Annotated in this window: 71 protein-coding genes (2 of these 71 running past the window's edge); 38 read left to right on the top strand and 33 right to left on the bottom strand. The window is 31.7% G+C overall.

Features of this window, described 5'->3' with window-relative positions; translation table 11 throughout:
* On the top strand, positions 1-803 hold the 3' portion of the coding sequence (locus ABNT65_RS06325) for a GlmU family protein (RefSeq protein ID WP_348747457.1). Its footprint begins 373 nt before the window's first position; the window shows 803 of its 1,176 coding nt (coding positions 374-1,176); the start codon falls outside the window, past its left edge; it ends in the stop codon at positions 801-803.
* A 49-nt stretch (positions 804-852) separates the two neighbouring features.
* Here the strand turns inward: ABNT65_RS06325 and ABNT65_RS06320 are convergent, their stop codons facing one another.
* Genes ABNT65_RS06320 through ABNT65_RS06305 form a run of 4 tightly spaced genes read right to left on the bottom strand, consistent with a single transcriptional unit; the run spans position 853 to position 5,071 of the window.
* Entirely contained in the window at positions 853-2,601 is a 1,749-nt protein-coding gene (locus ABNT65_RS06320) for a M14 family metallopeptidase (RefSeq protein WP_412766863.1), read from the bottom strand.
* Between the two features lie 9 nt (positions 2,602-2,610).
* The gene (locus ABNT65_RS06315; protein ID WP_348747455.1) at positions 2,611-3,582 is read right to left on the bottom strand and encodes an energy transducer TonB; all 972 of its coding nucleotides are present in this window, start codon (positions 3,580-3,582) and stop codon (positions 2,611-2,613) included.
* A 13-nt stretch (positions 3,583-3,595) separates the two neighbouring features.
* Entirely contained in the window at positions 3,596-4,048 is a 453-nt protein-coding gene (gene coaD / locus ABNT65_RS06310) for a pantetheine-phosphate adenylyltransferase (protein WP_348702945.1), read from the bottom strand.
* Between the two features lie 51 nt (positions 4,049-4,099).
* Complete coding sequence (locus tag ABNT65_RS06305) at positions 4,100-5,071, bottom strand: D-alanine--D-alanine ligase (protein ID WP_348747454.1); 972 nt, start codon at positions 5,069-5,071, stop codon at positions 4,100-4,102.
* Positions 5,072-5,298: 227 nt separating this feature from the next.
* On the opposite strand from ABNT65_RS06305, the gene ABNT65_RS06300 reads away from it, so the two are divergent.
* The 3 genes from ABNT65_RS06300 to ABNT65_RS06290 all read left to right on the top strand — a co-directional run bounded on the left by ABNT65_RS06300 (position 5,299) and on the right by ABNT65_RS06290 (position 7,903).
* The gene (locus ABNT65_RS06300; RefSeq protein ID WP_348738374.1) at positions 5,299-5,880 is read left to right on the top strand and encodes a PASTA domain-containing protein; all 582 of its coding nucleotides are present in this window, start codon (positions 5,299-5,301) and stop codon (positions 5,878-5,880) included.
* An 11-nt stretch (positions 5,881-5,891) separates the two neighbouring features.
* Positions 5,892-6,929 (top strand): RluA family pseudouridine synthase, encoded by a 1,038-nt coding sequence (locus ABNT65_RS06295; protein WP_348702942.1) that lies wholly within the window; start codon positions 5,892-5,894, stop codon positions 6,927-6,929.
* A 203-nt stretch (positions 6,930-7,132) separates the two neighbouring features.
* On the top strand, positions 7,133-7,903 hold the full coding sequence (locus tag ABNT65_RS06290) for a hypothetical protein (protein ID WP_348702940.1): 771 nt from the start codon (positions 7,133-7,135) through the stop codon (positions 7,901-7,903).
* A 658-nt stretch (positions 7,904-8,561) separates the two neighbouring features.
* On the opposite strand, the gene cmk is transcribed toward ABNT65_RS06290, so the two are convergent.
* Positions 8,562-9,251, bottom strand: a complete 690-nt coding sequence (gene cmk / locus ABNT65_RS06285; protein ID WP_348738376.1) for a (d)CMP kinase — start codon at positions 9,249-9,251, stop codon at positions 8,562-8,564.
* A gap of 40 nt (positions 9,252-9,291) precedes the next feature.
* Positions 9,292-10,341, bottom strand: a complete 1,050-nt coding sequence (gene porQ / locus ABNT65_RS06280; protein ID WP_348738378.1) for a type IX secretion system protein PorQ — start codon at positions 10,339-10,341, stop codon at positions 9,292-9,294.
* Between the two features lie 175 nt (positions 10,342-10,516).
* Between porQ and ABNT65_RS06275 the strand changes: the two genes are divergently transcribed.
* The 13 genes from ABNT65_RS06275 to ABNT65_RS06215 all read left to right on the top strand — a co-directional run bounded on the left by ABNT65_RS06275 (position 10,517) and on the right by ABNT65_RS06215 (position 48,370).
* Positions 10,517-12,727 (top strand): gliding motility-associated C-terminal domain-containing protein, encoded by a 2,211-nt coding sequence (locus ABNT65_RS06275; RefSeq protein WP_348738380.1) that lies wholly within the window; start codon positions 10,517-10,519, stop codon positions 12,725-12,727.
* Positions 12,728-12,733: 6 nt separating this feature from the next.
* A complete protein-coding gene (locus ABNT65_RS06270; protein ID WP_348702936.1) occupies positions 12,734-14,599 on the top strand; it encodes a PorP/SprF family type IX secretion system membrane protein in 1,866 nt (621 codons plus the stop codon).
* Between the two features lie 47 nt (positions 14,600-14,646).
* Positions 14,647-39,744 (top strand): T9SS type B sorting domain-containing protein, encoded by a 25,098-nt coding sequence (locus ABNT65_RS06265; RefSeq protein WP_348747453.1) that lies wholly within the window; start codon positions 14,647-14,649, stop codon positions 39,742-39,744.
* A 2-nt stretch (positions 39,745-39,746) separates the two neighbouring features.
* Positions 39,747-40,694, top strand: coding sequence for a type IX secretion system membrane protein PorP/SprF (locus ABNT65_RS06260; RefSeq protein ID WP_348704024.1), 948 nt, complete (start codon positions 39,747-39,749; stop codon positions 40,692-40,694).
* A 75-nt stretch (positions 40,695-40,769) separates the two neighbouring features.
* Positions 40,770-41,588 (top strand): 23S rRNA pseudouridine(2604) synthase RluF, encoded by an 819-nt coding sequence (rluF, locus tag ABNT65_RS06255; RefSeq protein WP_348747452.1) that lies wholly within the window; start codon positions 40,770-40,772, stop codon positions 41,586-41,588.
* Positions 41,589-41,672: 84 nt separating this feature from the next.
* On the top strand, positions 41,673-42,803 hold the full coding sequence (gene tgt / locus ABNT65_RS06250; RefSeq protein WP_348704026.1) for a tRNA guanosine(34) transglycosylase Tgt: 1,131 nt from the start codon (positions 41,673-41,675) through the stop codon (positions 42,801-42,803).
* Between the two features lies 1 nt (position 42,804).
* Positions 42,805-43,890 carry an LptF/LptG family permease gene (locus ABNT65_RS06245; protein ID WP_348747451.1) on the top strand — a complete coding sequence of 362 codons (1,086 nt, stop codon included), beginning with the start codon at positions 42,805-42,807 and terminating at the stop codon, positions 43,888-43,890.
* On the top strand, positions 43,877-44,782 hold the full coding sequence (locus ABNT65_RS06240; protein ID WP_348747450.1) for a DMT family transporter: 906 nt from the start codon (positions 43,877-43,879) through the stop codon (positions 44,780-44,782). The genes ABNT65_RS06245 and ABNT65_RS06240 overlap by 14 nt, the downstream gene beginning before the upstream one ends.
* Before the next feature lie 94 nt (positions 44,783-44,876).
* The gene (locus ABNT65_RS06235) at positions 44,877-45,830 is read left to right on the top strand and encodes an acetyl-CoA carboxylase carboxyltransferase subunit alpha (RefSeq protein ID WP_348704030.1); all 954 of its coding nucleotides are present in this window, start codon (positions 44,877-44,879) and stop codon (positions 45,828-45,830) included.
* Between the two features lie 166 nt (positions 45,831-45,996).
* Positions 45,997-46,350, top strand: coding sequence for a DoxX family protein (locus tag ABNT65_RS06230; protein WP_348747449.1), 354 nt, complete (start codon positions 45,997-45,999; stop codon positions 46,348-46,350).
* 4 nt (positions 46,351-46,354) lie between these two features.
* Positions 46,355-46,888 carry an NAD(P)H-dependent oxidoreductase gene (locus ABNT65_RS06225; RefSeq protein WP_348747448.1) on the top strand — a complete coding sequence of 178 codons (534 nt, stop codon included), beginning with the start codon at positions 46,355-46,357 and terminating at the stop codon, positions 46,886-46,888.
* Positions 46,889-46,976: 88 nt separating this feature from the next.
* On the top strand, positions 46,977-47,414 hold the full coding sequence (locus ABNT65_RS06220) for a MarR family winged helix-turn-helix transcriptional regulator (RefSeq protein ID WP_348704033.1): 438 nt from the start codon (positions 46,977-46,979) through the stop codon (positions 47,412-47,414).
* A gap of 62 nt (positions 47,415-47,476) precedes the next feature.
* Positions 47,477-48,370 carry a pirin family protein gene (locus tag ABNT65_RS06215; protein WP_348747447.1) on the top strand — a complete coding sequence of 298 codons (894 nt, stop codon included), beginning with the start codon at positions 47,477-47,479 and terminating at the stop codon, positions 48,368-48,370.
* 69 nt (positions 48,371-48,439) lie between these two features.
* On the opposite strand, the gene ABNT65_RS06210 is transcribed toward ABNT65_RS06215, so the two are convergent.
* The 5 genes from ABNT65_RS06210 to ABNT65_RS06190 all read right to left on the bottom strand — a co-directional run bounded on the left by ABNT65_RS06210 (position 48,440) and on the right by ABNT65_RS06190 (position 59,105).
* Complete coding sequence (locus ABNT65_RS06210; RefSeq protein WP_348747446.1) at positions 48,440-50,521, bottom strand: M43 family zinc metalloprotease; 2,082 nt, start codon at positions 50,519-50,521, stop codon at positions 48,440-48,442.
* A gap of 222 nt (positions 50,522-50,743) precedes the next feature.
* Positions 50,744-50,908, bottom strand: coding sequence for a hypothetical protein (locus ABNT65_RS06205; RefSeq protein ID WP_348704036.1), 165 nt, complete (start codon positions 50,906-50,908; stop codon positions 50,744-50,746).
* A gap of 16 nt (positions 50,909-50,924) precedes the next feature.
* Positions 50,925-56,660, bottom strand: coding sequence for a M43 family zinc metalloprotease (locus tag ABNT65_RS06200; protein WP_348747445.1), 5,736 nt, complete (start codon positions 56,658-56,660; stop codon positions 50,925-50,927).
* A gap of 688 nt (positions 56,661-57,348) precedes the next feature.
* A complete protein-coding gene (locus ABNT65_RS06195; RefSeq protein WP_348747444.1) occupies positions 57,349-58,056 on the bottom strand; it encodes a LytTR family DNA-binding domain-containing protein in 708 nt (235 codons plus the stop codon).
* The gene (locus ABNT65_RS06190; RefSeq protein ID WP_348747443.1) at positions 58,053-59,105 is read right to left on the bottom strand and encodes a sensor histidine kinase; all 1,053 of its coding nucleotides are present in this window, start codon (positions 59,103-59,105) and stop codon (positions 58,053-58,055) included. Before ABNT65_RS06190 ends, ABNT65_RS06195 begins: the two co-directional genes overlap by 4 nt.
* A 209-nt stretch (positions 59,106-59,314) precedes the next feature.
* On the opposite strand from ABNT65_RS06190, the gene ABNT65_RS06185 reads away from it, so the two are divergent.
* The gene (locus ABNT65_RS06185) at positions 59,315-60,175 is read left to right on the top strand and encodes a DUF5694 domain-containing protein (protein WP_348747442.1); all 861 of its coding nucleotides are present in this window, start codon (positions 59,315-59,317) and stop codon (positions 60,173-60,175) included.
* Positions 60,176-60,266: 91 nt separating this feature from the next.
* Here the strand turns inward: ABNT65_RS06185 and ABNT65_RS06180 are convergent, their stop codons facing one another.
* The 8 genes from ABNT65_RS06180 to ABNT65_RS06145 form a co-directional block, all read right to left on the bottom strand.
* Positions 60,267-60,434, bottom strand: coding sequence for a hypothetical protein (locus ABNT65_RS06180; RefSeq protein WP_348704041.1), 168 nt, complete (start codon positions 60,432-60,434; stop codon positions 60,267-60,269).
* A 20-nt stretch (positions 60,435-60,454) separates the two neighbouring features.
* A complete protein-coding gene (locus ABNT65_RS06175; RefSeq protein WP_348747441.1) occupies positions 60,455-62,419 on the bottom strand; it encodes a T9SS type A sorting domain-containing protein in 1,965 nt (654 codons plus the stop codon).
* A 370-nt stretch (positions 62,420-62,789) separates the two neighbouring features.
* On the bottom strand, positions 62,790-64,178 hold the full coding sequence (lpdA, locus tag ABNT65_RS06170; RefSeq protein WP_348747440.1) for a dihydrolipoyl dehydrogenase: 1,389 nt from the start codon (positions 64,176-64,178) through the stop codon (positions 62,790-62,792).
* A 29-nt stretch (positions 64,179-64,207) separates the two neighbouring features.
* Complete coding sequence (gene argS / locus ABNT65_RS06165; RefSeq protein ID WP_348739330.1) at positions 64,208-65,983, bottom strand: arginine--tRNA ligase; 1,776 nt, start codon at positions 65,981-65,983, stop codon at positions 64,208-64,210.
* Between the two features lie 183 nt (positions 65,984-66,166).
* Positions 66,167-67,051: a T9SS type B sorting domain-containing protein gene (locus ABNT65_RS06160; protein WP_348747439.1), complete on the bottom strand. Its 885-nt coding sequence runs from the start codon at positions 67,049-67,051 to the stop codon at positions 66,167-66,169.
* Positions 67,048-70,431 (bottom strand): PKD domain-containing protein, encoded by a 3,384-nt coding sequence (locus tag ABNT65_RS06155; protein ID WP_348747438.1) that lies wholly within the window; start codon positions 70,429-70,431, stop codon positions 67,048-67,050. The genes ABNT65_RS06160 and ABNT65_RS06155 overlap by 4 nt, the downstream gene beginning before the upstream one ends.
* 97 nt (positions 70,432-70,528) lie before the next feature.
* On the bottom strand, positions 70,529-74,815 hold the full coding sequence (locus ABNT65_RS06150; RefSeq protein WP_348747437.1) for a T9SS type B sorting domain-containing protein: 4,287 nt from the start codon (positions 74,813-74,815) through the stop codon (positions 70,529-70,531).
* Positions 74,816-75,432: 617 nt separating this feature from the next.
* Entirely contained in the window at positions 75,433-75,870 is a 438-nt protein-coding gene (locus tag ABNT65_RS06145; RefSeq protein ID WP_348704101.1) for a hypothetical protein, read from the bottom strand.
* 200 nt (positions 75,871-76,070) lie between these two features.
* Here ABNT65_RS06145 and ABNT65_RS06140 point away from each other — a divergent pair, with 200 nt between their 5' ends.
* Entirely contained in the window at positions 76,071-76,568 is a 498-nt protein-coding gene (locus tag ABNT65_RS06140; RefSeq protein WP_348739326.1) for a YkgJ family cysteine cluster protein, read from the top strand.
* 140 nt (positions 76,569-76,708) lie between these two features.
* A complete protein-coding gene (locus ABNT65_RS06135; RefSeq protein ID WP_348747436.1) occupies positions 76,709-77,536 on the top strand; it encodes a sterol desaturase family protein in 828 nt (275 codons plus the stop codon).
* Positions 77,537-77,656: 120 nt separating this feature from the next.
* On the opposite strand, the gene ABNT65_RS06130 is transcribed toward ABNT65_RS06135, so the two are convergent.
* A complete protein-coding gene (locus ABNT65_RS06130; RefSeq protein WP_348739323.1) occupies positions 77,657-77,878 on the bottom strand; it encodes a hypothetical protein in 222 nt (73 codons plus the stop codon).
* A 235-nt stretch (positions 77,879-78,113) separates the two neighbouring features.
* On the opposite strand from ABNT65_RS06130, the gene ABNT65_RS06125 reads away from it, so the two are divergent.
* Positions 78,114-78,800, top strand: coding sequence for a porin family protein (locus ABNT65_RS06125; protein WP_348704094.1), 687 nt, complete (start codon positions 78,114-78,116; stop codon positions 78,798-78,800).
* On the opposite strand, the gene ABNT65_RS06120 is transcribed toward ABNT65_RS06125, so the two are convergent.
* Positions 78,801-79,382 carry an adenylosuccinate lyase gene (locus tag ABNT65_RS06120; RefSeq protein WP_348747435.1) on the bottom strand — a complete coding sequence of 194 codons (582 nt, stop codon included), beginning with the start codon at positions 79,380-79,382 and terminating at the stop codon, positions 78,801-78,803.
* Between the two features lie 45 nt (positions 79,383-79,427).
* Here ABNT65_RS06120 and ABNT65_RS06115 point away from each other — a divergent pair, with 45 nt between their 5' ends.
* Positions 79,428-80,138, top strand: a complete 711-nt coding sequence (locus tag ABNT65_RS06115; RefSeq protein ID WP_348747434.1) for a toxin-antitoxin system YwqK family antitoxin — start codon at positions 79,428-79,430, stop codon at positions 80,136-80,138.
* A 105-nt stretch (positions 80,139-80,243) separates the two neighbouring features.
* On the opposite strand, the gene ABNT65_RS06110 is transcribed toward ABNT65_RS06115, so the two are convergent.
* Positions 80,244-81,950 carry a T9SS type A sorting domain-containing protein gene (locus tag ABNT65_RS06110; protein WP_348747433.1) on the bottom strand — a complete coding sequence of 569 codons (1,707 nt, stop codon included), beginning with the start codon at positions 81,948-81,950 and terminating at the stop codon, positions 80,244-80,246.
* Between the two features lie 227 nt (positions 81,951-82,177).
* Here ABNT65_RS06110 and mnmA point away from each other — a divergent pair, with 227 nt between their 5' ends.
* From mnmA to ABNT65_RS06090, 4 genes are all read left to right on the top strand, one after another.
* Entirely contained in the window at positions 82,178-83,365 is a 1,188-nt protein-coding gene (mnmA, locus tag ABNT65_RS06105) for a tRNA 2-thiouridine(34) synthase MnmA (RefSeq protein WP_348747432.1), read from the top strand.
* 248 nt (positions 83,366-83,613) lie between these two features.
* Positions 83,614-85,233 (top strand): S8 family serine peptidase, encoded by a 1,620-nt coding sequence (locus ABNT65_RS06100; protein ID WP_348747431.1) that lies wholly within the window; start codon positions 83,614-83,616, stop codon positions 85,231-85,233.
* 1 nt (position 85,234) lies between these two features.
* Positions 85,235-86,176 (top strand): nitronate monooxygenase, encoded by a 942-nt coding sequence (locus tag ABNT65_RS06095; RefSeq protein ID WP_348747430.1) that lies wholly within the window; start codon positions 85,235-85,237, stop codon positions 86,174-86,176.
* A 4-nt stretch (positions 86,177-86,180) separates the two neighbouring features.
* Positions 86,181-86,711 carry a methyltransferase domain-containing protein gene (locus ABNT65_RS06090; protein ID WP_348704079.1) on the top strand — a complete coding sequence of 177 codons (531 nt, stop codon included), beginning with the start codon at positions 86,181-86,183 and terminating at the stop codon, positions 86,709-86,711.
* Between the two features lie 241 nt (positions 86,712-86,952).
* On the opposite strand, the gene ABNT65_RS06085 is transcribed toward ABNT65_RS06090, so the two are convergent.
* Complete coding sequence (locus tag ABNT65_RS06085) at positions 86,953-87,366, bottom strand: DUF1573 domain-containing protein (RefSeq protein WP_348704078.1); 414 nt, start codon at positions 87,364-87,366, stop codon at positions 86,953-86,955.
* A gap of 173 nt (positions 87,367-87,539) precedes the next feature.
* On the opposite strand from ABNT65_RS06085, the gene ABNT65_RS06080 reads away from it, so the two are divergent.
* The 6 genes from ABNT65_RS06080 (at position 87,540) to ABNT65_RS06055 (ending at position 93,590) form a co-directional block, all read left to right on the top strand.
* A complete protein-coding gene (locus ABNT65_RS06080; protein WP_348704077.1) occupies positions 87,540-90,182 on the top strand; it encodes a valine--tRNA ligase in 2,643 nt (880 codons plus the stop codon).
* 77 nt (positions 90,183-90,259) lie between these two features.
* Positions 90,260-91,162 carry an ADP-ribosylglycohydrolase family protein gene (locus tag ABNT65_RS06075; RefSeq protein WP_348747429.1) on the top strand — a complete coding sequence of 301 codons (903 nt, stop codon included), beginning with the start codon at positions 90,260-90,262 and terminating at the stop codon, positions 91,160-91,162.
* A 248-nt stretch (positions 91,163-91,410) separates the two neighbouring features.
* On the top strand, positions 91,411-91,890 hold the full coding sequence (locus ABNT65_RS06070) for a hypothetical protein (RefSeq protein ID WP_348704075.1): 480 nt from the start codon (positions 91,411-91,413) through the stop codon (positions 91,888-91,890).
* Positions 91,883-92,380 (top strand): hypothetical protein, encoded by a 498-nt coding sequence (locus ABNT65_RS06065; RefSeq protein WP_348704073.1) that lies wholly within the window; start codon positions 91,883-91,885, stop codon positions 92,378-92,380. The genes ABNT65_RS06070 and ABNT65_RS06065 overlap by 8 nt, the downstream gene beginning before the upstream one ends.
* A gap of 181 nt (positions 92,381-92,561) precedes the next feature.
* Entirely contained in the window at positions 92,562-93,125 is a 564-nt protein-coding gene (locus ABNT65_RS06060) for a sugar O-acetyltransferase (RefSeq protein ID WP_348747428.1), read from the top strand.
* An 84-nt stretch (positions 93,126-93,209) separates the two neighbouring features.
* Positions 93,210-93,590 (top strand): TerB family tellurite resistance protein, encoded by a 381-nt coding sequence (locus ABNT65_RS06055; RefSeq protein WP_348704071.1) that lies wholly within the window; start codon positions 93,210-93,212, stop codon positions 93,588-93,590.
* A 68-nt stretch (positions 93,591-93,658) separates the two neighbouring features.
* Here ABNT65_RS06055 and ABNT65_RS06050 read toward each other — a convergent pair whose 3' ends face one another.
* A complete protein-coding gene (locus ABNT65_RS06050) occupies positions 93,659-99,346 on the bottom strand; it encodes a hypothetical protein (RefSeq protein WP_348747427.1) in 5,688 nt (1,895 codons plus the stop codon).
* Positions 99,347-99,916: 570 nt separating this feature from the next.
* Between ABNT65_RS06050 and ABNT65_RS06045 the strand changes: the two genes are divergently transcribed.
* Both ABNT65_RS06045 and ABNT65_RS06040 read left to right on the top strand, forming a co-directional pair.
* On the top strand, positions 99,917-102,979 hold the full coding sequence (locus tag ABNT65_RS06045) for a DUF2723 domain-containing protein (protein WP_348739306.1): 3,063 nt from the start codon (positions 99,917-99,919) through the stop codon (positions 102,977-102,979).
* Between the two features lie 10 nt (positions 102,980-102,989).
* Positions 102,990-103,763 carry a class I SAM-dependent methyltransferase gene (locus ABNT65_RS06040; protein WP_348747426.1) on the top strand — a complete coding sequence of 258 codons (774 nt, stop codon included), beginning with the start codon at positions 102,990-102,992 and terminating at the stop codon, positions 103,761-103,763.
* A 103-nt stretch (positions 103,764-103,866) separates the two neighbouring features.
* On the opposite strand, the gene folD is transcribed toward ABNT65_RS06040, so the two are convergent.
* The 4 genes from folD to ABNT65_RS06020 form a co-directional block, all read right to left on the bottom strand.
* Positions 103,867-104,745 carry a bifunctional methylenetetrahydrofolate dehydrogenase/methenyltetrahydrofolate cyclohydrolase FolD gene (gene folD / locus ABNT65_RS06035; RefSeq protein WP_348747425.1) on the bottom strand — a complete coding sequence of 293 codons (879 nt, stop codon included), beginning with the start codon at positions 104,743-104,745 and terminating at the stop codon, positions 103,867-103,869.
* 59 nt (positions 104,746-104,804) lie between these two features.
* Entirely contained in the window at positions 104,805-105,167 is a 363-nt protein-coding gene (locus ABNT65_RS06030; protein ID WP_348706047.1) for a four helix bundle protein, read from the bottom strand.
* 84 nt (positions 105,168-105,251) lie between these two features.
* Positions 105,252-106,580, bottom strand: a complete 1,329-nt coding sequence (gene ffh / locus ABNT65_RS06025; RefSeq protein WP_348706048.1) for a signal recognition particle protein — start codon at positions 106,578-106,580, stop codon at positions 105,252-105,254.
* 64 nt (positions 106,581-106,644) lie between these two features.
* Positions 106,645-107,169, bottom strand: a complete 525-nt coding sequence (locus ABNT65_RS06020) for a DinB family protein (protein WP_348706050.1) — start codon at positions 107,167-107,169, stop codon at positions 106,645-106,647.
* Between the two features lie 322 nt (positions 107,170-107,491).
* Here ABNT65_RS06020 and ABNT65_RS06015 point away from each other — a divergent pair, with 322 nt between their 5' ends.
* From ABNT65_RS06015 to ABNT65_RS06000, 4 genes are all read left to right on the top strand, one after another.
* Positions 107,492-108,868 (top strand): hypothetical protein, encoded by a 1,377-nt coding sequence (locus tag ABNT65_RS06015; protein ID WP_348706052.1) that lies wholly within the window; start codon positions 107,492-107,494, stop codon positions 108,866-108,868.
* Between the two features lie 90 nt (positions 108,869-108,958).
* Positions 108,959-109,969 carry a sensor histidine kinase gene (locus ABNT65_RS06010; RefSeq protein ID WP_348739303.1) on the top strand — a complete coding sequence of 337 codons (1,011 nt, stop codon included), beginning with the start codon at positions 108,959-108,961 and terminating at the stop codon, positions 109,967-109,969.
* A complete protein-coding gene (locus ABNT65_RS06005) occupies positions 109,966-111,000 on the top strand; it encodes a histidine kinase (RefSeq protein WP_348739301.1) in 1,035 nt (344 codons plus the stop codon). Before ABNT65_RS06010 ends, ABNT65_RS06005 begins: the two co-directional genes overlap by 4 nt.
* The gene (locus ABNT65_RS06000) at positions 110,997-111,752 is read left to right on the top strand and encodes a LytTR family DNA-binding domain-containing protein (RefSeq protein ID WP_348706057.1); all 756 of its coding nucleotides are present in this window, start codon (positions 110,997-110,999) and stop codon (positions 111,750-111,752) included. The genes ABNT65_RS06005 and ABNT65_RS06000 overlap by 4 nt, the downstream gene beginning before the upstream one ends.
* Here the strand turns inward: ABNT65_RS06000 and ABNT65_RS05995 are convergent.
* From ABNT65_RS05995 to ABNT65_RS05975, 5 genes are all read right to left on the bottom strand, one after another.
* Entirely contained in the window at positions 111,749-112,390 is a 642-nt protein-coding gene (locus ABNT65_RS05995; protein ID WP_348747424.1) for a hypothetical protein, read from the bottom strand. The genes ABNT65_RS06000 and ABNT65_RS05995 overlap by 4 nt on opposite strands.
* A gap of 97 nt (positions 112,391-112,487) precedes the next feature.
* Positions 112,488-112,895, bottom strand: coding sequence for a hypothetical protein (locus ABNT65_RS05990; RefSeq protein WP_348706061.1), 408 nt, complete (start codon positions 112,893-112,895; stop codon positions 112,488-112,490).
* 12 nt (positions 112,896-112,907) lie between these two features.
* A complete protein-coding gene (locus ABNT65_RS05985) occupies positions 112,908-113,762 on the bottom strand; it encodes a universal stress protein (protein WP_348747423.1) in 855 nt (284 codons plus the stop codon).
* Positions 113,763-113,766: 4 nt separating this feature from the next.
* Positions 113,767-114,615 carry a universal stress protein gene (locus tag ABNT65_RS05980; protein ID WP_348747422.1) on the bottom strand — a complete coding sequence of 283 codons (849 nt, stop codon included), beginning with the start codon at positions 114,613-114,615 and terminating at the stop codon, positions 113,767-113,769.
* Between the two features lie 508 nt (positions 114,616-115,123).
* Positions 115,124-115,343, bottom strand: the final stretch of a protein-coding gene (locus tag ABNT65_RS05975) for a hypothetical protein (protein ID WP_348747421.1). The gene runs 386 nt beyond the window's last position; 220 of the gene's 606 nt are visible here — the last part of the coding sequence; its start codon lies beyond the right edge, outside the window — the gene reads right to left on this strand; the stop codon is at positions 115,124-115,126.

Here is a 115,343-nt window from a genome sequence, read left to right as displayed (position 1 = left end):
AAATTAGAAATACATGGGATATTTTCTCTTTGAATGATAAAGCAATAAAAGCCGATTTTGATTTGATTACTGAAGGAAGAACTTCTGAACCAATACCAGAAACGGTAAATTGTATTAACAGAGAAGCTATTTTTATTGAGGAAGGTGCTGAATTGACCTTTGCTACCTTAAATGCATCTAAAGGACCAATATACATTGGGAAGAATACAGTAATAATGGAAGGCGCTTTAATACGAGGTGCTTTTGCGCTTTGCGAGAATTCAGTAGTAAAAATGGGCGCAAAAATTTATGGAGCAACTACTATAGGACCTAATTGTAAAGTAGGAGGAGAGGTTAATAATTCTGTGTTATTTGGATGTTCAAATAAAGGGCATGAAGGTTATTTAGGAAATTCGGTATTAGGAGAATGGTGTAACATTGGAGCAGACACGAATAATTCTAACCTCAAAAATAATTATGCGGAAGTTAAATTATGGAATTATGAAACAGGAAGATTTGCCAAAACGGGCTTGCAGTTTTGTGGTTTAATGATGGGAGATCATTCTAAGTGTGGAATTAATACTATGTTTAATACAGGAACCGTTATTGGGGTTTCAGCGAATATTTTTGGAAGTGGATTTCCAAGGAATTTTGTGCCATCATATAGTTGGGGAGGCGCTTCTGGTTTTACTGAATATAAAACGAATAAAGTATTTGAGGTAGCAGAAGTAGTAATGAAAAGGAGAGGTGTTGAGTTTGATGAACGAGAGAAAAAAATACTAGAGCATATTTTTGAAGAAACTAAAAAGTATAGAAATTACTAATAAAAAACCTCGCAATTAGCGGGGTTTTTTATTAGTAAGCCAAAAGCAGTTATTCTACAATTTTAAAAATAGGCAAACGTAAATGAGCTTCCTCATAGTGAGGAGTTTTGCTATACACAAAATTTAACTGAGCATAAGGATCCTTAGCAAAAGTTGAATCCATTTTAATTTTATGATCTAACTTTTTCTTAATGTCTGGATTATTCTTTAAAAAAGAAGCAGCAATGTCTTCAAAAACATAAGAAGAAAACCCTTCTTTACGTTGTAAAATAGTATCAAAAAAGTTCCAATTGAAAAAAGAATCTATAGCTTCTGCCTCCATAGTTTCTAATAAATAACGAATCCCTTCCTGATGTGTTGGGATATAAAGATCGCCAGTTTTAAAATGAACCTCTTTAGTAGATTTTTTTACAGTTGTATTATAGTGTAAGTAATGACCTTCATAAGCCATTTTTCTAGTATCAAAACTATTTATGTGTTGTACTTCAACCTTAATAGTTGTATCTTTTTTAAAAGTAGTAAAAGCTATGTGGTTCATTTTTAATCGGTCAATAACTTTATGCCATCCTTGTTTTAAAATATATGCTTTAGGGATAGTAACTTTTTTAATAGGTAAAAACTGATTATAATAATGTACAGGCTTATTGTAAGGTTTAGAAGCATCATATAATAACCGTTTACCATTAGTAACCTTGCTGTCTATGTATGTTCCTTCATAACCTCTAAAATTAAGCTTAGTGGGGTTATTCTTATCCACTTTATAATGGATAGGATATGTTTTTTGTGCAATTATTTCTTGAGTAGCATTGGTTCTTAACTCTTTAATTCGGGCATTATTTTCAACAGAAAAGTCTAAAGCAGAAAAAAGAAGTTCATAGGTTTGTTCCACTCTAATTTTATAAGGTTTTAGCATGTGTGTTTCAACCATTAAACCTAAAGTGTTAAATAACGTAGTATAACCTGTAGAATATCTGGGAGAGTCAAAAAACTGTGACCAACCTTTTTCAGGAGTCGTTCCCCAAACATTCACGTAAGGTGTAATAGGTATATTTTTGGTTTCTAATGAGCTTTCTATATAAGGACGCATTTCTTCCTCTAAGTACTTCCCTAAAGAGTTCCCCAGTTTGTTATGTTGTGTAAATAAATGTGTAATGGCGTATTGATAATCTGCACCATTACTAACATGATTGTCAATAAAAACATCGGGGTTTAAAGTGTGGAAAATAGTAGCAAAGCTAGCCGCATTTTTAGTGTCTTGCTTTATGAAATCTCGATTAAGATCGTAATTCTGCGCATTACCTCTAAAACCATATGCTTTAGGGCCATTTTGATTGACTCTAGTATGTGAGTTTCTATTTAAAGCACCTCCAATATTATAAACAGGAATTATTCCAATCAAAGCATTAGCATATTTGTTCTTTAAAGAATCGTTTTGAACTAAGTTTCTTAGTAATAACATAGAAGCATCAATACCGTCGGACTCACCAGGGTGAATGCCGTTGTTGATTAATACACGAGCTTTCGTAGAACTTTTTAAATCTTTTAAAGTAGTTGCTCCTTTGGTATTGAAAATTACCAAATGTAATGGTTTTCCAGAATCAGTTATACCCATTTCAAAAAAAGAAATTTCAGGATATACTTTAGCTAAATTCTTATAAAACTGAATAATGGCATTATATTCAGGAGTCTCAGTTCCGTTAGATTTTTCAAATAAAGTTTTAAATCCCGTATTTACCTGTGTAGAATTTTGTTTGCAGGCATATAAACAGATGAATAGAAGTAAGGTTAGTTTTTTCATCATTCTACATTATAGTGTTAAAGGGATGCTGTATCTTATATTAATATTTTTACCTCTATACTTTGCAGGTTTCCATTTTCCCATACTTTTTACAGCTCTAATAGCTTCTGCATCGCAGGGTTGACACAGTTTTTTAGCAACTTTAATATCGTCTAAAAGCCCCTTTTTAGTAACTCTAAAATTAACTATAATTTTACCAGCTATATTGTTCTTGACAGCATATCTAGGCATATTAAAGTTTTTTATTATATGTTTCTTTATGCTTTCTTGTCCTTTTCTATAACGAGGTTGCTTAAAAACTTGTTTATATTTATATGTTTTACCATTTTCATCCCAGCTTGTACCAGATTTTAGTTTACCTCTTATATAGTACTCTTCAAACTGTGTTTTTCCATTTTTTATTTCTGTAAACTTACCATGTCTCAGTTTCTTTTGATAAGAACCTTTATAAATAGTTTTTCCTTTTTTAAATTCAAAAAAACCAGTACCATCAGTTATTGTTTGAATTCCTTCTCTATCCCAAAAATTAAGTACTTTATAGTGTTTAAAGTTTTTAGCTAAAGTTATATTTTTAGGGTAAAAACGCTCTTCTCTAATCTTTCCATTTTGATACCAGAATTTCCATGTGCCTATTTTTTTTCCTTTGGCTTTAATCCCTTCTTTTTGCAGTTTTCCATTTTTATGAAAGGTTTTAAATTCTCCATCAGAAGAGTTTAAAGTTTCCAAGATTTTAGTTCTAAAACTGGCATATAATCTATATGATAATTTTAATGTATCGGAAGGAATAAAATTATTTACTTTATAAAAAGTAATTTCATTAACATTTTTTATTTTTTTAATTATAGAATAGGAGGTTGCTTTGTTTTTGTATTGTGTAATAATACCTTTTTCATAATAAATAGTATCTCCTGTTTGATAATTTTGAGCATTGATAATAAATGAAATAGCATAAAATGCTAGGAAAAAATGTAACTTTTTCATATATAGTTAAAATTTAAACTCTCACAGCATCAGGAACCAAGCCTGTATAATCTCCATTATTTCTAATAACATCACGAACAATGGAAGAAGAAATATAACTTTTCCCAGAAGAAGTTAATAAAAATACTGTTTCAATCTCTGATAACTTACGATTGGTATGTGCAATAGCTTTTTCAAACTCAAAATCAGCAGGATTACGTAAACCTCTTAAAATAAATTCAGCATTTTGTTCTCTACAAAAATTAACGGTTAAACCGCTGTAGGTAACCACCTTTATTTTAGGTTCATGTTTAAAAGTCTCTTCAATAAAACGCTTACGTTCTTCTAAAGAAAACATGTATTTTTTATCAGCATTAATACCAATAGCAATGATTAACTCATCAAATAAAGTAACACCACGTTCAATAATATCAACATGACCTAGAGTAATAGGATCAAAAGACCCTGGAAAAATAGCTTTTTTCATTAATTAAATATTGTATAGTTGGTTATATTTTTAATTTTATAATAGTATATTCTAACGTAAAGCAGCTTCAATGGCATTACCAAATAAATCAGTTAATGAAATACCATGTATGTTGGCTTGTTGAGGTAAAATACTCGCTTCGGTAAGTCCAGGAACTGTATTCATTTCTAAAAAATGAGGTTCATCATTCACTAAAATATATTCAGAACGAGAAAAACCGCTCATGCCTAAAATTTCATACACCTTTTTAGAAACTTCTTTAACACGTACTTCTTGTTGTTTTGTTAATCTAGCAGGAGTAATTTCTTGTGATTTTCCTAAATATTTAGCCTCATAATCAAAAAAATCATTTTCAGAAACAATTTCTGTAATAGGTAATACGATAACCTCTCCTTTGTATTCAATAACACCTACAGATACTTCTGTCCCGTCTAAAAAACTTTCAATTAAAATTTCAGAATCTTCTTTATACGCTTTTTCAATAGCAGGATTTAATTCCTCTTTAGTATGGACTTTAGAAATACCAAAACTAGAACCAGCATTATTTGGCTTCACAAAACAAGGAAGTCCTACTTTTTCAATAATTGCATCTTCAGAATATACATCTCCTTTATTAAAATAAACAGATTTAGCTGTTGGGATTCCATAGTGTTTTACTACACTTAAAGTATCTCTCTTATTAAAAGTTAATGCCATTTGATAAAAAGGAGCAGAAGTATGCTTTAGGTTTATTAAATCAAAATAAGCTAAAAGACCTCCATTTTCTCCAGGAGCACCATGTATAGCATTAAAAACACAATCAAATGTTATTTTTTGCCCTTCTCTTACAAAAGAAAAATCGTTTTTATCAATAGCAAATTCAATCCCATTTTCTACCACTACCCATTTTTCAGGAAGAATATGTACCTTATAAGGTGTGTAAATATCTTTATTTATATGATTAAAAACCACAGTACCACTTTGTAAAGAAATCTCTACTTCAGAAGAGTATCCTCCCATGACCACAGCTATGTTTTTTTTCATGTTTTGAAAAGCTTTAAATCTTAGAAATGATTGTTTAATTGGTATTACAAACTTACCAAAAAAACTTCTTACAAAAAGATTCCTGTGTATTAAAGTGAATGGAGGTTTTTAGAATGGAGTATAATGATTATGAGCTATGAATTAAAGTTAAATTAATAATCATAAAAAGGAATATATAAAATCTATTATTTTTACAGTAAATTTGTTTCGTCTTACAAAAAATCTATATGAGTAATTTTTCAGAGAATATTAAAGGGTTATTACAGTTTTTAAAAAGCAAAACGTTTTTAAAACAATTAGGTATTGCTATAGTAAGCATTTTTGCATTTGTGTTTTTATTAAAATGGTGGTTAGGTTTAACAACCAATCACAATCAAAAAATACAAGTACCAGATTTACAAAAAATGTCATTAGCAAATGTTGAGCAGAAACTAAACGAACTAAACTTAGATTATATAGTAATTGATAGTGCTAGTTATAACCCTAACTTTCCTAAAAAGTCAGTAATGGAGCAAAACCCCGAAGCAGGAGATTTTGTGAAAGAAAGAAGAAAAATTTATTTAACGCTAAACCCATCCAAATATAGAGATGTTGAAATACCTGATTTAAATGGACGTACTCGTAGGCAAGCTACTACGCATTTACAATCTATAGGTTTTAAAGTAGGTAATGATGTTACTTGGGTTAGAGATTTAGGAAAAGATGTAGTAAGAGGACTAAAACATAAAGGAGCTAAAATTAAACCAGGAACTAAATTACCAAAACAAACAACTATCAATTTGATTTTGGGAGATGGAAATGGTAACTAATTATTGATTGAATGCAGGAAGATACAACGCCAGAAATTGGAAATGATGATTTGTATGAACACTATCGCTTTGTAGCCACTGAAGGACAGGTGCCGCTAAGAGTAGATAAGTTTTTAATGAATTTTATAGAGAATGCTACTAGAAATAAAATTCAACAAGCAGCAAAAGCAGGTAACATATTAGTAAATGAAGTTGCAGTAAAATCTAACTATAAGGTAAAACCTAAAGATGTAGTTAGGGTAGTATTAGCATATCCACCACATGAAAACTTATTAGTAGCTGAAGATATACCTATTAATATAGTATATGAAGATGACCAAGTAATTGTGGTAAATAAACCACCAGGTATGGTAGTACATCCTGGTCATGGAAATTATTCAGGTACTTTGGTAAATGGTTTAATTCATCATATAGAAAATTTACCTAATAATAGTAGTGATAGACCAGGGTTGGTACATAGAATAGATAAAGATACAAGCGGTTTATTAGTGGTAGCAAAAACAGAGTTTGCTATGGCACATTTGTCTAAACAATTTTTTGACAGAACTACGGAACGTTTATACTATGCGTTAGTATGGGGAAATGTTGAAAATGACGAAGGAACGATAACAGGGCATATTGGGAGAAGTTTTAAAGATAGAATGCAAATGACTGTTTTTCCTGAAGGAGATTTCGGGAAGCATGCCGTGACTCGTTATAAGGTAATAGAACGTTTTACGTATGTAACTTTGGTTCAATGTAAATTAGAAACAGGTAGAACACACCAAATAAGGGCACATTTTAAATATATTGGACATACGTTATTTAATGATGAACGCTATGGTGGAGATCAAATATTAAAAGGAACTACATTTTCTAAATACAAACAATTTGTAGATAATTGCTTCAAGGTTCTTCCTCGTCAAGCATTACACGCAAAAACATTAGGGTTCACGCATCCAACTACAGGAGAGTTTATGCAATTCAATTCTGAAATTCCAGAAGATATAACTGATTGTTTAGAAAAATGGCGTAGATACTCTAAGAACTCAACAGAAGAAAATTTATAAGGAAAAAGTTTTGATTAGTTAATCTATTGATTAACATTAATATAACGTTTAGTTGTTATTGGTGTTTAATTTGAGTAGTATTTTTAAGAAGCTAATTAACAGATAGATAATTAATTGAGTAGCTACAGTCTGTGTGTTGATTGGTTTAAGAGAAACCTGAAAATCTTTAAAAGAGTAAGGAACTAATCAAAAACTTTAAAAAAATGTCAAAAATTAATTGGAATCAAGGAGGATTAATCACTTTAAACCAAGGTGATACTGCAACATGTACAGGAAACTTAAATAACGGACAGTTATATGGTTTGTTTTTTTATAATGCAGCAGGAAATGATGCTACTACTACTGTAATTGTTACAGGAGCGCAGTCACAAGAGCCAGTTTTAGTTAAGGTTCCTGGTACTACTCAAAATGAAGGATTAGCAGCTTTATGTTTTGTAGATGGAAGTAAAACAAATACAGTTTCTATTGCAATTACACAAGGAAACCCAGGAGCTAACATTCAAGCTTTTATTTGTAGTGTAAAAATGCCTTTAGATACTAATGGTATTAATAATGAAAATTTACCATTAGATGGTCAATTACATCCATTTAATAAATTCACTCGTTTCTATTCAGTTCCTGCTTCTCACTGGTATGCTGGGCAAATTCAAAGTGATATTAACCAATTTATCTCTGTACAATTTGAAGAGCAGAGAGCTAAGGTATTTATCGTAAATGCAACACAAAGTGCTTTACAAGGAAATCCTGATTTCATTAGTTATTTAGGTGAAGGAACTAAGGATTTAGTAGAAGTTAAGCCTTCGGCTACTCAAGAAGTTTCATTTACTTTACAAGGAAATGGAAGACAATTGGTGTGGATGAATGCTGACAGTACTCAAAATAGTAAAGATGCTACTATTTCAGTACAATCATTAAGTAACGTATATGAAGCTAGTAGATTAAGTGAGAATAACTTAATTGAAGAGTACGCTTAAAATATAATGTAGTAACATTTTTTATAAAGCACTGGTAGGTTTTACCAGTGTTTTTTGTATTGTACAACTTTTAAGAAGATTTTAGTGTCTTAAAAAAACTGTGAGTTTTTATTGGCGCAGCCAAAGGGTATCCCGATGCTTGCCTCGAAATTAAACTTATTATCTTATTAAATACCTCGTGGGCTAACCCCAAGGTGGTTTACTAGTAGATAGATACACTATTACTTCCCTTCCTGATAAATTGTTGCTATCCTTCTCGAGATATCATTGCTGTCCTTTCCGAGGCATCATTGCTGTCCTTCCTGAGACATTGTTGCTGTCCTTTTCGAGACATTGTTGCTGTCTTTCTTGAGACATCGTTGTTGTCCTTCCCGAGACATCGTTGCTGTCCTTCCCGAGACATCGTTGCTGTCCTTTTCGAAACATCGTTGATATTCTTCATGATGTTTTTTATTATTTCAGTAATATGAGTTCTTTCTTATTAAGGTTGATTATCTATTTTGAATTAGTTTTTTACAACCTAAGAAAGTAGTAGTAGTAGTTTCTAAAAAAATAACCTTTCTGAGAATTAAATATTCGATAATAAGTGTAAGAACTTATTAAATACTCAATTCTCAGAAAGGTTTAAAATAAGTTAAATTATGATCTCTGAGCTTTTTTATTGAATTCTATCATTAACTAAGCGCATGATTCTTTCAAATTGTTCTTTAAGTCCCATGTCAGAATTATCAAACTCAATAGCATCATCAGCCATTTTTAAAGGAGAGTCTTGTCTGGTAGAATCAATGCGGTCACGCTCTTGAACATTATGTAAAATGTCTTCATAATTTACTTTGTCACCTCGGTCAATTAATTCTTTATAACGTCTTTTAGCACGCTTGTCAGCAGAAGCAGTCATAAATAGTTTAAGTTCAGCATTTGGGAAAACAACAGTTCCAATGTCTCTACCATCCATTACAATACCTTTGTTAATGCCCATTTCCTGTTGTTCTCTTACTAACTTTTTTCTAACTTCTGAAATGGTAGATACTTTACTAACAAGTTTAGATACCTCTAGAGTTCTAATTTCTTTTTCAACATTAGTGTTGTTTAGAAACATTTCAGCGTAACCTAAGGACTCATTAAATACAAATGAAAGTCGAATGTTTGCTAGATCATTGATTAAATTAGAGGGGTCAAAATGAGTAGGAGAGATGTAGTTTTTTTGCATGGCGAACAAAGTAACTGCTCTATACATTGCGCCTGTATCAACATAAATATATCCTAATTGTTTAGCTAACTGTTTAGCTATAGTACTCTTACCCGTAGATGAGTAGCCATCTAGAGCTATTGTAATTTTCTTTGCCATTTTACAGTGTGAATAGATGGCAAAGATACATTAGTTAGTTTTAATATATGGTAGGATTTTTACCTTTTACACCTTTGTCTAAATCAATTTGCAAACTAAAGGTACTTACGTTAGACGCAGAGTGAAACTTAGAATAAGCATAATTAAGTTTTATTTTATTCATTTTTAAACCAAAACCAAAAGATAGGCCTCCAAAAGAACGAACATTTTGTAGTTGTAGTTCTTTACTTCTTCTAAAGTTATACCCTAATCTTAAATTAATTGCACTATCAGGAAATAATTCTGCGCCAATAATTACATGTCTAAAAGCATTGTCTAAAAAAGAAACTTCTTCTTGGGTTGTATTCCCTTCTAAATCGGTAGTTTGATTGGATGGATTAGCTACGCCTACATTCCATTTTTGTAAATTATCAATCGTTAAATACCATTTTAAAGGTACCTTTTCTAATTTATAAGAAGCACCTAGTGCAACTTCAAAAGGTAGTTTTTCCTGAGTTCCATTAAAAGATTTTAATTGTGTACCTAAATTTCTAACAACTAAAGCCAAAATATAAGGTTTAGTAGCACTATAATATGTAATACTTAAATCTAAAGCAATTCCAAAAGAGGAAAAAGAATCTATTCCAGAATAAATAAACTTAGCATTAGCACCATAATAGAAATCACTTTTTGGGATATTTCTAGCATATCCTAATGAAAAAGCAATATCATTGGCATTAAAATTACCTAATTCATTACCTTCTTCATCAGCTCTAATTAATTCGCCGTAATTTATATACTTAATACTTCCGTGTAAAGTTTCAAAGTGTTTGTTAATTTCATGCGCATAAGAAACAGAGCCTATATGAATTCCTGATAAGTAGCTTGTGTAATTCACTGAAAGTTGATTGTGTAATACATTGCTTATTGTGGAGGGATTCCATATAGGTTGATTAACATCATCTATTAATGTTAAAACTTTGCCTCCTAAAGCAACTTGACGTGCAAATGTAGAGGTGTTAAGGAAATTGTAAGTGCTTTCACCTCCTGTTTGAGAAATTGAACAAAAGCTGCTAAAAATAAAGACAAGTGTAAAAAGAAATCTGTTCACAGTTAATAATAAATGTTACTACAAAAAACGTAAAAATTATTTATTATTTTATACCACTAGGGGGTTTTCTTGTAAAATTGATTTATATTTTTTAACTTCCCCTGTGGTAAAGTCGCTTTTTTTGATTGTTTTTTTTAAAAAAAGTGTAAATTTGAACTCCCTTAATACCCCTTAAATGAGTAAAGTATTAGCTAAGTGCTTGAAAACATTATTAATAGCAGGGATTCTGCTTATAAATACAAATTTGGCATCTCAAGATTTGCAGAAGCCAGAGTTGGGGTTTGGTGATGCATGTAATAGATCTGGTAATACTGATTTTAATTTAACATTTAGATATACAACTACACCATTTAATGCTGATAATCAATTTATAGTAGAACTATCAGATTCTGACGGGGTTTTTGCAGACCCAGCACCTAATTTAGCAACAATTGTCAATCAAAATGCTAATTTTAATCAAATACCAGTAACTTTTCAATTACCAGAAGGTACTTTTGGAGAAGGGTTTAGGGTGCGTATACGAGCAACTTCACCGGCAATGGTTAGCCCAGTTTCAGATGCTTTTGCGGCTTACGACATGGTTGATGTAGGTTCACTTTGGATAAATGATAATGCAGCTACAGAAACAATATGTGGTTCAGGAGGTGCCAACTTAAAATTAAATACAGATAATGAAGGTGTTTATGAATGGTATAGGAATAGAACTATTTTAGTAGCAACCACAACATTACCTGAATTAAATGTTACTGAGGCAGGTACTTACGAAGCTAAAGTAAACTATGGAGCTTGTGGTTATGTAGAGTCCTTTTTAATTAATGTAGTAATAATAGATACAACCAATGCTCAAATAGAAGGAAGTTCTCCTGTAGAAATATGTGCGGAAGAAGCGCATACCTTCACAGCAACAGTAGATAACCCTGCCTTTACCTACAATTGGTATAAAGATGGTACACTGGTGTCTACTTCTAATTCACATACCTATACTACACCTGATGATGGAGGACAATTTGGTACGTACCAGTTAGAAATTGTGTCAAGTGGTTGTTCTGCAAGATCTCAAGAAGTTGTACTACAACAAAAAGCTACAGCAAGTTTCACTATAACTAATCAACTGCCAATAAAAACAGTATACTTACCAGGTGAAGATAGAGAGTTGACTGTTACTATTGAGCCGTCAACGGCAACAATAGCATCAATAGTATGGTTTAGAAATGGAGAAGAAATAATTGGAAGAACTGGAGCAACCATTGTGGCAAGACAACCAGGGGAGTATGTTGCTAGAGTTACTGAAACAGGAGGAGCTTGTTCTTTTTCGTTAGACTCTGAACCTTTTATTTTATTAGAAACAACATCTTTAAATACAGAAATTAGAACAGCAACAGATTATGAAGAGTGTAAGTCGGCTAGTACTAAACTTTTAATAGTAGGTATAACAGCTACGGGTGAAGATGGTAATACGTATGATTTAACTGATAAACAACTAGAAGCATTGACATATCAATGGTATAAAGATGATACAGTAATACCAGGACAAACTCAAAAAGAATTAGATGTCGCTTCATATTTAGAAAATGGAATGTATGACTTAGAAGTAATTGCTGGACCAAGTTTAAGCAATAAATCTAATAAACTTGACGTTAAGTTAACAATAGAAGATCCAGAAATAACATCTACATCAAGTTCAAACTCCTTATGTGATGGAGGTACAATAACTTATACATTCCCTGAAGTTATTACTGGTTTTACCTATACATGGTTTAAAGATGGTACAGAATTAACATTAGCAGATCCAAAAATGTTAGAAGTGACAGAGGTGGGAGAATATATTTTACGAATAGAAGGTTTTGGTTGCTCAAGAGATTTAGCACCAATAAATGTAATACCTTTTGATGACTCTGCTGTACAGATTACACCCTCAGAAAAAGTAGTGTTAGTTTTAGGAGGTTTTACTACAGTAACTGCAAGTGGTGCAAACTCTTACGAGTGGCATGATGATGCTACAGGAGATTTATTATCATCAAATGAAACATTAGAAGTAAATAAAATAGGATTTTATACGTTAGTAGCTACGGTTGATAATTGTGAAGTGAGAAAAACTATTGAAGTGGTAGAGCAAGATGATCAAATAATTGTACCTAATATAATATCTCCTAATACACAGGATGGTATTAATGATACATGGGAAATATCAAATAGGTATTCTTTTCAACCTACTGTAACAATAGCAATATACAATGCTAACGGAACAGAAGTATATAACACAACCGAATATAAAAATGATTGGCCTAATAATGAAGTAGAATTAGGGAATCAGAGAATTTTTTATTATAAAATCATAAGAGACAGTCAGCTAATAAAAGCAGGAAGTATCTCGGTTATAGATTAAGAAAATATGGTAAAAAAATACACTATGTATATCTTTTTGTTGATTAGTACTTGTGCAATGTCACAAGTTTCTAGCAATGGAGAAATATATAATAGTTTCACTTCACGAAACTTTATGAAGTTTAACCGTTTTTTAACGGTACCAACTTTTTCAGCTTTAAGAGAAAATAAAACATCTATTAGTGCAATAGTTAGAAATAGTTTTGTAGAATTTGAAGATTCTCCTAAGCTATACCTATTAAGTTATTCTGGTAAAATGCGTGAAAATGTTGGAGCTGGTTTAGCCATTTATCAACAAGAAATAGGTGTTTTTAAAGACTTTGGAGCAGTTGCCAATTATGCACATAGAATGCAATTAAATGATAATTTAGATTTAACATTCGGATTCAATGTATTATATAGCAGAAGGAGTGCGGATGGATTAAAAGTAAATTCGCAGGTGCCAGATCCAGCATTGAGTAATTTTCAAGACATTCCAATTGTTAATTTTCAGCCAGCAGTAACGCTTTCTTTCGGGAAATTTGATGTAGGTGTGTTTCTTGAGAATCTCGTAGATTTTAATTTGAAAGACCAGAAGATGGCTACGCAATTCTCAGAGAAGACATTTTCAGGTCATGCTATGTACACATATGAGTTTACTTATGCTAGTGGAATATTTGAAGGAGCAGACTTAAGAGTTTTAGCCTTAGCTAGAAAGCCAGGAGATGCTGATTTTGGATATGGAGGTAACGTGATTTTTGATTTGCCTAAAGCAGGTTGGTTAAAAGCAGGTTATGATAAGCAATATGGAATATCAGCAGGATTAGGAGTTAATCTATCAGATAGGTTATCAATAGGTTTTTCGTATGAAAAAGGTGATTTTGCTTCAACTAATGAAATAGGAATTATATATAACCTTGGTGAGAAATCTTTTACAAGAAAAAGACCAGTAAGAAGACCTGTTGGGAATGTAAGTGTGAAACTTCCTGAAAGAAAACCTAAAGCTGATTATAAAAACCCTGAACACAATGAATTATCAGATGAAATTCAAGAAGCTTATGATTCTATTAGTATCTTAAATAAGAAAGTTGATGAGATATTGAAGATATTAAAGAATAGACCAAACTCAACAGTAAACACAATAAAAACACCAGTAACAACAACTCCAACAGAAGTTGTAACTACTGATGAAACTGAAGAAAAAGACACTTCTTTAAGAAGAAGAAAAGATACACCTTGGAGAGAAAGTACAGTGACTCGTTATAGAGGAACTGGAGGAGGTACAATGTATTATGTTGCTGGAAATCAGTTTAGGAATAAAGATAATGCAGAAGCGTATATTGAAGAAAAGAAAGTAAAGTTTGAAAGAGAAGGCTTAGAAGCAAAATATGTTTATGATCCTAAAACGAAATATTTCTATGTATACTTTGATAGATTTTCAAGAAAGAAGGATGCAGAAGAAATGACTGATGAGTTTAAAGACAAGAAGTTATTTGATGGAGGAGATGACATTTTAGGTTTATCGAACAAAAAAACATATAAAGAAGGAGTTTACGTAGTAAAAATAACGCTAGGTGGCGGAGGTAAAAGAGAAAGTTATCAAGTACGTAAAAAACAGTCTCCTGCAAGAGTGTTTAATATGAGAAAAACAGGCGACTTGCAAGAAGGGTATTACTTAGTAGTAAATGTATTCTCTAAAAAACCATATGCAGATAAGTTTTTAGATGAACTTAGAAATGATGATATACCTGCGGATTATTTTGTAAATCCTAAAACAGGACACAGACATGTATATATATTAAAAACTGATAGTAGAACTGAAGCTATTAACTTGTATAATAATAACTTAAATGGTTCTTACTATGATAAAAAATCAATAATAAATATAAAATAAAACTAAGACCAAGTAAAATAGTAGACATAAACTTTTCCCCTTATCCCATGAAAAAAGTAATAGTAATATTTATCGCGTTATTTTGGTTTAGCGCTGGCGTCTTTTCGCAAGAAATAAAAGATGGTAAAAATGTAAAAGCAAGGAAACCATTAAAAGAGAGTGTAATAAAAAGTAGACCAGATAGAAACTTTGGACAGAGGTTATCAGCTGGAGGTATAAATATTAGAGGTAATATGACATTTATTGCCAACAATATTTTAAACCGTGAGGTACCTCAAACCTATAGAAGAAGTAGAGGTTGGAATTGGGCTCAAGATGATTGTGGTAATTGGTATCGATTATATACGTATACGCCTACTGGTACTTCATATAGTGCTAATGACAGTCATCCTGATGCAGATTTATATTACTTTGAAGGGACAGATGGTTGTAATGAAGATATTTATAGACGTTTGAATACTACTCAAAATGGTAGGATAAATATGCAATATGTAGATATTGATGATGTAGATGGTATTTCGGGGAATGGTACCACTTTTTCATCAAGTAAATCTACTTTAGCGTTGCCTACTTGTTCAAGAGTTAGAAATGCATTTTTATATTGGGCAGGAGTATATGAGTATGAGACATGGGAAAATCAAGAAACTAGGTCAGGTAATGTAAATGAAATTAAATTTAGATTGCCAGGTGGTAATTATAGTGATATTACAGCAGATGATGTATTTGATAATAATGATGATGGGGCTTATTATTGCTTTAAAGACGTTACCACTATGGTACAAGGGTTAAGTGACCCAAATGGAGAGTATTATGTTGGAAATGTAAGAGCTACTACTGGAGATACGCTTAGCAACGGTTTAGGTGGTGCCGGAGGTTGGACATTATTAATAATTTATGAGAATGAGAACCAATCAAGTAAAAACATTTCGGTTTTTGATGGTTTTGTAACTGTAGATGGGAGTAATGATGTAGATGTAAATTATAGTGGGTTTACAACAATACCAACAGGTCCTGTAAGAGCAGAGTTTATAGTTGGTACTTTAGAGGGAGATGCTTTTATTACTGGAGATCAGTTTCAAATAGAAGACAATACAAATACTTATGTAGATTTATCGAACACAGTTAATCCTGACGATAACTTTTTTAATGGTAGTATTTCAAGATATGACGCTCATACTACGACAAGAAGCCCAGCAAGTACAAACACCCTTGGTTTTGATGTAGATTTATTTAGAATTGATAATCCAAGCAATAGTGTTATAGGAAATAATGCGAATTCAGCAGATGCTAGATTTACTACAAGTGGAGATGTGTACTGGCCATTTTTAAATGCCATGTCAGTTGAAATTATAGAACCTAAACTTCGATTAGTTAAAACAATAGATGATGGGGCTGGTGGAGATTTGTCTGGAGTGCCAGTTACACTTGGAAGTGAGCTTTGGTACAATGTAAGTTTTCAAAATGTAGGTACAGATAACGCTTTAAATACTGAGTTAGTTGATATTTTACCTAAAAATGTAGATTTAATTGAAGCGGATTTAATTTTACCAGCAGGAATTACGGCTGCAGACTATACTTACGAGCCACCTTCTGCAGCAAATAGCTTTAGAGGTGTACTGCGAATTAATGTGCCAGATAGTATGGTGCAAGAAGGAGGAGCACAATATGATATTCGCTTTAAAGTTCAGGTAGTGGCTACCTGTGCCGATTTAAGAGATGTTTGTTCAAACGTAGTAGAAAATCAGGCTTTTGCAAATTATGATAGTGATAGAGGTGGTACACCAAGGGTAATTAATGAGCCTAGTTTTGCAGGAATTGACGCGTGTAACTTTGGTATAGTAGGTACTTCAAACTTTTTAGTTGATGCAAGTGGATGTAGTAATGAAAGGGATGAAGTACTTTGTGGAAATAGTGTAATATTAACGGCTGGTGCTGGTTTTGATACTTATACATGGACAGATGCTTCTGGTACAGTTATAGGTAATACACAAAGTATAACAGTAACATCTACAGGAACATATACTGTAAATAAAATAGCTCCAGTAGGTTGTATAGATGCTACGGAAGTTATAAATGTAATTCCTTTTAATACAGATCCTAATCCGTTAATACCTTATGCTGATCAAATGCTTACTTGTCCTAATGATGGTTCTGATTTAGCTGAGATTTATTTATGTGGAGTAGGTAGTTCAAGAACTATTAATTTACCATTAGATTCATCTAATGGAACAACGGTAAGATGGTTTAAATTAGACGAAACTTCATGCCCTGATGAAACTACTGTGGGTTGTGCTAATTTAGATACGAGTTGTACATGGAATGAAATAGGAACAGAATTTAATAGAACTTTTGATGAGCCAGGAGAATATAGAGTAGAAATTTTATATAGTGGAAGGTGCCCAAGAACATTTTATTTTAATGTTTTTAGAGCTACTTTAAACCCGGATATTATTAAAGAAGATTTAATTTGTGGTAATAGTGCACAAATTACAATAAACAATGTGCCAGCAGGTTATCAGTATAGTTTAACTGGACCAAATGGATTTTTTGTTGATTTTCAAGATTCAAATACATTTACAGTAACAGAGCAAGGAGATTATAACTTAGAGATTCGAGTTAATAATCCTTCAGCAGCATCGTGTACATATACATTCCCTCCAATAAATATTTTAAGTAGAGATATTGATGTAGATTTAATTCCTACACATATGCTGTGTAATGGTGATAGAGGAGAGGTGCGTATACAAGTAAATAATGTACCAGGACAATATACCTATACGTTAATGCAAGGAACTACTACAGTTGGAACTCAGGGGCCGGTTAATAGTAATGATGTTACTTTTGAAGTTACTGCTGGTGGAACTTACGAGGTTACAGTAACGACTGCTGATTGTTCAATTACTGAGTCTGTAGTGGTAAATCAAGCACCAGAGTTAACTTTAACAGCAGTTAAAACTAAAGATATTACTTGTGAAAATGGTTCATCGCCAGGGATAATTACCCTAACAGCTACTGGAGGAACCTTAGATACTGTAGCTGGAGATGTGTATACATACGCTGTGTGGACGGATAGAGGTACAGATTTGTATACTACGGTTTCAGATATTCCATCATCAGCATTTTTTACATCAAATACTTATAATGTAACAAATGGTAATGATGGTACTTATAGGTTTGTGGTAGTTGATACAAACGGATGTTTCACAATTTCCAATCCAATAGATATTATTGAAGAACCTGAATTAAGTTTTTCACATACATCTACCAATATTTCATGTAACTCAGGAGCAGATGGTTCAATAAATGTGACTATCAATGGTAGTAACCAAGGGTATTTAGTGGAGTATAGTATTGATGGAGGTACAAATTGGAATACTACAGGAAACTTTACAAACTTAGCAGCTAATACATATACAGTTGATATAAGAGCATCAAAATCAACACATCAGTGTACATATCAGATACCAAATATAGATATAACAATACCTTCAGCGTTAAGTACAACAGCTAACTTAACACAGGATTATACTTGTACAACAACAGGAGAAATTACATTTGAAGTAGCAACTGGAGGTACAGCTCCTTATACATATGGTATAGATGGAGTGTATTCAACTGATAGAGTTAAAACTGGGTTAACGGAAGGGAATTATACTTTAACAGTACAAGATGCAAACGGGTGTATTGCAGCGGTAGGAGATATTACCATAGATCCATTAGTTGTTTTACCAGCGTTTTCTTATAATGTAGATTATAATTGTGATGGAAGCGGTAATGCTACCATTACACCGACGGATGCAAGTTATACATATACATTAAATGGAACATCACAATCATCTAATGTTTTTAACGGGTTGTCAGTTGGAGATCATGTAGTTACAATAAGTGCTCCACGTGCTTGTCCTAGAGACATAACGATTAGTATATTAGATAATCAAGGATTAACAGGTTCAATAGTAGGTAGTACAGATGGAGTGTGTAACGGTGCGAATAATGGTACTATTACGATAGAAGCAGCTAATTTTTCAGGGAGTTCTTATGAATATTCAACAGATGGAGGTTCAAGTTGGTCTACAGCTATAGATAATCCTTACAGAATTGTAGGTTTAGGAAGTGGTACTTTTAATATATTGATAAGAGATGATGTTGGAGGAACAACGTGTCAAGTAGATTTAGGGTCTGTTACTTTAGATGAACCTACTCCATTGGTTTTAAATACTTCAATAACGGAGCCAGCAAGTTGTTCTGGTACAACTACTGGAGCTACAATAACAGCAGTTGCATCTGGAGGTACACCTCCATACACCTATAGTATTGATGGTACTAATTGGCAAAGTTCAGGTGTTTTTACAGATGTTGCACCAGGAAGTTATACAGTATTAGTAAGAGATATAAGAAACTGTGATGAATGTGGTTGTACAGCTGATCCTTTTGTAAACGGAGGTTTTGAGCAACCAGGAGGTTTTACAGGATTCAGGCAATTACCTGAAAATGAAATCCCAGGATGGGATACCACAGCTACAGACAATAGAATTGAAATTTGGAGAAGTGGGTTTTTAGGAGTAACGCCATCTGAAGGACAATACTTTGCAGAATTGAATGCTACTCAGGTATCAACATTATATCAAGAATATTGTACAAGACCTGGAGATGTAATTACTTGGTCATTAGACCACAGAGGACGTTCTGGTACAGACGTAGCAGTAGTTAAATTTGGAGGAGATTTGGCAACAGCAGCAATACAAGAAACAATGTCGGACGGAACAAGTGGTTGGGGATCTTACTCTGGAACTTATATTGTTCCTGCTGGTCAATCAACAACGATAATTGCTTTTGAAGCTGTTTCCGCTGCAGGAGGTAATTCAGTAGGGAATTTTATTGATAACGTAAATATTGTAATTACCCAATCATGTACACCTGCTTCAATTACAATTGATCCACCTGTTACGGTATTACACACAGCTACGGAGACGAATTGTTATGATGGTAGTAACGGACAAATAGCTGTTACAGCAACACAAGGAGCTGGCGATTATGTATTTAGAATTGATGGAGGTCCATGGGTTACACCAACACCAGCAACATCAACTACACATACTTTTACTGGCTTAACACCAGCTACATATACCATAGAAGTTCAAGATGGATTAGGTTGTATATCAGCTCCTTCAACACATACTATTAATGATCAATTAGATGCATCTTTAGTTGTAAGGAATATAACATGTACTCCAGGTCAAGTTGATATAACAGCTACAGGTGGAGACGGAAATTATGTATATCAAATAGTACCTACAGGAGCAACATTTACTAATACTTCTACCTCAAGTAGTTTAGCGGTTTTAACTCCTGGAGTTTATGATGTATATGTAAGAGACAATGGAGGGAATGCTGGATATTGTGAGTATATACAAACAATTACTGTCGAAGAAACATTAAACCCAATTTTAGGAAATGCAGTAATAAACCAACCAAATTGTTCAGGAGATCAAGGAAGTTTTAGTGTAAATATCACTGAAGGATTAGCACCTTTTACAGTGACAGTAACTGGCGCAACAAGTGGAGCAATTACAGCAAACTCAAGTACCACTAATACAAGAGAGTATACGAATTTAGCAGAAGATACCTATACGGTAACGATTGTAGATGCAAATGGCTGTCCAGGAAATACATTAACAATAAATATTGTTGCACCAAATCCATTAGCAGGAAGTGCAACTCAAACAGAAGCATATACTTGTTTACAAGAAGGACAGATTACCTTTACAGCAGCTACAGGAGGAACAAGCCCTTATAGCTATGGAGTTAATGGAAGTTACTCAAGTAACTTAGTATACAATAACTTAACTGATGGTACTTATGTATTAACAGTAAGAGATGCCAATGGGTGTGAGATAAGTTTACCAAATATTGTAATTGATCCATTACCAGCCGAACCAAGCTTTACATTTGGAGTCACTTATAATTGTGATGGAACAGGAAATGTTTCAGTTACACCAGTAGATGCGAGTTATACCTATACATTAGGAGCAACTACAAATAACACAGGAGTCTTTAATGACTTAGCAGTGGGAGATCATACAGTAACTGTTGATTATGGAAGTGATTGTACTGTTGATGTTGTAGTTACTGTTGATGCAGGCCAACAATTTATTGCAGCAGTAAATAATATAGTTGACGCTACTTGTAATGGAGGTAGTGATGGTGGTTTAACGATTCAAGCAGGTAACTTTTTTACAAGTTTTGATTATTTAATAGATGATGGAAGTGGTGGAACATGGACTACGGTAACTGGAGTTACTTCTACAGTAATCAATACATTATCAGCGGGAACATACACTGTTCAAGTAAGGCCTAATGCGAGTTCATTACCTGCTTGTACACTTTCGTTTGGACCATTTACAGTTGGTGAACCAGCAGCCGTAGTAGCTAGTGGGACAATAACAAAAGAGGTAACCTGTAACCCAGCAACAGGAGCAACAATAGATCCAAGTGCCACAGGAGGAAATGCACCTTATGAATTTGAGTTAGACGGAAATGGAACTTTCCAAACAGGTTCATTTACAGATGTAGCCGCTGGTGTTCATACTATAATAGCAAGAGACGTTAATGGCTGTTTATCAGCAGTATTTAGTATAACGGTTGATCCAACTACAGACCCAACGCATAGTGTAGTTGTGACAGATTGTTACAATGGAAGTAATGGTCAAATAGTAGTTACAGCATCAGGAGGATCAGGTACAGGATATACCTATACTATAGATAATGGAGGTACTTGGGCACCTTCAGGAACTTTTACAGGCTTAGTGCCAGGAGTAACGTATGAAGTTCAAGTAAGAGATTCAAAAGGTTGTGTGTCATCATTAAGTACTCATACTATTAATGACCAAATCGGAGCAACGGTTGTTACAAATAGAATAGATTGTAATGGCGGAAGTATTGTAGTAACAGGAACAGGAGGAGACGGTAGTTATGAATATTCTGTGGTACCATCAGGAAATGGAACGGCTTATCAAACAAGCGGAACATTTACCTTTAATCCAGGGGATGCAGGTTCATACGATATTAGTGTTCGTGATGGATTAGGTTGTGTTTATACAGAGACAGTAACTTTAGAAGAGACCTTAAATCCAGTTTTAGCCAATACAGTAAATCAACCAAATTGTTCAGGAGAAACAGGCGATTTTAACATAAATATCACAGAAGGATTAGCTCCATATACTGTAACTGTAACAGGAGCAACAAGTGGAGCAGTTACAGCAAATTCAAGTACTACTAATACAAGAGAGTACACGAATTTAGCAGAAGATACTTATACGGTAACGATTGTAGATGCTAATGGCTGTTCAGGAAATACATTAACAATAACCATAGTTGCCCCAAATCCATTAGCAGCAAGTGCGAGTCAAACACAAGATTATACATGTTTACAAGAAGGACAGATTACCTTTATAGCAGCTACAGGAGGAACAAGCCCTTATAGCTACGGAGTTAATGGAAGTTACTCAAGTAATTTAGTATACAATAACTTAACTGATGGTACTTATGTATTAACAGTAAGAGATGCCAATGGATGTGAGATAAGTTTACCAAATATTGTAATTAATCCATTACCAGCCGAACCAAGCTTTACATTTGGAGTTACTTATAATTGTGATGGAACAGGAAATGTTTCAGTTACACCAGTAGATGCGAGTTATACCTATACATTAGGAGCAACTACAAATAACACAGGAGTCTTTAATGACTTAGCGGTGGGAGACCATACAGTGACTGTTGATTATGGAAGTGATTGTACTGTTGATGTTGTAGTTACAGTTGATGCCGGTCAAGAGTTTATGGGTACAGTAAGTAACTTAGTAAATGCTACTTGTAATGGCGGAAGTGATGGAGGATTAACCATAACAGCGAGTAACTTTACAGGAAGTTTTGATTACTTAATAGATGATGGAAGTGGTGGAACTTGGACTACAGCCACAAGTAGCCCAGTTATAGTAAACACATTATCAGCAGGAACCTATACAGTTCAAATTCGTCCAGATGCAAGTTCATTAGCAGCATGTACATTAAATTTAGGAAGTCATACAATAACAGAGCCAGCAGCCGTAGTAGCTAGCGGGACAATAACAAAAGAGGTAACCTGTAATCCAGCAACAGGAGCAACAATAGATCCAAGTGCTACAGGCGGAAATGCACCTTATGAATTTGAGTTAGACGGAAGTGGAACTTTCCAAACAGGTTCATTTACAGATGTAGCCGCTGGTGTTCATACTATAATAGCAAGAGACGTTAATGGCTGTTTATCAGCAGCATTTAGTATAACGGTTGACCCAACTACAGACCCAACGCATAGTGTAGTTGTAACAGATTGTTACAATGGAAGTAATGGCCAAATAGTAGTTACAGCATCCGGAGGATCAGGTACAGGATATACCTATACTATAGATAATGGAGGTACTTGGGCACCTTCAGGAACTTTTACAGGCTTAGTGCCAGGAGTAACGTATGAAGTTCAAGTAAGAGATTCAAAAGGTTGTGTGTCATCATTAAGTACTCATACTATTAATGACCAAATCGGAGCAACGGTTGTTACAAATAGAATAGATTGTAATGGCGGAAGTATTGTAGTAACAGGAACAGGAGGAGACGGTAGTTATGAATATTCTGTGGTACCATCAGGAAATGGAACGGCTTATCAAACAAGCGGAACATTTACCTTTAATCCAGGGGATGCAGGCTCATACGATATCAGTGTTCGTGATGGATTAGGTTGTGTTTATACAGAGACAGTAACTTTAGAAGAGACCTTAAATCCAGTTTTAGCCAATACAGTAAACCAACCAAATTGTTCAGGAGAAACAGGCGATTTTAACATAAATATCACAGAAGGATTAGCTCCATATACTGTAACTGTAACAGGAGCAACAAGTGGAGCAGTTACAGCAAATTCAAGTACTACTAATACAAGAGAGTACACGAATTTAGCAGAAGATACTTATACGGTAACGATTGTAGATGCTAATGGCTGTTCAGGAAATACATTAACAATAACCATAGTTGCCCCAAATCCATTAGCAGCAAGTGCGAGTCAAACACAAGATTATACATGTTTACAAGAAGGACAGATTACCTTTATAGCAGCTACAGGAGGAACAAGCCCTTATAGCTACGGAGTTAATGGAAGTTACTCAAGTAATTTAGTATACAATAACTTAACTGATGGTACTTATGTATTAACAGTAAGAGATGCCAATGGATGTGAGATAAGTTTACCAAATATTGTAATTAATCCATTACCAGCCGAACCAAGCTTTACATTTGGAGTTACTTATAATTGTGATGGAACAGGAAATGTTTCAGTTACACCAGTAGATGCGAGTTATACCTATACATTAGGAGCAACTACAAATAACACAGGAATCTTTAATGACTTAGCGGTGGGAGACCATACAGTGACTGTTGATTATGGAAGTGATTGTACTGTTGATGTTGTAGTTACAGTTGATGCCGGTCAAGAGTTTATGGGTACAGTAAGTAACTTAGTAAATGCTACTTGTAATGGCGGAAGTGATGGAGGATTAACCATAACAGCGAGTAACTTTACAGGAAGTTTTGATTACTTAATAGATGATGGAAGTGGTGGAACTTGGACTACAGCCACAAGTAGCCCAGTTATAGTAAACACATTATCAGCAGGAACCTATACAGTTCAAATTCGTCCAGATGCAAGTTCATTAGCAGCATGTACATTAAATTTAGGAAGTCATACAATAACAGAGCCAGCAGCCGTAGTAGCTAGCGGGACAATAACAAAAGAGGTAACCTGTAATCCAGCAACCGGAGCAACAATAGACCCAAGTGCTACAGGCGGAAATGCACCTTATGAATTTGAGTTAGACGGAAGTGGAACTTTCCAAACAGGTTCATTTACAGATGTAGCCGCTGGTGTTCATACTATAATAGCAAGAGACGTTAATGGCTGTTTATCAGCAGCATTTAGTATAACGGTTGACCCAACTACAGACCCAACGCATAGTGTAGTTGTAACAGATTGTTACAATGGAAGTAATGGTCAAATAGTAGTTACAGCATCCGGAGGATCAGGTACAGGATATACCTATACTATAGATAATGGAGGTACTTGGGCACCTTCAGGAACTTTTACAGGCTTAGTGCCAGGAGTAACGTATGAAGTTCAAGTAAGAGATTCAAAAGGTTGTGTGTCATCATTAAGTACTCATACTATTAATGACCAAATCGGAGCAACGGTTGTTACAAATAGAATAGATTGTAATGGCGGAAGTATTGTAGTAACAGGAACAGGAGGAGACGGTAGTTATGAATATTCTGTGGTACCATCAGGAAATGGAACGGCTTATCAAACAAGCGGAACATTTACCTTTAATCCAGGGGATGCAGGCTCATACGATATCAGTGTTCGTGATGGATTAGGTTGTGTTTATACAGAGACAGTAACTTTAGAAGAGACCTTAAATCCAGTTTTAGCCAATACAGTAAACCAACCAAATTGTTCAGGAGAAACAGGCGATTTTAACATAAATATCACAGAAGGATTAGCTCCATATACTGTAACTGTAACAGGAGCAACAAGTGGAGCAGTTACAGCAAATTCAAGTACTACTAATACAAGAGAGTACACGAATTTAGCAGAAGATACTTATACGGTAACGATTGTAGATGCTAATGGCTGTTCAGGAAATACATTAACAATAACCATAGTTGCCCCAAATCCATTAGCAGCAAGTGCGAGTCAAACACAAGATTATACATGTTTACAAGAAGGACAGATTACCTTTATAGCAGCTACAGGAGGAACAAGCCCTTATAGCTACGGAGTTAATGGAAGTTACTCAAGTAATTTAGTATACAATAACTTAACTGATGGTACTTATGTATTAACAGTAAGAGATGCCAATGGATGTGAGATAAGTTTACCAAATATTGTAATTAATCCATTACCAGCCGAACCAAGCTTTACATTTGGAGTTACTTATAATTGTGATGGAACAGGAAATGTTTCAGTTACACCAGTAGATGCGAGTTATACCTATACATTAGGAGCAACTACAAATAACACAGGAGTCTTTAATGACTTAGCGGTGGGAGACCATACAGTGACTGTTGATTATGGAAGTGATTGTACTGTTGATGTTGTAGTTACAGTTGATGCCGGTCAAGAGTTTATGGGTACAGTAAGTAACTTAGTAAATGCTACTTGTAATGGCGGAAGTGATGGAGGATTAACCATAACAGCGAGTAACTTTACAGGAAGTTTTGATTACTTAATAGATGATGGAAGTGGTGGAACTTGGACTACAGCCACAAGTAGCCCAGTTATAGTAAACACATTATCAGCAGGAACCTATACAGTTCAAATTCGTCCAGATGCAAGTTCATTAGCAGCATGTACATTAAATTTAGGAAGTCATACAATAACAGAGCCAGCAGCCGTAGTAGCTAGCGGGACAATAACAAAAGAGGTAACCTGTAACCCAGCAACAGGAGCAACAATAGATCCAAGTGCCACAGGAGGAACAGCTCCGTATACTTATAGTTTAGATGGAGGTGCATTCCAAAATGGACCATTTACAGATGTAGCAGCAGGTAGTCATAACATTGTGGCGCAAGACACTAACGGATGTTTGTCGGTAGCATTCAATATAACAGTAAATGCACCAACTACACCAACGTTTACGGCAACACCAACAGCTTGTTTTGATGGAACGAATGGGCAAATAGTTGTAACAGCAGCATCAGGTGATGGGAATTATCAATTTATTTTAAATGGAGGAGCTCCTCAAACACCAGGAACAGCTACACATACATTTACAGGTTTAGGAGCAGGTACTTATACTATAGATATTACCGACGGAAAAGGATGTACAGCTGTACAACAATCAGTAACAATTAATGATGAGTTAACTGCAGATATTGATATCATAGATGCGAATTGTAACGATGGTATTATAACAATTGCAGGAATAGGAGGTGATGGTAATTATGTATATGCTGCAGTTACTACAGGTAATCCTGTTACAGCTGGTGATTTTGGAGCGAGTCCAATAACTAGAGCGGCAGGAACTTATGATGTTTATGTAAGAGATAATAATGGAGCAGGAGTTTTAGGAACTGATTTCTGTGAGTATTCACAAACAGTAACTGTAAATCAAATTACAGCTGTAAATATTGTATTAACCACTGCACAACCTATATGTAATGGTGATACAGGTACTATTGATGTAGCCATATCTAATGGATTACAACCACATGATTTAACATTAACTGGTCCAGTAAATCAAACTGTAAATGATTATGTTGGAGCAAATTATAGTTTTACTAATTTACCAGCGGGAACTTACTCGGTAACTATTACAGACGATAGTGGATGTCCGTTTACACCTGCAGATGTTACGTTAACAGATCCTATAGCATTAGTAATTGATATTCAAGATGTACCACCACCAGATTGTGATGCTGTAGATATTACTCAAACAGGATTTAATTTTATAAATATTAATCCAGCTGATTATCTACCGTTAATATTACAACATAGTGTGGATAATGGGGCTACTTGGACAGATTTCACAGATGATAATGGACAAGTGAGAGGGTACGCACCAGGAACAATTCTTAATCCTGTAATTAGATTATCTGATAGCACAGGAGGTGTTGGAAATACTATTTGTTTGTTAAGTCACGGACAATACATGGTGCCATTTAATGTTGAAGGTTTAATTGTAGATGTTCAAGTTGGAGGTGATTGTGTTGCAGGATATTCTATTACAGTAAGAGCAATTGGAGGTCAAGGTCCTTTTGAATTTTCGAATAGTACATCTACGGGTCCATGGTTTCCAGCAATCCAAGGAGGACCAGTAGACTTGGATCCAACAAACCCAAACTCTGATTTTAGAACACATATTTTTACAAATATAATTCCAGGAGTAAATTATCAGTTTTATGTAAGAGATACTTTTGATGGTTGTATTGAGTTAAATAATACACCATTGGTATATCCACCATCAGATTTTGATGTTGATATTACAGGTACTGCAACTTCGTTATCATGTAGTGGAGTAGCTAGCGATGGAGAAATAGGTTTCACGATAACCGATACAGATGGAGTTTTAGCTGGGAATACAATTAATTGGGAGTTATTTGATGGTAATACAAATGCATCATTAACAACTCCAGTAACAGGAACAATTCCGTCAACAACTACATATCCACATAATTTATCAGTAACAGGTTTAGAGCCAGGTTTATATTACATTGTATTAACTTCAGGAAGTGGTGCTACTGCATGTGATTGGGGTAGTGGAGATATTGAAATACAAGAAGCGTTACCAGTTACTGGTAACTTAACTAAACTAAGTGATATAACATGTTCAAACCCTGGAACTATTAGAGTCGATAATTTAACAGGAGGACTGGCACCATATTCTTACACTGTAACAACAACAAATACAACATCTGGAACAGCTACAATTAGTGGAAATACAATTTCAGTTCCTTATGCTGACTTAGTGGATGTTACTTTATCTGTTGATGTTACTGTAAATGTGTCTGATAGCAATGGTAATGCTTGTACCTTGATTTTAGGGCCAGAAACATTGAGTGTAAGTCAAGCACCTGTATTGGAAGTAGCAGATGTAACTACAGATACATGTGGAGCTGATAAAAGTATTATCATTACAACAAGTAATGGAGGACAAGCTATAGGAGGTACGGCACCTTATCAATATTCAATTGATGGAGGGACAACTTATAGTAGCCCTACCGCTAGTATAACACATACTGAGAGCGGCCTTTCACCAGGGAACTATAATGTTATTATAAGAGATGCAAACGGATGTATAAGTGCTACAGTTCCTGTAACAATTTATGAAGAGTTAGATTTTAATTTAGCTATACAACAAAATCTAAATTGTGTTCCAGGAGAGTCTTTAATTAGAATAAATATTAATTCTGGTGTAAACTTAGGAACAACAGGGAACTATTCATATACAATTAATGGTGTAGCTCCAACAGCAGATCCTGCAACTACAGTTGGTACTATTACAGGAACAGATACATTCACTGATCATACTGTTACAGCAAGTGGTACTTATGAAGTAGTCGTTACTGATGTAACTTCAGGGTGTAATATAACAAGGCAGATAACAGTTGAACCTGCTATTACACCTGTATTTACAGCAAGTGCTATAGATAATGGTAATTGTTCAGGAAGTAATGAAGGAGTCATCGAAATGGTTCAGACTGACAATGGCATTTTACCATTAAGTTATGAGATCAATGGAACCTTGACAGCAGGAGGAACCTATAATGCGACAACAACGACAAGTCAGTTTACAGGATTAGCACCAGGAGATTATATAGTAACAGCAACTGGAGCAAATGGATGTACAACAGATTCAGCAACGATCACGATCAATGAATTAGCACCAGTTACGTTTACATCAGCACCAGTAGTAACCGAGTTTGGCTGTACCACAGGAAATGTAACAGATAATGCAGTAGTAACTGTAGATCCAGCTAATATATCAGGTGGAAGTTCAAGTTATGTACGTGCAGTATTTGTATATAACAACGGTACACCGGGAGATGCAACAGATGATATCACTCAAGATAGTTCCAACTTTGCTTTTTCAACATCAAATGTATTAGGAGGAGAAGTAGCAATCACAGTTTATGATAGTGAAGGATGTTTTGAAACTACTACGGCAACTATTTTACCATTTAATGCAATTAGTGCCCCAGTAGTAGCGGTAGATAAAGCCATCGACTGTGCAACAGGAGAAGATATCACAGTAAGCTATACATCAACAAGTGCATTAACAGCTAACTTTACGATCACAGGCGCAACTGTAGGAGCTTTACCAGGTAATACTACAGGTGTCTTTACAGGATTAGCTACAGATGTTTATACTATTGGAATAACTAACCCAACAACAGGTTGTACAATAGAGGTAACACATCAAGTATTAGATGCACCAGATTATAACTTAACAGTATCAGGAGTTTCTAACACAAGTTGTTTAGGCGCGAATGATGGTTCGTTTACCTTTGATTTCAGTAGTACTACCCCATACGGAGGAAGTTATAGTTATCAAGTATTTAATACCAATGGAACAGCAGTAACAACAGATGATACAGTAGTGAGTACTGTTCCGGTACCAGGAGTAAGCGGAGCTACTACAGTAACAGGATTAGCAGCCGGGACTTATTATGCTACATTAAGTATGATAGCAACACCATTCTGTCCAGTAACTACCGCAGAAGTCACTATAGAAGATCCAACATCAGCATTGAATGCTACTTTAGCACCAACGGCAATAAGTTGTGCAGGAGATTCAAATGGAGTAATAACAGTAACCGCAACAGGAGGTTGGGGAAGCTATGAGTACGAGTTAGAAGATTCAAGTACAACAATTGTAACTGCTTACAATAATAATAATGAGTTTACAGGTTTACCAGCTGATACTTATACAGTTCGTGTACGCGATGCTAATGGATGTATCTTTACAGATACTATCACCTTAATAGATCCAACACCAGTAACGTTTACTTTGGCAGAGTTAGATAACTCATGTGATACTAGTGTAGGAGGTGAGATAACAGTAACAGCAGTAGGAGGAACAGGTACTTACACCTATACATTATTAAACGGAGCAACAACAGTTGCTACACAGAGTAGTAATGTCTTTAGTAATTTACCAGCAGGTACTTATACAGTAAATGTAATCGATAGTAATAGCTGTACAGGAACAACAACCGATTCACCAGTAACTATAAGTGAAGATTTAGACTTTAGTTTAACGATTACTAAGTTGTTAGACTGTTCAGTAAGTACAGATGCTGTAGTAGAGTTATCTATTTTATCAGGATCAGGAAGCTACGAATATGAAGTATTAAATAGTGCTTCAGGAACCGTAGTAACAAGAGCTACTACTGGAGGAACTACTTTAAATATCTCATTAGGATCAGCCGATACGTATACTGTAAATGTTTACGATATGTCAGCTACACCAGTTTGTTCAGTAACAAGAACGATAGAGATTTTACCAGAAGTAGAACCCGTATTTACAGCAAGTGCTATAGATAATGGTAATTGTTCAGGAAGTAATGAAGGAGTCATCGAAATGGTTCAGACTGACAATGGCATTTTACCATTAAGTTATGAGATCAATGGAACCTTGACAGCAGGAGGAACCTATAATGCGACAACAACGACAAGTCAGTTTACAGGATTAGCACCAGGAGATTATATAGTAACAGCAACTGGAGCAAATGGTTGTACAACAGATTCGGGAACGATCACGATCAATGAATTAGCACCAGTTACGTTTACCTCAGCACCAGTAGTAACCGAGTTTGGCTGTACTACAGGGAATGTAACAGATAATGCAGTAGTAACTGTAGATCCAGCTAATATATCAGGTGGAAGTTCAAGTTATGTACGTGTAGTATTTGTATATAACAACGGTACACCGGGAGATGCGACAGATGATATCACTCAAGATAGTTCCAACTTTGCTTTTTCAACATCAAATGTATTAGGAGGAGAAGTAGCAATCACAGTTTATGATAGTGAAGGATGTTTTGAAACTACTACGGCAACTATTTTACCATTTAATGCAATTAGTGCCCCAGTAGTAGCGGTAGATAAAGCCATCGACTGTGCAACAGGAGAAGATATCACAGTAAGCTATACATCAACAAGTGCATTAACAGCTAACTTTACGATCACAGGCGCAACTGTAGGAGCTTTACCAGGTAATACTACAGGTGTCTTTACAGGATTAGCTACAGATGTTTATACTATTGGAATAACTAACCCAACAACAGGTTGTACAATAGAGGTAACACATCAAGTATTAGATGCACCAGATTATAACTTAACAGTATCAGGAGTTTCTAACACAAGTTGTTTAGGCGCGAATGATGGTTCGTTTACCTTTGATTTCAGTAGTACTACCCCATACGGAGGAAGTTATAGTTATCAAGTATTTAATACCAATGGAACAGCAGTAACAACAGATGATACAGTAGTGAGTACTGTTCCGGTACCAGGAGTAAGCGGAGCTACTACAGTAACAGGATTAGCAGCCGGGACTTATTATGCTACATTAAGTATGATAGCAACACCATTCTGTCCAGTAACTACCGCAGAAGTCACTATAGAAGATCCAACATCAGCATTGAATGCTACTTTAGCACCAACGGCAATAAGTTGTGCAGGAGATTCAAATGGAGTAATAACAGTAACCGCAACAGGAGGTTGGGGAAGCTATGAGTACGAGTTAGAAGATTCAAGTACAACAATTGTAACTGCTTACAATAATAATAATGAGTTTACAGGTTTACCAGCTGATACTTATACAGTTCGTGTACGCGATGCTAATGGATGTATCTTTACAGATACTATCACCTTAATAGATCCAACACCAGTAACGTTTACTTTGGCAGAGTTAGATAACTCATGTGATACTAGTGTAGGAGGTGAGATAACAGTAACAGCAGTAGGAGGAACAGGTACTTATACCTATACATTATTAAACGGAGCAACAACAGTTGCTACACAGAGTAGTAATGTCTTTAGTAATTTACCAGCAGGTACTTATACAGTAAATGTAATCGATAGTAATAGCTGTACAGGAACAACAACCGATTCACCAGTAACTATAAGTGAAGATTTAGACTTTAGTTTAACGATCACTAAGTTGTTAGACTGTTCAGTAAGTACAGATGCTGTAGTAGAGTTATCTATTTTATCAGGATCAGGAAGCTACGAATATGAAGTATTAAATAGTGCTTCAGGAACCGTAGTAACAAGAGCTACTACTGGAGGAACTACTTTAAATATCTCATTAGGATCAGCCGATACGTATACTGTAAATGTTTACGATATGTCAGCTACACCAGTTTGTTCAGTAACAAGAACGATAGAGATTTTACCAGAAGTAGAACCCGTATTTACAGCAAGTGCTATAGATAATGGTAATTGTTCAGGAAGTAATGAAGGAGTCATCGAAATGGTTCAGACTGACAATGGCATTTTACCATTAAGTTATGAGATCAATGGAACCTTGACAGCAGGAGGAACCTATAATGCGACAACAACGACAAGTCAGTTTACAGGATTAGCACCAGGAGATTATATAGTAACAGCAACTGGAGCAAATGGATGTACAACAGATTCAGCAACGATCACGATCAATGAATTAGCACCAGTTACGTTTACATCAGCACCAGTAGTAACCGAGTTTGGCTGTACTACAGGAAATGTAACAGATAATGCAGTAGTAACTGTAGATCCAGCTAATATATCAGGTGGAAGTTCAAGTTATGTACGTGCAGTATTTGTATATAACAACGGTACACCGGGAGATGCAACAGATGATATCACTCAAGATAGTTCCAACTTTGCTTTTTCAACATCAAATGTATTAGGAGGAGAAGTAACTATCACAGTTTATGATAGTGAAGGATGTTTTGAAACTACTACGGCAACTATTTTACCATTTAATGCAATTAGTGCCCCAGTAGTAGCGGTAGATAAAGCCATCGACTGTGCAACAGGAGAAGATATCACAGTAAGCTATACATCAACAAGTGCATTAACAGCTAACTTTACGATCACAGGCGCAACTGTAGGAGCTTTACCAGGTAATACTACAGGTGTCTTTACAGGATTAGCTACGGATGTTTATACTATTGGAATAACTAACCCAACAACAGGTTGTACAATAGAGGTAACACATCAAGTATTAGATGCACCAGATTATAACTTAACAGTATCAGGAGTTTCTAACACAAGTTGTTTAGGCGCGAATGATGGTTCGTTTACCTTTGATTTCAGTAGTACTACCCCATACGGAGGAAGTTATAGTTATCAAGTATTTAATACCAATGGAACAGCAGTAACAACAGATGATACAGTAGTGAGTACTGTTCCGGTACCAGGAGTAAGCGGAGCTACTACAGTAACAGGATTAGCAGCCGGGACTTATTATGCTACATTAAGTATGATAGCAACACCATTCTGTCCAGTAACTACCGCAGAAGTCACTATAGAAGATCCAACATCAGCATTGAATGCTACTTTAGCACCAACGGCAATAAGTTGTGCAGGAGATTCAAATGGAGTAATAACAGTAACCGCAACAGGAGGTTGGGGAAGCTATGAGTACGAGTTAGAAGATTCAAGTACAACAATTGTAACTGCTTACAATAATAATAATGAGTTTACAGGTTTACCAGCTGATACTTATACAGTTCGTGTACGCGATGCTAATGGATGTATCTTTACAGATACTATCACCTTAATAGATCCAACACCAGTAACGTTTACTTTGGCAGAGTTAGATAACTCATGTGATACTAGTGTAGGAGGTGAGATAACAGTAACAGCAGTAGGAGGAACAGGTACTTACACCTATACATTATTAAACGGAGCAACAACAGTTGCTACACAGAGTAGTAATGTCTTTAGTAATTTACCAGCAGGTACTTATACAGTAAATGTAATCGATAGTAATAGCTGTACAGGAACAACAACCGATTCACCAGTAACTATAAGTGAAGATTTAGACTTTAGTTTAACGATCACTAAGTTGTTAGACTGTTCAGTAAGTACAGATGCTGTAGTAGAGTTATCTATTTTATCAGGATCAGGAAGCTACGAATATGAAGTATTAAATAGTGCTTCAGGAACCGTAGTAACAAGAGCTACTACTGGAGGAACTACTTTAAATATCTCATTAGGATCAGCCGATACGTATACTGTAAATGTTTACGATATGTCAGCTACACCAGTTTGTTCAGTAACAAGAACGATAGAGATTTTACCAGAAGTAGAACCCGTATTTACAGCAAGTGCTATAGATAATGGTAATTGTTCAGGAAGTAATGAAGGAGTCATCGAAATGGTTCAGACTGACAATGGCATTTTACCATTAAGTTATGAGATCAATGGAACCTTGACAGCAGGAGGAACCTATAATGCGACAACAACGACAAGTCAGTTTACAGGATTAGCACCAGGAGATTATATAGTAACAGCAACTGGAGCAAATGGATGTACAACAGATTCAGCAACGATCACGATCAATGAATTAGCACCAGTTACGTTTACATCAGCACCAGTAGTAACCGAGTTTGGCTGTACTACAGGAAATGTAACAGATAATGCAGTAGTAACTGTAGATCCAGCTAATATATCAGGTGGAAGTTCAAGTTATGTACGTGTAGTATTTGTATATAACAACGGTACACCGGGAGATGCGACAGATGATATCACTCAAGATAGTTCCAACTTTGCTTTTTCAACATCAAATGTATTAGGAGGAGAAGTAACTATCACAGTTTATGATAGTGAAGGATGTTTTGAAACTACTACGGCAACTATTTTACCATTTAATGCAATTAGTGCCCCAGTAGTAGCGGTAGATAAAGCCATCGACTGTGCAACAGGAGAAGATATCACAGTAAGCTATACATCAACAAGTGCATTAACAGCTAACTTTACGATCACAGGCGCAACTGTAGGAGCTTTACCAGGTAATACTACAGGTGTCTTTACAGGATTAGCTACGGATGTTTATACTATTGGAATTACTAACCCAACAACAGGTTGTACAATAGAGGTAACACATCAAGTATTAGATGCACCAGATTATAACTTAACAGTATCAGGAGTTTCTAACACAAGTTGTTTAGGCGCGAATGATGGTTCGTTTACCTTTGATTTCAGTAGTACTACCCCATATGGAGGAACTTATGATTACGCAGTATTCTTATCAGGAGGAACAGCAACAGGAATCACAGGAACAGGAGTAAGCGGAGCTACTACAGTAACAGGATTAGCAGCGGGGACTTATTATGCAACCTTAACAATGATAGCAAGTCCATTCTGTCCAGTAACTACCGCAGAAGTCACTATAGAAGATCCAACATCAGCATTAAGTGCTACTTTAGCACCAACGGCAATAAGTTGTGCAGGAGATTCAAATGGAGTAATAACAGTAACCGCAACAGGAGGTTGGGGAAGCTATGAGTACGAGTTAGAAGATTCAAGTACAACAATTGTAACTGCTTACAATAATAATAATGAGTTTACAGGTTTACCAGCTGATACGTATACAGTTCGTGTACGCGATGCTAATGGATGTATCTTTACAGATACTATTACCTTAATAGATCCAACACCAGTAACGTTTACTTTGTCAGAGTTAGATAACTCATGTGATACTAGTGTAGGAGGCGAGATAACAGTAACAGCAGTAGGAGGAACAGGTACTTATACCTATACATTATTAAACGGAGCAACAACAGTTGCTACACAGAGTAGTAATGTCTTTAGTAATTTACCAGCAGGTACTTATACAGTAAATGTAATCGATAGTAATAGCTGTACAGGAACAACAACCGATTCACCAGTAACTATAAGTGAAGATTTAGACTTTAGTTTAACGATCACTAAGTTGTTAGACTGTTCAGTAAGTACAGATGCTGTAGTAGAGTTATCTATTTTATCAGGATCAGGAAGCTACGAATATGAAGTATTGAATAGTGCTTCAGGAACCGTAGTAACAAGAGCTACTACTGGAGGAACTACTTTAAATATCTCATTAGGATCAGCCGATACGTATACTGTAAATGTTTACGATATGTCAGCTACACCAATTTGTTCAGTAACAAGAACGATAGAGATTTTACCAGAAGTAGAACCTGTATTTACAGCAAGTGCTATAGATAATGGTAATTGTTCAGGAAGTAATGAAGGAGTCATCGAAATGGTTCAGACTGACAATGGTATTTTACCATTAAGTTATGAGATCAATGGAACATTAACAGCAGGAGGAACCTATAATGCGACAACAACGACAAGTCAGTTTACAGGATTAGCACCAGGAGATTATATAGTAACAGCAACGGGAGCTAATGGATGTACAACAGATTCGGCAACGATCACGATCAATGAATTAGCACCAGTTACGTTTACCTCAGCACCAGTAGTAACCGAGTTTGGCTGTACTACAGGGAATGTAACAGATAATGCAGTAGTAACTGTAGATCCAGCTAATATATCAGGTGGAAGTTCAAGTTATGTACGTGCAGTATTTGTATATAACAACGGTACTCCAGGAGATGCGACAGATGACATTACTCAGGACAGTTCAAACTTTGTATTTACAGTAACAAATGAAATTGGAGGAGAAGTAGCAATCACAGTTTATGATAGTGAAGGTTGTTCAGTAACTACAACAGCTACTATTGCACCATTTAATCCAATAACAGATAGTAATATTATTGTCAATAAAGCCATTGACTGTAGAGCTTTACCAATAGGAGGTGAAGAGATAACAGTAAGTTTTACTTCAGCAAGTCCAATTGCAAATGCTGAATTTACAATAACAGGTGCTAATGCAGGTACTACGGGGTATACAACTCCAACTCAAGTTGGTACAACAGCAACATTTGTAGGAATGCCTATTGATGTGTATACCATTGAAATATTGAATCCTGTAACAGGATGTATTTTAACTACTACTCATGAGGTAGGAGCATTATCAGATTACTTTATAGACATTAACAGTGTTGATAATGTACAATGTTTTGGAGACTCCACAGGTTCGGTAACTTTTGGTTTTAGTAGTAGTACTCCATATACAGGTGTTTACGATTATGAAGTTTTCCAGTCAAGTGGAACAACAACAGGTATCACAGGTAATTCAGTAACAGGAGCAACAACTGTTAGTAATGCTTTAGCTGCTGGAGATTATTATGTAGTGGTTACGATGACAGATGCACCATTCTGTCCAGTAACTTCACCAACATTTACAATAGAAAACCCAAGTTCAGCATTGAGTTTAACAGAAACAGTTTCATTAATAAGTTGTATCAGCCCAAGTTCTGGAGAAGTTATTTTAGAAGCTACTGGAGGTTGGAATGGTTATGAGTATGAATTAATAAATACAACAACAGGTATTACTTTACAAAGCTTTGATCCTAATAATATAATAATAGGATTAGATGCAGGTACTTATTCTGCAACAGTTAGAGATTTGAATGGTTGTACTGAAACTATAACATTTGATTTAGCCAATCCTGCACCAATTACTGGAGGATACAATATTGTAACTAATGTATGTAATGGAGAGCAAAATGCAACAATAACAGTTGTCAATGTGTTGGGAGGACAAGGAACCCCACCATCTTATACATATAGGTTGACATATCCTGATGGTACAGTATCAGCTAATCAAGTAAGTAATGTTTTTGATAATTTAACTGAAGGAGATTATGTAATTACTATTTATGATGAGTTTTCATGTGAGAGTGCTCCAATAAATGTAAGAATAGATGACCCTACAAATGTTGTTGCTTCAGCAACTATTGTAAGTCCAATTACATGTAGTAGACCAGAAGCTGTAGTAGAGGTAACTGGCCAAGGAGGAACAGGAACTTATGAATATAGTACAGATGGAATTAATTTTGTTAGTTCAAATATCTTTAATGTAGATGCAGGAAGACACCAGTTCTATGTAAGAGATGCTAATGGGTGTATTTCTGATCCATATACATTAGTGACTGTTGATGAATATGAAGCCTTAGTATCAAGCTTAAACGTTGAAGTAGGTTTAGTAACTTGTAATGGTGATAGTAATGGAGTTTTATCAGCTACTGTTGCTGGAGGCTTTGGAAATTATGAGTACGAATTATTAGGAACAGTAAATAGACCAAGACAAACATCTAATATGTTCTCTAACTTACCAGTAGGAAGTTATAGAATTAGGGTATATAGTACAAATACAAATGGTGATGTTTGTGATGTGGAAACACAACCGTATTCTATAACAGAACCAGATGCATTGCAGTTAAGTGAAACGCATACTAATATTAGTTGCTTTGGAGGTAATGATGGTACAATAACTATTGGAGCTACAGGTGGTAACCTGGGAGGATATGAGTATAATATTAATCCAGGTTTTGATCCAAGTAAGTTTGTAACAACTAATACATTTGAGAACTTAGGTCCTGGAGTGTATACAATAACTGTAAAGGATAAAGTTGGATGTATTGATACTATTGAAGTTGAAATTTTAACACCAACAGAAATTACTTTAACAGCACCAGTTGTTACAGAACAAATTTGTATTACTGACCCTACACCAACAGTTACATTTGAAGCTACTGGAGGTAGTGTAGCTGGAGTAACTTCTACTTATATTGTAAGCGTTAACGGTATAGACTTACCAGGAGTTTATAATGAAGGAATAATAACTATAGGAGCTCCACATATCCAAGCAGATAGTAGATATGGTATATCTGTAAGAAATAGCAATACTAATTGTACGCCTGTTACGTTACCATTAATAGAAACAAGAAAACCAATAGATTTACAAATGCAAGTGAATTTAGAGTACACTTGTCCTATTGGAAATGTAATTACGGCAGGAGTGCAAGATGAATATAAAAATGCTGTTGTATATACACTATTAGACAATGGCGTTGAAGTAGATTCGAATGATACAGGAGTATTTACGAATGTATCACCAAGCAATAACTATACAATTAATGTAGAACATGCAGTTGATGGTTGTCCTGTTACTATAAATGCACCAGATGTGCAAGATATACAAGAGCTTCAGTTAGCAATTGATGATACGCAGAAGAACTTGTTAATAGCTGATGGTAACTTTGGATTGGCTCCTTATGAGTATAGTTTTGATGATGGAGATTTCAGTTCAGATAATCAATTGACAATTTTAGAAACAAGAGATTATAAAGTAACCGTTAGAGATGCGAGAGGATGTGAAGTAGAACTGATTGTTGAAGGAGTATACATAACTATTGAAGTTCCTAACTTATTTACACCAGATGGAAATGGAGACAATGATTATTGGTATCCATTAGAGGTGGAAGATTATCATGATATTAGAGTATTTATTTATGATAGATATGCTCGTTTGATAACTAAATTTACAGGAACACATCAAGGTTGGGATGGTACTTATGAAGGAAGAAACTTACCATCGGGTGATTATTGGTATACCATTTATTATAAGGAATTATCAGGTCAAGAGAGAAAAATTATGGGTCACTTTACATTATATAGATAATCATGAAAAAGATTTTAGTAATAATAAGTATTATATTTTGCAGTGTTAAATCATTTGCACAAGAAGTAGATTTACCTCAATATGTAAGTCACCTAGCAGATAATCCATTCTTAATTTCCCCAACCTATGCAGGAATAGGAGCAGGGTTGCAAATAAGGTTAAATGGAGTAAGTCAATGGATTGGTGTAAAAGGGGCTCCAGATACACAGTCATTAACTGTTGAAGCTCGTTTAGCAGATAGATTTGGTGGTGGTATAACCATTTTTAATGATAAAAATGGTTTTACATCTCAAATAGGAGCTAAAATATCTTTAGCAAGTCACTTAACATTAAGTGATTTCCATGATAGCTTTTTATCGTTTGCTTTAAGTTATAATTACATTCAGTTTGGCATTGATACGTCTCAAAACAATACAGGAGAAATAGTAGCCAATAGGTCTGAACCTAATTCAAATTTTGATGTAGGTATGTTATACCGTTATGAGCGTTTTAGTATTAGTGCTAATGTTATTAATTTATTAGACAGGAAGGTAACTAATTTTGGTACAGGTGAACCGAATATTTTAAGGAGATATACATTATTCACGTCTTATGTATTTGCAAAAATGCGAGATAAAATAGAATTAGAGCCATCTATTTTAGTTGAATATAGGGAGTTTGATAAGCGTTCTAGAACGGATATGAATGTAAAACTTAGAAAAGGTATTAGAGATGGATATGTTTGGGCAGGTTTAAGTTATACTTTCCTAAATGATCAGTTCTTTCAACCAAACGCTATAGCTCCATTATTTGGTTTAAAAAAGAGTAATTTTTACGCATCGTATGGTTTTAGTATCAATATGAATAAAACACAAGACTTTAATTATGGAACCCATATGATTACTATTGGGTTTGATTATGAGAGAAGACCAAGTTTAGCACGTTGTACACAAAAAATGATGATTTTTTAAAAATAAATAATCAAAACAAGATTAAAATCCCCAATATACTTATGTATGTTGGGGATTTTCTTTTTCTTTGTTATAATGAATACAAATGAAGAATCTATAAACCTTAATAAATATATCAGTAGCACTGGAATTTGTTCTCGTAGAGAAGCAGAAAGGTTTATTCAAGAAGGAAGAGTAACTATTAATGGTAAACCAACAAAGTTGGGTAATCGTGTTTTTAAGGGAGATTTAGTGAAAATTGATGGAAAGCCTTTAAAAAATAAACCAAAAACATTATACATAGCTTTAAATAAACCCATAGGAATTGTTTGTACTACTGATAGTAAAGAAAGAAAAAACATTGTAAAATTTGTAGGTCATTCTGAACGTTTATTTCCAATAGGTAGATTAGATAAACCTTCTGAAGGACTTATTTTTTTAACAAATGATGGAGATATAGTAAATAAAATTCTAAGAGCAGGAAATAATCATGAAAAAGAATATATAGTTACTGTAGACAAACCTATTAATGAAAGATTTATAACCAGAATGAGTAATGGTATTCCTATTTTAGGAACAGTTACTAAAAAGTGTAAAGTTGAAAAAATAAACAATACTACTTTTAAAATAGTTTTAGTTCAAGGGTTAAACCGTCAAATTAGACGTATGTGTGAATATTTAGGTTTTGAAGTAACAAAACTCAAGAGAACTAGAATAATGAATGTTTCCTTGAAAAAACTAAAAGTAGGAGAATGGAGAGAGTTAACTTCAGACGAAATTACAACTATAAATAAATTGGTAAGCTTTTCATCAAAAACTGAAGAAGCTTCTAATTTAAATGATAAAAAGAAAGAGTTAAAGACTAAAAATAATAAAGGAAACTTAAAATCTAGATTTGGTAGAAAAAGGAAATAATTTTTATTTTTTATAAAATAACTATAAGAAACTTTTAACTTTCTATCCTAAAAGATTTAACTTACATATGTATCTTTGCCAACTATGCAGTTTGATTTAAAAATTACAGATTCTAAAAGTAAGGCCAGAGCAGGAGTGATAACTACTGATCATGGTACTATAGAAACCCCAATATTTATGCCTGTTGGAACGGTAGCTACCGTGAAAGGAGTGCATCAATCTGAGTTAAAAAACGAAATTAATCCTGATATAATTTTAGGGAATACCTATCATTTATATTTACGTCCACAAACACAAATTTTAGAGCAAGCTGGAGGTTTGCATAAGTTTATGAATTGGGATAGAAATATACTAACAGACAGTGGTGGATATCAAGTTTACTCTTTGTCAGGAAGAAGGAAGATTAATGAAGAAGGAGTTAAATTTAAGAGCCATATAGATGGGTCAACACATTTTTTTACACCAGAAAATGTAATGGAAATACAAAGGTCTATTGGAGCTGATATTATCATGGCTTTTGATGAGTGTACTCCATATCCTTGTGATTATGGTTATGCAAAACAATCCATGCATATGACGCATCGTTGGTTAAAAAGATGTATTAACCATCTTGAAAAAGTGCCAACTAAATACGGATATAACCAAACATTATTTCCAATAGTTCAAGGAAGTACGTATACAGATTTACGTAAACAATCTGCTGAATTTATAGCTTCAGTAGAAGCAGAGGGTAATGCTATTGGAGGATTATCAGTAGGAGAACCAGCAGAAGAAATGTATGCAATGACTGATGTTGTTTGTAGTATTTTACCTGAAGATAAGCCTCGATATTTAATGGGAGTTGGAACACCTATAAATATATTAGAAAATATAGCGTTAGGTGTTGACATGTTTGACTGTGTTATGCCTACTAGGAATGCAAGAAATGGTATGTTATTTACCGCTCATGGAACCATAAATATTAAAAATAAGAAATGGGAAAATGATTTTTCACCAATAGATGAAATGGGAATAACTTATGTAGATACACTATATTCTAAAGCTTACTTAAGACATTTATTTGCTGCTAGAGAAATGCTAGGTAAACAAATAGCTTCTATTCATAATCTAGGATTCTACTTATGGTTAGTGCGTGAAGCAAGAAAGCACATCTTAGCAGGTGATTTTGCAGAATGGAAAGATAAAATGGTAAAACAAATGAATAAGCGTTTATAATTTGAAATTAATAGATAGATACATATTAAAACGCTATTTAGTAACATTCTTATTTACGCTACTTATACTTATTCCTATAGCTGTGGCTATTGATATAGCTGAAAAGATAGATAGGTTTTTAAGGCATGAATCCTTAACTTTTTGGGAAGTAGTTAATGATTATTATGTAAACTTTATAATTTATTACGTTAATACCTTTATGCCCTTAGGCTTATTTATTGCTGTAATACTATTTACTTCTAAATTAGCCAATAATACAGAAATTGTAGCTATTAACAGTTCACAAATATCATTTACACGTTTTCTTTATCCATATTTTGTAGGCGCTACCATAATTACGATAGTAGCTTTGCTAATGAACCATTTCTTTGTACCATCTAGTAGTAAAATAAGAAGAACTTTTGAAAAAAAATATCTTTCTCATCATCGATATGAAGATAATTCTGTAAAAGATTTTAGTTTACAACTAAATGATAGTACGTATGTTTTTATTCAAAATTTTAATCTTCAAAGAAATTCAGGATATAACTTTTCAACAGAAACTTACAATGGTATTCACTTAAAATATAAGTTAATTGCTGATAATATAAACTGGAATGAAAAAGACAGTACTTTTAAATTATATAATTGGAAAGAAAGAAAAGTATTCAAAAATAGAGATAGCATATTTACAGGTAATTCGTTAGATACCATTTTTGCCTTTACTCCTCAAGACTTCAATTATAAATCTATTGTTGCTCAAGAAATGAGATCAGGAGAACTAAAAGATTTTATAGCTATTTCTAAAAAGAGAGGGATAAAAAATTTGAATGCTTATTATGTTGAGTTATATAAAAGAACAAGTTTGCCTATTGCATCTTATATTTTAACTTTAATAGCCGTTGCTTTGGCGCATAAGAAAAAAAGAGGTGGATTAGGACTCAATTTGGCTTTAGGGTTAGCAGCAATGTTTATATATGTATTCTTTATGAAAATTGGAGAAGTTTTAGGGGCTGTTGCTGGTGCAAATTCTATTTTAAATGTTTGGATGCCAAATATTATGTTTGGCTTATTTGCCGTATATTTATATATAAATGCAAGGAAATAAACTTAAAAATTACCTATTACTACACTTTATAGTTTTTATTTGGGGGTTTACTGCAATCTTAGGTGCTTTAATCACAATTGATGCTATTCCTTTAGTATGGTATCGTATGTTATTAGCGGTAATTTTTATAGCCTGCTATTTTTTAATAAAAAAGAAAAAAATTAAAGTAGGTAAAAAAGCAATAATAAAATTTTGTATTTCAGGTATTGTAATAGCTGTACACTGGATTACTTTTTTCAAAGCAATAAAAGTATCAAATGTATCTGTAGCATTAGTAACTATGAGTACAGGTGCTTTTTTTACTTCCTTATTAGAACCTATTTTCTTTAAAAGAAAAATTAAAATAATTGAAATTTTTTTAGGTCTATTAGTAATCATAGGACTCTATATTATATTTAACTTTGAGAGTCAGTATACTTTAGGTATTATTTATGCGCTAATCTCAGCATTTTTATCTGCACTTTTTTCAGTTTTAAATGGACTTTTTGTAAAGGAACATGATGCAGATGTAATATCATTTTATCAGTTATTTTTTGGAGTAGCCAGTATCACTATATTCTTACTCATAACAAACCAAATTTCAGTAAGCTTTTTTCAAGTTTCAATCTCAAATTGGGTTTATTTAGTCATTTTAAGTAGTATTTGTACAGCTTATGCGTTTATAGCATCCGTAAGAGTAATGAAATACGTAACACCTTATACTGTGATGCTAACAATTAACCTTGAACCGGTTTATGCAATAATTTTAGCACTGTTAATTTTTGGCGAAAAAGAACAGATGAATACCGAGTTTTATTTTGGAGCAGTAATAGTATTATTAGTAGTTTTGTTAAATGGCTTACTTAAAAACAATCTTTTTTCTAAGGTTATAAGAGAAACAAAAAAGAAGTAAAAAAATAAGAGTAATTAAATATCTGTATAAATTTTTAGTATGTTTGCCTTTACAAATAACTAATTAATTTTAGCAGGGAATCAAACTATACACTATGGAATATTTAGATTTTGAAATGCCGATTAAAGAATTAAAAGATCAATTGGCAAAATGTTACGACATAGGAAAAGAGAGTGATGTTGATGTAACCGAAACATGTAAGAAGATTGAAAAAAAGCTAGAAAAAGCAAAAAAAGATATTTATAAAAACCTTACAGCTTGGCAAAGAGTACAATTATCTCGTCATCCCAATAGGCCTTATACACTGGATTATATAAAAGCGCTTTGTGGCGATACTTTTATGGAATTACATGGTGATAGAAGTGTTAAAGATGATAAAGCAATTGTAGGTGGTTTAGGAAAAATAGGTGAACAATCATTCATGGTTATTGGACACCAAAAGGGATACAATACTAAAACACGCCAATATAGAAATTTTGGAATGGCTAATCCTGAAGGATACCGTAAAGCATTGCGTTTAATGCGTATGGCTGAAAAGTTTGGTATTCCAGTAGTTACTTTTGTTGATACTCCTGGTGCTTACCCTGGTTTAGAAGCGGAAGAAAGAGGGCAAGGAGAAGCAATAGCACGTAATATTTTTGAAATGTCTCGTTTAAAAACTCCAATTGTATCTATTATTATAGGAGAAGGAGCTTCTGGAGGAGCTTTAGGTATTGGAGTAGGAGATAGAGTTTATATGCTAGAAAACTCATGGTACTCTGTAATATCACCTGAAAATTGTTCTTCTATATTGTGGAGAAGTTGGGAGCAAAAAGAACAAGCAGCTGAAGCTTTAAAGTTAACGGCTAGTGATGGGATGAAACTTAAAATTGTTGATGATATCATTAAAGAGCCAGCTGGAGGTGCACATTCTGATAGAGAAGGGACTTTTGAAGCAGTGAAAAATCAAATTTTAGCAGCATTTAATGAGTTAAAAGATTTAGAAGAAACCGAATTAGTGTCTAGAAGAATGGATAAATATGCTGCTATGGGAGTGTATAAAGAATAAGTAAGAAAACTTAAAACCATTATTTATTTATATAACAAGCAATCACTTATTTTTGAGTGATTGCTTTTTTGTTAATAAAAAAACAACATATTTACCTAGATAATATATTCCATGGATAGTAATTTTTTATTATCTTTGTTAATAATAATTTTAATTAACCATAACCATGAATAAAAACAAAATAATTTTTTACATAGCTACAGGTTTGTTATCAGCTTTAATGCTGTTTTCTGCTGGAATGTATTTTTTTAATCATGCAGAAATAGCCAAAATGTATGAAATTTTTGGGTATCCAACATACATAATTTACCCTTATGGGGTAGCAAAAATATTAGGTTTAATAGCAATTTGGTTTGTAAAAAATGAAATAATAAAAGAATGGGCATACGCAGGCTTCTTTTTTGCTATAATTTTAGCATTTTTTGCACATGTAATGATTGCTGATGGAGGACAAGGTGGCTCGATAGGAGCAATGGTATTATTAATAACATCTTATATATTTAGAAAAAAAATAGTGTAAAATCATGAAGAAAATTATTGTATTAGCAGGTAGTAATAGTAAAAATTCAATTAATAAACAATTAGCAACTTATACAGCAGGTTTATTGACTAAAGAAGCAGAGTTAAAAATACTTGATTTAAACGATTACTTAATGCCAATTTATAGTGTTGATGAAGAAAGTGAAAAAGGGATTCCAGAGATTGCTAAAAAACTTTTAGAAACTATTCATACTTCTGATGGAATCATACTTTCTTTAGCTGAACATAATGGAAACTTTACCGCAGCTTTTAAAAATGTTTACGATTGGATGTCAAGAATCCAACAAAAATTATGGAATAACATACCAATGTTATTAATGGCAACTTCACCAGGAGGTAGAGGAGGAGCATCAGTACTAGGTATAGCTAAAGCAGGTTTTCCATATATGGGAGGAAATATTATTTCTAGTTTCTCTTTGCCTTCTTTTGGACAAAACTTTATAGAAAATAAGATTGTAAATCAAGAATTAAAAAGTGATTTAGAGGTCGTAGTAAAGCAATTTGAAGAAGTAATTTGATTATAAAAAATAGAACTGTGAGGTGTAATTATTTACCTTGGTATTTAATTATCTTTTTTTTTAATTTTGTAAAAGAAAAACAAATATAATGGGTGATATTTCTAAGGATATAGCGTCAAAATTTCCAAATAATAAAGTGAAAGCATTTATTAATATAAAATATACAGCCAATTGGCTGAATAGTAAGGAGAATGAATTATTTAAACCTTATGGTATTTCACCTCAGCAGTTCAATATTTTAAGAATTTTAAGAGGAGCTGGTGAACCTATTAAAGTACAGCTTATAAAAGATAGAATGATTGAACGAGCTCCAAATGCGACGCGTTTGATGGATAAGCTATGCGATAAACAACTTATTGAAAGAATTCGAAGTAATTCTGATAGAAGAGTAGTATATATTAATATAAAGGAGAAAGGACTTGAACTTTTAGAGGTAATAGATAAATCATTAAACTTTGATTTATTAGAAAACCTATCAGATGAAGAAGCAATAACCTTAAGTAATTTATTAGACAAATTAAGGTAGATAACCATACACTCAATACTTAAAAGAGTGTATAGTTGTTTTTTTTTGAAAAAATATTTTCCATGGAAAATAATAAATTAAGAATTATGAAACAATTAAAAAAAATAGAAGAAAAAGTAGGAAGTCCACTAGTTAATATGGGACCAGTAAGATTAAGACAACCTTTACCTACTCAAGGTATAGATATGGTAGATCCTTTTTTGTTATTACATCATTATGGGCCTTATGCTATTAACGCTTTTAATAATCCTTTTGATTTAGGACCACATCCTCACCGTGGATTTGAACCAATAACACTATTATTTAAAGGTGAGCAATTGCATAGAGATTCTTTGGGAAATGAAATGTTAGTAAAAGCTGGAGATGTTCAATGGACAACAGCAGGAAGAGGAATTGTTCATGCTGAAGGGCCATCTAAAGAATTTGTTGAAAGAGGAGGAGAGTTAGAAGGTATTCAGTTATGGTTAAACTTACCAGCAAATAAGAAAATGATGCCAGCAAATTATCAACATATAAAGAGCGAAGATATACCTGTAATAGAAAATGAAGATTGTACAATTAAATTAAAAGTAGTAGCAGGAAAACAACAAGATAAAGAAGGGTTAATTAAGACGCAAACATCAGTAAATGTATTTACCCTAGAAGCTAAAGAAAAAGGTAGTATTAAGGTAGAAATTCCAGAAGGTCACAAATTATTAGTTTATTTGCTAAATGGAGAGGCTTTGATAAATGATGAAGTTTTATTGAAAAAAGGAGCTGTGCAGATGATTACTTTTAAAGAAGAAGGAGATTATATTAAATTAGATGCAAGAAGTGAAAGTACTCTATTAATCTTATCAGGAGAGCCAATAAATGAAAAAGTAGCTTCATGGGGACCATATGTAATGAATACACAAACAGAAATAATGGAAGCTTTGAGAGATTACCAAAAAGGTAAAATGGGGTATTTATATTAATAAAATTAAGTAAAACAAAAACTCAGAGAATTGCCTCTCTGAGTTTTTTTATAGATTAATTAATAAAGATTACTCAATAATTATTTTTTTACTAATTCTACCTAATTCAGATTTGATTACTATTAAATAAATACCTGTAGAGATTTCGGGTATTTCTAAATTGGTAAAACCATTTGAGGTAAATTTTTGTTTATTTATTTCTTTACCTAATAAATTGTATATCTGTAATATTGAGTTTTTAGAGTTCAATCCGTTAATTGTTAGTTTATTATAAGATGATTTGTAAACGTTGATACTACTCAAAATATCTTTAAAATCCTCTGAACTTAATGGAATTGTTGTTGAACCTGCACGTATTGAACCGTTAGGTTCAGTTGAAAAAGCATAGTCATAGACTGTAACAGTTTTACCATCACTAGAAACGCTGGCTCTTATCCATCCATGTACAATATTTCCCTTATGAGTAGCTTTGAAACCTATGTAGCCTGTTTTCCCATCCCAATTTTTATAACTATTATTTCGTATAGCTAATAAATCAGAAGCAGAAGGATCACTACCAGGTAAAGCAAAGTTACTTGAAGAAGAAATTAATTCGTTATTTTGAAGCAAGGTTATATTTCTGCTATTAGGTTCAGACACCAACATTTTCTTATAAGTTTCAATTTTTAAATGACCAGATTGATAAACCCAAGTACCATAAGCATTATCTCCATCAATTTTTGATAAGTAGAATTTATTCCATGATTGCGTTGGACCAGCTGAGGCATCAGCTATATTTTCATATATTACTTCATAAGGATTATAAAACTCTAATTTTCCTAAAATTGACGTACAAATTAAACCGTTGTTATTTTCAAAAGCAGAATCATTAAAGCTTATTGTTATATCTTGATTGTTAGATTCATTATGGTTAGATGTCGTTCCAGAAATAGTAATATCAGCAGTAGTTGAAGAGGTTATTTCAATAGAACTACTTAAACCAGAAGGAAGATTTAAATTATAGTCTACTCCTAATGTTAAAGTACCAGAAGAAGTCTTAAAGCTAGCATTTTTAATAGTAATAGTATTTTGGGTGTTAACACTACCATTATTACTTAATTCCTCTTTAAATAGATTATCATTTATACTTAAACTGGCTACAGAATCATCAACACCAGTATCAATCAAGTTCTGGGCACTCCAAAGAGGTCTTCTAGCTGGATGACCTAAAGCAGTTACCATCCTGTTAACTTGTCCTTGGGTAAACATTTTGTAGCATTTAAATTTAGCTCCATTGTATCCCATATAATTTTCATAATTAATATATTCTCCTTTACAGTTTTTTGAAGGGCTACATCCATTGGCATCAAGACTTGCAGAGTTTTCAGCAGGTGTATCACTCACTCCATCATTAGTAGCAGAATTGCAACCTCCTTCAAATGTGTGAATTAAATTAAGCCAATGTCCAAACTCATGAGTTAAACTAGAAGCAAATTCACTATCGGTATTATCATATAAGTATTGACCATTGTATACAACTCTTGCAGTTCCTGCATTAGACATCAATGTGCTTGGATACCAGGCAATTCCTGAATTGTTTTTTACGCCGTTATTATGAAGGTCACCTTGAATATACACATTCATATACTTATAGTTATTCCATGAATCAGCAGATATTTGATTTTCCGTAGCACTATCTGTATTACCATAACCAAATTTTTCATTGTAAAAAACAACACCAGATGTACATTTACCGTTAGGATCTTTTTTAGCCAATCTAAATTCAATATTTAATGAACTTTTTATAGGAGAAAATAATGGATCAACATCATTAAAATCATCGTTTTTTCCTTGAAAATCTTCATTAAGCTTTTCTAAAGCTTTTTCTATTTTTTGAACAGTAACGGTTTTTCCGTTTTGCATTTTTCCGTATACATGAAAAACAACAGGAATTATATAAGTAGCTTTATTATTGTTAAGTTTTTGTTGTAGGCTTAAATTATTTTGCTTTTTGTTGAAATTAATATATTCATTTCTAGCAAGGGGATTATCTTTAAAAAATAGCTCATTATATATGTGAGCTTGACAAGCTTTTTCTTTTTGACTATACATCTTTTGAGTTATGAGTACAGATATACATATCAAAAATACATAGGGTAAAATTTTCTTCATGAATGCTTATTTTAAACAGTTTAATATTTAAGAGAATTATAATAAACAAGGGAATTGTTTACTATTTGGTTATAAATATATGTTTTTAACTGTTTTTTTATTAAAAAACATAGGGTATTTGATAATAAAGTATTTAATTAAGTGTAAATTGTATTTTGTAACTTATTGTTAAATAAAAAAGGTTAATATTAAACTTAATATTAACCTTTTTTATTTTAATTATTATTCAAATCCATCACCTGGATCTTCAGGGTTAGGACTTTGGGCTTGTGCCTTTTTAGGATTCAATAACAAATAAGTACCTAATGCAGTTAAGGCAGAATATTTACCATAATCTCCTATTTTTTTTAAGGCCTCTTTTCTTGTTATATTATTTTGTTCTTTCATTGTAGTAGGTGTTTATTTATTCAATAATAATTTTTTTATTAATTTTTCCATGTTCAGAAGAAATTTCAATTAGATAAATTCCAGCAGAAACTTGTGGTAAAGTTATTTTAGATTGACCATTTGAACTAAACTCATTTTTACTAATTTCCTTACCAAGTATATTATAAATAGTAAGTATTGAGTTATTAGAGTATAATCCGTTAATAGTTAGTTTATTGTTTGAAGATTTGTAAATGCCTATACTATTTAAAGCCTCATTATAATCATCAGAACTTAATTTTTGACTTGTTGTATGAAGATAGAATCTACCTATATTATTTAAGCTTTTATTTAAGGTAACTGTATAATTGTTGTGAGTAATCTTAGTGATAGTATTTGTTAATTTATCTTCTAAGTAAACTTCAATATTATTCGGTAAATTTGAAGCTTGCGCAGAGAATTCTATTGTTTTATTAGCTTTAGCATTTAAACCAATAGGAACAACTATAGTCTCTATATCATTTAAAGGTAATGATTGTATAGCTAAGTTTTTACCATTGTTATTAGTTACTAATTGAGTGAAAATTTCGTAATTGCTGCTAATACCATTGAACAAAGTTCCATCAAAACCATTATCAAAACTTGTAGTAACCCCATCCAAGTAGTATAGTTTTGTAGATTTAATATCATCATTATCTTTAGCTGTTAATACGATTTCAGCTCTAGAAACCTTCTGAAATGTATCATTTTGATGACTTTGGTTACTTGAGTTAAAAGTAATATTAGTATTAGATCCAGCTTTAATAAAAAATGCTTGACCAGGAGAGATTTGGAAGTTTGCATCTAATCCTCCTAGTTTTAACTCGTAATTACCTGTTGCTTGATTCCATAACCAAATAGAAGCTTCTGATAATATTGATCCAGAAGAGTTATTAGTCATGAATGTACCTAATTGCATAAATGCGGAGAAAGGATTTCCTACTAAATTAAAACTATTAGTACCTTGAGTAATAGGATAAGTAATATTTCCAGTATTTAAAGTTCCTGTGAAAGTTAAACTTTCCGCAGAATTTAGCTTTACAGAATACCCTTGACCTGAATTTATTGAACCTGTAGAAGATTCAGTGTAATAATTCCATTTAGTACCATCATTCTTATATTGGGCAATACCAATTCTATCACTAGAACTACTTTGCGCAAAGTTATTCTGAGTTCTTAAATTTTCAATTGATTCTCCATTTACAGGTGACGATACTAAATACCAGTTATTAGTAGGTAAATTTCTAGTATACGTAACATTTCCAGATACAGAAGTATTAGCAATTAAAGAAGTTCCAGACGCTAACTCCAATGTGTTAATAGTTACAGCACTATTTATTTCTGGATAATTTGTTAATCCACTTGGAATAATAACATTATCTATACTGGTAGGGATAGTACTAGTACTCCAGTTGCTAGCGGTATTCCAATCATTATTAGTATCACCAGTCCAAGTTATAGGTAAAGCTTTGGCACCTGCTCTAATCGCTCCGTTTGGTCTAGTATAGAAGGCATATTCAGTAATAGTAAAAGTTCCACCATCAGCAGAAATACTAGCTTTTAACCATCCATTAACGATTTCACCATTATAGGTAGATTGAAAACCAATGTACCCAGTTTTTCCATCCCACTCTGTATAACTACTATTTCTTATAAATGGTCTAGCAGTATCTGTAAAATTACTTGAATCATTTATTATGGTATTTGCAGGGATTAATTTAATTGTATTTGTATCTGTTGTAACTATTTTTTTATTATAGTTTTCAAGTCTCATTCCTCCAGAGTACCATGCGCCAAAATCTGTACCTCTATTATCAGAATCTAATTCAGGAATTTTAAAAGACTTCCAAACAGCAGTAGATGTAGTTTCTATACCTGATAAGGTTCCAGTGATAATTTCATAAATAGTATCAGTAAACTTAAAATTAAGAGTATTTACATTATTTATAGCATCAAAACCACTATTAAATGCTGAAGAGTTTAAAGTTATAGTATAGGAAGCGTTATCAGTCGATGTATGATTGGTAGCTGAACCACTAATATTTAGCGTTACCTTATGAGCATTAACATAGGTAAGGCTAACAGTAAAATTACCAGGAATTGTAGTAGTAAAATCAACGTCCTTTACAAAGTTTTTATCAGTAAATTCTGCAGGTCCAATTATATCAAGGTTTATTGAAGTATTTATACTACCATCATTGGTGTCCAATTCATTTACATCATTAGTGGTAAAAAGTATTTCAGGAGTTGTAATATCCAATACAGTTTGTCCAGCTTTTATCGTTCCATTAGGTCTAGTATAAAATGCATACTCATATATTGTTAATGTTTCACCATTAGCAGAAACACTAGCTTTCATCCACCCATGAACATCTTTATTATTGTGTTTAGCCTTAAATCCTACATATCCAGTTTTACCATCCCAATTTGTATAGGTTGGAGTTCTCATAGTTAATAAGTCTTCTCCAGATGCAGCAGTTCCAGGAGAGGTAAAGTTACTAGCACTTGAGATAATTTCATCTGCGTTAATTAATGTAATATTTTTTGTTCCAGATTCAGTCACTAATTGATTACTTCTAGTTTCAATTTTTAAGTTTCCTGTTTGATAAACCCAAGCACCATATTGTTTGCCTCCATCTCCGTTTTGTAATTTAGATAAATAAAATGGCCCCCAAGTAGCACCAGTAGTTGCTACAGCGTCTGTAATATCATGATGGATTATTTCATAAGGATCAATAAAATTAAAGTTAAAGTTATTGCTAGTATTTGTAATTCCATTAAAACCACTATCAAAAGCATTACTATTAAAAGTGATAGAGTAAGAAGTATTATTAGCTGTAGTATGACTAGTAGCTATTCCACTAACATTAATACTAACTTTCTTACTATTTATATATGTTATAGTAACTGTAAGGTTGTTAGGAATGTTAGTAGTAAAGTCGGTATCTTTTACAAAAGTTTTATTTGTAAATTCTGCTGAACCTGATAAGTCTACTAAAATGGTTGTATTAATAGTTCCATCATTAACTTCATCTTCATTAATATCTTTGTTGTCAAAAAGAAATTGAGAAGCAGTGTCGTCAATTAAAGTTTGTCCAGCCTTAATATCACCATTTGGTTCTGTAGTAAAGGCATATTCATAGACTGTTAAGGTTTCACCGTCTGAAGAAACACTGGCTTTCATCCATCCATGAATATCAAACCCGTTGTGTTTAGCCTTAAATCCAAGATACCCAGTTTTACCATCCCAATCTGTAAAAGAATTATTACGAATAGCTAAAATATCTTCTCCAGAGGCTGCTGTTCCAGATGTATTATAATTACTGGTAGTAGAAATTAAGTCTCCATTATTTAAAAAACTGATATTTCTAGTACCATTTTCGGTAACTAAGGCATTACCTCTTGTTTCAATTTTTAAATGTCCAGTTTGATACGCCCATGCACCATATTGCTTATTTTCATCACCTCCTTTAAGTTTACTCAAGTAAAAAGGTCCCCAAGTAGCTCCAGTTGTAGCAGTAGCGTCTGCTATATTTTCATAAATTATTTCATATGGATCAAAAAACTTAAAGTTAAATGTGTTTGTTCCATTAGAAATATTATTACCACCAACAGAAAAGGCAGAAGCATTTAAGCTTATAGTAAAAGAACTATTATCAACTACTGCATGATTAGCAGCTGTTCCAGTTATAGTAAAGGAAACTTGTGTGTTATTTATATAAGATACACTAACATTAAATCCAGTGGGTACAGTAGTAGAAAAGTCTATGTCTTTTATAAACGTTTTATTAGCAAAATTGGCAGGACCAGCTATATCAATAATAACCGTTTTATTAACACTACCATCATTTGAGGTTTCTTCTAAAATATCTTGATTATTAACGATTAATAGAGAGTCGTCAGGGTTGAATAAACGTTGACCAGCTTTAATATTTCCATCTGGTTGAGTTGTAAAAGCATATTCATAAATAGTTACTGTTTCACCATCAGCTGAAACACTAGCTTTCATCCATCCATGAATTGTATCTCCTCTGTATAAAGCTTTAAAACCTAAATATCCAGTTTTACCATCCCAATCTGTATAAGAATTATTACGGATAGCTAAAATATCTTCTCCTGAGGGAGTTGTTCCAGATGTGTTAAAATGACTTGTAGAAGAAATTAAGTCTCCACTATTTAAAAAACTAATATTTCTAGTACCAGTTTCTGTAACTAAAGCATTACCTCTTGTTTCAATTTTTAAATGTCCAGTTTGGTAAACCCAAAGGCCGTATTGTTTTCCTTCATCACCGCCTTTTAATTTACTTAAATAAAAAGGGCCCCAAGTAGCTCCCGTTGTAGCAGTAACATCAGAAATATCCTCATAGATAACTTCATAAGGATCATAAAACTCTAAACTACCTTTAATTGAAGTACAAAATAAGGAATGTCCATTTTCTAGAGCAGAGTCTTCAAAACTAATAACAATTTCTTGATTATTAGTTTCATCATGGCTAGCAGCAATTCCTGATATTGTAACATTAGCGGTAGTTAATGAGGTAATTTCAATATTACTAGTTAACCCTGTAGGAAGTGTTAAATTATAATCAACTCCAGATGTTAATGTTCCAGATGAAGCTCTAAAGTTACCATTACTAATAGTGATTATATTGGTTTTATTAAAGCTACCGTCATTAGAAGTACTTTCTTTATATATTTCATTATTTATACTTAAGCTTCCATTACCTCCATTTACACCTGTATCTATTAAGTTTTGAGCTGCCCATAAAGGTTTTCTAGTAGGGTGTTTAAGTGCAGTTATCATTCTTGTAACTTGCCCTTGGGTAAACATCTTATAACATTTGAATTCTGCTCCATTATAGCCCATATAATTTTCATAATTAATGAATTCGTCTTTACAGTTTTTAGAAGGAGCACAACCATTAGAGGCTACAGTAGAAGCATTTTCAGTAGGTGTGTCATCTACTTCGTCATTTGTTACAGAATTACAACCTCCTTGAAATGTATGAATCAAATTTAACCAATGTCCAAACTCATGAGTTAAACTTGAAGCAAATTCATCATCTGTATTACCATGTAGATATTGACCATTGTAAACAACTCTGGCAATATTTTTATCAGACATAGAGCTATTAGGGTACCATGCAATTCCTGAATAATTGGCTTTACCATCATCATGTAGATATCCTTGTATATATACATTCATATATTTATAATTATCCCAGGCATCTGCAGCAATTTGAGTTTCAATTGCGCTACCAATATTTCCATACCCTCCTTTTTCATCGTAAAATACCACTCCAGTAGTGCAATTTCCATTAGGATCTTTTTTAGCAAGTTTAAACTCAATATCTAATGAACCTTTGATAGGGTCAAATAAAGGATCAACACTATTAAAGTCAGGATTTAATCCTTGAAAATCATCGTTTAGCTTCTCTAAGGCGGTTTCTATTTTATTAATAGTAATCGTTTTACCATGTTGAGTAGCTCCATATACATGAAAAACTACAGGTATTACATAAGAGGTATTGACTTTTCCTTTAAACTGCTTTTTAGCTTGTTCTCTGGAATATTTATTAAATTCAATATATTCTTTTTTTGCTTCTGGGTGTTGTTTAAAGTAAAGTTGATTAAAAAGGTCTGATGGACAAGATTTTATTTCTTGCGCATTAATTTTTACAGAAAAAAGTAAAAATAACCCCATTAAATAATTCAAGGGTAATTGTGTTTTCATAAGAAAAAATTTAAGCTATAAATGTTTTAACTTTTATTAAAGTATTAATGTTTTGTTTTCAATGTGGAGTTAAATATATAAGAAACGTTAAAAAAATAAGAATAAATAAGGTGAGTGTGTTAAAATAGTATTATCTTATGTTTGTATTGTATTTTTATAGCAGTATGGTGGTTTTTTTTATGAATTTTATGCGAATAACTCTCTTTAGTTGTTTTTTTAATAAAAGTTCTGTTTTTTAACAAAGGAATGGTGCGGTTAAATTTATCCATTCTAAAAGTTTGGTTAAGAGGTATAGTTATAAGGTTTAAATTATTGACTGTAAATAATGAAGCTTTTATATGGTTTATGTTGAATAGATGATTTAATAAGGAGTGATGAGACTAAAAAGATTGTAGAATACTTATTATAAAATAATGAACGATTTTATGAATAATATTAATGAATTGACTATTAATAGTCGTTAAGGAAACTATGAACTTTTTGTGCTACAAATATTTTGAAAAACAACATAGAATTGTAGTTAGCTAAACTTTAAATATTGTGAGCAAACAAATCTTAATATAAAAAAAGGATATGTTTGTAAGAGTAAGTTGATAAGGAAAGTTAAGTGCTCTTAAAAAGCATAATACAGTTTTGATGATACATTTAAAAATGAGACTTTCTAATGAAAAAGTATTGAGAAAACTTTTTATAAAATTAACTTATTAATCTTTTCAAAAAACTCTTTTTTATAAGTATCACCAATAGGTAAATTTTTACCATTTGTAAGGAAAATAGAAAGAGAGTCTGTTTTAGAAATATGTTGAATAGCAACAATAAATGATTTATGAATTTTAATAAAACTTTTTACAGGTAGTTCATGTTCAAAATGTTTTAGAGTACTGTAAGTAATTATTTGCTTTTCTTTTAAATGAATAGATACATAGTTTTTTAAACTTTCTATGTATATAATTTCATGGATGTATACTTTTTCAAAATTATTTTTACCATTAGTTTTTATAAAAATGAATTCATTAGAAATATTTAGTAGATTGCTATCTATTTTAGGTTTAATTTTTAAAACAGCCTGATAAAAACGCTCAAATTCAAAAGGTTTTAAGAGGTAATCAATAGCATTTAATTCATAACTTTCTATAGCAAATTGAGGATAGGCTGTAGTAAAAATAATATTAATTTTATCTTGAACTATCTTAGAAAGTTGAATACCTGTAATGGTAGGCATTTGTATATCTAAAAATATTAAGTCTAAATCATTTTTTTCAATGATACTAATAGCTTCAATAGGATTAGTAGTTGTGCTAACTAATTCTAAGAACGGTACTTTTTGCACATAAGACTTTAATAATCTTATGGCTGGAGCCTCATCATCTACAATTAAACATCTTAAAGTACTCATAGTAGCTTGTTTTTAATAGGTATTTTTAAATAGGCAGTATACGTGTTATTTACTTCTTTATGTTCAAAGGTAAAGTTTTTGTTAAAAAGCAGCATTAATCGTTTTTTTAAATTTTCTTTTCCTATACCTTTGTTACTATAGTTTTTTACATTTGAAATTTTATTGTATGTTTTAAGTTCTAAAAAGTCTGTACTTACTTTTATTGAAATTTTAGCAGGGTTATTTTTTTCATTAATAATTCCATGTTTAAAGATATTTTCAATAAAATGAATTAAAACTAGTGACGGGATTTGTTGCTCATTTATTACCCCTTCAGTAGATAAATTTAAAAAAAGACTATTCTCAAACCTTTTTTCATAGAAGTAAATATAATCTTTAATAAACTTAATTTCTTTCTTTAAAGGCATAAAATCTTTTTGAGCTTCATAGGTAAGGTATCTTAATAGTTCTGATAGTTTGAAAATTCCTTTTGCTGTTTCTGGTTGTTTTTCTGCTAATTCAGAATAAAAAACATTTAAAGTATTAAATAAAAAATGAGGTTCTAATTGCATCTTTAAAGCCCCCAATTCAGCTTTTTTATGTTCTAATTGTAATTCATGAATTTTGTTTTTATTTTCAATAAAACGGAAGAGTAAGTATATAAAAGTACTAAATAAAATTACTTTTAAGCTAAAATAAGAATTGTCAAAAATATAATACCAAAAAGTACGACTGTAATCTGAATAATTATGAAAACCACTAATGGAATAGATTACAATTTCTTCTAAAAAATAGCGTATTCCAGCAAAAATGAAAAATAGAGAAGCTTGACCTATAAAAAAATAACTAAGATTTTTTTGTGTTAAAGTCCTGGGGCAAATAATGCTAATATTAATAAAATAAACACTAAAAAAAGTAATATAAAATGTCGTTTTTAAAGTAATTCCTATGCCATTGTAGTCTTTAACAAATGTATTGTGTCCACCAGTAACATAATGCCTAAAAAGATCCATTGCTATGATAATAAATCCTAATATAAGGTGGTATTTAAATGTGTTTTTCGGTTTCATGACCCAAAAGTAGCCATAAACGTAGTTTTATTTTTCTTTTTAGGACATAGTTTCTGTTTTTTAGGATAAATAGGGTAAACTATAAAACAAAAAAAATCATATGATCTTTTTTTAGAGTTAATAAGATGAAATTCTATGTTGATTGAATTTTGATTTTTATAGGCCTATTTAAAAATACTTTTGAGGTATTAATTTTAATAAATAACAAGATGAAAAGAATATATGTATTATTTATAGTATTTGTTTTAATAATTACTTCATGTAAACAGCAAACTAAGAAAGTAGTTTTAGCGGAGAATTCTATAGAAAAGAAAAAGAACTCTATAACTGATTTAAAGAAAATTCAAGTTTTGAATTTTGGAACATTTCATATGGGAAAAACCTTAGATGAAAATAAAACTGAATTTGATGAACATGATAAAAAGAATCAACAAGAAGTACATAAAATAGCTAAAATGCTGGCAGTTTTTAAGCCTACTGTTATTGTTGTAGAAACACCTCCAACTTATAATAAAAAGTTACAATCTCTTTATAAGAAGTATTTAAACAATCCTGAAATAAAATTTAAAAACCCTGATGAAATTGAGCTTTTAGCCTATGAGTTAGGAAGACTTTCAAATACGGAGAAAATTTATGGAATAGATCATAAAATGAGTTATAATTACAATGTAGGAGGAGAGATTAAAAATGAAATTGATGCAGAATGGCATGATAAGTATTATCAAAACCCTTTACAGTATTACCCAGAAGTTAATTATAGTGAAAAAGAATTGAATCTGTTAGGTAAATTGAAACAAACCAATCATGATCGTTATTTAGATTTTTTGATAACAGTAAATGCTGATATGTTAACTCATGTAGGTACTAATGAAAGTTTTGAAGGAGCAGATGAAGCGGCAAAATATTACCAAAGAAATTTACGAATGTTTAGTAACTTAAATAGGTTAGAGTTAAAAGAGGATGATAGAGTATTTATATTGATGGGAGCTAGTCATACAGCATTTTTTAGAGATTTTATAAGTAGGAGTCCGAAATATAAAATGGTTGATACTTTCGAGTATTTAAAGTAATAAGTATAGTGGCTTACTAATAAATAAGGCTATCTAAAAAGTTAATTTCTAGATAGCCTTATTTTTAATTTCAGTTTTATTTACAAGTTAATTAAAACCCTTCACCAGGTGCTTCAGGGCTTTGTGCTTGTGCTTTTTTAGGGTTTAGTAACATATATGTTCCTAAAGCAGTTAAAGCAGTATACTTACCGTAATTCCCTATTTTTTTTAAGGCTTCTTTTCTTGTAATATCGTTAGTGCTTTTATTTTGTTGTTTCATGATAGTTTTAGTTTTTAGAATTATTCAATAACAATTTTTTTAGTAGTTTTTCCTAATTCTGAGGCTATTTCAACAATATATAAACCTGTAGTTATTTCTGGAAGTGAAACTCTTGATATTCCATTAGATGTAAATTCTCGTTTAGTAACCTGTTTACCAAGCACCGTGTATACATTTAAAGTAGATTTTTTACTTTGTAAGCCTGTAATTGTTAATTCGTTATTAGAAGACTTATAGATACCGATATTACTTAGTGAGTTATTGATATCATCTGAACTTAATTTTTGACTTGTTGTGTGTAAATAAAATCTTCCAATATTGTTTAGATCTTCATTTAAAGTAACTGAATAGCTATCATTAGTAATATTGGTAATTGTATTAGTCTTTTTATCTTCTATGTATACTTCAATCGCGTTAGGTAAGTTAGAAGTTTGTATCGAAAACTCTATTGTTTCATTAGCTTGAGCAATTAATCCAACCGGAACAATTGTAGTCTCCATATTACTTAATGGTAATGATTGTATGGCTAGGTTTTGCCCTTGATTTTCACTTACTAATTGGGTAAACACTTCGTAATTATTACTAACACCGTTGAAAAGTGTTCCATCATATCCATTATCAAAACTTGTAGAAACACCATTTAAATAATATAATTTGGTAGATTTAGTCTTTTTATTACTAACAGCATTTAAAGTAACTTCAACTTTAGAATCTCTTTGGAAAGTATCATTTTGATGACTTTGATTACTAGTTGTAAATTCAGCATTAGTGTTTGATCCAGCTTTAACAAAAAAACCTTGGCCAGGAGCTATTTGGAAATTAGCGTCTATACCTCCAACTTTTGTATCATAACTACTTGTAGCCTGATTCCATAACCAAATTGTAGCTTCAGAAAGTGAAGTATTATCTGCTACAAAAGTACCTAACTGTGCATAAGAAGTGTAAGGGTTACCTATTAAATTAAAATCATTAGTTGATTGGGTAATAGGAAAAGTTACATTGCTAGAGTTAATAGTTCCCGAGAAAGAGATATTACCTACAGCTGTAAGTTTTACAGAGTATCCTTGACCAGAGGTAATGGCTCCTGTAGAACTATTAGTGTAATAATTCCATGCCGTACCGTCATTTTTATAAGGAGCAATACCTATTCTATCTCCACCAGTACCAGCAGCAAAACTATTTTGAACTTTTAAATTATCAATTGTTTCACCATTAACAGGTGAAGAAACTAAATACCAGTTAGTAGTTCCTAAATTTCTATTATAAATAACATTGCCGGTTACTGAAGAAGTACCTGTTACTAAAGAAGCCCCTGATGCTATATTTATTGAATTTACAGTTACAGAAGAGCTAATAGTAGGGTAATTAGTTAATCCATTTGGGATTATAACATCATCAGTAGTTGAAGGTACACTTCCAGAACTCCAGTTGCTAGCGGTTGCCCAATCATTATCGGTAGTTCCAGTCCAAGTTATTGCTGGTGCAGTTGCACCTGCTATTATAGGTTCATCATGAGTTGTGTTATAGGCATACTCAGTAATTGAAAGTGTTATTGTACCACTGACATTTGTTACAGTTACTTTTAACCATCCATATACATTTCCACCATTATGGACACCTTGAAAACCAATGAAACCAGTTTGGTTATCCCATACTTTATAATCATTTGTTCTAATAGGCTCTCTATTAGTTGTATAATTATTTGAAGCATTGATGACTGTATTTTCAGTGATAAGTTGAATATTACCACTAACAGGATCTTTGACAGTATTTCTACCGTTGGCTTCTAATATAAAATCCCCACCGGAATACCAGCCTCCAAATCCAGCACCTTCTAAACCAGGAATACTGAACGGCTTCCAGGTTGCTGTAGAAGTAACTTCAATACCTGATAGTGGTGCAGAATTAATTCCTTGTGCATATGTGTCAAAGGAAAAAAGTAAAAAAACACCTATTAAATAGGCAAAAGATAATTTTGTTTTCATGTTTGAATTGTTAAATGTTATCTTAATATGTTCATTAGGTTATAAATATATTATAGTCAGTATAAAAATTAACAACAGTTAGGTAGTAGTAGGTAATATAGTATAGTATTGCGTGTGAATAGTGTATGTTTTTGGTCCTGAGTATTGTTTTTTTTAATTGTTATTTAGTTTTTTTTACGAATATGTTTGGTTTTTTGTTTAAAGGTTAAAAAATGCGTAAAATAAAGATTGTTTATATTGTTTTATTTAATATTTTTAAATTTGAGAAGAAGAATAGTAAATATAAAAGAGAGAATAAATGAAAAAGTCTGGCTAAAACTATAGTTTTAGCCAGACTTTTTTTAATTGTTATAATTTATTATAATATCTATTATAGATGTATTACTTCATCATAAGCATCAGCAACAGCTTCCATTACAGCTTCACTCATCGTTGGGTGAGGGTGGATGGCTTTTAATACTTCATGACCAGTTGTTTCTAGTTTTCTACCTAAAACAGCTTCAGCAATCATATCAGTAACGCCAGCTCCAATCATATGACAACCTAACCACTCACCATATTTAGCATCAAAGATTACTTTTACAAAACCTTCTGGTGTACCAGCAGCTTTTGCCTTTCCAGAAGCAGAAAAAGGAAATTTACCAACTTTGATATCATATCCTTGCTCTTTAGCTTTTTCTTCAGTTAAACCAACAGAGGCAATTTCTGGTGTAGCATAAGTACATCCAGGAATGTTTCCATAGTCAATAACTTCTGTATGAACACCAGCTATTTTTTCTACACAAGTAATTCCTTCTGCAGAAGCAACGTGTGCTAGTGCTGGCCCAGGTGTAACATCACCAATTGCATAATATCCAGGAATGTTTGTTTGATACCAGTCGTTTACTAAAATTTTATCTCTATCTGTAATAATTCCAACATCTTCTAATCCGATGTTTTCAATATTAGTCTTAATTCCTACAGCAGATAATACAATATCAGCTTCTAAAACTTGCTCTCCTTTTTTGGTTTTAACCGTAGCTTTTACTCCATCACCAGAAGTATCAACAGACTCTACAGAAGAATTTGTCATTACTTTAATTCCGGCTTTCTTAAAAGAACGTTCCATTTGTTTAGAAACATCTTTATCTTCTACAGGAACAATGTTTGGCATAAACTCAACAATAGTAACATCTGTACCCATTGAGTTGTAGAAATGTGCAAATTCAACACCAATAGCACCAGAACCCACAACAATCATAGATTTAGGTTGTGTTGGTAAGCTCATAGCTTCACGATATCCGATTACTTTCTTACCGTCTTGTGGTAAGTTTGGCAGCTCACGAGAACGTGCTCCAGTAGCAATGATAATATGTTCAGCACTATATTCAGTTACTTTACCATCTTTATCTGTAACATCTACTTTTTTTCCAGTTTTAATCTTTCCAAATCCGTCAATGATATCAATTTTATTTTTCTTCATCAAGAATTGAACACCTTTGCTCATTCCTTCAGCAACACCACGACTACGTTTAATAACAGCTTCAAAATCTTTATCTATAGCTTCTGCTTTTAAACCATACTCATCTACATGCTTTAAATAATCATATACTTGAGCAGATTTTAATAAAGCTTTAGTAGGAATACATCCCCAGTTTAAGCAAATACCACCTAAGTTTTCTTTTTCAACTACGGCAGTTTTAAAACCTAATTGTGATGCTCTAATGGCAGTTACATAACCTCCAGGACCACTTCCTATTACTAGTACGTCGTATTTCATGTTTTAGTTGTTTATTCTTTATGTTAATATTACATTCTTTCAGGAACGTTAATTCCTAATAAAAGAAATGCGGATTTTATAGTATCAGCTACCTTTTTAGACAACTGTACTCTAAATACTTTTTTATCTTGATTTTCTTCTCCTAAAATAGATACGTTTTGGTAAAACGAGTTAAACTCTTTTACTAAATCATATGTATAATTAGCTACTACAGCTGGAGAATAATTCTTAGCTGCTTGTTGTATAATTTCAGGGTAAAGTTCCAATTGTTTAATTAGCTCCTTTTCCTTTTCGTGTAATGCTATAGTATTAATTATAGTTGTATAATCAAATTCAGCTTTACGTAAAATAGATTGAATCCTTGCATACGTGTATTGAACAAAAGGACCAGTATTTCCTTGGAAATCTACAGAAGCTTGTGGATCAAACAAAATTCTCTTTTTAGGGTCTACTTTTAAAATAAAATATTTTAAAGCTCCTAATCCAATAATTTTATATAAAGATTCTTTTTCTTCAGTAGAGTACCCTTCTAATTTTCCTAATTCTTGTGATATATCACGAGCTGTATCAGACATTTCTATCATTAAATCATCTGCGTCAACTACAGTACCTTCACGTGATTTCATTTTTCCAGATGGTAAATCTACCATTCCGTAACTTAAATGATGTAATTGATCTGCCCAATTGTATCCTAACTTTTTTAGGATTAAGAATAAAACTTTAAAATGATAGTCTTGTTCATTTCCTACAGTATATACCATACCGTTTAAATCCGTAAAATCTTTTGCACGCTGGATAGCCGTACCTATATCTTGTGTCATATAAACAGCAGTACCATCAGAACGAAGTACTAACTTTTCATCTAAACCATCTTCTGTTAAATCACACCAAACAGAACCATCTTCCTTTTTAAAGAACACATTATTCTTTAAACCTTCTTCAATAATGTCTTTTCCTAACAAATAGGTGTTGCTTTCATAGTATAGTTTGTCAAAATTAACACCAATATTTTCATAAGTTACGTCAAAACCTTTATAAACCCATCCATTCATCATTTCCCATAGAGCAACAACTTCTTTGTCACCTGCTTCCCATTTACGAAGCATTTCTTGGGCTTCTAAGAATAAAGGAGCTTGTTTTTTAGCATCATCTTCACTAACACCAGTTGCTACTATAACTTCAATTTCCTTTTTGTATTCTTTATCAAACTTAACATAGTAGTTTCCTACTAATTTATCACCTTTTAAACCTGTTGATTCAGGAGTTTCTCCATTACCAAAGCGTTGCCAAGCTAACATTGATTTACAAATATGAATACCTCTATCATTAATAATTTGAGTTTTGTATACCTTATGTCCTGCAGCTTTTAAAATTTCAGCAACCGAATAGCCTAGCAAAACATTTCTAACATGCCCTAAATGCAAAGGTTTATTCGTATTTGGTGAAGAATATTCTACCATACGGGCATCAGCGCTATTTTGTTTAGCATAACCGTAGGTACTATTACTATTAATTTGACTGAAAAAGTTTAAGTAAAAAAGATCACTTACTACTAAGTTTAAAAAACCTTTAACTACATTATAATTTGTAATTTCTTCTACGTTTTCTACAATATATTTACCTAAATCTTCTCCAATTTGTACAGGATTTCCTTTCTTGTACCGCAGTAAAGGGAAAACAACAACTGTTACGTCGCCTTCAAAATCTTTACGGGTTGCTTGAAATTCTACTGATGGAATTTCTACATCATACAAGGTTAAAAATCCTTCTTTTACTTTGGTTTCAATTAAGGTTTGTATGCTCATTAGTTACTTAAAATTAATGTGCAAAATTACATAATTTATTTGTATGATATTTAAAGAGCTTTTAACAATTTAATAGGCTTTTTTTAAATAATACTTATATAGAAGAAAGAGTTGGTGTTTAACTAAATAAAGCCTGATTTTCAATAGGTAATCAGGCTTTGTTATAAAGGTAGAATTTTAAGTTTACTTTCTTAATAAACTAAAATGTCCTTTGTCTTGAGGTTTATCAACATAATTGATAACATACCAATAATCGTTTGAAGGCATGTTTCTGCCGTTGTAAGTACCGTCCCAACTATTATTTTCGGGAGTAAGTTGTTTTATTAATTTACCAAAACGGTTGTATATGTTTATGGTTGTGAATGAAAAAAGGTTATTATCAACCGTCCAAGTGTCATTAATTCCATCTTGATTTGGTGTGAAAAATGAAGGAATAGTTGTTGTTGGAGTTCCAGAACAATCTGTTACTGTTACCAGTACTCTGTTGGTTTGAGATACTTCTTCGTTAAGACAATTGGTAATAGTAGTGGTAATAATATAGTTACCAGTCATGTCTATGGATGCATTAGGAATAGCTACTTCTCTAGTAGTTGCAGTAAAGTTGTTGGGGCCTTCCCATGAATAAGAAGCATTAGGAATAGCGTCAATTTCTAATTCAATTCTTTCGTCGAGGCATACATTTACAGGTTGTGGGGCTTGGTTTACAGGAAAAGTTTCTAAACTGACAGTAACTACTACTGTGCTTAATTTTGTTTCTTCTATACCTAAACAGTTTATAGCGGTAACCGCAACTGTATAATCTCCACTCATTTCTAAGCTAGCATTAGGAATTTCAACAATTCTAGTGTCTGCTTCAAAATTATTAGGGCCAATCCAATGGTATTTGGCATCTGTAACTTCATCAATTTCTAGAGAAATTAAAGTTTTTTCACAAACATTAAGAGGATTAGGATTTTCATTTATAATAAAACTATTGGCATTTATAGTAACTTGAGTAGTACTAGATTTTGATTCATCAGTACCTTGGCAGTTTTTAGCAGTTACAGTAACGGTATAATCCCCAGTCATATCAACAGTGGTATTTGGGATTGAAATCTGTCTAGTATTCGCAGTAAAACCATTGGGCAAATCCAAGAGTAAGTTGCATTTGGTACTTGATTTATTTCTAGAGCTAATGTTTCATTTTCACAGATACTAATAGGAGTAGGAGAAGAGTTTATACTAAAAGAATCATTGTTTATGGATACATTTATTGTACTAGTTTTAGATTCATCTGTTCCTTGGCAGTTTTTAGCAGTTACAGTAACGGTGTAGTCTCCAGCCATAGTAGCTGTGGCATTTGGGATTGAAATTTGTCTAGTATTCGCTGTAAATCCATTAGGACCAATCCAAGAATAAATAGCATTTTCTACTTCATCAATTTCCAGTTCAATAGTTTGATTTTCACAAACAGTAATAGGCAAAGGAGTTTCGTTAATACTAAAGGAATTTGGATTAATAGTAACTGTAGCAGTTTTAGTTTTAGTTTCTTCCACACCTTTACAGTTAGTGGCAGTAACATTAACAACATATTCTCCAGACATTTTAGTAGTTGTATTAGGAATAGAAATTTCTCTTGTGTTAGCAGAATACCCATTAGGACCTGTCCATTCATAATTGGCATTTGTAACTTCATCAACGTCTAATGTTAGCGTTTTAGTTTCACAAATACTAATAGCTATTGGACTTTGGTTAATAATAAAGGAACTAGGAGAGATAGTTACTTTTGTAGTACTAGTCCCTGTAACATTATTACCTTGACAGTTTTTAGCAGACACAGTAACAATATAATCTCCAGACATAGTAACAGTAGTATTGGGAATAGAGATTTGTCTTGTATTAGCAGTGTAACCATTTGGACCGATCCATGTATAGGTGGCGTCCTCTATTTCATTAGCTTCTAATTCTATGGTTTCACTTTCGCAAATGCTTAGGTTTTCAGGAGTTTTAACCGTAAAGGTTTCAGCATTAATCAAAACTTTGACCTCATAAGTTAGTGTACATCCAAAAAAGTTAATTTCAAGAGTATACGTACCTTCTTGTTCTTTTTGAGCATTTGTTACTTCATGTTGTTTAGTTGTAGCTATTTCATTTTTATCAGGGTCTAACCATTTATATGTAATTCTTGAATCATTATCTAAAATATCAGGAAAGTTATTAGCTACATTTAATGTAAAAGATTCGTCTTTACAAATAGAAACATCATCTGAAGGAGTAAACACAATATCTTCAAAGTTTTCTACTGTGAATAGAAATAAATGAGAGCCAGTTAAATTATCTCCATATGTAACATTTCTAAAATCTATTTTTTGTTCGGTACAGTCTTCGCTAATATAAATAATACTAGTTCTTCCAGGTTTGGTTCTTTTAGTATCATTTCTTCCGCCTTTTCTGTTTGGGTTTGTGACTGGTACTGAAGCCCATTTTCGTTTAGATAAAAAACCACCGTTTTTGATTGTTATTTCTTCTTCTTCACCATATTTTTCATGTTCGAAAATTAATTTTCCTTTTATAAGTTTGGTTTTATCTATAGATTTAATACCTCCAAATATGCCATCAGTTTTTACTAAATCCAATCCATGAAGGCGATAATAAGTACCATGAAATTTACCTTCTTCAAAACTAATGTCATATCTATAAAGTCCAAATTCTTCTAATCCAGTGATAATTTGTGAGCTAGGGTCTGGGAAATCAGTAGGTATATCTTGATGTATTTTTGAATTATGTGAGGTTGAATAAAAACTATGTGTTTCGGTATAGTCTGGACGCTTACCACAACCAGGTTGTGTACAATCATTTTCTCCGTCTTCAGCAGTGTATATACCATTGTAAGTGTAATGATTATAGCCTTGATAAGGTCCTATACCTTCTTTTTTTCCTTCAGCTAATCTTTTTTTATTGTTTTTTATGTTAATTGATTGGTTTATAGTGTTTTTGTAGTTGTAAATGTTTAAAACCCCATCTAAGTTATTGGTTTGGTTAAACCATCTATATTTAGGTGTGTTATCACTAGTGTTCATTTCAATCCATGTCCATTCATTCCCTCCTGGTAAATCTTGAGTTTGATATATGTGTATTCTATTATCCAGAGTTCTAATTCTTGGTGAAGCAGGACTGGGGTGATAGGTAAATAAATGAACTTTATTACCAGGTGTAACTTTACAGTCAAGTATATGCTGTTCATTTATCCATTTTTTTATAGGAGTTTGCTCTACTTTAGGAAGAATTTTTTCAAATATAGATACTATTAATTCTTTAGTTGGGCTTAAATCATGATTAGAATTTAACCTATTGTAGTATTCTTGATTAAAATCTTTAAAAACATTTGAGTTTTCAATATACATTTTTTGCATACAGGTTTGGGCTGTACCATATCTTTCAAAAGCTGCTCCAGTACTATTACCACTAGAAAAGAAGTCAGTTGTAGTTAATTGTGAGTGGTTTTGAAAGTCGTAGTCCCAATCAAAGGCCATCCCTGGAACAGAAGACCAATACTTTCTGTATCCTAGGTCAGAAAAAAAAGTAGGATAATGTTCAATAAACTTATCCATGATTATAATTGCAGCACTTTCTACCATTCCTTCTTCAAAACCACTAAGTGTATCGTCATGATTCCATTCACTATTAGCGGTTAAAATAACATTGTCTCGATATGCGTGAAGAATTTCATGGACTAACAATCTAGGTTTTGAAAAATCACCCTTAGATTCGGAATATTTTATTTCTAAAGTATTTGTTTTTTTATAGTATATGCCCTTATCATTATTATGCTCATCATTTAATATATCTACGAATGAGTTTCTAGCAGGAGGGCCATAAACATCAAGAATAATGGGAGTTACTTTATCCAAGAAGTCTTTTATTTTGTTTTGTTGTTCAAGTGTGAACGGAGTAGAATTAGCTACACCGAATTTTGTTTCTATATTAATTTCAAGTTTATTGGTTTTTGAACCAAGATTTTCCCATTCAAACTTTAAAGGAGGAGATATCCAATCAGGGCTAATTAAATCGTTACCTTCTCCATTCCATAATGATATATAGAAAGTGTCAGATATGTTAAAAATAGTCCCTTGTTTAAGAGCAGATTTTTTTAGCTCTTGGTAGCTAGCTCCTGGAGTATTTCTAAGGTAATAAGAAATACCTCCATAGTATTCTATATCTGCTTTTCCCGGTTTTGTTCCTATTGCATAGGTACGATAAGCACCAGGAATATTCCATGTAGCTATGGCGTTATGTATACTTTGTGTATACGCTTTAGTATTTATAAAGGATATAGATTTGAGAGGTACTCTCTTTATGTTATTTTTTTCTTTGTAAATGTTTTTGGTTTGTGTGCAAATATTGATTGATTTTTGTGAGTAAAGCAATAATGTAAATAAAGCAAAAAAAATAATTAATAAGTTTTTCATAATTTAAAAATTAAAAATAATACAAGGCAAACTTGATTTACAATGTGTTTTGTAAATCAAGTTTGATTTTTTTTGCAGATGAGTGTGATAATGATTTTTACTTTCTCAGTAAACTAAAATGTCCTTTGTCTTGAGGTTTATCAACATAATTGATAACATACCAATAATCGTTTGAAGGCATGTTTCTGCCGTTGTAAGTACCGTCCCAACTATTATTTTCGGGAGTAAGTTGTTTTATTAATTTACCAAAACGGTTGTATATGTTTATGGTTGTGAATGAAAAAAGGTTATTATCAACCGTCCAAGTGTCATTAATTCCATCTTGATTTGGTGTGAAAAATGAAGGAATAGTTGTTGTTGGAGTTCCAGAACAATCTGTTACTGTTACCAGTACTCTGTTGGTTTGAGATACTTCTTCGTTAAGACAATTGGTAATAGTAGTGGTAATAATATAGTTACCAGTCATGTCTATAGATGCATTAGGAATAGCTACTTCTCTAGTAGTTGCAGTAAAGTTGTTGGGGCCTTCCCATGAATAAGAAGCATTAGGAATAGCGTCAATTTCTAATTCAATTCTTTCGTCTAGGCATACATTTACAGGTTGTGGGGCTTGGTTTACAGGAAAAGTTTCTAAACTGACAGTAACTACTACTGTGCTTAATTTTGTTTCTTCTATACCTAAACAGTTTATAGCGGTAACCGCAACTGTATAATCTCCACTCATTTCTAAGCTAGCATTAGGAATTTCAACAATTCTAGTGTCTGCTTCAAAATTATTAGGGCCAATCCAATGGTATTTGGCATCTGTAACTTCATCAATTTCTAGAGAAATTAAAGTTTTTTCACAAACATTAAGAGGATTAGGATTTTCATTTATAATAAAACTATTGGCATTTATAGTAACTTGAGTAGTACTAGATTTTGATTCATCAGTACCTTGGCAGTTTTTAGCAGTTACAGTAACGGTATAATCCCCAGTCATATCAACAGTGGTATTTGGGATTGAAATCTGTCTAGTATTCGCAGTAAAACCATTGGGGCCAATCCAAGAGTAAGTTGCATTTGGTACTTGATTTATTTCTAGAGTTAATGTTTCATTTTCACAGATACTAATAGGAGTAGGAGAAGAGTTTATACTAAAAGAATCATTGTTTATGGATACATTTATTGTACTAGTTTTAGATTCATCTGTTCCTTGGCAGTTTTTAGCAGTTACAGTAACGGTGTAGTCTCCAGCCATAGTAGCTGTGGCATTTGGGATTGAAATTTGTCTAGTATTCGCTGTAAATCCATTAGGACCAATCCAAGAATAAATAGCATTTTCTACTTCATCAATTTCCAGTTCAATAGTTTGATTTTCACAAACAGTAATAGGCAAAGGAGTTTCGTTAATACTAAAGGAATTTGGATTAATAGTAACTGTAGCAGTTTTAGTTTTAGTTTCTTCCACACCTTTACAGTTAGTGGCAGTAACATTAACAATATATTCTCCAGACATTTTAGTAGTTGTATTAGGAATAGAAATTTCTCTTGTCTTAGCAGAATATCCATTAGGACCTGTCCATTCATAATTGGCATTTGTAACTTCATCAACGTCTAATGTTAGCGTTTCAGTTTCACAAATACTAATAGCTATTGGACTTTGGTTAATAATAAAGGAACTAGGAGAGATAGTTACTTTTGTAGTACTAGTCCCTGTAACATTATTACCTTGACAGTTTTTAGCAGACACAGTAACAATATAATCTCCAGACATAGTAACAGTAGTATTGGGAATAGAGATTTGTCTTGTATTAGCAGTGTAACCATTTGGACCGATCCATGTATAGGTAGCGTCCTCTATTTCATTAGCTTCTAATTCTATGGTTTCACTTTCGCAAATGCTTAGGTTTTCAGGAGTTTTAACCGTAAAGGTTTCAGCATTAATCAAAACTTTGACCTCATAAGTTAGTGTACATCCAAAAAATTTAATTTCAAGAGTATACGTACCTTCTTGTTCTTTTTGAGCATTTGTTACTTCATGTTGTTTAGTTGTAGCTATTTCATTTTTATCAGGGTCTAACCATTTATATGTAATTCTTGAATCATTATCTAAAATATCAGGAAAGTTATTAGTTACATTTAATGTAAAAGATTCGTCTTTACAAATAGAAACATCATCTGAAGGAGTAAACACAATATCTTCAAAGTTTTCTACTGTAAATAGAAATAATTGACTACCAGTAAGTCCATCTCCATAGGTTATATTTCTAAAATCTATTTTTTGCTCCGTACAGTCTTCACTAATATATATGGCATGAACTTTTCCTGGAGTAGAGTATCTTCTATCGCTTCTTCCTCCTTGTCTAGTAGGAGAAGTTTCTAAAATAGAAGTCCATGAACGTTCACTGATAAAGGCTCCATTATTAATGGCTACTTCTGGTTCTTCTCCGTAATTTTCATGTTCAATAATTAGTTTTCCTTTTATTAGTTGTGAGTCATTTTTAGATTTAATACCTCCAATAATACCTTCTTTTTGTACTAAATCTTGACCATGTAAACGGTAATAGGTTCCTTTGTATTTACCTCCTTCAAAACTAATGTCATATTTATATAGTCCTAAGTCAGTTAAGCCGCTTACAATTTGAGAATTAGGGTCTGGAAGGTTGTTAGGTAAATCTGAGTGATTTCTATCATCAGTAGAAGCTGAAACAAAATTATGGTTTTCTATGGCCTCTGGACGTTTACCACAACCTGGTTGTGTACAATCATTTTTACCATCATTTCCAGTAAAAGTTCCATTATACCTTAAAAGATTTGGTCCCTGGTAAGGGCCTAAATAAGGAGCTACTCCTTTAGAACGACTTCTTTTATCGTTTTTAATAGCTACTGATTGATTTATTGTATTATCATAATTGTAAATGCTAAGATTACCATCTAAATTATTTGTTTGTATATACCATCTTTTTGAATTGTCAGGATTAGTTGGGTCGTCTTCATCCCAAGACCACTCATTACCCCATGGTAAGTTTTGAGTTTGAATTACGTGTAAACGATTGTCTAAAGCGTGCATTCTAGGTGGTGAAACAGAATGGAAAGTAAGCATATGTACTTTATTTCCAGGAGTAACCTTACAATCTAATATTCTTTGTTCATTGATCCATTTTTCAACGGGAGTGCGTTCTACTTCGGGTAAAATTTTCTTAAAAATACTTATAATAAAATCTCTATTTGGAATTAAGTTAGGACTAGTTGTTAATCTTCTGTAGTATTCTGCGTTAAACTTTTTGAAGACTTCTTTATCTTCAATATACATTTTTTGCATAGCAGCTTGTGAAGTACCATAGCGTTCCCAATGAGCGCCTGTTCCAATATCACTTGAAAAAAAGTCAGTTGTAGTTAGTTGCTCATGATTTTGAAAATCATAATCCCAATCAAAAGGCATACCTCTAGAATGACCCCAATATACCTTGAATTCATCACCGCTAAAAAAGTTTGGGTATCGATCTATGAAAAGATTCATTACAATTAAAGCAACAGCTTCTGCCATTCCTTCTTCAAATCCACTTAGTACAGGTAAATAATGCCATTCTTCATTACTACTTAATACAACATTATCTCTATAAGCGTGTACTAACTCATGGATCATTAATCTTGGTTGGTCTAAGTCACCGTCTCTATTTAGTTTATAAGTTGTACTAATTTGGTTAGGGCCATTGTAAAAAGTATTAGTACCTACTGCATTTCCATCATTTAAAATTTGTACTTCATGATTTCTCGCTGGTGGTCCGTATACTTCTTTTACAATTGGATTTACTAAATCATAAAAGGCTTTCATTTTATCTCGTTGAGCTGTAGTAAATCCCCCTAATCCATTTACACCATAGTTAGTTTCAATATTAACAGTTAAGTTGTTGGTAGCAGCTCCTAAAGTTTCTACTTCAAATTTTAAAGCAGGAGAGACCCATGATGGAGTAGTGTCGCTGCTAGTTTCATATAAAGAAAAATAAAAAGTATCTCCAATACTAAAAGTATTTCCTTGTGCTAAAGCTGTTTTTCTTAACTCTTCATAACTATGACCACGAGTGTGTTTGTCACTGTTTCTAAGTAAATTTCCTCTACTAATATCATTAAGGCCAGCGGCGGTTCCTATTGAAAAGCGATAATAAGATCCTGTATCCCATCTAGCTATAGCATTATGGATACTTTGTGTATAAGCCCTAGTGTTGGTAGGAGGTAATGCATTTGCCTTGTTTTTGTTAGTTGTTTTTTTTTCAAAAGCTAAACTACGAACATAAGCTTTGTCCGGAGATAAACATACTTGAGCTTTTTGTGTTTCTTGGGCATTAACAGCTAAGCAAAGCATAGAGGTTAAAGCAAAGAAAATACGCTTTTTTGATAACATGTTATAGTTCATTTAAGGGGAAACGAATACCTGCTTAACGTTGTACTTATCAGTTTATTTTGTAACAATACCAGTTTGTTGAGTAAGATAGTTATTTATAAAAAAATAAAAGAGTACTAGTAAAGCTGTTGAATTCTATTTAAAAGTATGCCAAAATAGCGGGTAAGTATAATTATTAATGGGAGAATTATTACCCAATCGTAGTAACTAGAGTTAAAAAGGTTTAATAATTCTAGAGCTAAGGGAAACTGTATATAGATAAGTAATGAAATAATAACAAAGTATAATAAAAGAGACCTGTAGTTTTTAGACTTTGATGATTGTTGGTTTCCTAAAAGAAGTTCTTTACTGTAAAAAAAGACTAATACTATGGTAGTAATATTAGGGAGAATAAAATTCCAAAAAGTATAATTTTTAGAAATTAAACTATTAATAGAAAAAAATAATAAAGTAATCCAACCAAAAAGATAGATAGTTAGCAATACAGTTACACACCATAAAGTTTTAAAAAAATAGGATAAAAAAGTAATATTTTTAGTGTTTTTCATAAAAGCAATTATAAAAAAAGCCTTTTAATATGCATATTAAAAGGCTTTGCTAATTTATGAAAACAAGTTTTATTTATTGAATAACTTGTTAATTTCATCTAGGCTAATAAACTTAGAAAGCGTTACTACGTCAGGATCTCTACTAACATATTGTTTAATTTGTACTTTTATTTCTCCATCACTTTGTCTTTCATACTTTAACCAAACTACATCACCATTGGCTTTGATTTTATAAGCTTCTCTTGGTTTTTCCTCAAAACCTCTTAAGAAAATTTGATGTAAAGCATCAAAATCATTATTCAAATTTTTAAAAGTAAAATGTACGTACTCGTTTATAGGGTCATTAATGTTTTTGTAGTAAAAATTGTATGAATCTTCTCCAACTTTCTCTAAATAAACAAACTCTACATGGCTAACTACTTCTGTTCTTGTAGTTTCTATGAATTCTATTTGTGAGTAAGAAGCGAATGAAATTAATAATGTTGCTAATAGGAATAATTTTCTCATAAGGGATAAGGTTTAAATTAAATTTACGCATTCAAAACGCTGTTAAATTTAAAAAATTATAATTAAATAAAGTTTTGTTAAAAAAAAGAGTTAAATAATTTAGAATCAATATTGTTAAAAAACAGCATTTATATAATTAAATAGAAAAATCAAAATTCAGAAAATAATTATAATCATGGTAATTATAGTACTTTTGCAGCATGGATAAAGATTTACAGAACCTTCCCAAATTAGCAAAGGAAGCTTTACAAGAAAACAAAAAGTATTTTCAAAAGTTAAAAAAAAGAACGCCAAAGCGTTTGGATTTATTAATGCAAGAAATACATGAAGAAGAGTTTGAACGTACAGATTGCTTAACTTGTGGTAATTGCTGTAAAACTACTAGTCCAATGTTTACTTATAAAGATATTGAGCGTATAGCTAAACATTTAAAAATGAAGGTAGCTGATTTTGTAGCGCAATACTTACGTATTGATGAAGATGATTATCATGTACTAAAAACAGCCCCATGTGCTTTTTTAGACGAAAGTGATAATACCTGTTTTATATACGATGTTCGCCCCAAAGCATGTGCTGAATATCCACATACTAATAGAAAAAAGTTTATTCAGTTAGCTAACCTAACTATTAAAAACACAGAAGTATGCCCTGCAACTTATAGAATAGTTGAGGAGTTAAAAAAGAGGTTGCCTCAATAAAATTTAATATTTACTAATATTCAATACGTTGTGCTTAGATTGTATATTTAGTAATAGAAGTAGTTAGTTTTTAGAGATGTAGTAATATTCTTGTTTTTTAGTAGCGATAATTTTGTATTTTTAGTGAAAATTATCTCATATTGGAAACCTTAGTACATTATTTTGAAACAATTCCTTCAAGTCATAGAAGTTTAATTCTTGTTGGCGGAATTACTTTTTTTTGGCTGTTAGAGAGTGCGGTACCTTTATTTAATTTTAAGTACAACAAATGGAAACATGCTTTTCCAAATCTATTCTTCACATTAACAACTATCATAATTAATTTTGTATTGGCGTTTTTTTTATTAAAAACATCAGATTGGACAGTGGCTAATAAATTTGGACTGTTAAACTGGTTGCCTGAAATGCCATTGTGGTTATATGTAATTTTAGGAGTATTGTTTTTAGATTTTTTTGGCGCTTATTTAGCGCATTTGGTAGAACATAAAGTAAAACCATTGTGGATGGTTCATTTAGTGCATCATTCAGATCATAAAGTAGATACTACGACTGCAAATAGACATCATCCAATTGAGAGTGTAATTCGCTTTATATTTACATTACTAGGCGTATTTGTTATTGGAGCACCTATAGCAATTATTATGATGTATCAATCTATGTCTGTTATATTTACTCAATTAACACATGCTAATATAAAAATGCCTAGAAAATTAGATAAATTTTTAAGCTACATACTAGTATCGCCAGATATGCATAAAGTTCACCACCATAATTTATTACCTTATACAGATAGTAATTATGGGAATATATTTTCTATATGGGATCGACTGCTAGGAACTTATATGGAATTAGATAGAGATGAAATAGTATATGGAGTTGATACTTTTCCTGATGAAAAAAAGAATTCTGATTTAATAGAGCTGTTAAAGCAGCCATTCCAAGGATATAGAAAGCCTACAAACTTGTAGGATATTGATTCAGTTTTTTACTGAAAGCATAAATTATAATTAAAAAGCGAGTTTTTTTAGACTCGCTTTTTGGTTATAAAGATTATGTCAGAAAAGTTCAACCTTTATTAAATGTTTTCGTTACCTAGTTTTTGGACTAATAACAGGAATAGTACTTATAGAATTACGAACACAAGTAACTTCTCCACCTGAAATATCAAAAGAAGATTGAAAAGTACCAGCATTATCCCAACAAGTATAAGGGAAAGCAGGTTCAGATGGACCAGTTCCTCCTTTTACTTTTTTTAGGTCAGTATTTTTTAAAGTTGTCACACCATTTACTTTTAAAATGTTTTTAGTCATAATATTTTAGTTTAATTGGTTAATACACTTCTAAAGTACCATAGTAGCGTTGACTATAAATTGAAAACTTTCTGAATGAATTATTTAACTTTCCTAATGAGTTTTTAACATAATTTTTGTTTAGAAATGTTTAACGTGCTTGTTAACATCACTTTGTGATTTTATTTTTCTTATTTCAGTTTGTCAACAATAGTTTCGCAGTAGAAAATTTAATAACATTTAAAAATTTAGAATCATGAAAAAAGTTTTATTGCTATGCGCAGTATTATCAGTTAACTACATTTTTTCTCAAGAAATTAAATATGGAATAAAAGGAGGAATTAATTCTTCTAATTTTTCACAAAAACATACGAGCTTTACTGGTTTTTCACCAGGATACATAAGTGGCGGTAAAGTAGGTTTTCAAGCTGGTTTTTTTGTAGAAATTCCCTTAAGTGAAAAATTTTCCTTACAACCCGAATTGATTTATTCCAGACTGAGAGGAAATAATACTAAAAGCTTACAATTAATGTCGTCAGCAGGTGACTTTACGACAGGTCATTTAAAAGGAGTAGAGAAGTATTCCTTTTTAGAATTACCAATAATGTTAAAGTACAATATTTTTAAAAAATTTAATTTAGAGTTTGGACCTCAGTTACAATATACATTGGCTGCTAGAGTAGACGAAGATTTATACGTTGAAGGAGAAAAAGTTCAGCAGTTTGGGGGGTATGATTTTGAGAAAAATAGCTCAAGAAGTATATTGGGGGAGTTTAGTAAACTTAATTTTGGATTAAACTTTGGCGCTTCTTATGACATAAATAAAAATATATTTATACAAGGAAGATATAATTTAGGGTTAACTAAGTTTAATGAAAGTTTTAGGGAGTCTTTTTCTCTAAAGAATTCAAATGTTCAAATATCCTTAGGATATAGGTTCTAACTAACTTAATGAATTATTAGTAATTAACCCAAGAATTTTTTTGCCACGCGCTTCACAACCCTTACTTTCATGTATAATTTTGGTACTGACTAAATGTTTTAATTCGGCATGTACCCAATCTTTATGTAAACCAAAAAGATACAGCGTATTCATTGTGTAAGCTCGTACAGCAATTTTTTGATCTGTGATTAACCAATCAAAACCAGTTTCAATAATTAAATCAATATGTTCTTGGGTTAATACTATTTTAGTTTCATTTTCTTTTTTAGAAGTATAGGCAACAGCTAAATGCTCACAAATTTTAGCACAAGGTCTAACTGCGCTATCAAAATGAACTTTAGAAATGTTTTGAACAAAAAAATCCATATAAGGATGTAAGTAGTCAATGCTATGGTTAGTACAAATCCATTCCAATACCCAAGAAGCTTTAATAGATAGCTTATCATCAACATTCATAGTGATTTTAAGTAAGTATTCTATTAATTCAGGGGTGTTTAATACAATATTTGCAGCATGATTACGATTAACTTTTGTAGGGTTGTTCATATTTTCTAAAACAGAAATTGTAAATTCAAGACTCATATTGGTACGGTTTATGTAAATTTGAACAGTAAAAGAAACAACAAAATGATAAATATAAAAAGGATATTACCATTACTGCTTATTGGTGTTATATTTTTTACCAAGAATGTTTATTCTCAGAAGATAAATCAGTTTGATGCGAATGGTAAAAGAACTGGTGTTTGGAAAAAACTTTATAAAAATGGAGAAATAAGGTATCAAGGTCAGTTTAAAAATGGTAAAGAAGTAGGAGTGTTTAAGTTTTATTCAATTACATCGCCTTCTCAACCTGTAATAATTAAAGAGTTTTCTGAAACTTCAGATAAAGCTTTGGTTTCTTTCTATACTTCATTAGGAAAGCTTAAAAGTAAAGGGAGTATGATAGGGAAAAATAGAGTAGGAAAATGGTTGTATTATTTTCCTAATGGAAAAGTAATTTCAGAAGAAAACTATGTAGATGGTAAGTTAGATGGAGTTTTGAAGAATTATTATGGAAATGGGAAAACTACCGAAGAAACATACTATAAGCAAGGAAAAAAGGATGGAGTTTCTAAAATATATACTGAAGATGGAATTTTAATAGAGGAACTTAACTATGTTGGAGGAAAGTTGAATGGAGTAGGAAAGTATTTTGATTTAAAAGGAAACTTAAAAGAAAAAGGAATGTATAAAGATGGAAAGAGAGCAGGAGAATGGGAGTTTTACATTGATGGAGTTTTAGTTACAGATAAGGAAGAAAAAAGAAAAACTAAAAAATTAGGTAGGTTCAAAAAATAAATATCTTTTATAAGAAGATAAGAGGGCGTTTAACAATTTAAACGCCTTCTTTTATTATGAAGTAAAAAAAATAATGGATTGCGAGTCCATAAAGATAAAATTGAATTATTTTTTTATGATTTGATGTGTTTCACTTCGGTCGCTGTAATTAATTTTCATAAAGTAAACACCTTGTTTTAATCTTTTTAATGAAATTTTACTTTTTGGATATTCGATTTCTTCTAATAAATTTCCATTAGTATTGTAGAAAGAAACTTTTTGAATAGGTTCATTTGAATCTACTTTAACAAATTCCTGACTTGGATTAGGGTAAATGTTTAATAGGTTATTTTGACTATTTATAGGAGTTGTTTTTAAGATAGATTTATTACTTAAAACTACAGTTTGTTTAAGCTCATAAGCTCCAATATCAAAAGCGTTATTTTGTGGTCTACTGATTTCTTTAAGATCGCTTGTAATTCCAAATTTCACTAAATTTTCACCTGTATCAACCATAGCAGAAGAACTGCTATTTGGAGTGTAAATATGATTAGTATAGTCAGTAAAACCAAGTGTGTCTATTTTTTTAGAAAGTAAGTTTGAAGTAATATACTTTTTAAAAGCATCACGTTCTGCAGGAGTGTTAAAATCAAAATAATTTTCAGAAATGCCTTTCCAAGTATTACCCGTTTCGTAAGTATTACCTGGATTAACTATAATATTGTTAACAAAATAACTAGGTACATCTATTTGCGTAGTATTTATCAAACTAGGATCTTCGCTTTGTTTAATGTTTGAGTAAAACTTAACACCAGATTTTTCAGGATTAATTATAGTATTGTTTAAAATAAAATACCCTCTGTTTGGATCTTCAAAAACATGTCTGCTATGCAGAAAAATTCCCTCAGATTTAGGGTTGATAATTATGTTGTTATATATTTTAGTGCCACTTTGTGCACTAATAAATTGCATTCCCTTTCCATCTTGTGTGTTTTTTATAACGTTATTATATATATTGTAAACTCCACCACCAATGCTCATTGCAAACTTTTGATACGAATTAGGGGTAACTCCATAACCAGTAATTGTATTATTATAAACATTACCATTTTTTCTAACTAAATTTACCTGAATACCATCCCATCCTGCATTTTCAACAATATTATGATGAATATCAACATTTTCTAACCAATGAGGAAAAGCATCTTCATTACCACATTTAAGTCTGGCTTTAACCTTATAACCACCAGTACTACCAATGTAAAAACCTTCACCTTCAGTATCTTTAATGTAGTTATGATGTAAATTGATATTTTTCATTATATATCCACTTCTTCTCCAAGTTTGTCGATCGTGACAAACAGGATTTGTTTTAGCCATAAACCCAGCAAATCCAGAGCTTTCTACTTTTATGTGATCCATTTCAATATCTGAACTAAAAGCAGCAATTCCAACGGCTGTACTATTAGAAGCAGTTACTTTAAAACCATAGGTATATGTATCATCTCCTGTACCAGTAAATATTATATGAGCGCTTTCTTTTATTTCAATAGCAGGATAAGTTGACTCATTAACAAATACTTCACCTCCGTTATTTCTAAAAATTAAAGGTTTATCCTTTGTCCCTTTAAAGTTTACCAATCTAATACCTCTGTAGTTTCCACTTTCCAAACAGAATACATCACCTGGTTGGTAGTTAAAATCATCTCCCTTTATTTGATTGAAGTTAGTAAGGCTTAAATTGGAAATGTAATGATCACAATTACAATTACCTTGTGAAAAAATAGTAGAGCCTGTAAGTAAAAAGGCTAGTAATAGCATAGTTTTTTTCATGATTAAGTTGTTTTATTAAAGTTAGGTAAAACTATTAAGAAAAGGAACACGCTATATAGCCCGTTTCGGGTGATTTTTATATAAGATAAATCTATAATAAGCAAAAGTTTAATTTAAAAGGTATTCGTAAATTTGCAGCTTCTAATAAAGTAACTTATCATAAGATATATCTTTAAGGAACTAGGTTTATTGTAAGGTAGGATCATTAAATATAGTAAAGTAAAAAAATGAAAAGAGTAGTAGTTGGACTTTCTGGAGGAGTTGATAGTAGTGTAACCGCTTATTTATTAAAAGAGCAAGGATATGAAGTTATTGGTTTATTCATGAAAAATTGGCATGATGATTCTGTAACTATATCTGATGAATGCCCTTGGTTAGAAGATAGTAATGACGCTATGATTGTAGCTGAAAAATTAGGAATACCTTTTCAAACAGTTGATTTAAGTGAACAATATAAAGAACGTATTGTAGACTATATGTTTAATGAATACGAAAAAGGACGTACTCCTAATCCAGATGTTCTATGTAATCGAGAAATAAAGTTTGATGTATTCATGGATATTGCCTTAAGCTTAGGTGCTGATTATGTTGCTACTGGACATTATTGTAGGAAGTCGGAAGAAGTTATTAATGGAAACCCAGTATATAAATTACTAGCAGGAAAGGATACTAATAAAGATCAGTCTTATTTCTTATGTCAATTATCACAAGAGCAGTTATCAAAAGCGTTATTTCCCATAGGAGAGCTAACAAAGCCAGAAGTTAGAGAAATAGCTAAAGAAGCTGATTTAATTACAGCAGATAAAAAAGATTCTCAAGGGTTGTGTTTTATTGGAAAGGTACGCTTACCAGACTTTTTACAGCAAAAACTAAAGCCTAAAGAAGGGGTAATAATACAAATACCTAGTGATTTTGAACAATATCATAGAGTAATACCAAAATTTGAAAGTAAAGAGACTGAATTAGCTTATTTAGCAACTAAGTATACTTACAAAAAAGAAGATGGTAAAGAAGTAGGTAGGCATCAAGGAGCACATTACTTTACAAAAGGACAACGTAAAGGGTTGGCTGTTGGAGGTACTAAAGAGCCGTTATTTGTAATAGAAACAGATGTAGAAACTAATATTATCTACGCAGGAGAAGGCAAGAAACATAAAGGTTTATATAGAAATGTGTTATTCGTTTCAAATGAAGAACTACATTGGGTAAGAGAAGATTTAGCCTTGGATTCAGGAGAACAAATGGAAGTGGAGGCTAGAATCCGTTATAGACAAGCTTTAGAGAAAGCAGTTTTACATAAAGTAGATTCAGGTGTATATGTTGCTTTTGAAAATCCTCAGTCTGCTATTCAAGAAGGACAATTTGTAGCTTGGTATTTAGAAGAAGAATTATTAGGTTCAGGAGTAATAAGTTAAGAGTTTGTTTTAAGAATTAAAAATCTTGTTTGTTTACTAAAATTAGTAGGGTAATTGTAAAACTAATTGTTTTGTAGTTAGAATACCTTATTTTTACAAGGTATGGGGGCTATATTCTTCGCTTAAAAGCGATGTTTTTAATAATAGATAATATTATAAAAACATTTGCTATCCAAATAATTAATTCAAATTGTTTTCCTTATTAAAGGAAACAATACAAACAATCAAACAAATTAAACTTAATTCAAATGAAAAAACTAATACTTTTTTATTTTCAATTTTTAGCTCTAGCAGCTATAGCTCAGACAGAAGATGCTTGGGTGTATTTTTCAGATAAGCCAGATGCTAGTACTTATTTAGCAGAGCCTACTAAGATGTTATCTCAGCGTTCATTAGATAGAAGAACTAAGCAAAATATAGCTTTAGATAATAAAGATGTTCCAATAGATAAAAATTACTATGCACAAGTAAAAAGTGTTGTAGGTATTACTGTAATGGCTAAATCAAAATGGTTAAACGCATTACATGTAAGAGGTACACAAGCAAATATAAATGCATTGGTTACTAATTTAAGTTTTGTAGAAAAAGTTGAATTTGCAAATAGAACATTAAATTCAATAACAAAAACGACAGAAATTAAAAAACAAGCAAAAAATACTACTATAGATAAATTTGCAGAGCTACAAACAGATTTCAATTATGGAGTAACCAACACACAGGTAACTATGTTAAATGCAAATGTATTACATAAAGAAGGTTATACGGGAGCTGGAATGCAAATAGCAGTAATTGATGCAGGTTTTCCAAATGTAAATACTTTAGACGCTTTTAAAAGGCTAAGAGATAATAATCAAATTTTAGGAGGGTATGACTTTGTAAATAGAAGTGATAATTTCTACTCAGGTCATAATCATGGAACAAATGTGCTATCTGACATTGGTGGATATCTAGAAAATGAGTTTGTAGGCACAGCACCGGATGCTTCTTTTTATTTATTTACAACTGAAGATGTATCTAGTGAAGGACCTATAGAAGAGAGTTTATGGGTAGAAGCAGCAGAAAGAGCTGATAGTTTAGGAGTAGATATTATTAATACGTCTTTAGGATATTATGAATTTGACAATACAGCTTATAATCATGTATACGCAGACATGGATGGAAAAACTACTTTTATTAGCCGAGGCGCAGAAATAGGAGCTTCAAGAGGAATGATCTTGGTTACTTCGGCTGGGAATGAAGGACAAAAAGCATGGAAATATATTACTGCTCCAGCAGATGCTCCGTCTGTGTTTACAGTTGGAGCTGTATCAGATACAGAAGTAATAATGCCATTTAGTTCTTACGGACCAACAGCTGATGGACGCGTAAAGCCAGATGTATTAGCACATGGAGGTTGGGTATATATAATAGATCATAATACTGGTAAACCAAAACAATCTTTCGGTACTTCTTTTGCAGGTCCAGTTATGGCTGGTGCTGTAGCATGTTTTTGGCAAGCTTTTCCTAATTTAACATATAAAGAAATTATGCAAAAAGTTAGAGAATCAGCAGATAGATATACGAATCCAACCGATCAACATGGGCATGGTATTCCAGATTTTAGTAAAGCATATATGGTATTATCTGTTGAAGATTTGAACCAACTAGAAGGGATTAAAGTATATCCAAATCCAACACAAAATTATTTAGTAGTGGATAGCAATAAAAATAACTTAGATATTTCTATATTTAACGCTTTAGGAAGTAAGATATACACCCATACATCCACTTCTAAAAACATTGATGTATCTAAATTAACAAATGGAATGTATATTTTACAACTTAAAAAAGGATCAGAAATTCAAACTGTGAGATTTTTAAAAAAGTAGAATGATAAATAGAGTAACGGAGTTATTTAAAACACAATATCCAATTGTTCAGGGAGGTATGATATGGGTTTCAGGTTGGAAACTCGCTTCAGCTGTATCTAATGCAGGTGGTTTAGGACTAATAGGTTCTGGATCTATGTACCCTGATGTGTTAAGAGAGCATATTCAAAAATGTAAAAAAGCAACTGATAAACCCTTTGGAGTAAATGTACCAATGCTATATCCAGATATTGAAAAAATAATGGATATTATTGTTGAAGAGGGAGTAAAGATTGTTTTTACCTCAGCTGGAAACCCTAAAACATGGACTGGATTTCTTAAAGAAAAAGGAATTACAGTAGTACATGTGGTAAGTTCGGTAAAATTTGCTTTAAAAGCTGAAGCAGCTGGTGTAGATGCTGTTGTTTGTGAAGGTTTTGAGGCTGGAGGACATAATGGTAGGGAAGAAACCACAACATTTACTTTAATTCCAATGGTAAAAGAACAGGTGAAAATTCCTGTTATAGCTGCTGGTGGAGTAGGAACTGGAAGAGGTATGTTGGCGGCAATGGTTTTAGGAGCTGATGCTGTGCAAATTGGTAGCCGTTTTGCAGCTACTATAGAATCATCTGCACATGAAAATTTTAAGCAAACTATTGTTGATGTCAAAGAAGGAGGAACGCAGTTAACATTAAAAGAGTTAGCTCCTGTAAGATTGGTTAAAAATAAGTTTTATAATGATGTTCAAGCACTTTATCAAAAAGGACCAACTATAGAAGAAATTAAAGAGTTGTTAGGACGTGCACGTGCTAAAAAAGGAATGTTTGAAGGAGATTTAGAGGAAGGAGAATTAGAAATTGGGCAAATAGCAGGATTAATCCATCAAATAAAACCAGCAAAAGTAGTGGTTGATGAAATTATGAGTGAGTTCCAAAAAATAAAAGGAGAAATAAACGGCATTTAGCATAATGAATAGACATTTAGAAAAGAGATACAATAAAACACTAAAATTTGTAAAGAAACACATACCGGAACAATCAAAAATATTAGACCTAGGTACTACGAATGCTTTTTCTGATATTATGCGAAAAGAAGGCTACAATGTAGAAAATACAAAAGGTGAAGATTTAGACATTAATTACGAAGTATATTTGGATAAAAATGTTGATGTAATTACATCTTTTGAAATATTTGAACATATGTTGGCTCCATTTAATATTTTGAGAAACCTAAAAACTAATAAAATGATAGCTTCTGTTCCTTTAAAATTATGGTTTACTGATGCGTATTGGAATGAAAAAGATGATTGGGACAAACATTATCATGAATTTGAAATTAAACAGTTCGATTTTTTATTAAAAAAAACAGGATGGAAAATTAAAGATAGTGAAACATGGACTTCATCTGATTGGAGAAAAATAGGAGTGAGACCCATACTTAGGCATTTTACACCAAGGTATTATATAGTGTACTGTGAGCGTGAAGAAGCAGTATCTTAAAATAATGTTAATCCTAACTAATTAGTGTAACTAAATGCGGATTTATCCGTCTTTTAATTGATTACTTAACGTAAAAGTTAGTGATTAGTTAGTTTTTAATAGTTGATTGAAGAAAGGCTCAAGTATTCACTTGAGCCTTTTTTAGTTATATCTTTAAATATTTATTAAAATTAAAGCATAAAAAAATCAGCATTACTGCTGACTTTTTTATATAGATAGATGTTTTTATAGCTACTACTTCTTAGTTACTTTCTCCGCTAGATACCATGCTTTTATCTTTAGCAGGAACAGCTTTTTTAGAAATAAATCCTTTAATTTTTAAGAATACTCTTTCTTTTTTAGCATTTGAAGTAACTGTAATTTGCTTAGAGAAACCACCAATTCTTTTTGTGTCATAAGAAACTTCAATTTGTCCCTTTTCTCCTGGCATAATTGGCTTTTCTGGTTTTTTAGGTACTGTACAACCACAAGTAGATTTAATATCTTTAATAATTAAAGGTGCATCACCTACGTTTGTGAATTCAAATACACGCTTACCGTCAGAACCTACAGCTATTTTTCCATAATTGATTGTTTCCGTTTCAAACTTAAATTCTTGAGCATTTACAGATAAAGCAATAAATAAAATAGCTACAAATGATAAAATTGTTTTCATAATGTTAATTTTAATTAGGGGTTGTTATAACCGATTACAAATTTATAATAATTTTTTGTTATTAAAAAAATGGCAACTAGTTTTCTGTAGCTCACAGATAGTTGTATTTTTGCTAATTCAGATTTCAAAAATAATGCCAAAAAAATAGAATAGGCTAAATATAGTAAAAACATATGAATATTCCATCAAAATACAATGCTCAAGAAGTAGAGGGTAAGTGGTACGATTACTGGATGAAACATAATTATTTTCATTCAGAAGTAGATCATAGTAAAGAATCATATACAATTGTGATTCCTCCACCAAACGTCACCGGAGTATTACATATGGGACATATGTTAAATAATACTATTCAAGATGTTTTAGTACGTAGAGCTCGTTTATTAGGAAAGAATGCATGTTGGGTACCAGGTACAGATCATGCTTCTATTGCTACAGAAGCTAAAGTGGTAGCAAAGTTAAAAGAGCAAGGGATTGATAAAAACGATTTAACTAGAGAAGAGTTTTTAAAACATGCATGGGAGTGGAAAAATGAGTACGGAGGTATTATTTTAGAACAATTAAAAAAGTTAGGAGCTTCTTGTGACTGGGAAAGAACATCTTTTACCATGGATCCTGCACTTTCTGAATCGGTAATAAAAGTCTTTGTAGACTTATACAATAAAGGGTATATCTACAGAGGATATAGAATGGTAAATTGGGATCCTGAAGCAAAAACTACGCTATCAGATGAAGAGGTAATTTATGAAGAACGCCAAGGAAGCTTATACTATTTACAGTATGACATAGTTGGTTCTGATGAAAAAGTAACGATTGCTACAACGCGTCCTGAAACTATTTTAGGAGATACAGCCATTTGTATCAATCCCAATGATGAACGATTTACACACTTAAAAGGTAAAAAAGTAATTGTTCCGCTTTGTGGACGTGAGATACCTATTATTGAAGATGAATACGTAGATGTAGAGTTTGGTACTGGTTGTTTAAAGGTAACACCTGCTCATGATGAAAATGATAAAGTATTAGGAGACAAGCATAATTTAGAGGTAATTGATATTTTTAATGAGGATGCTTCTCTAAACTCTCTAGGTTTACATTACGAAGGTAAAGACCGATTTGTAGTACGTAAAGAAATTTCTAAAGAATTAGAAGAAAAAGGATACCTGATAAAAATAGAACAGCATACTAATAAAGTTGGGACCTCTGAAAGAACGAAAGCTGTTATTGAGCCAAGATTATCAGATCAATGGTTCTTAAAAATGGAAGAGTTAGTAAAACCAGCCATTGAAGCAGTTTTAGGAGAAGATAAAGAAGTGAAGTTATTCCCTAAAAAATTTGAGAATACTTATCGTCATTGGATGGAAAATATTCGCGATTGGAATATTTCTCGTCAGTTATGGTGGGGACAACAAATTCCAGCTTATTATTATGGAGAAGGTAAAAACGACTTTGTTGTAGCTGAAAATATTGACGATGCACTTAAGTTAGCAAAAGAAAAAACGAATAACGAATCATTAACAGCTGATAACTTACGTCAAGATGAAGATGCACTTGATACTTGGTTCTCTTCTTGGTTATGGCCAATGAGTGTTTTTGATGGAATTCGTAATCCTGAAAATGAAGAAGTTAAGTATTACTATCCTACTAATGATTTAGTAACGGGACCAGATATTTTGTTTTTTTGGGTAGCACGTATGATTATTGCTGGATATGAATATAAAGATAAACGTCCGTTTGAAAATGTATATCTAACAGGGCTGGTACGTGACAAGCAACGTCGTAAAATGTCTAAGTCATTAGGGAATTCTCCTGATGCGTTAAAACTTATAGAAGAATTTGGAGCAGATGGAGTTCGTGTAGGGTTATTATTAAGTTCTGCTGCAGGAAATGATTTACTATTTGATGAAGCTTTATGTCAGCAAGGTAAAGGTTTAGGGAATAAAGTATGGAGTGCTTTTTATTTAACTACACTTTGGGAAGTTTCAGACAGTTTAGAGCAACCAGCATCAAGTAGATTAGGTTTAGAGTGGTACAAGACTAAATTCCAACAAACTTTAGCAGAAATAGAAGACCATTACAGTAAATACCGTTTAAGCGATGCGCTAATGGCTATTTATAAGCTAATTTATGATGATTTTTGTGGTTGGTTATTAGAAATAGTAAAACCAGGATATCAGCAGCCAATAGATGCCAAAACTTATAAGGAAGTAATTGAAATTTTTGAAGATAATTTAAAAATATTACACCCTTTTATGCCATTCCTTACTGAAGAAATTTGGCAGTCTATTACAGAGAGAACACCTGAGGAAGCACTAATAATAGCAAAATACCCTGAGATTAAAGAATCTAATAAAGAATTAATAAATCAGTTTGATTTTGCTACTAATGTAGTATCAGGTATTAGAACTATTAGAAAAGAGAAAAATATCTCTTTTAAAGAATCGATAGAGTTATCAGTAGTAAATAATGAGCATTTTGTAAAAGATTTTGATGTAGTTATTCAAAAATTAACCAATACATCTGTAATTAATTATGTGAATGATAAAGTAGATGGAGCTGCTTCTTTTAGAGTAAAATCAAATGAATACTTTGTGCCTATTTCATTAGATAATATAGATGTAGAAGGAGAAATAAAGAAACTAAGTGCAGAACTAAAAAGAGCTGAAGGATTCTTAATAGGTATTCAAAAGAAATTATCAAATGAGCGTTTTGTGAGTAATGCGCCAGAAAAAGTAATTACTTTAGAACGTAAAAAAGAATCTGATACACTAGCAAAAATTGAAACTATAAAAAATAGTTTAGCTAGCTTACAGTAGTAAAACTAATATTATTATAAATAAAAAGGTCTTTCTGTTTTGAAAGACCTTTTGTTATATTAAAAAATTAGAAATAAATGACAAAAGCAGAAAGATTTGAAGGTTGTATTCTAGCTGGAGCTATAGGAGATGCTTGGGGTAGTGGGTTTGAAAATCAATTTGAATATGAAGATGATACCTTTTATTTAGTAGGGAATCCAAGGGTAAAAACACCTAGCTGGGGATTAACCGACGATACTCAATTAACCTTAGCAACTATAGAAGCAGTAGTAGGTAATAAAAAAGTTGTACCTGAGTTAGTAGCAGATAAGTTTGTAACTTATTATAAGCAAGGAAAATTAAGAGGGATTGGTGCTAGTACATTAAAATCTTTTCAAGAACTAAGTATAGGCGGACATTGGAGTCAAGTTGGAAGAAGAGGAGAATATGCAGCTGGAAATGGTGCAGCTATGCGTATAGCTCCTTTAGCTTTTACAGACTGTTCTTATAAAGAAATAAGAGATGTTTGTTTAATAACGCATCATAATGATGAAGCTTATATAGGAGCTAAATGTATTATAGTAGCTATAAGAGAGGTTTTAAAAGGTAATTGGAATGGACAAACTAACTTAATAGATCTTATAATTAATCAAATTCCTGATACTCGGGTTAGAGATCGATTAATAGAGGTTAGTAATATAGATAGTTTAGATGAAATAGGAAAGTTAGGTAATAATGGCTATGTAGTAAATTCTGTTCCATTAGCTATTGCAGCAGCTAATAAAGTACTCAAAATAGGAATGGAAGAAATGTATTTACAATTAATAAAAATAGGAGGAGATACAGACACAAATTGTTCAATGGCTGGACAAATAGCTGGAACATTAGTTGGAAAGAAAGGAATACCTGATAATTTGATAAATAAGCTTAAGATGATATCAAATTATGAATGGATTGAAAATAGTGTTAAACTGTATAAAGATAAGTTTAAAAGGCTCTAAAAACATGATTGTTTTTAGAGCCTTTTTTATATTCCAAACACTTATGTTATCTGTGATAAAAGCCAAATCAAAGTGTAAAGTGTGGTATTCTTTACGTATAATTTGTGTTAGTTAAAGCTTTTATTATAAAAATTTATTACTCAATGTTAAATTATAATGCAACTATGTTGCATTTAATAAAAAATGATTAATTTTAAAACCATGCTAAGCTAGCGTACATTTAATAATTTAAAACATAATATTAAAAAATGATAACAGAAAAACAAGTATTAGAAGTGCAAAGTAAGTGGGGAGAAGGCGTAGTAAAAATCGGATCATTAAAAGATAATCGAGTAGAATGTGAAACATACTCTAATAATTTTTTAGATGAGCGTTATGCTTTTGAAGCAGGAACCGTTTTGTTTAAACCAACTAAATGCGCTATAGAGCAGTTCAGACCTACTAAAAAAGAAGCGTTATCCTACTTTATTGCTGGTGATGATAGAGCTTGTGCAGAAGATAAAGGTTTTGCTATTCAGCCTTGGACTAAAGTAAGGTTTGAAAATACAGGTTTTATTTTAGAAGAAAATAGAGCTATAGCAATGGGCAACTATTATTTTACAGATGTAGAAGGTAATGAAGCTAAAGTAGAATATACATTTGGTTATAAGTTGCTTAATGGTGAATTAAAAATAGATGTACATCATTCTTCTTTTCCATACAGTCCAAATGAAGGTGTAAATGCATAAATCACTTTTTCTTTTATGTCCAACTGATTGTTTAGAAATGGTTATCAATCATCAATTTAAACAAGAAAATTATTTTTATACTTCGTTGGGTAATTCTTTTGTATCTGACATTGATACGTTGATAAACATAAAAGATGTCATTAAGAAACATAATATAACTAATATTTATTTTGTCCTTTCTAGTGATAATGAAATTATTTTAGATGCATTAGGAGGACAGTTTTTCTCAAAGGTTAAGGGACTAAAAACGTTTTATAATGAGATAGAAAAACAAAAAAAACATTCAGAGGCATCTTGGCAAATGAATACTTCTAGGTTTTCAATTCTTTCTTATTACCTAAATCAAAAGATAAAAGAATTAAAATATCTATTAAATAGTTTATACTTGAATGATGTTCGTGTATTTGGTAAGATATATAACAAGCAACAGAATATCTTTACCAATATTTATTCAGATTTAGTTTGTTTAGAGAAGCATTGCTTAAATTAAATTATTTATTGATACTAAAGATATAATTTCCCAAGGTAGCTAATTTGTAGTACCATTTACAATAATATACAAATTGTAAATGGTATTTTAGTGCTCTAAAACTACTTAATAAGTTCTTTATATTAGCTAATAAATAGTTTGGGTATATACCCTTTGAAGTGCAATAAAAATTAAAACCTATATGAATACAAAGAAAATTGAGTATATCCGATATGATAAAAATATGAGAAACGAATATGTGAGAGCAGGAAAACTTTTACAAAAGTTCAATTCAACAGATTTTGAAGATGATGAAACTAAAGTTAGTTTATTACATGAACTTCTAGGTACTGTGGGGAAAGGAATAGTAGTAGAACATAATTTTCATTGTGATTTTGGATATAATATTCATGTAGGAGCTAATTTTTATGCTGGATACAATTGTACTATTTTAGATATGGCTGAGGTAAGTATAGGCGACAATTGCTTAATAGCTCCTAATGTTGGTATTTATACAGCTGGACATACTATAAATCCTATAAATCGTCATAAAACAGGCTATGCAAAACCAATTACTATTGGAAATAATGTATGGATTGGTGGACATTGCGCTATAATAGGAGGTGTAACTATTGGTGATAATTCAATTATTGCAGCTGGGTCTGTAGTAACGAAAGATGTTCCTAAAAACACAATTTATGGAGGAAAACCTGCTAAAAAACTAAGAGATATAGATAAAATTAGTAATCAAATAAAAATTGAGTAAATTTAAAACTTAACGGGTATTGTAATATTGCTTTTAAAAGTTGAGTTTTAAAGGAATGTTTTGATACTTTTAAATGAATAACTTATGAAAAGCGCATATAAACTATTTGAATCATTTGGAGAGTTACTATATGTAGTTGCTATGGCAGACGGAAGTATCCAAAAGGAAGAGATAGAGGTTATTGAAAAAAGGTTAGCCGATCATAAATGGGGAGACGATATTAAATGGTCTTTTAATTATGAAGTTAATAAGCAAAATGATGTTAATAAGCTTTATAAAAAGGTAATAGCATATTGTGAAGATCATGGACCTGATGAAGAATATGAGTTTCTATTAGATGTATTGGAGGAAGTTTCTAGATCAAGTAATGGAATAGTAAAGGAGGAAAGGGAAGTGATGGATAATTTTACAAATGATTTAATAAAAAAATTTAGAGAAGATATTGAAAGAATAAATAAAAGATAATTGATAAAAAAGAAAAGCTCCGCATTTAGTGGAGCTTTTTCAATAATCTATTTATCTATCTATTCTGGCTATTCAATAATCATACGTTTAGAAGCTACTTTTTGAGTACCTACATAAAGCGTATAATGATAAGTTCCAGATGGAAGTCCGTTGCTATTAATATCTAATTCAGCTTCACCACGTTCTTCTAATTCAATTTTAGAAATAATTTTCCCAATAGCATCACTAAATACCATATATGCTTTTGAAACATCATGTGGTAAATAATATTTAATAGAAGAGGTACTAGTAAAAGGATTAGGAATATTTTGGTATAATTTAGGTCCCATTATTTTGTTTAAAGAGGTTGTAGGAGTAGACAATGTACCATCACAAGCACAATTTTCAATAGATTGTAAACGAGCTAATACATCGTTCATTTGAGTTTGTAAGGCTGTTACTTGATTTTGAGCAGTACTTAACTCAGATTGTAAGTTTGAAACTAAAGGTGCTAAATCTACTGATACTGAAGCTCCATTTTCAATTTCAATTGTTAAGTCTGTTCCAGACAACGAAGCATTCGTTAAGTTTTGGCTATCCGTATTTACATAGGCAGATAAATTCACAGTATTTCCATTACTAATAGTAAGGTTGTTATTAGCTAAACTTAAGTTTTGATTATCAGTACCTGTTCCATCTTGAATAGCAGATAGGTCAACTGTATTTCCATTAGCAATACTTAAGTTTGTACCTGTTAAAGTTAAGTTTTGTGCGTCTGTATTATCTAAATACTTTTCTAAATCAACTGTAGCCGTATTTCCTGAGATACTAAGTGTATTTGTATTTAAAGTTAATGCTTGACTATCCGTGTTATCTAAGTAAGAAGAAAGGTCAACCGAAGTATTATCATTTGTTAAACTTAGTGTGTTATTAGCTAAAGTAAGATCTTGTGCATCTGTATTGTCTAAATACTTTGTTAAATCCACAGTAGCCGTATTTCCTGAGATACTAAGTGTATTTGTATTTAAAGTTAATGCTTGACTATCCGTGTTATCTAAGTAAGAAGAAAGGTCAACCGAAGTATTATCATTTGTTAAACTTAGTGTGTTATTAGCTAAAGTAAGATCTTGTGCATCTGTATTGTCTAAATACTTTGTTAAATCCACAGTAGCTGTATTTCCAGAGATACTTAACGTATTTGTATTTAAAGCTAATGCTTGACTATCTGTCCCGGTTCCATCTTGTAAACTAGCTAAATCAATAGTATTACCGTTGGCAATACTTAAGTTAGTTCCTGAGAAAGTTAATGTTTGTGCATCTGTATTATCCAAATATTTCTCTAAATCTACTGTAGCAGCATTTCCAGAGATACTTAACGTATTTGTATTTAAAGCTAATGCTTGACTATCTGTCCCGGTTCCATCTTGTAAACTAGCTAAATCAATAGTATTACCGTTGGCAATACTTAAGTTAGTTCCTGAGAAAGTTAATGTTTGCGCATCTGTATTGTCTAAATATTTCTCTAAATCTACTGTAGCGGCATTTCCAGAGATACTTAACGTATTTGTACTTAAAGCTAATGCTTGACTATCCGTGTTATCTAAGTAAGAAGAAAGGTCAACCGAAGTATTATCATTTGTTAAGCTTAGTGTGTTATTCGCTAAAGTAAGATCTTGTGCATCTGTATTATCTAAATACTTTTCTAAATCTACTGTAGCGGTATTTCCAGAGATACTTAATGTATTTGTATTCAAAGCTAATGATTGACTATCCGTGTTATCTAAGTAAGAAGAAAGGTCAACCGAAGTGTTATCATTTGTTAAGCTTAGTGTGTTATTCGCTAAAGTAAGATCTTGTGCATCTGTATTATCTAAATACTTTTCTAAATCTACTGTAGCGGTATTTCCAGAGATACTTAATGTATTTGTATTCAAAGCTAATGATTGACTATCCGTGTTATCTAAGTAAGAAGAAAGATCAACCGAAGTGTTATCATTTGTTAAGCTTAGCGTGTTATTAGCTAAAGTAAGATCTTGTGCATCTGTATTGTCTAAATATTTCTCTAAATCTACTGTAGCCACATTTCCAGAAATACTTAGCGTGTTTGTATTTAAAGCTAACGCTTGACTATCTGTATTGTCTAAGTAAGAAGAAAGATCAACAGAAGTGTTATCATTTGTTAAACTTAGTGTATTATTCGCTAAAGTAAGATCTTGTGAATCTGTATTGTCTAAATACTTTTCTAAATCTACTGTAGCGGCATTTCCAGAAATACTTAACGTGTTTGTATTTAAAGCTAACGCTTGACTATCTGTTCCAGTTCCATCTTGTAAACTAGCTAAATCAATAGTATTTCCGTTGGCAATACTTAAGTTAGTTCCTGAGAAAGTTAATGTTTGTGCATCTGTATTGTCTAAATATTTCTCTAAATCTACTGTAGCGGTATTTCCAGAGATACTTAACGTGTTTGTATTCAAAGCTAATGCTTGACTATCCGTGTTATCTAAGTAAGAAGAAAGGTCAACAGAAGTGTTATCATTTGTTAAGCTTAGTGTGTTATTAGCTAAAGTAAGATCTTGTGCATCTGTATTGTCTAAATATTTCTCTAAATCTACTGTAGCGGCATTTCCAGAAATACTTAGCGTATTTGTATTTAAAGCTAATGCTTGACTATCTGTATTATCTAAGTAAGAAGAAAGATCCACCGAAGTATTATCATTTGTTAAGCTTAGTGTGTTATTCGCTAAAGTAAGATCTTGTGCATCTGTATTGTCTAAATATTTCTCTAAATCTACTGTAGCCACATTTCCAGAAATACTAAGTGTATTTGTACTTAAAGCTAATGCTTGACTATCCGTGTTATCTAAGTAAGAAGAAAGGTCAACCGAAGTATTATCATTTGTTAAACTTAGTGTGTTATTCGCTAAAGTAAGATCTTGTGCATCTGTATTGTCTAAATATTTCTCTAAATCTACTGTAGCGGCATTTCCAGAGATGCTTAACGTATTTGTACTTAAAGCTAATGCTTGATTATCTGTATTGTCTAAGTAAGAAGAAAGATCCACCGAAGTATTATCATTTGTTAAACTTAGTGTATTATTCGCTAAAGTAAGATCTTGTGCATCTGTATTGTCTAAATACTTTTTTAAATCCACTGTAGCGGCATTTCCAGAAATACTTAGTGTGTTTGTATTTAAAGCTAATGCTTGATTATCTGTATTATCTAAATATGTTGAAAGATCCACCGAAGTATTGTCATTTGTTAAGCTTAGTGTGTTATTCGCTAAAGTAAGATCTTGTGAATCCGTATTGTCTAAATATTTCTCTAAATCTACTGTAGCGGCATTTCCAGAGATACTTAACGTATTTGTATTTAAAGCTAATGCTTGACTATCTGTATTATCTAAATATGTAGAAAGATCCACCGATGTAGCATCATTTGTTAAGCTTAGCGTATTGTTGACTAATGCAAGGTCTTGTGCATCTGTATTGACTAAACTAGATAAGTCTACAGTATGATTATCTGCAAAAGTTAATTGATTATTTTTAAAGCGTACCTGTTTAAAAATAGCTCCAATGTCTATATATCTTTTTTCGTTATTTGTAAGATCTATTCTTAAAGAATCTAAACCATGAATTCCACCACCGCCAATATCATTAAGTTGTACAGTATTTCCATTTCCAATAGATAAAACTCCTGCGTTAGAGTCAAAAGATAAGTCTCGGGTTATCCAATTTAATTTTCCAGCACCATCAGTAGCTAATACTTGATTAGCAGCAGTACCATCTGTAATTGGAAATTCATAATTACCAGCGATATTTAAACTATTAGCTATTTGCATTTTACCTTCTGTACTAATAGCTGCAACAGGAGGTGCATTATAAGGTCCCCATGTCCAACCGTTAGCGGTTGAAGTACTCATAGAAGTTTTTATACTAACACCAGTTACTGGTCCGTAATCATAATTAGCACTTCCTCCATATGAAATTTTATAACGATCTCTACCATTAAACTCTATACCGTTAGCTTCACCATTGTCAAAACGAAGTACATTACTTCCCATGTTAAGCATAGTTGTCGCGGTATGGTTTCCTAAATTATCTGCTAACAAAGTAACCCATGCAGTTCCATTCCAAGAATACAATAAATTTTCATCAGTATCATATACTAATAAACCAGCTTCAGTTTCTCTAATACCTTTAGAAGAAGGTACTTCTGGAAATTGCGGTTGTAGAGCTACACGTTGTGCAGTTGTCATTCGATTAACTATTAAACCTTTATTAGTTCCTGTTAAGTCTAAGGATGCATATTCATTAGGAGTATCAGTTCCAATTCCTACTCTTACAGGGTTAGTTGCGCCTCCTAATATCATTGTATTAGCATTTGCAGCGGTAGCTCCGTTACCAATAGCAATAGAATTACTTGCACTTACTATAGCACTGTGACCAATAGCAATGTTTTTGGTAGCTTCAGTAGCACTTGGTGTCGGTCCAGTAGGTGTACTGTCAATTATATCATTTGATCTGGCTCCATATCCAATAACAATTGCCCCATCATTTTGAGCAACTGCACTAGCTCCAATAGCTATAGCTTGAGTATTGTCTACATCTACAGCATTTCCGATACCAATGGCAAAAGATTGAGAAATATTGGTTTCATTTCCTAAACCTACAGAATTATCTGCATTAGGATTCATGTTAATTGTATGGCCAATCCCTACGGCTCTAGTTCCTCTCATATCATGATTTTGACCAATAGAAATAGAATACTGTCCATCATTTCTACCGTTATACCCCATCATGGTAACATCGTTTTGTCCAACATGAGAATTTGCTCCTATGAATGTAGTTCTATACCTTCTTGTATTATTACTACCAGAACCTTTATAATCTGCAAAAGCACCCATTCCAACATTGTCTTCACCTTCTCTATTTGTAAAACCTGCTCTAAAACCAACATACGTATTTCTGTTTGCATCATTTGTATTGTTGGTACGGTTGTTATCCCAACCAGCCATACCACCAATAAAAGTATTGTAGTCTGCGTGCTCAGTAGCAACACCTGAAGCGGCTCCAATCATTGTATTCCAACGACCAGCTCCTATATCAATACCAGCAGAATCTCCAAAAGCAGAATTATGATCTCCATCTTTAATATCTTGTAATGACTCACTTCCAACTCCAGTATTCCTGAACCCTTTACCTGAAGAACTAGAGCCAAAATGACTTCCTCCAGACTCGTTTCCTACAAAAGTATTTTTAAAGCCTTCACCAATACTTGTACCGGCATCTTCTCCTATAAAAGTATTTTCATATCCAGTAGTAATAAAAGTACCAGCTTCTTCTCCAATAAAAGTATTGTCATATCCAGTAGTGTTATTCTCTCCAGCTTCTGTTCCCATGAAAGTATTATCTCCTCCTGTAGTAGTAAATTTACCTGCTTCTTCTCCAATAAACATATTATCAAAACCAGTAGTATTAGAGTACCCTGCCATGAAACCTATGGCTACCATTCCAGAAGCACCGTTTAAGGCTTTATCACCAAAACTAGTACTATGTACAGCATTTTTACCAGCTCCAAAACCAAAGAAAGTTAGCCTAGATGTAAACGTAGCTGATGAACCGGTACTATCTCCAAACATAGTATTATAATCGCCAGAGGTAATACTTACTCCTGAACCAGTTCCTTGAGTTTCATTTAAAGTTTGCGCTTGTAGTTTAGTGTAGTAAAGCGTTGATAATAGTATTACTATTAGTTGAAGTAATTTTGTCTTCATAAAGGGTGGGGTTTTATTATAAATTAATTAAAATCGTTATAAAATGTTATTCTAGATTGTTTGTGCTAAAAGCTTTTTATGATTTTTAAAAATTTTGTTCAAAACAACTAAATTATTGTGAATCATATATAAATAATCACCGGACAAAAAACGGACAATACGTAATTTGTTGTATTTAAGTATGTTGTTTGTTTTGTTTTTAAGGCGTTTTTGGGCAGACTTAAAAAATAAAGTTATGAGTATATGTAGTAATGTAGTCATAAAAAATAATTAATTATTCTTATAACTAGTACAGGTAATTAGTTGTTACCCCTATTTTTTATTTAATATTTTTTTTAATTTTCTTTTTTCTTAAACTAAGAGCTTTGGATTTATAGTTAATTAGATGATTATAAAAGCTATTTTTTTCAATAATAAATAAAGAAAGAGAAAGGTTGTTATAATTAAAATGTATAGGAGTTTGTATAGATTTTTATTGAATGATTTACAGAGGAGTTTTTACAGTTATGTTTAAATATAAAAAAAACTCATATCTTTCACTCCTGAATACAATTCCCCAAATTTCCTATCATGAAAAAAATGGAGCAAATTATTGGCTGGCTATTATTTGTAATAGTCTTAGTGGTTTATGGACTTACCATGGCGCCAACCATTTCTTTTTGGGATAGTGCAGAGTTTGTTTCTAGTAATTATAAGTTACAAGTAACACATCCACCAGGAGCTCCATTATACATGTTAATTTCAAATGTATTAATCTCATGGTTTCCTGCGGAGAATATTGCTTTTTTAAGTAATTTTATTTCAGGTTTTTTTGGAGCATTAACAGTAACTATTGTTTATTTTTTGACAAAAAACTTAGCGTATACTTCTCTTACAAAGCCCTTAGATAAATATTCAAGATGGTTACCATCAATTAGTGGAATCGTTAGTGGGCTAACTTTAGCTTTTATTCATAGTTTTTGGGTAGCGTCAACAGAAACAGAGGTTTATACCTTATCTTTTTTCTTTTTAGTATGTGTTTGGTATATAGTAATTTTATGGAAGCAAACAACTAATCAAAAAAAAGAATTACAATTATTACTTTTTGCAGCTTTGTTGTTAGGGCTATCTGCGGGAGTGCATTTAATAAATTTGTCTGTCGTAATTCCTTTATCAATCCTATTTGTTACAAAAAAATATAAACTATCCATAAAAAGCTTAGTCATAGGGTTAATGGCAGGAGTAGTGTTATTTTTATTAATTTATGGATTTGTGATTCAAGGCTTTTTAAAGGGAGTACTTCATTTAGATATATATCTAGTCAATGAATTAAATTTTAAAGTTAATACAGGACTTATATGTTTATATATATTTCTAATTATATTATTGTTATTTGCATTTGGAATAGGAATTAAAAAAAAGAGCTATAATTGGTTGGCTATAATTGGTTGTTTGTTGTTTTTTTACATAGGTGTTAGTACTTATGGAGTTAGTATGATTAGAGCCAATACTGTAACACCAATATCTAACAATCCATCTAACAGCTTAGAGCTTTTAAAATATATTAGGGCAGAACAATTTGGAGTTAGTAAAACCCCTTTACTTAAAGGGTATTATTTTAATGCACCATTACATAAAAACCTTCCATTAAAACATGGAAATCCGAAGTTATGGTATGATAAAGAGCTGAAAAAGTATGTTGAAATAGATAATGGTAAATTCGGTGTTGAAAATTATGCAAAAGAGTTTGCTACATTTTTTCCAAGAATGCACAGTTATAAGTCTAAAGATGTTACTGGGTATAAAATTTGGACTACTGTAAAGGGAAAACCTATATCATATGATGTTATGGGGAAAGAAACAACAATAATTAAACCTACATTTACAGAAAATCTTAGCTTTTTTTACAATTATCAAGTAGATTGGTTGTATGCAAGGTATTTATTTTGGAATTTTATAGGAAAGCAAAATGACAATAAAGGGGTAGGTACCATTTTAAATGGTAATTGGATAAGTGGTTTTGATTTTATTGATAAACATAGAGTGGGAGCGTATTCCTTAATGCCTAATTATTATAAAAATGATTTAAGTAGAGATGTATATTATGGAATTCCTTTCTTAATAGGACTCATAGGTTTATGGTTTTTACGTAAAGTACCAGTACATTTTTTTACTTCATTACTACTGTTTCTAACCTTTGGTCTTGGTATTATTATTTATGTAAACCCTGTTCCCACAAGTATTTTAATAAGGGAGAGAGATTATATTTTTATTGGCTCTTTTATTCCTTTTTGTATTTGGATTGGATTAGCTGTACTACAACTGTATAAGTGGTTTTCTTTTGTTGCTAATAAAAGAGGATTGTTAATAGTGCTGTCTGTATTACTAATGCTTATAGTTCCAATTCAATTATTAGCAAAGGGTTGGGATGACCATAATAGAAGTGATGATACATTTTCTAGGTCTTTAGCTAAGGCTTATTTAGATTCATGTCCTAAAAACAGCATTTTAATTACCAATGGAGATAATATGACATTTCCATTATGGTATTTACAAGAAGTGGAAGGGTATCGTACAGATGTTAGAGTTATAAATTTTGATCAATTAGCGTTAGATTGGTACATAGATAAATTGAGGTTAACTATGAATACCTCAAAGAAACTTTCAATAACACTTCCAAAAGAATTATATATAAAAGGTACTCAAGAGCAATTACCTTTACAGAAAGAAGTTAATCAGCCAGTAGATTTAGGAGTTCTTTTCAAGTTTTTATCAGAAGAGAAAACCAAAAAAGAATGGAATGGAAAAAGAATACACTATATCCCTTCAGATGTGTTTTCTATTAAGGTAGATACTTCAATGTTTACTAGAAGCGATACTAGTAAAGCCTTAAAATTGAAGTATCTTGATAATTTAGTTTGGCGTTTTTCGAAAGATTTTTACGCTGTTAATGATCTTACTTTATTAAATATAATACAGGAAAATATTAATGATAGACCAATTGCTTTTGCTGTTAATGGGAATACCAATCATTATATAGGACTTCAACCTTATACTATTCAACAAGGAATGGTAGAAGTGTTAACGCCTGTTAAAAGAGTAAATCCAAAATTGAATCCTAAAATTGTAGATACCAATATGATGCTACCATTTTTTAAAGAAGGCTTGTCTTTTAAAGGGTTTAAAGAAAAAGATAAATTTATAGATTATGAAAATAGGGTATATACTCAACAAATAGTAAGACGTAATTATTACTTTTTAGCGCAAGCGTTATTAGAAGAAGATAACAGTAAGGAAGCTGTTGATATTTTGAATACTAGTATGTTTATGTTTCCTAATGTTACAGTGCCTTTTAAACAATATGCTTTTGCTATGGGAAAATTATATTTTAAAGCGGGTAACCCTAAAAAAGGAAATGAAGTATGTTTAAAGGCTATGAATAACTTAAAAGAGGAATTGTTATGGTTAATTTCTTTTAATCCTCCTAATCCAATAATAAATGTGCGTTATGCTAATAGAGTTAAAGGGATGTATATTCAAATGATAGAGCAATACAGTTCTTTTAATGAAGAAAAAGGAAATGATTTAAAAATGAATTTTAAAAATATTGATAAATCCTTTCAAAACTGGCAAGCTAAAAATTGGCCTTACTAAACTAGTATTTATGTATTTTTTTTCAACAGAAGTTACCTCATCTAAGATTAATTCAGATAGACCTTTATTTTTAAGAACTAAAAAAGCTTATGAAATTGTTTCTGATTACGTAAGTGGAAAAACATTAGAAATAGGATGTGGAGAAGGTTATGGAGTAGCTTTATATTATTCAAAGGTTTCAAGTTTAACTTTAATAGATAAATCTAGTTATTCGGTAGAATTATTAAAGAAAAAATATCCTGAGGCTACTGTTATTCAGCAAAAAATACCTCCATTAAAAAACATTCCAAACAATTATTATGATACTATTATATCTTTTCAAGTTATTGAACATATTAAAAATGACTCATTATTCTTGAAAGAAATTCACCGTGTGTTAAAACCTGAAGGGAAGGTGTTTTTAAGCACTCCAAATGCCAATAAAAGTATTGCAAGGAATCCTTGGCATTATAGAGAGTATACTTTTAGTGAGCTTCAAAGCTTAACGAATACTTATTTTAAAGATTGTATTATTAAAGGTATAGAAGGAAATAAAAAGACAGATGAGTATTATAATAATAACGGTATTGCAGTTTCTAAATTGTTAAAGCTAGACATTTTTAATTTGCAGAAAAGAATGCCAGCTATCTTACTTAGAATACCTTATGAAATTTTGAATAGAATAAATAGAAGAGGTTTATTAAAAAAATATAGAAAACAAATAGAGAATTTAAAGTCAGAAGATTATACTCTTAATGTTTTTTCAGATAAAACACTTGATTTTTTTTGTATTCTAAAAAAGTGATAAGTATTTGATTATTAGTTGTTTGTTTGTGAGGGGGTAAAACCTGAGTAGAATTAAAGTAAAAAGGTTGCTCATTTGTTAGCAACCTTTTAGTTTATATATTTTAGTTATTTTGTCTATAAAAAGCCAGTAAAGTATTTTTTAAAAGCATGGCTATGGTCATTGGACCAACTCCACCTGGAACGGGAGTTATATGTGATGCTTTATCTTTTATTTCATTAAAAGCAACATCACCAACTAATCTAAAACCATTTTTCTTAGAAGCATCAGCTACTCTGGTAATACCAACATCAATTACCACAACATCTTCTTTAACCATATCACCTTTTAGGAATTCAGGGATTCCCAAGGCAGCTACAATAATATCCGCTTTTTTAGTTACTTCAGCTAAGTTTTTTGTTCTACTATGGGTTAATGTTACGGTGGCATTTCCAACTTTTCTTTTTTGAGCTAATAAAATACTCATTGGACTACCTACAATATGACTTCTACCAATAACTACTACATCTTTACCAGAAGTATCAACATTATAGCGTTCTAAAAGCTCTAAAATACCAAAAGGAGTTGCAGAAATAAAAGTAGGTAAGTTTAAAGCTAATTTACCTACATTCATAGGGTGAAAGCCATCAACATCTTTATCAGGGTTAATAGCCATTATAACTTTTTGTTCATCAATATGTTCGGGTAAAGGTAATTGTACTATAAAACCATTGATGTCTTTATCTATGTTTAAAATAGCAATTTCATTTAATAACTCTTCTTCAGTTGTTTCTTCAGGTAAACGTATTAATGTAGATTCAAAACCTACACGTTCACAGGCTTTTACTTTAGCGTTTACATAAGTTAAACTAGCTCCGTCATTACCTACAATAACGGCTGCTAAATGTGGTGATTTTTTGTCTTGTTTTTTTAATTCTGCTACTTCAAGGGCAATTTCTTCTTTAATGTCTGCGGAGGTTTTTTTACCGTCTAGTAAAATCATCTTGTTATTAAGTTTTCAGTATACAGTTTATGGTATACAGTTTTTTTATTGTTGAGTTGTTATATTCCAAATTTATTAGGATTATTAATCATAAAGTTGATTAGTTTTCCTACTTCTTTACTTTTGTTTTCTAATTCGTTTTTCGTTTTGATATTGATATATTCACAGGCTAGTGCAAATTCAAGCCACAATTGTGTTTCAGAGTTTTCACTATCAGCATCTGAAAGTTTACTTTTAAAATGTTTAGGATATTGTCTTTTTCTGTAGGATTCAGCAATAGAAGCGCATACAGATCTGCTGGAACGAATAATTTGCGATGTTAGAGCAAATTGCTCTATAGAGGGAAATTTTTTTGTTATATGAAAAATTTCCATAGCTAGCTCAAATCCTTTTTTATATGCTAATAATGTTTTAAAACTCATATATACTGCCTACTGAAAACTGTAACAATAACTGAAAACTAAATAAAAAAGAGACAAGTGTTTAGCTTATCTCTCTTTTTTATTTTATTTCATGCCACGCATCATTTGCATCATTTTTCTTCCGCCACCACCTTGCATCATTTTCATCATTTTGCTCATTTGGTCAAATTGCTTCATTAATTGATTGACTTCTTGAACGGAAGTTCCAGAACCTTTGGCTATTCGTTTTTTACGACTTGCATTAATTACAGTAGGTTTACTTCTTTCTTCAGGAGTCATAGAGTGTATAATAGCCTCAATTCCCTTAAATGCATCATCATCAATATCCACATCTTTTAAAGCTTTACCAGCTCCAGGAATCATGCCTACTAAATCTTTCATGCTACCCATCTTTTTGATTTGTTGAATCTGATTTAAAAAGTCATCAAAACCAAATTGATTTTTAGCAATCTTCTTTTGTAGTTTTCTAGCTTCTTGTTCGTCATATTGTTCTTGGGCACGTTCTACTAATGAGATAACATCTCCCATTCCTAAAATACGATCAGCCATACGATCGGGGTGGAAAACGTCTATAGCATCCATTTTTTCACCTGTACCTATAAATTTAATAGGTTTATTAACTACTGATTTAATAGTTAATGCAGCACCACCTCTTGTATCACCATCTAATTTTGTAAGAACAACTCCATCAAAGTTCAAAACATCGTTAAAGGCTTTTGCTGTGTTTACAGCATCTTGACCTGTCATAGAGTCCACCACAAATAAAGTTTCTTGTGGAGTAACAGCTTTATGAATGTTTGAAATTTCAGTCATCATTTCTTCATCCACAGCTAAACGACCAGCGGTATCTATAATCACCACATTTTTACTATTAGCTTTAGCGTGTTTGATGGCATTTAATGAAATTTCTACTGGGTTTTTATTGCCTTCTTCAGCATATACCTCAACGCCAATTTGTTCACCAACCACTCTTAACTGATTAATAGCGGCAGGACGATACACATCACACCCAACTAATAAAACCTGTTTAGATTTCTTAGTTTTTAAATAGTTAGCTAATTTACCCGAAAAAGTAGTTTTACCCGAACCTTGTAAACCAGACATTAAAATAACAGTAGGTGACCCTGTTAAAGTAATACCAACAGTATCACCACCCATCAATTCAGTTAACTCATCTTTTACTAACTTAACCATTAATTGACCTGGGTTTAACGTAGTTAATACGTCTTGACCTATGGCTTTTTCTTTAACTCTTTTGGTAAAATCCTTAGCTATTTTAAAGTTAACATCGGCATCTAATAAAGCTCTACGAACTTCCTTTAATGTCTCAGCAACATTAACTTCTGTAATTTTTCCGTGTCCTTTTAGCGTATGTAACGCCTTATCTAATTTTTCGCTTAAATTATTAAACATGTATCGGCTTCATTTTAAGAAGCACAAATATAGGAATTTTGACTGAGAACTTTGAGTTTAAATTTTAGTGATTTTCTTGTAATATTTTGGTATGGTGTTCTGTATGATAAGCCGTCCACATAATAATTTCTCTAATAGGCATTTTACCCATTAAAGGATGTGGGAGTATTAAGTTATTAAGATCCTGATCTTTCCAGCGATTTGTTTTATGTTGTAGTTTTTTATTTTGAATTTTTAGTTTGGTAACCAATTGTTGAAATTTATTTAAAGAAGGCGTAGTAACTTTAATGTTAAAAGCTTTAGCTTTTTCTTTATTTTGAGATAATTTTTCCTGATATCGTTCTACGATATGTTCATAAGCACGCACTTCTCGGTTGGAAGTACCAAATTTATATTTTAGAATAAATTTTGGATAGCTTAGTGCATGATTTACTTTTTGGATAGAATCTACTAAATGAACAATGTGCTGCCCAGTTGTCCATTTGTTTTCTGGACCTTTTATATAGTTTTCTTCAGGTTGATTTTGTAACCAATTAAACAGTACTTGATGTTTTTCTTCTAATAAATTAATAATATCTTTTTTGACCATAATTATTGAACCAAGAGTTGTTTTTATGTTTGGTTGCTTAAAGGTATAAAAAATAAGGTAATTATAGATGTTTATGATGGTAGCTTATAATTTGGGTGAGTTTGCTGAAGCTTACGATTGGTTAGCTAACTATATGTACTTAGTAAATGAACTATCCCAATGCAAGGCATCACGGAATTAAACCCTTGGCTATTGCCCTTGCGATAAAAAATATTATTTCTACAATTGACTACATAAAACTTACAGTTCATTACATTTCATTTTTATAAGGAGTATTACTAGCATACTTTTGAAGCATCATAAATCAAAAAAACGAATAAAAATGAAAGTAAAAACAATTATAGAGCAGGCTTTTTTAGTCATATTACTACTGGCTGTATTCTTATTAAAATCGGTAAATGTAGCGGCACAACAAAATGTTACAGTAACTACGTCTAGTGATAGAAATTATAGGTATTCTTCGTCTAATAAAAATGGAGTATATACTATTAAAGTTAAGGATAAAGGGAATAAGTTCAAGTTAGAATATGAAGGAGAAATTACATTGTCAGATGATGACAAAGATATTGTAGCTATTTCAAGAGGAGGTTTTTTAGAGGTAAGTAAGTCTAGTTTTGGAGGGAAAAGAAAGTTAGTTATTGAAGCTGAAAGTGGAAAACTAAAAAAAAGATACTATGTGGGATGGAGTGAAAAAAGCTTTATTCCTGAAGGAAAGGCATGGTTGGCTGAAATTTTACCAGATATTGTTAGGAGTACTACTATTGGAGCAAAAAAAAGGGTTAACCGTTTTTATAATAGAGGTGGGGCTACTTCTGTTTTAGGAGAAATAGACAGATTAAAGAGTGATTATGTAAAAGCAAAGTACTACACAATTTTATTGGATAAAAATTTAAATAGTTCAGAGTTAGTTAAGGTAATAGAAGAGGTTGGTGACGATGTAAATTCTGATTATTATTTATCGGAAATACTGCAAAGTAATCAAAAAGCATTTCTAGCCAATTCGCAATCTATTTCTGCTTATATGAAAGCAGCAAAAAATATTGGTTCAGATTATTACTTATCAGAAGTATTAACCAAAGCTGTTAAAAATGCAGATATTTCAGATGATCAATTATCTGAATTATTACAAATATCGGGTAATATTGGTTCAGATTACTATTTGTCTCAACTTTTAATTAAAATATTAAATAATAGAGATTTGAATAAAACCAATATGACTAAATTGATGCAGATATCTGATAATGTAGGTTCTGATTATTATAAATCTCAGGTGTTAAAAAAGGCATTGAATAAAAAAGATTTATCAAAAGAGAATTACAATACATTTATAGCCTCTATGGATGATGTAGACTCCGACTATTATGCCTCAAATGTTATTAATAGTTTATTAAAAAAGGATTTAGATAATACATCATTAGATAAATTATTAAACTTAATTAATAAAAATGTAAATTCAGATTATTATGCATCTGGTATATACAAACGTTTGTCTAAAAAGCAACTAACAGAAGGTCAATTAATAAAAGTAATGGAGTCTATGGATCATATTAATTCAAGTAATTACTTATCGCAAACATTAATCACTTTTGCATCTCAGGTGAAAAGAAGCTCTCAAAGAGTCAAAGATACTTATTTAAAGGTGGCTAAATCTATTAATTCTGATTTGTATTTTGGTAGAGCAATGAAAGCTATTTACTAAAAAACAAAACTAAAGTAATTGAATTTCTATAGCAGATTTGATTACTTTAGTTCTATGCTAAATTTACATCAACTAATATATCATTCCAACGTGAAAAAGCACTTTTTCATCATTGTAACAGGAATCATTTTTGGTTTACTTATAGGATATTATATGTTTGTTAGTGAACAAAAATTAGAATCCTCAGAAAGTTTTCATCTCATAGTGTTTAGCGCCATTGGTATAGTGACGGCTTACATAAGTATGGTATTAACTAATTTTTTAGATATTCAGTTTCCTTGGAAAAAGCAAATAGGGAATAGGTTATTTTTGGGTATCCTTACTCATTTTATGATTGCTTTTTTATTGTTTAGTTTTGGAGTTTATGGTTATCTTACAAATGAGAATGGGTTTAGTAATACTATGCTAACACATAAGTTACTATATATTAAATTAGCAATACTACTTTTCTTAACAACCTTTATTTTTCAAATTATTTATTTTGCATTGTATTCCTACTATAGTTTTTCTACACTACAAATAGAAGCTGTAAAGCAAGAGAGAAAACAAATAGAGTATCAATTAAATGCTTTAAAATCTCAGTTAAGTCCTCATTTTTTGTTTAACGGACTAAATACGATATCATCTCTTATTTATAAGGACACTATTAAAGCGGCTTTATTTATTAGAAAGTTGGCTGTTATGTACAAGTATACTTTAAAAAGTTATGAGGTAAAGTTGATTTCTTTAGAAGAAGAGTTAGAGTTTGTAACATCTTATAATTATTTAATAACAACTCGTTTTGAGAAAAAATATGCTTGTACTATAAATATTTCACCTGAAGTATTACAATCTAAAGTACCACCATTAGCAATACAAATGTTACTTGAAAATGCAGTTAAACATAATGTAATGAGTGATACAGAGCCGTTAAATGTTTCTATTGAAAATAAAGGAAAATACATTGTGGTTAGAAACAATATTACCAAAGCTCCTAAAAAAGTAATTTCACTAAATATAGGTTTACAGAATATTAATAAACGATACTTATTACTATTTAGTGAAGGTATTATAACGGAGCAGAATAGTGATTTTATTGTAAAACTACCTATTAAACAATGAAAAAATTATTTATACATCAGCCATTATTTCGTTTATTAAGCCCTGTTATTAGTGGAGTAGTAGTTTACTTACTACTACTGTTGGTTAACAATAATGTAGCACAATTGCAAGAAGAGTTTTTAAGCCAAGAACTATACGTATGTATTGGCTTATCATATATAATACAAGAATTGTCTAGAGTTTTACTTATACTTTTTAAAAAGTTAAATAATATTAAGTCTACTCTGATTTTATTATTAACTCAAGTTTTTGTAGCAATTTTATTATGTATTTGTATTGTTACAGTTTGCATAACTATTTATTATAAAAAAATACTTGGTTTCTCACCAAATATGGAAGAGTTGTGGTTATTTAATAGTATTTTTTGTAGTATGACTTTAATCTATATTTTATTATTTATTAGTCACCAATATTTGCATACGGTCAACACAAAAAAATTAACTAAAGAACAAGAATATAGACAATATATTGAAGAAGAATTTAAAGAATTTAAGCAAGGTATAAATCCAGAGTTATTATTTGAAAGTTTAGAAAACTTATTGGTACTTATTCAAAATGATAAAGATATAACAGATGATTTTATTGATTACTTGGCAACTATTTATCGTTATATTCTGTCTAGTAAAGAAAAACAGTTAGTTTTAGCTGAAGAAGAGTTGAATACTGTAGAGGTATTGGTAAGTTTATTTAATTATTTACCTTACCGTAATGTTAAACTGATAAATAATTTAAAGTCCTCATTTTATGTAGTACCTAGAAGTATACTTTTTATAGTTGAGCAAATTATTAGGACAACTATTATATCATCAAAACTAGAATTAGAAATTGTTTTAAATGAAAGCAAAAAAGAGTTTATGATTTCATATTTGACAAACGATAAACTAACCACACCTTTTAATGAGGAAAATTTAAAAGAAATAAAAAGAGTATATAGTGTTTATAATGAAAATGAACTTATTATAAGTACAACCGATATTAATAGGATTTTAACTATACCAAAATTAACTACTAAAACACAAAAAACAATATGAAAATTGTCATTGTAGAAGATGAATCATTAGCAGCAGAAAAGCTAGAAAGATATTTGTTAAAGTATAATAATACGATTACAATTATAAAAAAGTTAGATAGTGTTGAGAATTCTGTAGCGTGGTTTTCTGAAAATACAGAATTTGATATTGTATTTATGGACATTCAATTAACTGATGGCTTGAGTTTTGAAATATTTAACCAAGTAATTATAAAGAAGCCAATTATATTTACTACTGCTTTTGATGAATATGCAGTTGATGCTTTTAAGGTTAATAGTATAGATTATATTTTAAAACCGATTACATTTACAGATATTTCTAAGGCAATGAATAAATTAAAGCTGATGAAACATTTATTTACCAGTCAAGAAAGTATTGTAAATGTGGCTAAGGGGCTTGGTAAAAAGAAAACTAAAGATCGTTTTTTAGTGCGTTTAGGAAATCATATTCACTCCATAGAAACCAAAGATATAGCACTTTTTTATGCAGAAGGTAGAACTGTACATTTAGTAACTAATGAGAATAAAAAATATATTATAGATTTTAAATTAGAAGATGTTTTTTCTATGGTATCTAGTAAAGAATTTTTTAGGATTAATAGAAGTTTTATAATAAGTATAAAAAGTATTGTTGATGTGGTTGTGTATTCAAATAGCCGACTTAAAATTACGCCTAAAGCATCTATAGAAAAAGAGATGATTGTAAGTAGAGAAAAAGTAGGTGCTTTTAAGAGTTGGTTTGAAGGGAGTTAATAAGGTATCAATTGCTGTTCTTCTAAAGTTAATACTAAAAGGTTGATATAATCATTAATAGTTTCGTCAATAGATTTTGGATCTATAATATCAATATATCCTTTCCATATTAATTCTCTTTCTTTTGTAGGGCAAATACAGAATAAAGAGGTTTCAGCATGGTATATCTTATATTTTTCAAAGTATTTGGGATTTACTAAAATATCTTGATGATTGTAATAGTCTTCTTTAAACTTAATAGTTAAGTACTCTTTGTTATAATAGTTGTCAGAGAATATCACCTTATTCTCAACACCTTTTACTTTACTAAAAATAATGGCGTCAAAATAATTAGCAATTAAAATATCTTCAATAATTTTGAGTTCTTTTTTAGATTTTTTTTCAGTTCTAAAAGAAGGTTCAAAAACGTTTAGGCTTATAACAGCTTCAATACCTTTTAATTTGAACTCTTTTTTTAAGTTGTTTTCAAATTTTTCTCGAGTTTTAATATTGGGAGTTAAACCTACAATTAAGATTTTTGAAATAGATATATTTTCTGCTTCTGGGTTTTTCCATTGTTTAACCAATGTTGTGGTACTACAATTACTTAAAAATATTATACTAGTTATGTATAGAATAGATTTTATAAAATAGTTCATATAGTTTTATGTAGAATTATAATAAATGAAAACCTTTGGTAAAATAAACTTGTTGAAAAAAACTTTAACCAAAGGTTTATCGGGGGTATTCCTTCGGTTAATTTTTACTAAAAAAGTCTCTAACTAAAGCTTTAACTTGGTTATTTGTCATGCTATCAACATTTTTTACAACTTTTACTTTAGTGTTTAGTTCTTGATAGGAATTTTCTAACTCTTTTTTAAACTTATTATAAGTTTCAGCTGGACCAAAAATAGCAATAGCATCTGCACTTTTTATTTTAGAAGCTAATGTGTTAAAATAGTTTTTTGTTTGGTGTTTTTCACGCTCTAAATACTTACTATCTTGTACTACATCTTGCGGGCCACCCTTAAATTTAGTGCCTGAGCCACCACCAATATGGTAGTTTTCTATGTTAGACAATACTTTCTCTATATGTTCTGTGTCTTTTTTAATAGTTACAATAAATGCTTTCTCTTTATCTAACCAAATGCCAATATTTTTCATCTTAATTGTGTTTTAATTATTTAAATCATGTAATACTAGTACGGGTACTTTTAATTTGTACCCTATATTTTTTACCAGCGGTTGAGTTAAAATGCTGCCAAAAAATTTATGTTTTCTATTAATAAATGTAATCATATCACTCTCTCTACTATCCACAAAACATCTAATACCTGCTGATACACTAACACCAGATAATAAGTGGATTGAATATTTAATACCTTGAAAATATTCTTCTAATCTTTTTTGATTATCAATTAAGTTTTTATCAACCTCATCTTTATTATTAATATGAAGTATTCTTATAGCTGAATTACATTTTTTAGCGATTTCTATTAAATAATTCAGTTCACGCTTTTTATAATTGATTTTAAAATTTGTAGGAAAGACAATTTCTTTAGGAAGTAATCTATTTGCTTTTTCAGGAATAACCAATACAGGGCAATTTCTAACTTTTTCCATTATTTCAATAGCATTGCTACCAAATACTGAAGAGTTATTATCAGTTATTCCTTTAGTTCCCATAATAACTAGTTCAATATCTTTTAAATCAACTGTTTCAGTAACAGCTTTTAATAAAGGTTTATTAATACTTAGGTAGCTAAAAGTGTGATATGGGTTTTCATCTTCATGAAATTCTATCAGTTTAGATAGATGTTTTAAGCGATTAATAGACTCATTCTTAGGAATATCATACCCTGATTCGCCCGCTTGTGGCGGAATTATATCTTCAATTAAATTGAACCTCGTTTTAAAGGTATTTAAAACATAAAAGTCACATCTGTCTGTTTTATATAACTCAAGTGCATACATAATGGCATTGAGCGCTATTTTAGAAAAATCGGTTAATAATAAAATCTTTTTTTTCATGACGTTAAATTTTACTAGGAATAACTAAAAAGGGAACTTTTAAATCAAAACCTATTTTATTGATAATTGGTTTAAAGAATAGATTACCAAAAAAAGAGTTTTTGTTATTCAGCATTACTAATAAATCAGCTTTAGTTTTTATTAAGAACTCATCAACTGCTTTAGGAATGTATTTATCATCTGTAAAATGAGGAACTATTTCATGTTCTTTAAAAAAAGAATGTAGTTTTTGTTGGTTAGCGCTTTGTCTTTTAGTTAATTCAGTATCTGTATTATTCTTAACATGTAAGGTGTGTAATTCGGTATTATACGTTTTTATAAGATTTTTTATAGGGTTTAAATGATGATTTTGATAGGCTATTTGATAATCTGTAGGGAACAATACACTATCAAAATCTTTAAACTCATAATCTTTAGGAACTGCTATGGTTGGAGATTTAATATCATTAATAACAGTCATGGTATTAGTACCAAACATAACCTCAATAGCATCAGAAGCACCTTTGGTTCCCATAACAATAAAGTGTATGTGTTTTTTTTCTATAATTTCTTTAATTTCAGAAGTTAGGGTGTTTAAAGCGCTAATAGTTTCTATTGTATGTAAAGGATCTGAAAAATCTTTTGCTATTTTATCCTTAATAATGTTTAGGTTTTTAATAGAGTTTTCTTGTAAAGAAGTTATTAAGTTTGGGTAACCTATTCCTTTAGGCATATAATTAATATGATAAATACTAGGCATGTATGTATTAAGAATGTAAAATGTACACTTTTGGTTTTTAAATAAAGTTAAAGCATAGCTTATAGCATTCCATGAATTTTTAGAAAAGTCAGTAGGTAGTAATATATTTTTCATTGCCTAGAGTATTTTAGTTAATAGTTTATAAAACAATTTTGTTTTATATATACTTCAAAATTAATGAGATATATCAGTGACAACTATGATATTTGTCAGTTCATAGAAGAAGAGTACCTTTTTTTTACTTAAAAAAATAAATGACTAAAACTTTTAATTTATTTATATTAAGTGTTTTATGTTTTAGCTGGAACAGATGGAAATATAATAGGCTTATTTAAACTGTTGAATAAGTTATGAGTAGAAAGTACTAATTTAATGGAGAGTTAGTGATGTTGATATAAGTTCTTATCAAAAAATGTGTATAGCTAGGGGAAATCCAAAAATAAGTTTTAATGAGTTTATTGTATTTAAGGAAAACAATAAACAATATTTTACAAATAAAATTATTGATTTAATATGGAAAACAAGTTGTTTAATTAATGTCTGTTGTAAGCAATAAGAATAAGCTAGGGTTAATTATACTTTATCGTCTAAATAAATTATTTGGAAAAATTTAATAGTACTATTAACGATAAAGTTTTCGCTTTTTAAGACCTAAAAACAATCCAATAATACCAATAAATAAAAGTATAAGAAAACCAAATCCAACAAATATGGCATGCATATTAAGACGAATAATGACAGTAATGAAGCATAATATTAAACCAAAAATTTCCCAAATACGATCATTTTCTAATCTTTTAGTAGTATCTATAACAGGTGTTTGATTAAATAAAATTTTAAAA

This window comes from Tenacibaculum sp. 190524A02b, assembly GCF_964036645.1.
GTDB classification, from domain to species: Bacteria; Bacteroidota; Bacteroidia; order Flavobacteriales; family Flavobacteriaceae; genus Polaribacter; species Polaribacter vairaonense.
This window is presented reverse-complemented; position numbering and strand designations above follow the sequence as displayed.

Bases quoted from the DNA above. Each gene is read 5' to 3' on its own strand.
- ffh (WP_348706048.1), bottom strand. From the start codon at position 106,580: ATGTTTAATAATTTAAGCGAAAAATTAGATAAGGCGTTACATACGCTA.
- ABNT65_RS05995 (WP_348747424.1), bottom strand. From the start codon at position 112,390: ATGAACTATTTTATAAAATCTATTCTATACATAACTAGTATAATATTT.
- ABNT65_RS06320 (WP_412766863.1), bottom strand. From the start codon at position 2,601: ATGAAAAAACTAACCTTACTTCTATTCATCTGTTTATATGCCTGCAAA.
- ABNT65_RS06270 (WP_348702936.1), top strand. From the start codon at position 12,734: ATGGTAAAAAAATACACTATGTATATCTTTTTGTTGATTAGTACTTGT.
- ABNT65_RS06185 (WP_348747442.1), top strand. From the start codon at position 59,315: ATGAAAAGAATATATGTATTATTTATAGTATTTGTTTTAATAATTACT.
- cmk (WP_348738376.1), bottom strand. From the start codon at position 9,251: ATGGCAAAGAAAATTACAATAGCTCTAGATGGCTACTCATCTACGGGT.
- ABNT65_RS06215 (WP_348747447.1), top strand. From the start codon at position 47,477: ATGGAAAATAATAAATTAAGAATTATGAAACAATTAAAAAAAATAGAA.
- ABNT65_RS06045 (WP_348739306.1), top strand. From the start codon at position 99,917: ATGAAAAAAATGGAGCAAATTATTGGCTGGCTATTATTTGTAATAGTC.
- ABNT65_RS06210 (WP_348747446.1), bottom strand. From the start codon at position 50,521: ATGAAGAAAATTTTACCCTATGTATTTTTGATATGTATATCTGTACTC.
- ABNT65_RS05980 (WP_348747422.1), bottom strand. From the start codon at position 114,615: ATGAAAAATATATTACTACCTACTGACTTTTCTAAAAATTCATGGAAT.
- ABNT65_RS06140 (WP_348739326.1), top strand. From the start codon at position 76,071: ATGGATAAAGATTTACAGAACCTTCCCAAATTAGCAAAGGAAGCTTTA.
- ABNT65_RS06055 (WP_348704071.1), top strand. From the start codon at position 93,210: ATGAAAAGCGCATATAAACTATTTGAATCATTTGGAGAGTTACTATAT.
- ABNT65_RS06195 (WP_348747444.1), bottom strand. From the start codon at position 58,056: ATGAGTACTTTAAGATGTTTAATTGTAGATGATGAGGCTCCAGCCATA.
- ABNT65_RS06190 (WP_348747443.1), bottom strand. From the start codon at position 59,105: ATGAAACCGAAAAACACATTTAAATACCACCTTATATTAGGATTTATT.
- ABNT65_RS06060 (WP_348747428.1), top strand. From the start codon at position 92,562: ATGAATACAAAGAAAATTGAGTATATCCGATATGATAAAAATATGAGA.
- ABNT65_RS06095 (WP_348747430.1), top strand. From the start codon at position 85,235: ATGATAAATAGAGTAACGGAGTTATTTAAAACACAATATCCAATTGTT.
- ABNT65_RS06175 (WP_348747441.1), bottom strand. From the start codon at position 62,419: ATGAAAACAAAATTATCTTTTGCCTATTTAATAGGTGTTTTTTTACTT.
- ABNT65_RS06065 (WP_348704073.1), top strand. From the start codon at position 91,883: ATGCATAAATCACTTTTTCTTTTATGTCCAACTGATTGTTTAGAAATG.
- ABNT65_RS06235 (WP_348704030.1), top strand. From the start codon at position 44,877: ATGGAATATTTAGATTTTGAAATGCCGATTAAAGAATTAAAAGATCAA.
- ABNT65_RS06125 (WP_348704094.1), top strand. From the start codon at position 78,114: ATGAAAAAAGTTTTATTGCTATGCGCAGTATTATCAGTTAACTACATT.
- ABNT65_RS06150 (WP_348747437.1), bottom strand. From the start codon at position 74,815: ATGTTATCAAAAAAGCGTATTTTCTTTGCTTTAACCTCTATGCTTTGC.
- ABNT65_RS06200 (WP_348747445.1), bottom strand. From the start codon at position 56,660: ATGAAAACACAATTACCCTTGAATTATTTAATGGGGTTATTTTTACTT.
- ABNT65_RS06145 (WP_348704101.1), bottom strand. From the start codon at position 75,870: ATGAGAAAATTATTCCTATTAGCAACATTATTAATTTCATTCGCTTCT.
- ABNT65_RS06090 (WP_348704079.1), top strand. From the start codon at position 86,181: ATGAATAGACATTTAGAAAAGAGATACAATAAAACACTAAAATTTGTA.
- ABNT65_RS06040 (WP_348747426.1), top strand. From the start codon at position 102,990: ATGTATTTTTTTTCAACAGAAGTTACCTCATCTAAGATTAATTCAGAT.
- ABNT65_RS06070 (WP_348704075.1), top strand. From the start codon at position 91,411: ATGATAACAGAAAAACAAGTATTAGAAGTGCAAAGTAAGTGGGGAGAA.
- ABNT65_RS06075 (WP_348747429.1), top strand. From the start codon at position 90,260: ATGACAAAAGCAGAAAGATTTGAAGGTTGTATTCTAGCTGGAGCTATA.
- ABNT65_RS06005 (WP_348739301.1), top strand. From the start codon at position 109,966: ATGAAAAAATTATTTATACATCAGCCATTATTTCGTTTATTAAGCCCT.
- ABNT65_RS06100 (WP_348747431.1), top strand. From the start codon at position 83,614: ATGAAAAAACTAATACTTTTTTATTTTCAATTTTTAGCTCTAGCAGCT.
- ABNT65_RS06080 (WP_348704077.1), top strand. From the start codon at position 87,540: ATGAATATTCCATCAAAATACAATGCTCAAGAAGTAGAGGGTAAGTGG.
- ABNT65_RS05985 (WP_348747423.1), bottom strand. From the start codon at position 113,762: ATGAAAAAAAAGATTTTATTATTAACCGATTTTTCTAAAATAGCGCTC.
- lpdA (WP_348747440.1), bottom strand. From the start codon at position 64,178: ATGAAATACGACGTACTAGTAATAGGAAGTGGTCCTGGAGGTTATGTA.
- ABNT65_RS06085 (WP_348704078.1), bottom strand. From the start codon at position 87,366: ATGAAAACAATTTTATCATTTGTAGCTATTTTATTTATTGCTTTATCT.
- ABNT65_RS06305 (WP_348747454.1), bottom strand. From the start codon at position 5,071: ATGAAAAAAAACATAGCTGTGGTCATGGGAGGATACTCTTCTGAAGTA.
- coaD (WP_348702945.1), bottom strand. From the start codon at position 4,048: ATGAAAAAAGCTATTTTTCCAGGGTCTTTTGATCCTATTACTCTAGGT.
- ABNT65_RS06115 (WP_348747434.1), top strand. From the start codon at position 79,428: ATGATAAATATAAAAAGGATATTACCATTACTGCTTATTGGTGTTATA.
- argS (WP_348739330.1), bottom strand. From the start codon at position 65,983: ATGAGCATACAAACCTTAATTGAAACCAAAGTAAAAGAAGGATTTTTA.
- ABNT65_RS06260 (WP_348704024.1), top strand. From the start codon at position 39,747: ATGAAAAAGATTTTAGTAATAATAAGTATTATATTTTGCAGTGTTAAA.
- ABNT65_RS05990 (WP_348706061.1), bottom strand. From the start codon at position 112,895: ATGAAAAATATTGGCATTTGGTTAGATAAAGAGAAAGCATTTATTGTA.
- mnmA (WP_348747432.1), top strand. From the start codon at position 82,178: ATGAAAAGAGTAGTAGTTGGACTTTCTGGAGGAGTTGATAGTAGTGTA.
- ABNT65_RS06050 (WP_348747427.1), bottom strand. From the start codon at position 99,346: ATGAAGACAAAATTACTTCAACTAATAGTAATACTATTATCAACGCTT.
- ABNT65_RS06295 (WP_348702942.1), top strand. From the start codon at position 5,892: ATGCAGGAAGATACAACGCCAGAAATTGGAAATGATGATTTGTATGAA.
- ABNT65_RS06110 (WP_348747433.1), bottom strand. From the start codon at position 81,950: ATGAAAAAAACTATGCTATTACTAGCCTTTTTACTTACAGGCTCTACT.
- folD (WP_348747425.1), bottom strand. From the start codon at position 104,745: ATGATTTTACTAGACGGTAAAAAAACCTCCGCAGACATTAAAGAAGAA.
- ABNT65_RS06225 (WP_348747448.1), top strand. From the start codon at position 46,355: ATGAAGAAAATTATTGTATTAGCAGGTAGTAATAGTAAAAATTCAATT.
- ABNT65_RS06180 (WP_348704041.1), bottom strand. From the start codon at position 60,434: ATGAAACAACAAAATAAAAGCACTAACGATATTACAAGAAAAGAAGCC.
- ABNT65_RS06015 (WP_348706052.1), top strand. From the start codon at position 107,492: ATGAAAGTAAAAACAATTATAGAGCAGGCTTTTTTAGTCATATTACTA.
- ABNT65_RS06205 (WP_348704036.1), bottom strand. From the start codon at position 50,908: ATGAAAGAACAAAATAATATAACAAGAAAAGAGGCCTTAAAAAAAATA.
- ABNT65_RS06155 (WP_348747438.1), bottom strand. From the start codon at position 70,431: ATGAAAAACTTATTAATTATTTTTTTTGCTTTATTTACATTATTGCTT.
- tgt (WP_348704026.1), top strand. From the start codon at position 41,673: ATGCAGTTTGATTTAAAAATTACAGATTCTAAAAGTAAGGCCAGAGCA.
- ABNT65_RS06300 (WP_348738374.1), top strand. From the start codon at position 5,299: ATGAGTAATTTTTCAGAGAATATTAAAGGGTTATTACAGTTTTTAAAA.
- ABNT65_RS06230 (WP_348747449.1), top strand. From the start codon at position 45,997: ATGAATAAAAACAAAATAATTTTTTACATAGCTACAGGTTTGTTATCA.
- ABNT65_RS06265 (WP_348747453.1), top strand. From the start codon at position 14,647: ATGAAAAAAGTAATAGTAATATTTATCGCGTTATTTTGGTTTAGCGCT.
- ABNT65_RS06000 (WP_348706057.1), top strand. From the start codon at position 110,997: ATGAAAATTGTCATTGTAGAAGATGAATCATTAGCAGCAGAAAAGCTA.
- ABNT65_RS06275 (WP_348738380.1), top strand. From the start codon at position 10,517: ATGAGTAAAGTATTAGCTAAGTGCTTGAAAACATTATTAATAGCAGGG.
- ABNT65_RS06130 (WP_348739323.1), bottom strand. From the start codon at position 77,878: ATGACTAAAAACATTTTAAAAGTAAATGGTGTGACAACTTTAAAAAAT.
- ABNT65_RS06120 (WP_348747435.1), bottom strand. From the start codon at position 79,382: ATGAGTCTTGAATTTACAATTTCTGTTTTAGAAAATATGAACAACCCT.
- ABNT65_RS06220 (WP_348704033.1), top strand. From the start codon at position 46,977: ATGGGTGATATTTCTAAGGATATAGCGTCAAAATTTCCAAATAATAAA.
- ABNT65_RS06315 (WP_348747455.1), bottom strand. From the start codon at position 3,582: ATGAAAAAGTTACATTTTTTCCTAGCATTTTATGCTATTTCATTTATT.
- ABNT65_RS06160 (WP_348747439.1), bottom strand. From the start codon at position 67,051: ATGACTGGGGATTATACCGTTACTGTAACTGCTAAAAACTGCCAAGGT.
- ABNT65_RS06290 (WP_348702940.1), top strand. From the start codon at position 7,133: ATGTCAAAAATTAATTGGAATCAAGGAGGATTAATCACTTTAAACCAA.
- ABNT65_RS06020 (WP_348706050.1), bottom strand. From the start codon at position 107,169: ATGGTCAAAAAAGATATTATTAATTTATTAGAAGAAAAACATCAAGTA.
- ABNT65_RS06030 (WP_348706047.1), bottom strand. From the start codon at position 105,167: ATGAGTTTTAAAACATTATTAGCATATAAAAAAGGATTTGAGCTAGCT.
- ABNT65_RS06240 (WP_348747450.1), top strand. From the start codon at position 43,877: ATGCAAGGAAATAAACTTAAAAATTACCTATTACTACACTTTATAGTT.
- rluF (WP_348747452.1), top strand. From the start codon at position 40,770: ATGAATACAAATGAAGAATCTATAAACCTTAATAAATATATCAGTAGC.